Raw genomic sequence first — 113,748 nt, 5'->3', positions numbered from 1 at the left:
TCAAGCGGGCCAATGCCCGTGATCCGCCGGTGGATCGGACGCACCTACGAGGCGACACCGGGAGACGGTCATGGTCGAGGCGGGTACGGCGGGGGTCGGAACGGCCGGGGAGCTGGCGCGGCGGTGGGCGGAGGAGCCGCGCTGGAAGGGGGTGGAGCGGACGTACTCGGCGGAGGACGTCGTGCGGCTGTCGGGCAGTGTCCGTGAGGAGCACACCCTGGCCCGGCGCGGAGCGGAGCGGTTGTGGCGGGAGCTGCACGAGCGGGATTACGTGCATGCGCTGGGTGCGTTGACCGGTGGTCAGGCGGTGCAGCAGGTGCGGGCGGGGCTGCGGGCGATCTACCTGTCGGGCTGGCAGGTGGCGGCGGACGCCAACCTGGCGGGGCAGACGTACCCGGACCAGAGTCTGTACCCGGCGAACTCGGTGCCGCAGGTGGTGCGGCGGATCAACAACGCGCTGCTGCGCGCCGATCAGATCGCCACGGCCGAGGGGGATTCCTCGGTGGACTGGCTGGCGCCGATCGTGGCGGACGCGGAGGCCGGGTTCGGCGGGCCGCTGAACGCGTTCGAGCTGACCAAGGCGATGATCGCGGCCGGCGCGGCGGGCATCCACTACGAGGACCAGCTGGCGTCGGAGAAGAAGTGCGGGCACCTGGGCGGCAAGGTCCTCGTGCCCACCGCCCAGCACATCCGCACCCTCAACGCCGCCCGCCTGGCCGCCGACATCGCCGATGTGCCCACCCTGATCGTCGCGCGCACCGACGCCCTCGCCGCCAACCTCCTCACCAGCGACGTCGACGAGCGCGACGCCCGCTTCTGCACCGGCGAACGCACCGCCGAGGGCTTCTACCGCGTCGAGGCGGGCATGGCCCCCGTCATCGCCCGCGGCCTCGCCTACGCCCCCTACGCCGACCTGCTCTGGGTCGAGACCGGCACCCCGGACCTGGCGCAGGCCAAGGAGTTCGCGGAGGCGATCCACGCCGAGTACCCGGACAAGATGCTGGCCTACAACTGCTCGCCGTCCTTCAACTGGAAGGCCGCGCTCAACGACGAGGAGATAGCCGAGTTCCAGCGTGAACTGGGGGCGATGGGCTACCGGTTCCAGTTCATCACCCTGGCGGGGTTCCACTCCCTCAACCACGCGATGTTCGACCTGGCCCGCGGCTACGCGGAGCACGGCATGACGGCGTACGTGGAGTTGCAGGAGCGGGAGTTCGCCGCGCAGGCCGACGGCTTCACCGCCGTCCGCCACCAGCGCGAGGTCGGCACCGGCTACTTCGACCTGGTCTCCACGGCCGTCAACCCCGCCTCCTCCACCACCGCCCTGACCGGCTCCACCGAAGAGGAGCAGTTCCACTAGCCGGCGGCCGGACAGCCGCTCCGGCGGGACCCGTTCCGAACGGAACGGCTCCCGCCGGAGCGGTTTCCCCGTAGCGCCTCCAGGGCAGTTCCTCCAGAACCCCCAGCCTCCTCCCTCCGCCCGACCCGGCCGGACGATCCCGGCGGCACGCGCGGCGGACGGGACCGGACGCGGCCCGCCCCCTGCCCGTCCCGCCCCCCTGTCCGACCCGCGCCACCCCGGCAGCCCCGGGCCGCTCACATCACCCCCAGGAGACCGCCATGGCAACTCCCGCCCTCTCCGGCCGTGTTGACGCCCCCCGCACCCCGAGCGTCCTCGGCGGCCGGACCACCCCGTACGACGACGTCCTGACCCCCGCCGCCCTCGCCTTCGTCGCCCGCCTCGACGCGGCCTTCGCCGACCGCCGCTCCGCGCTCCTCGCTGAACGCCGCCATAGGGCGGCGCTCCTGGCCCGCGGCGGTGCCCTCGACTTCGTCCCGGCCACCTCGGCCGTCCGCGCCGACCGCTCCTGGCGCGTCGCCCCGCCCGCCCCCGGGCTCACCGACCGCCGCACCGAGCTCACCGGCCCGCCGGACCGCGCCACCGCGGCCGAGGCCGCCGCCTCCGGCACCCGGGTGTGGACCGCGGACTTCACCGACGCCACCGCGCCCACCTGGCACAACGTCATGGAGGGCCACCGGACGCTGCGCGCGGTGAGCGAGGGCCGGGTCGGGCCGGGACCGGCCGCCGGGCCCACCCTCGTCGTCCGCCCCCGGGGCTGGCACCTCACCGAGCGGCACCTGGTCGTCGACGGCCGCCCGGTCCCCGCCTCCCTCGTCGACCTCGGCCTCCACCTCTTCCACTGCGCCCGGCTCCAGACGGCCGCGGGCCGCGGCCCGTACTTCTCGCTGCCGCAGGTGGAGAACCACCTGGAGGCGCGGCTCTGGAACGACGTCTTCGTCCTCGCCCAGGACCTGCTCGGCCTGGAGCGCGGCACGATCCGCGCCACCGTCACCGTCGAAACGGTCACCGCCGCCTTCGAGATGGAGGAGATCCTCTACGAACTCCGCGAGCACGCGGCCGGGCTGGCCGTCGACCACGCCGGTTATCTGAGCAGCGTCGTCCGGACCTTCCCGCACCGGCGCGACCTCCTCCTCCCCGACCGCGCCAAGATCACCGCGACGGCGCCCTTCCTCCGCGCCCGCGCCGAACTCCTCGTCCGCACCTGCCACCGCAGGGGTGCCCACGCCATCGGCGGCGCGGCCGTCCGCGCCGTCCCCGTGCTCGGACACGACCGGCAGGCCGACGAGGCGGCCCTGGCCCGGATCCGGCTCGACGCGGAACGGGAGGCCGAGGCCGGCTTCGACGGCACCCGGGTCGCCTGCCCCGGACTGGTCCCCGTCTGCCGCACGGCCTTCGACGCGGTCCTCGGCGACCGCCCCCACCAGCTCGAACGCACCCGCGAGGACGTCCACGTCACCGCCGCCGACCTGCTCGCCGTCCACCGCACCAGCGGCCGTCCCACCGAACAGGGCGTCCGCGCCGCCCTCGGCACCGCCCTCCGCTGCCTGGACGGCTGGCTGCGCGGCGACGGCCGCGTCGTCCACCAGGGCCGGCTGGAGGACGCGGGCTCCGCCGAACTCGCCCGCTGCCAGCTCTGGCAGTGGCTCCACCACGGAACGGTCCCGCGCGCCCGCGTGCTCCGGCTGCTCGACGAGGAGAGCTCCGCCCTAGCCGCCGGCGACCCCGGCTCCCGCTGGGCCGACGCCCGCGACGTCCTCGTCCGCGCGGCCCTCCAGGACGAACTGCCCGCCTCCTTCACGACGGACGCGTACACGCGGTACCTGCTGGGACGGGAGTGACGCGCGGCCCCTCAGCACTCCCGCCGGCTCAGCCGGGGGCACACGCAGGCCACCTCGCCGCACACGTGGTGCCGCAGCGGGTCGCGGCGCGGGGCCACGCCGTTGCGCAGCTCGGCCGCGTACGCACCGGGCGGCTCCCGGTACGGGGAGCTGGTCTTGCAGTCGGGGCACGCCCACCGGCCGAAGATGCCTTTCACGGCTTTGCCGCAGCCGGTGCACTCGTGCTCGGTGATCTCGGGCAGCATCTGCTTTCGCCTCTGTTCGGGAGGGGCGCCTCTGTTCGGTTGGGGGCGGCGGCAAGGGTACCGCCTGCCGCGGGCTGGTACCCCGGCCCCGCCCCTTCACCGTTTCTTGCGGGGGCCGGCCCCCGCCCCCCCCGAAACCGCGCTCCGCGCGGTTGTCCTCAAGCGCCGGACGGGCTGAATTCAACCCGTCCGGCGCTTGAGGACAAGGGGGTCTGGGGGCTTGCCCCCAGGAATCGGCGAAGGGGCGGGGCCGGGGGGCACCAGCCCGCCGCAGGCGCCCCCCGGCTCACCCCTCCTCCGGCAGCCGCACCGCGATCAGGCAGATGTCGTCCTGCCCCGTCACCGAAGGCTCCGCCAGCAACGTGTCGCAGAACGCGTTCAGATCAGCCCCCGCCAGCCCCGACGCCGTCCGGGCCAGCCGCGCCAGCCCCTCGTCGATGTCCTCGTCCGGCCGTTCCACCAGCCCGTCCGTGTAGAGCAGCAGCGTGCCGCCGGGCGGCAGCGGTGCGAAGCCGCTGATCCGCCACTCGTCGGGGACGGGCATCCCCAGCAGGGGCGAGGTGGCGCCGTCCAGGAAGCGGGTGCCGCCGTCGCGGTCCACGACCAGGGGCGGCGGGTGCCCCGCCACGCAGTAGTGCGCCTGCCGGCCGCCGCCCGGCGCGTGCTCGATGCGGACGAGGGCGCAGGTGGCCGTGCCCTCCTCCGGGTCGAGGACCTGGGTGGCGCGGTCCAGCCGCCGGATGATGTCACCCGGCGGCTCCTCCCGGTCGGCGGCGAGGCTGCGCAGCATGTTCCGCATCCGGCTCATCGTCACGGCGGCCTCGATGTCGTGCCCCGCCACGTCCCCGATGACGAGCACCGGCGCGCCGTCCCCGAGCACGAACGAGTCGTACCAGTCGCCGCCGACGTCCGCCGCCGCCGGGCTCGGCAGATACCGGGCCGTGATCACCAGGTCGTCGTAGCGCGGCGGCTCGGTCAGCAGGCTGTGCTGGAGGGCCAGGGCCACCCGCTGGGTGCGCTGGAACTCGATGACGTTGCGCAGCGGATCGTGGGCCTGCTCCAGGAGTTCGCGGAGCAGCGCCTCGTCGGTCGCGTCGATGGGCTCGCGGCCGCCGCAGGCGAAGGCGTCGACGATCGCGGCGAGCGTGCCGTCGATGACGACGGGCACGACCACCATGCTGTGCGCGCGCACCTCCCGCAGCCACGCCATGCTGTCCGGCGGGGCGGTGCCGGGCGGGATGCGGTCGGGGTCGAACGACTCGCGCACCACCCGCCGTTCGCGGACCGCGCGGGCGAACGCGCTGTCCGGCGCGATGTGTTCCTCGCCGAGCCGGGCCGGGTGCGGGGGGAGGGCTTCCCGCGAGCGGGCCGCGATCCGCTCCACGACCAGCGGGGTGTCGCCCGTCAACTGGTAGGTGGGCTCCCGCATGAGGTAGATGCCGCACTTGTCGGCGAGGGACGGGACGATGACGTCGCCGAGCGCGGCGAAGGCCGACCGCGGCTTGGTGGACTCGGCCAGCACGGCGGCGCCGCGCGCCAGCACGTCCTTGCGGCGCTCCTCCCGCCACCGGTCCTCGATGTCCGTACAGGTGCCCACCCACTCCACGACCCGGCCGTCCTCCCGGACCGGCACCGCCCGCACGTCGAAGTGGCGGTATGTGCCGTCGACCGTCCGCAGCCGGTACACGTACCGGAACTCGTCCGGCACCTCCTCCAGCACCCGCTGCCAGGCCGCCTCCATCGGCTCCCGGTCCTCCGGGTGCAGCGCGTCGAGCCAGCCGTCCCCGCGGAACTGCTCCCAGGTCTGGCCGGTCACCCGCTCCCAGCCCGGGCTGGGCTCGATCGTGCCGCCCTTGGCCGCGGTCACCCACATCATCTGCGTGTTGGCGGTCACCAGGTTCTCGAACCGGCGCAGGGCACGCAGCCGTTCCTCCGACACCCGGCGGATCCGCTCGGTCGCCCGGATCTGCTCGGTGACGTCCATCGCCACGACCAGCACACCGCGCTCCTCCTCCGACGAGCCGACGGCCGACAGGCTGAAGGTGTAGTACCGCGTCCCGCCGTCCTCCCGCGAGGCGCCCTCGGTCGGCGCGGCGGCCAGCGACACCGGCGCCCCGGTGTTCCGCACGTCGTCGAAGAGGGCGAGGTAGCCGCGCTGCCGCAGGTCGGCGAAGGCCTCGGTGACGGGGACGCCGAGCGGCCGGTCGCCGAACAGTTCGCGGTAGACGGCGTTCATGTACACCAGGCGGTGCCGCGGCCCCCGGGTGACGGCCATGGCGACCGGTGCGGGGTCGAACATCCGCCAGTCCGGGGCCGGGGGCGGCGGCGCTGTGCTCTCCGGGCTCTCCGGCATGGTCCTCGGTCCTTCCGTCGTCCGGTGGGCCGCCTCCCGGCGGGCCGGTACGGGCCCCGGCACACCGGCCCCCACCGGCCCCGGCACCCCTCACCCGAGCGGCTGCTCCGCCCAGATGACCTTGCCGTCCGGCGTGTACCGGGTGCCCCAGCGGTCGGCGAGCTGGGCGACCAGGAACAGGCCCCGGCCGCCCTCGTCCTCGGCCGCCGCGTACCGCAGGTGCGGCGAGGTGCTGCTGGTGTCGGAGACCTCGCAGATCAGCGTGCGGTCGCGGAGCAGCCGCACCCGGATCGGCCCGGAGGCGTGCCGGATCGCGTTGGTGATCAGCTCGCTGAGGATCAGCTCGGTGGTGAACACCGCCTCCTCCAGGCCCCACAGGGTCAGCTGCCGGGTCACGTCGGCGCGGGCGCGGCCCACCACCGCCGGGTCGGAGGGCAGCTCCCACTCGGCGATCCGCTCCCGTTCCAGGATCCGGGTGCGGGCCACCAGCAGGGCGATGTCGTCGCTCTGCCGGGCCGGCAGCAGCGCGTCCAGCAGCGCCTCGCAGGTCTCCTGCGGGGTCCTGCCGGGCTGCTCGGCCAGGGTGTCGCGGAGGACGGCGAGGCCGGCGTCGATGTCCCGCTTGCGGTCCTCGACCAGGCCGTCCGTGTACAGCACCAGGCTGCTGCCCTCCGGCAGCCGCAGTTCCACCGCCTCGAACGGCAGCCCGCCCAGCCCCAGCGGCGGACCGGCCGGCAGCTCCGGGAACTCCACCGTGCCGTCCGGGGCGACCAGGGCGGGCAGCGGGTGCCCGGCGCGGGCCAGCGAGCAGACGCCCGTCACCGGGTCGTAGACCGCGTACAGGCAGGTGGCGCCCGCGATGGCCGGTTCGTCGGCGTCGCCGGCCGCCTCCTGGTCGATCCGGGCGACGAGTTCGTCGAGGTGGCCGAGCAGTTCGTCCGGGGGCGGGTCGAGGGCGGAGAAGTTGAGGACGGCCGTACGCAGCCGGCCCATGGTGGCGGCCGCGTGCAGCCCGTGCCCGACCACGTCCCCGACGACCAGCGCCACCCGGGCGCCGGGCAGCGGGATGACGTCGAACCAGTCGCCGCCCACCCCGGCCTGCGCCGGCAGGTAGCGGAAGGAGACGTCCAGCGCCGTCTGCTCGGGCAGCCCGCGCGGCAGCAGGCTGTGCTGGAGGGCGACGGCCATGTCGTGCTCACGCGTGTAGCGGCGGGCGTTGTCGATGCAGACGGCCGCGCGCGCCGCCAGTTCCTCGGCCAGCGACAGATCGTCCTCCTCGAAGGGCCCGCTGTCGCTCGTCCGCCAGAAGTTGGCGATGCCGAGCAGCACACCGCGCGCCTTCAACGGCACGGTGATCATGGACCGGAAGCCGTACTCCAGGACCGCCTGGGTGCGCTCGTAGTCCTGCGTCCGCCAGCCGTCGGAGGCCGCCAGGTCCGATACGAGCACGGGACGCCCGCTGACGAAGCCGGTGGCCTGCGGGGTGGGCCCGGCGAAGGTGACCAGGTCGCCCGCCGGGTACAGCGGATGGTCGTCCCGGGGCCCGGTGAGCGCCACCCGGCGCAGCTCGGCGGCGTCGCCGCCCATCGCCATCCGGGGCTCCTCGCCGTGCAGCACGGCCTCGGCGAGGTCGACGGTCGCGTAGTCGGAGAACCGGGGCGACGCCACCTGGGTCAGCTCCTCGGCCGTCCGCCGGACGTCCAGGGTGGTGCCGATGGCCACGCTCGCGTCGTACAGCAGCCGCAGCCGGCCGCGGGCCGTCTCGGCGCGGCCGGCCAGCGCCCGCAGCTCGGTGGAGTCCCGGAGCGTGGCGACGCTGCCGGGCGGTCCGCCGCCGCGGTCCGTCGGCCGGTTGTTGACCGCCAGCAGCCGTTCCCCGACGGGCAGCACCTCGTCCGAGACGACCTTGCGCGAGGCCAGCAGCTCGGCCGTCCGGTCGTCCAGGCCCAAGTCGTGGACATGCCGCCCTTCGACGTCCGGGGGCAGCCCGAGCAGCCGCCGCGCCTCGTCGTTGACCAGCAGCAGCCGGCCGTCCCCGCCGACGATGACCACACCCTCGCGGACCGCGTGCAGCACCGCGTCGTGGTGCTCGTACATCCGGGCCATCTCGGCCGGGCCCAGGCCGTGCGTCTGGCGCCGCAGCCGGCGGCTCACCAGGGCCGTCCCGGCGGTCGCCAGGGCCAGCGCCACCGCGCCCGCGCCGAGGACGAACGGGAGCTGCCGGTCGAAGGCGCTGCTCACCGCGGCGACCTTGATGCCCGAGGACACCGCGCCGACGATCCGGCCCCGGTCGTCGCGGACCGGCACCACCGCCTGCACCTCCTCGCCGAGCGGGCCGTGCACGCTCTCGATGGTGACCTTGCCGTCCTTCAGCGACGGGTCGACGGTGCCGACGAAGTGCTTGCCGATGCGGGAGGGGTCCGGGTGGGTGTAGCGGATGCCGTTGCGGTCGGTGACCACGACGAAGTCGACGCCGCCGCGGTGCCGGGCGTCCTCGGTCAGCGGCTGGAGGACGGACGACGGGTCGGGGCCCGCCATGACGGCCGGCAGCCCGGGGGCGTGCGCGAACGCCTCGGCGGCGGCCAGCGAACGGTCGCGGGCCGCCTGGAACCTGTCGGTCCGCGCCTGGAAGAGCAGGGTGCCGACCGCGGCCACGACGAGCAGCAGCACGATGAGCACCTGCAGCACGAACATCTGGCCGGCGACGCTACGGGTGCTCGCCACCCGCCAGCGCCCCGCCGACGCCCCGCGCGGCCGCTGGCGCCACTGCCGCCGCTCTCGCCGTTCACCCACGGGCGATCGTCGTTCACCCACGGGCGAGCCGGCGGGCCGGCGGCCCGACGGCCTCCAGGAGCGGCCCCGGATTCGGGCCATGTTCCATGTCTACCCCGCCGCCTCGCGCGGCGCGAATGATGGCCGCCGCGCGAGGGGCGTCCGGGGCCGGGGGCCGAGCCGGGGCCGGGGCCGGGGTCACCACTCCTCGTCCGCCAGACCGGCGTCCCGGTCCTCGTCGCTGACCACCTGCTGCAGGGCGTCCTCCTTCATCTGCTCGATCTCGTCCGCCACGTCGCGTTCGGAGAGGGTCATCGGCCGGCTCCTCTGTCGGCTCGGAGGAAGGCTGGGGAGAGGTCCGCGGCGGCGCGCCGCACGCGCTCCCCATCCCACACGCGGACGGGGCACGGCGCAGCCCGCCGCCCCTCGAACGGGTGATATCGCGAAGAACGCGCCCGTGGGAAGGGGTGGCGGGCCACACCGTGCCGGATCAGGTCAGCTCTGCGGACGGCGTCCGTGGTTGGCCGCGTGGTTGCGGCGGGCGCGCTTCTTGCGGCGGCGCTTCGAGGACATGGGACCTCCTCGGTCGTTCGGTGCGGTGCGGTTTCCGATGGGGCTCCTTACCGGATTCCACGTTTCCACACCGGTTTCCCGGCTGCCACGGGAGACTTCCGCCGACGCCTCGGCCTCGCGGCTATCCCGCGGCCCGGAAGACGAGCACGGTGTTGTGCCCTCCGAAGCCGAAGGAGTGGCTCACCGCCACCTCGACCCGCTGCTTCCGGGGCTCGCCGTGCACGACGTCGATGGAGAGCGCCGGGTCGAGCCGGCCGTGGTTGCCTGTCGGGGGGACGAGGCCGTGCTGGACGGTGAGCACGGTCACGGCGGCCTCCACGGCACCGGCGGCGCCGAACGTATGACCGGTCACGCCCTTGGTGGCGGTGACGCTGGGGCCGTGGGGGAGCAGGTCCTGAATCACCCGCCCCTCGATCAGGTCGTTGAGCGGCGTCCCGGTGCCGTGCGCGTTGACGTGATCCACGTCGGCCGCCGCCAGCCGCGCGTCGGCCAGGGCCAGCCGCAGCGCCCGCCGGACACCCGCGCCTTCGGGGTGCGGGGTGGTGGGGTGGTGGGCGTCCGTGGTCGAGCCGCAGCCCGTGAGCAGGGCGCGCGGCACCACTCCTCGCGCTCGCGCGTGCTCCGGGCGCTCCAGCACCAGGACGGCGGCCCCCTCGCCCATCACCAGGCCGTCGCGGTCGGCGTCGAAGGGGCGGCAGGCGGCGGCCGGGTCGTCGCGGCGGCGGGAGAGGACGCCCAGGCGGTCGAAGGCGACGACGTTGAACGGGGTGAGGGACGCTTCGGCGCCGCCTGCCAGGACGATGTCGCAGAGGCCGGCGGACAGCCAGAGCCGGGCCAGCGCCAGCGCGTCCGCCCCGGACGCGCAGGCGGTCACCGTGGCCATGCTGGGACCGAGGGCGCCGTACTCCAGGGCGACTTCGGCGGCGGCCATATTGATCAGACGCATGGGATGGGCCAGGGAGGAGACGCTGTTCGCGCCCCGTTCTCGCAGCCGCGCCTGCTGGAGACCGGCGCTCACGTCCCCGCCGCTGCTGCTCGTCATGACGACGCCGACACGGGACGCGTCCCACAGGGCGGGATCGAGACCGGCGTCGGACAGGGCCTCGCCGGCCGCCAGCAGAGCCACTTGGACGAAGCGGTCGAGGCGCCAGGCCTTGCGCCGCAGCGGGGCGAGGGCCTGGGCCAGGCCGGGTGGGAACGAGGCGCAGAAGTCCACCGTGTGTCCCTTGAGTTCGGGTGCACGTGTCGCGGTACCGGTGCCGGCGCAGACGGCGTCCCACGTCGCGTCACGGCCGATGCCTCCCGCGGTGAGCATGCCGACGCCGGTGACGGCCGCCTCCGTTACGCGCATCACCTCGCCTCCTCGGCCGGAGCGGGGGAGGCCTCCGCCCGCAGGGAGCGCAGGAGCCCTACCACGTCGGCGAGAGTGGCCTCACCGGGCACATCGACGTCGGCCATCGGGAAGCCGAGGCGGTCCTGCAGGATCAGTGACAACTCGGCGCGCGCGAGCGACTCCATGTCCAGGTCGCTCAGCCGCGTCGTCGGACCGACCTCCGTGCGCGGAATGCCGAAACTGTCCTCCAGGATGCCGGTCAGGACGACATAGAGATCGGACATGGCGAACCCTCTCCTCCGCTCGGGTGCTCGGGACGGCCCGGCGGTCACAGCCGCAGCCGCAGGAAACCCAGGCTCACACCGCTGGCGACGCCGACGAGCAGAACGGTGTCGCCCCGGCTCACCCGCCCTTCGCGGAGTGCGAGGTCCAACTGGAGTGGCAGGGTGGCCGATCCGGTGTTGCCGTGGGTCGTGATGGTGGTCGTCAGCCGTGCCCGGGGGATCCCGACGGCGGCGCACACGTCCTCGGCGGTCGCCTCGTTCGCGATGTGGGCGCAGCACAGGGAGACGTCGGCACCGACGGCCGCCGGGTGCCCGCCGGAGGGTGTCGGCGGCCGCGTGGCGAGTCCGAATGCCGTCCGGGTCATGGCGGGCAGGTCGAAGCGGCGCGGCGGAGTCCGCCACGGGGCACCGGGCAGCGGTACCGCGCCGGCGGTCCACGCCGAGGAGACCGCGCGCATGTCGAAACCGAGCAGGCCCGGTTCGTCCGCCGCCTCCAGCAGGACGGCCGCCCCGGTGTCCGAGATGGTGTACCGGGCCATGGAGTCCATGAAGTCACCGGGCCCGGTCACCGGGACCGAGGCGAAAGGGGTCAGCCGCTCCCCGCAGCAGACGAGGACACGCCGGTACGCTCCCGTCCTGATCAGCGCGTCACCGGTCTCCAGTCCGCTCAGGAAGCCGTTGCAGGCGTTCTTGACGTCGAACGCCGGGCAGGTGGCGCCCAGCCGGGCGCTCACCACATGGGCGGTGGCCGGTTCCAGCAGGTCGGAGGAGATCGCCGCGAAGATGATCAGATCCAGGTCGGCGGCCCGGACGCCCGACTCCGCCAACGCCCTCTCGGCGGCGGGGACCGCCAGCCCGGACGGCGGTGCGCCGTCCGGACCCACGTACCGGTGGGCGACGCCGGTGATCCGGCGGATCATTCCACGGGGCACGCGGAAATCCGGACTGCTCTTTTCGATGAGATCCTCGAGTTCCTCCGTGGGCATCCGCCGTTCCGGCAGAAAGGAAGCCACGGCGGCGATGCGGGAATAGGGATGCGGTGTCAAATCCCCTTCTCTTCCGTCGAGTCGACCAGTAGGGGCCCCACCATCTATACCCCGTCGGAGAGACGGAAACCGGAGAACGGTCGGTATGAAAATCCGACGGATTCCCGGTCGATGGATGCCTTCTCGCGGAGGGGAATCCCGGCCGCGCGTCACGGGTATTCATGGAGGCGGTTTCCCCATGAACACCGTCCGCGACCCGGGGAGTTCGTATGCGCAGTGTGGTCGTCACCGGAGCGAACAGCGGGATCGGCAGGGCGGCCGTCATCGCGTTGGCCCGCAGCGGCCTCGACGTGATCGGCACGGTACGGACCGAGGAGAAGGCGGGGGAGTTCACGGCGTCCCTCCGGGACGCCGATGTCTCCGCGCGGACCGTCCTGCTGGACGTCGCCGACCCCAAGAGCTGTGAGGCGGCCTTCGCCGAGATCGACGAGCTGACCGCCGGCGGCCCCTGGGCCGTCGTCAACAACGCGGGCGTCCAGCTCATGGGCGCGGTCGAGGACGTCACGGACGACGAGGCGCGGCACATTCTGGAGGTCAACCTGCTCGGCGCGGCCCGCGTCTGCCGGTGGGCGCTGCCCGCGATGCGCCGTCGGGGCGCCGGGCGCATCGTCAACGTCACGTCCCTGGCCGGGCTGATGGCCGCGCCGTTCAACGGCTGGTACGCCGCGAGCAAGCACGGGCTGGAGGCGTTGAGCGACTCCCTGCGCATGGAGAACGCCCGTTTCGGAGTGCGGGTCAGCCTCGTCGAACCGGGCTACTACGAGACGCGGATGATCCCGCTGGGAGCCGGCCGGCTCATGCGGCTGGCCACCGAGGGCGACTCGTCCCACCAGAACGCCTACGTCGTGGCCCTGGGCGGGCTGGCCCGGCGGCGGCCCTTCCCGCCGGCGGAGGAGGCGGCGGACGCGATCCGCCGGGCCGTCGGCGAGCGGCGCCCGGCCGCGCGCTACCGCGTCGGGCGCGAGACGCTGTTCGTCCGGGCGGCCCGCTGCGTACCGTCCGCGCTGACCGACGGCCTCCTGCGCCGGGCGGCCGGGCTGTACGGACCGGTGCCGCCCGGCCTCGGGGGATGAGCCCCGGCCTCAGCCGTTCCCTGGCGTGAGCACCATGCAGGAAGCCGCCACCCCCTGCCCGCCGTTGACGACGAGCAGGTGCTCGCCCGGCGCCACGACGGCTCGGCGCCGGGCGAACTCCAGGTTGGCGAGCGCGTCGCCCGCCCCGAGGTGGCCGGTGTGCGGGTCGGGGACGGACGCCTTCTCCCGCAGGGGCGCGGGGAGGACGGGCCGGACGAACGTCTCGGTGAACGGCGTGGCCAGCCGCGGCAGCAGGACGGCCGTGATGCCCGGGTCGGCCGCGTCCAGGTTCGCGTCGGCCAGGGCCTCCTCCACCACCGAGGTCAGACAGGCGCCGAACCGCTCCACGCTGTGCGCGGCCTCCTTCAGCCGGCGTTCGTCCTGGGGGCCGTCGGCGCCCGGCAGCCGGTGCCGCAGGTCCTGACCGGCCTCCATGATGTCCGCGCAGGTGTGGGCGCGGCTCACCAGGGAGCGCAGGGCCAGCCGCCCGGGCCCCCGGCACAGCACGACGGCCGCCGCCCCGTCCCCGCCGACCATCATCGTGGGCGCGGTCCAGCGCTGGCTGCCGTACTCCTCGAAGGTGTCGGACGACACGGCCGCCGCGAGGCCGATCCGGTCGTCGGTGAGCATCCGCGTCACCACCGTCTCCACGGCGGCGGCCCCGCCGTTGCACGCCTGGACGACGCCGACGGTCGAACAGTCCCCGACGGACAGCTCCTTGGCCAGCCGGAACGGCGGCGAGTACGGGGCGTTTCCCGCGCGGAGCACCCAGGCGTACGCCAGGGCGTCGAGGTCCTCCGGTGCACGGCCGGCCTCGGCCAGGGCCCGGCGGACCGCCTCGGCGGCCATGAACTCCGGCGTCTCGCCCCGGGTCCGGGGCACCTCGGTGACATCGGGCGGCGCGTCCCGGACGTCGTCGAGCACCCCGTCGATCACCGCGTCCTCCACCGAGCTCCGGCCGGCGGGCAGCCACAGGGCGCTGGACAGGACTCCGACGGCGGACGCGATACGCATGCTGCTCCTTCTGTGGCGGGGGAGTTCAGGGCTCACGGACGACGGGGGCGCGGCGGCGGCCCGGCAGCCACCAGTTCCAGCGGCCCGCCAGCGTCATCAGACCGGGAACGAGGACGCCGCGGACCAGGGTGGCGTCGACCACGACGCCCACCGACAGACCGGTGCCGACCATTTTCAGCGTGGTGATGTCGGAACTCGTCAGCGCCACCATCGCGCACACCACGATCAGTGAGGCCGCCGTCACCAGCCGGCCGGTGCGCTCCACGCCGTGGACCACGGAGGCGGTGTTGTCACCGGACGCCAGATAGGACTCGCGGACGCGGGCGAGGAGGAACACCTCGTAGTCCACGGACAGGGCGTAGGCCACGATCAGCGCCAGCAGGACCAGGGTGCCGTCGAGGAAGCCGGCGGCCGGGATGCCGCCGAACAGGAAACCAAGATGGCCGTCCTGGAAGACGTGGACCAGGCAGCCGAGGCAGGCGCCCAGGCTCACGGCCGCCACGGCCACAGCCTTAAGCGGGATCAGCAGACTGCGGGTGAACAGGCCGAGCAGCAGCGCGGTCACGGCCGCCGCCGCCCCGCAGGCGAGGGGCAGGGCGCCGACGAGCGCGTCCCGGGTGTCGGCGGCCCGCACCGCCTCGCCGCTCACCCGGCTCCGGCCGCCCGGCGCGGACAGCGCCCGGACGTCCCGGGCCAGCCGCTGGGCCTCCGGCGCGGCCGGGCCGGCGCGTGAGACGACGGTGAGCAGCGGGCCGCCCGGGGTGGCGTACCGCGCGGACGCCCCCTCGGGCAGGGGCCGGCGGGTGGCGCCGATGTAGCGGCCCGTCGCGGTACGGACCTCGGCCGCGCCGGGGAGGACCGCCAACCGCCGCGCGTGAGTGTCGAGTTCGGCGCGCTCCGTGCCGGGCGGCAGTCCGACGGTCAGGACGCGGTCGGGCGCCGGCGAGAAGTCCCGTTCCAGCCGCTGGGCGGCGCGGTACGGGCCGCTCTCCGCCGACAGGGAGCGGGCGTCGCCCGGGGCGAAGCGGACGTGCCCCGACGGCAGGGCGAGCAGGGCGAGGACGGCCAGGGCGCCGGCCGAGCACAGCACGGGCCGCCGGCACACGGTCGTCGCGATCCGCCGCCAGGCGCCGGACCGCTCCGGACCGGCCGGGCCGGCCCGCCGGAGCCGCGCGAACAGGTCCCACCGCTCCAGGTGGCCGTCCCAGGCGCGCAGCAGCACGGGCACCAGCAGCACGGCCACCGCCGCGGACAGCGCGGCGACCAGGAGGACGGCCACGGTGACGGCGCGCAGGAAGCCGAAGGGGACGGCGAACAGGGCGCACGAGGACAGGGCGACGATCCCGGCGGACACCACCACCGTCCGTCCCGCCGTGCGCCGGGCGCGTGCCACGGCCTCCGGGAGCGGGACGCCCGCCGCGCGCTCCTCGCGGAAGCGCGTCACCACGAACAGGCCGTAGTCCACGGCCAGTCCGAGCCCCAGCGCGCAGGAGATGTTCGCCGCGTAGACGGAGATCTCCATGGCGGCGGCCAGCGCGCCCAGGCAGGCCAGCGCCCCCACCACCGCGAGCACCCCGGTGATCAGCGGGATCAGGGCGGCCACCGCCGAACGGAAGACGAACAGCAGGACGAGGGCGGTCAGCGGGAGAGCGATGAGCTCGCCGGTCAGCAGGTCGCGGCGGCTCTCCCGCAGCCCTTCGGCGCTCACCCAGGCGGGCCCGGCGGCCGCGACCGCGACCGGGCCGCGCTCGCCGGTCAGCCGGGGAACGAGCGTACGGGCCGTCCGGGTGGCCGTGCCCTCGTCCGCCGCGAGGTCCACGGTGACCAGGGCGGTACGGCCGTCCCGGGCGCGCAGGGCGGGGTCCTTCACCGTCCAGTAGGAGGCCGCGGAGACGACCCCCGGGGCGGCGGCCACCCGCCGCTCCAGGGCGCGCCCCGCCTCGGCCACGGGCGCGGAGTCCACGTCCGCCGTCCGCGACACCGGGCTGACGAGCAGGACCAGGTCCGGGTCCGCGGCCCCGTAGCGGGCGCCGAGCACGGCGTCGTCCGCGCGGAGGGCGGTGCCGTCGGGCAGGAAACCGCTGTTGGCGAGCCGGCCGAGACCCGTCAGGCCGGCCCAGCCCAGGAACGCTACGGCGACCGCCGCGACGGCGAGCACCACACGAGCCGAGCGTGTCATACGCATCCCCCGGTCCCCTCCGGCGCCGAACGGCCGCCGCCCCTCTGTCCCTTCCCTCTTTTCGCGGACGGTCCGACCCCGGGGAGAAAGAAAAATTCCCCGCCTTCCGCGAAGAAAATGAAGTGATGGTCGGACAAGCACGCCCGTGAATTCCCACGTGATTCCCCGGGTATGTTCCGCGAATGCGGCGTATCGCAGTCATAGGGGCGGGAGCGGCCGGTGCGTGCGTGGTCGAAAGTCTCGCCGCGACGCTGACCGGACCCTGCGAGCTGACCGTACTGGACGGCGCTCCCTTCCCCTGGCGCGGCCGGGCCTACCAGCCCGACGGCCCCGACGTCATCACCAACATTCCCCTGTCCCACATGTCCCTGCGGGCCGCGGACCCCACCCACGCCCTGCGCCGGCTCGCCGCCCGCGCCCCCGGATCCGTCGACGCCCACGGCCTCACCGCCCGCGCCCTCTACGGCGACTACCTGGCCGAGACGCTCTCCCGGACCTGGCGCCGGCTCGCCGGCCGGGGCTGGCGGCTGCACGCCGTCCCCGCCCACGTCCGCCGACTGGTCCCGGAGGGGGACGGGACGCGGGTGACGACGGCCGACGGGCGGGACGGGCACTTCGACCACGTCGTCCTCTGCGCCGGCCCGGCCGCCCCGGCGGATCCGTACGAGCTCGCCGCCGCCCCCCGCTACGTCGCCGTGCCCTTCCCCCTCGCCCGCACCCTGCGCGACGTCGGACCTGACGACCGCGTGGGCGTCCTCGGCTCCGGACTGACGGCCGTGGACATCGTCGCTGCCCTGGCGGCCCGCGGCCACCGGGGGCCCGTGCTCCTGGCGTCGCGGAGCGGCCTGCTGCCGTCCGTGGCCCCGGCCGGACCGCCGCCGCCCCTCCGCCACCTGACCCTGCCGCGCCTGGAGGCACTGGCGGCCGCCGAAGGCCGGCCGGTCTCCCGGGAGCTCCGGGCGCTGCTCACCGCCGAACTGCGCGACGCCGGCTGCCCGGAGACCACGTTGTGGAGCGAACTGGCCGCCGGAGAGCCGCCCTTCGAGCGGCTGCGCCGCCGACTGGCCGACCCCGGGGCCGGCGGGGCCGCCCTCGCCGTCCTCCGCCAGGCCCTCCCGCGGTTCGCCGGACAGGCGTGGGCCCTGCTGCCGGAGGACGAACAGGCCGCCCTGTGGAACCGCTTCGGCCGCGCCGTCACCAGCCTGTGCTGCCCCATGCCCCGGCACCGGGCGGAGCTGCTGTTGCGCCTGCACGACGCGGGCCGGCTGCGGGGCGCGGACGGCCTGACGCGGGTGACGCCGGCCCCGGGCGGCGGATTCGACCTTGTGGCCCACGGCACCGCACACCACGTGGACGTCCTCTTCAACGCGCTCAACCCGGGTGCCCCCGGCTCCGGTTCGCCCAGCGCGGCGGAGGCCTCCGTCGCCGTGCTCCCCGGGGCCGCCCACCCGCTCGGCGGCCTGCGCACCGAGCGGCGCACCCACCGCGTCCCCGGGGCCGGCCTCGGGCCGGCGGCCCTCCACGCGCTCGGCCACGCCACCCGCGGCGGGGTCCTCTTCCACTTCGGCATGCCCAGCCTCGTCCACCAGAGCGGGCTCGTCGCCCGCGATCTGGCCGCCGCGGACGGTCCGTTCCGCGACGGCCGGACGGTCAGCGCAGCGGCACGTCGACCCAGGACGGCGAGTCCGCGGACGACGAGACCTCCACCGGGGCCAACGGCCGGTTGCGGGACAGCACCTGGGAATCCGTCGTCCCGATCACCAGCCCCACGCGGTGGCCCGCGGGCAGGTCGTAGGCCGTCGGCCTGAGCGGGAATCCGGCGGTGAACGCCCGGCCCGGGACCTGCCCGTCGAAGGTGTACGGCGCCCAGGTCATCAGCCGTCCCATGCCCAACCGGTCCACGTCGAGGAGGTAGACCACGAGCGTCCCCCGGGCGGCGGAGGGGGTGACCGTGAGGCGTACGCGGGGCGTGCCGCGCACGGGCCACGGCGCGTCCGGCCGCTCGGAGGCCCACACCGCCCCGGTACCGCGCGGGACCAGGGCCAGCGGCCGGGGCACCTGGGCCCCGGCGACGGACTCCAGGAACCGCTGGACGGCGATGACCCCGCTGTCCGCCACCGTGCCGAATCCGGCCGTCAGCCGCGTTCGCGCCGCCGCTCCCGGGACGTCCGTCAGAGCGCCGCCCGCCCCCAGGTGCAGCCGGCGGGTCGTCCGGGTCATCGCCGCCCAGCTCGGGTACCCCTCGAAGGGCCGGGCCGCGCCGAAGAGGGGACCGCTGTTCACCGGCTTCACCAGCAGGGGCGGCTCGGCGTCCACCCCGTTGGGCACGCCCCGGAGCGCGTGGTCGAGCCAGCGGAAGGCGGATTCCCACACCTCGTTCGGCAGCACGGCTCCGCCCAGCTCGGCTCCGACGTGGTCCCCGGGCCGGATCTCCATGCGCTTCGGGCCCCGGAGCCGGTCGAAGAACTCGCCCTTCGACCCCAGGGGCGTGTAGCTGTCACCCCATGCCTGGGCGATGAACAGGGCCGTGCCCCGCCGGTTGTACCGGTCGAGGTAGGTGACCGCCGAGCGGGGCGCGGCCCAGGCCTCCAGCCGGCGGGCGTCCTGGGCCATCACGTCGCGGAGCGGGCCGCCGCGGTCGTCGGACGCGCCGCGGACGGCGCCCGTCAGCGCGTACCCGAGTCCGGGCGGCAACGGGGTGCCGTTGGACCACAGCACCTCTCTCGTGTCCGTCCAGCCGCTCAGCGCGGCGGCGGCCGAGACGCGCGCGTCGGCCGCCGCGCCGAGCAGGCTCAGCGCCCCGCCGTACGAGAGGCCCAGCGTGCCGATGCGGCGGGCGTCGGCCGTGGTGTGGGCCAGCGACCAGTCGATGACACGGGACACGTCCGCCTGGTCCAGCGGGCCGGTCAGGTCCGACCGGCCGCCCGAACCCCCGTGTCCCCGGGCCGCGTACAGGACGACGGTGTAGCCGCGGCGGGCCAGGGCGAGCTGGCTCCTGCGGAAGAAGGACTCGTCGACCAGCCAGGACCGGACGAAGACGACCAGGGGGTGGCTGCCGGGAGTGCCGGGCTCGGCGGCGCTGCCGCGCAGCGGAACGCCGCCCTGCCCCGGGATGACGACCGGACGGACGGTCACCCGTTCCGGCCCGTCCGCCCGCACGGCCGGTACGGGCCAGGAGAGCGCGGTGGCGGCGGCGACGGCCAGCGCGCCGGCCGCGCGCCGGAGTCTTCGGCCCGCCCGGCGCCGGGCGGGGGACAGGGAGCGGGGGAGGCGGAGACGGATCATGGATTCCCTTCGGTCGTCGTCGGGGGCGGGAGCGCGGTGTCACGGATTCCCGGCCGGGACTCCGGCGTCCGTGGGCGTGCCGCGACCGAGCCGGGTCAGGGCCCGCTCCGCGAGGCTGGTGATGCTCCTCGCGTCCATGAGCTCCACCGCCGGGATCTCGCATCCCAGCCGGCGCGCGAGGACGCCCACGAGCTCGGCCGCCATCAACGAGTCCAGGCCCAGCCGGTCCAGTGGCCGCTGCCGGTCGAGCCGGCCGGGGTCCGTCTGCAGGACGTCGGCGATCGCCCGGCTCACGGTCTCGGCCACCAGCTCGCGCGCCTCGTCGGGGCCGGCCTCGGCCAACCGCCGCCGCAACCGCCGTGCGGAGTCCTCCCGTTCGGTCCGCGCCAGGGTGAACAACCCCGCGAAACGGGGTGTCGAGACCACCGGGAAACGCGTGGCCAGCCGCGCCCAGTCCGGCCGGGCGGCGGAGACCGCCGTGGCGTCCGCCGCGAGCAGCGTGTCGAGCTCGGAGCACGCCTCCGCCGCGGTCAGGGCCCCCAGACCGGAACGGACCAGGACGGTGTCCAGCCCGGTCCTGGACACGTACCCGGTGTCGCCGATGACCCCCCAGGCGACGGAGAGGCCGTGGCGTCCGGCCGCCCTGCGGGACCGGGCCAGGGCGTCCAGGAAGAGGTTCCCGGCCGCGTAGCCGGCCTGGTGGTTGTTGCCGACGACGGCGGCCAGGGAGGTGCAGCAGACGAAGAAGTCGAGCGGGTCGCCGGCGGTGGCGGCGTCCAGCAGCAGGCCGCCCAGCATCTTGGGGGCCAGCGCGGTGCGGATGCGGTCCTCGGTGAGCTCGGCCAGCGGGGCGTCGTCCAGGGCGATCGCGGCGTGCACGACCCCCTTGAGCGGCCGGCCCGCCACCCGGGCGTCCCGCACCAGCGCGGCCACGTCCGCCGGGTCGCACACGTCCGCGGCGCGGACCGTCGCCCGCGCCCCGCGGCCGGCCAGCTCGTCGACGAGCTCCCGGGCGCCCGGTGTGGCCTCGCCCCGCCGCCCGGCCAGGACGAGATGACGCGCGCCGCTGTCGGCGAGATGCCGGGCGAACGCCGCTCCGAGCCCGCTCAGCCCGCCGACGACGAGGTAGGACGCGTCGGGGTCCGGCCCTGGGGGCGTCCGGTCCGTCCCGACCGGCGGCGGTTCGTCGAAGGTCACCACCACCTTGCCCACGTGCCGGGAGTGGCGCAGGGCCCGGAACGCCTCGTAGACCCGGTCGGCTGGATACTCCTCCCGGGGCAGTGGCGCGTAGGCGCCCTCCCGCACCCGGTCGAACACCTCGCAGGGCACCTGCGGCGGCAGGGCGTCGGCCTGGAGCAGCTGGTTGAGGTCCATCGCGAAGAACGAGAGGCTCCGGTGGAACAGCGCCATCGGCAGTCGGCCGTCCCCCTCGATGTCCCGCTTGCCGAGCTCGACGAACCGGCCGCCGGCCCGCAGCAGTTCGGCACTGCGCACCAGGGCCTCCCCGGCGAGGGAGTTGAGCACCACGTCCACGCCGCGGCCGTCCGTCAGCTCCCGGACCTGCCGGGGGAAGGCCAGGTCGCGGGAGTCCAGGACGTGCTCGGCGCCCAGCAGCCGCAACAGGTCCCGTTTGGCCGGGGTACCGGCCGTGGCGATCACCCGGGCGCCGCGGGCGCGGGCGAAGCGCAGCGCGGCGAGGCCGACGCCGCCGGCCGCGCCGTGCAGCAGGAGCGTCTCACCGGGGGCGAGCCGGGCGAGGTGCTCCAGCGCGTGGTGGACGGTCAGCCAGACGACGGGCAGGGTGGCCGCGGCGGCGAAGCCCATGCCGTCGGGGATCCGGCCGGTCAGCCGCCGGTCGGCGACGACGTGGGAGGCCAGGGAGCGGGGTGCCATGGCGCACACCCGGTCGCCCGGGGCCAGGCCGGTGACCTCGGGGCCGACGGCCGTGACCACGCCCGCGCACTCCAGCCCCAGGCACTGCCCCTGTTCGGTGACCGACGCCGAGCCCGGACGCAGCAGCCCCACGCTCTCCATCACGTCCCGGTAGTTGAGCCCCGCCGCGCGTACCTCGATGCGTACGCCGTGCGGGCCCGTGGCGGGCGGTGCGGCCGGGGCCCAGGCCAGGCGGTGGGAGAGGCCGGGATCGTGTACTTCGAGCCGGTAGGGTGCGGGCCGGGACTCCCGCCGGGGCGGGGGCAGGGGCCGGACCCGGGCCGCGAACCGGCCGCCCGGGGTGAGCAGGACCTCGTCCTCGTCGTCGGGGTCGAGCAGGTCCAGGGCCAGGCGTTCCACGCCGGTGCCGGGGGCGACGGCGATCCGGCGGACCGTGAGGGCCGGGTGCTCGGTGGCCAGGCAGCGGGCGGCGGCCCAGGGCACGGCGTCGTCGGGGCGGACGGCCTCCGCCGGGCCGGGCAGCACGGCGCCGGCCGGGGTGACCAGCCACAGCGCGGAGACGGGCGCGGCTCCGGGGACGGCGTAGGCGCGGGCGAGGGCGGCCAGGACGGCGGTCCTGCGCACGGCGTGCGCGGTGCGGGCGGCGGGGTCCGCCGGCAGCGGCTCCCCGTCCGTCAGCAGGACCACCCGGCACGGCTCCTCTCCCGCCGGTGCCGCCCAGGCCCGGGCCCAGCCGGCGGCGTCCCGGGGCGGTGCGGTGCGGTGCACGGCGGCGCCGGCGTCGGCCAGCAGGGCGGCGAGTTCGCGGGCGGGCGCCCCGTCGGGCTGTTCTGCGGCGATCACCCAGCGTCCCTTGGCGGGCGGCGGGGGAGCGGGACGGGCGACGGCGCCGCCCCGGGGGCGCCGCCCGGTCAGCACGGTGGTGGTGGGGGTGGGATCCGCCGGATCGGCGCCCAGGGCCATGACGTCCTCGAAGCCGCAGACCGTCAGCAGTTCCTCCCACCGCTCGGGCGGCAGAAGAGGCGAGTCGGGCCGCAGGCCGGTGTCGGTGAAGGACCAGAACTCCTCCAGGGGACCGAAGAAGGCGGCGGTCGAGGCGGTGTCGTGCATCTCGACGGCCACCAGGAGTCCGCCCGGCGCCAGCAACCGGGCCAGCCCGTCCACCGCCTGCCGCACGTCCCGGGCGACGTGCAGCGAGTGGTGGGCGACCACCACGTCGAACGACGCCTCGGCGAATCCCTGCCCGCCGGCCGGGCGGTTGAGGTCGAGGAGCTCGTAGCGGATGACGTCGTGGCCGGAGAAGCGGCGCCGGGCCGTCGGGAAGAAGGCGGGCGAGACGTCGGTGAAGACGTACTCCGTCCGGTCGGCGGGCAGCACGTCGACCAGCCGGTCGGTCATCCCGCCGGTGCCGCCGCCGACCTCCAGGACGCGCAGCGGCCGGTCGGCGGGCCAGCCGGCGACCACCGCCCGAAGCAGTTCCCGGGCGGCGCCCAGCCGGTTCTCCATGAACGGCAAGTGGCTGTAGAACCGGTCGATGAGATGCCGGTCGGGATCGGCGAAGAGGATCTCCCGGGGGTCCAGGCGGCCGCGCAGGACGTCCGCGAGGTGCGTTCCGCACCGGGCGTACAGCGTGAAGAGGGGCGCCGCTCCTGGGAACGCGCGGAGGGCGGCGTCCAGGACGGGGCCGGGACGCGGCGCGGCGGCGGCCCGCCAGCGCGGCGGTCGGCCCGGTGCCTCCGACAGCCGGGTCAGCAGCCCGTGCTCCGCCGCGACGGGCAGCAGTGCGGCCACGAAGCGGCGGTGCCGGTCCGCCATCCCCGCCGCGACCAGGTCGTCAAGCGAGAAGGCCGCCGCGCTGTCGGCCCCCGCCTCCGCCGGCAGCCGCAGCACCGCGGCGGCCGTGAAATGGGCGATGGTCTCCAGGACCCGCAGGCGACAGGCCCGGTCCCGGGTCTCCCTGGCGAGAGCGTCGGCCGTCGCGTGCCACCGGCCGACCGCGGCGGCGAGCTCCCGGGCCGGGGGCAGCGGGGCGTCGGCGGCCGGGTGGGGGAGGCGGGGATGGTGCCTGGCCCGCAGGGTCTCGGCGCAGCGGAGCACCGGCGCGGCGCCGCCTGCCGCGAAGCGGCGGACCCGTGCCCCGGTGAACTCCACGGCCGTCCGGCCCTGTGCGTCGAGGAGGACGGCGTCGAAGACCGTCTCGGCGGGCCCGCGCTCGCGCAGCCGCAGCCGGATCCGGCCGCGCGCCGACGGGCTCCGCCACATCCGCACCCGGTCGATCGAGGCGGGCAGGAACGGTGTATCGGTCCCGCCGACCGGGAGCAGCAGCGGATTGACGGCCTGGAGGACGGCGTCCAGGATCACCGGGTGGGCCCGGAGCCCGTCGAGGGCCACTCCCGCCGTGTAGTCGGCGTGGACCTCGCGGTCGTCGAACCGGAGCCGGTCGAGGACCCGGAAGGCGGGCCCGTAGGACACCCCGCAGTGGACGGCCCGGGCGTAGTGCTCCGCCGCGCCCCACACCCGGACGTCCCGCCCGGCGGGTTCCGGCGGGCCGGCGGGTTCCGGTTCGGGGTCCAGCAGCGGCCGGACCCGGGCCCGGGCGTGCAGCCGCCAGTCACCCGCGCCGTCCGGCCTGGCGGAGAATCGGAAGAGGTGGTCCTCGTCGGAGAGCGCGACCTGGAACCGCACTGTCGCCGCGTCGTCCTCCTCCGGCAGGGGCAGGGCCCGCGCGAAACGCAGGCCGAGCACCTCCACGGGCCCGTCGAAGGTCTCCCCGGCGGCCGCGAACGCCGCCTCCAGATAGGCGGCGCCGGGCAGGACGACGCTGTCGCCCACCCGGTGGTCGTCCAGCCAGGGCAGCAGGGCGGGGTCCAGCGGGCCCGACCAGGACGGTTCGAGACCGGGCAGGCGGGTGCCGAGCAGGGGGTGCGCCGGGGGCGCGTCCCCGTCGGTGGGGGAGAGCCACCACCCGGGGTCGCCGTTCCAGTGCCGTTCGCGCTGCCAGGGGACGGGGGGCAGGTCGACGACTCGGCCCGGCCGGGGGAAGTGCGCCCCCCAGTCGACCCGTCCGCCGTACGCGAGGACCTGGGAGACGGCCCGGCGCGTCTCCTCGACGCCGTCGCCGTCGCGGGTGCACGTCCGGACGACCGCGGGACGGCCGCCGTCTGGGCCGGTGAGCCGGGTGAGGTAGCCGGCGGTCACCGGGTGCGGGCCGATCTCCACGAACACGTCGCAGCCTTCGCCCAGCAAAGTCCGCGCGGCGGCGCCGAACAGCACCGGGCGGCGTACGTTGTGCCACCAGTACGTGGTGTCGAGGGCGGCCCCGGGCAGCAGGCCGCCGGTCACGGACGAGGCGAAGGGAACGGACCCGGCGGCGGCGCCAACGTCGCCCAGCAGCTCGCGTAGCGGCTCCTCCACCGGGTCCATCGCCGGGGTGTGGAAGGCGTAGTCGAGATCCAGCGGGCGGTGGAAGACGCCGCGGGCCGCCAGCCGTTCCCCCAGGTCGGCGAGGTCGGCGGCGTCCCCGGCCAGGGTCACGTCCCGCGGGCTGTTGACGGCGGCCACCACCAGCCGCCCGCCGTACGGCCCGACGGCCGCCCGGGCCTCGTCCTCCGGCAGCCCGACGGCGGCCATCCGGCCCCGTCCGGCGGTGGGCGCCTGGGCCAGGCTGCGCGCGGCCACGACCCGGGCGGCCGTCTCCGCGTCCAGCAGCCCGGCGGTCCGCGCGGCCGCGACCTCCCCGACGCTGTGGCCCAGCACGCCGGCCGGCCGGACGCCCAGCGCGTCGAGCACGGCCACCAGCCCCGACTGCACCGCGTACAGCAGCGGTTGGGCGACCTCGGTCCGCCGCAGCCGGTCCGGCCCGACGGGCTCGGCGAGCGCGTCCAGGACCGACCAGCCCAGGTGGGGGCGGAGGGCGGCGTCGACGCGCTCCAGCTCCGCGCGGAACACCGGGTCGCGCTTGAGCAGATCGGCGCCCATCCCGGACCACTGCGAGCCGTTGCCGGAGAAGGCGAAGGCGATCCCGCCGCACGGCTGCGCACGCCCCGCCGCGGCCGTCCCCACCCGGCGGCCGTCCGCGACGCCGGCCAGGCCCTCGGCGGCCTCCGCCGGACCGGTGGCCAGCACGACCGCCCGGTGGGCGTGGTGCGTCCGGCGGCGGCAGGCGGTGTACGCCAGGTCGGGGAACGCGGCGTCCGGGACCGCCCGCAGCCGGTCGGCCATGCGGCGCGCCGCGACCGTCAGCGCGGGGGCGGTGTGCGCGGTCACCACGACCGGCAACGGGTTCGGGCGGCCGTTGCCCCGAGGGGCGGGCAGGGCCACGGCGCCGGCCCGGGCGTCCGGCGCCGGTGCCACGACGGCGTGCGCGTTGGCGCCGCCGAAACCGAAGCTGTTGACGCCGACGACCGGGCGCGGACGCTCGGCCAGGGGTTCCGAACGCAGCGCGGGGCGCAGGCCGAGGCCGGCGAAGTCGATGGCGGGACTGAGCGGTTCGGCGTGGAGCGTCGGCGGTACCGTGCCGTGCCGGAGCACCAGCAGGGCCTTGACCAGCCCGGCCATGCCCGCCGCCGCCTCCAGATGCCCGAGGTTCGACTTCACCGATCCGACGGGCAGCGCGCCGTCCGCGCGCCGCGAGCCCAGGGCGCGGCCGACGGCCTCGCACTCCACCGGGTCGCCCGCCGGGGTGCCGGTGCCGTGCACCTCCAGGTACACCAAATCGTCCGGGGCGATGCCCGCGCCGCCGTACACCTCCTCCAGCAGGGCCTGTTGGCTCGCGCGGTCGGGCAGGGCCAGGCCGCGCGTCCGGCCGTCGCAGTTCGTGCCCGTGGCCACGATCAGCCCGTGGACGCGGTCGCCGGCCGCGAGGGCGTCGGAGAGTCGTTTGAGTACGACCACCGCCGCGCCCTCGGCGCGGACGTAACCGTCCGCCGCGGCGGAGAACGGCCGGCAGCGGCCGGTGGGCGAGAGCATCGACGCGGCCGAGAAACCGGCGAACCCGAAGGGGTTGAGGAGGACGTTCACCCCGCCGGCCAGGGCCGCCGGGCCGATGCCCGCCCGCAGGTGGGCGCAGGCGCGGTGGACGGCGGTCAGCGCGGACGAGCACGCCGTGTCCAGGGCGACGCTCTCGCCGTGCCAGTCGAAGTGGTGGGAGATCCGGTTGGCGGCGATGGCGGTCGCCATGCCGGTCATGGTGTGCGTGTCGATCGTCCCGGGGCGGTTCGTCTGGAGGTCGCCGTAGTCCCGGGAGGAGATGCCCACGAACACCCCCGTGGCCGTGCCCTCCCACTCCTCGCGGCACAGGCCCGCGTCGTCCACGGCCTCGACGGCCGTCTCCAGCAGCAGCCGCTGCTGGGGGTCGATCCGTGCCGCCTCGCGCGGGGCGATGCCGAAGTAGCCGGCGTCGAACTCCGCGACCGAGTCCAGGAACCCCCCGGCCGCCGTGCGGCTCTTGCCCGGCCGTCGACGCCGGGGGTCCGTGAAGAAACGGGCGTCGAACCGGTCCGGCGGCACCTCGCCCACCAGGTCGCGGCCGGCCGCGAGCGCCTCCCACAATCCCTCGGGGGAGTCGATGCCACCGGGAAAGCGGCAGGCCATCCCCACGACGGCGATGGTGTCGTCCAAGGGGCCGGTCCGGTGGCGGCGGCCACGCCGGGCGTGCTGGGCGTGCTGGGGCACGGGCATCTCCCTTGTCGAAGGCTCTTGCCCTCCTGTCGCTGTGCCGGGCAAGGGAGGCTTTCCGGAGGGCAATTGGCGAAAACCGGGTGCACATCCGTGCGGCGGGGGGAGGGTGGCACGTCCGCGACAGTGTGATGAAGGGCTTATGTGTCCGACGATGGCTCGGGCGCCGCCCTCGGCGCTGCCGGCCCCCCCGCCGGCCGGTTCTCGCCCCCCCCTGCCCGTCCCCCGGCCCCTTCCCCCGCCCCGCACGCGGCCTGGCTCCGCCCACGTCCGCGCCGCCCCGGCGCGCGCCGCTCCGAGCCGGCGCCGGACCGGCGCCGCGTGACGGTACCGGCGGGGCGCCGAGGGCGGCTTTCCGGCGCGGAACGGCGTCGTCACCTCCCCCGCGCGGGCGGGCGGCGACGAGCCGGCGAGGGGGAGGCGGGGTGGCGGGGTTCCGGAGGCGGTGCGGCATGAAAGGGCCGGTACCGGGTCCACCGGCACCGGCTGGGGAGCCCGGCGGCCGACAGGATGCGCGGCGCGTCCCGGCGACCGGGGCGGAGGGGGCGCCACGACCCGGCCACCGGGCGCACGGGCCACCGGACGGCGCGCGGTGGACCGCGCGTGAGTCCGGAGTGCCACTGTCCGCCGTCCGGGGCCGGCGGCGCACCGCGACCGGTCCGGTTCGGCCCCGCCGCTTGCCCCCGCCGCCTACCCCCGCGGCAGCAGCCGCCGCGCCCGTTCCGCCTGCCAAGCGTCTCCCAACGCCTCGAACTCGCCCACGAGTCCGGCCACCAGAGCGTCGTCGCGCGGCCCGGCGTCGTCGAGCAGGCGTATCAGGGTGACGCGGGCGAGCTCGGTCTGGCCCTGGAGGCGGGCCAGGCGGGCCCAGAAGAGCGGGGGTTCGTCCTCCGGGGCGGGGGCGCCGGCGCGGAAGGCGTCCGTCGCCCACCGCACCAAGTCCTTGGCAGAGGAGGGCAGTCCGGGCAGGGCGCCGCGCAGCGTCAGCAGTAGGGCGTGGTCCGCGGCGTCGCCGTACCGGGCCAGCGGGGCGGCCGCCCCCGACAGCAGGTCCGCCGGGTCCCCCGCGCGGACTCCGTGCCGGAGCAGGGCGCGCAGCGACGGCACGTCCTCCGGCCGGTGGTCGTGGCGGACGGCGGCCAGGACGCCGGCCCGGCGCCCCGGGTCTGCTGCGACGGCCTCATGGCAGGCGGTGTCGGCGCGCATCAGCGCCAAGTCGGCGCGGCCCGGGGTGAGGACCGTCTCCCGGACCGGCGCCCGCAGGGTCTCATCCACCTGGTACGCGCAGCCCTCGGCGGCGTTGAGCAGGACGAAGTCGGGCTCCGTGCGCCGCTCCGCGCGCTCCGTGGCGGCGAGCAACTCCCGTGCCGGGCGCGGTCGCAGGCCGAGCCCGGACAGCAGCCGCTCGCGGTCCGCGTCGAACTCCGGGCCGTAGTGCTCCCGGAACTCCTCCTCGCTCTCGGCCAGTCCCCGGGCCAGCGTCGCGTCATCGTCCTCGGACGACAGACAGCCGGCCTCCCCGGGCAGGCCGATGAGGATCTCCAGGGCTTCGTCGAGACTTTCGGCCAGCAGCCCGGCCGAGCCCTCCGAGTCGGCGTGCAGGACCTCGCCGCCCGCTCAGAGGAAGTACGTACCGCCCGAGTCCTCGCCGGCTATCGGCCGCAGCGGCGCGCCGGAGGCCAGCCGTACCTCCTCGACGTGCTCGGCCCGGCCGATGTCGAAGGAGAACGGCCACGCCGCGAGGGCGGCCAGGTCCGGGCGCGCGTGGAGGATGCGCAAGGCGCGGTCACTGTGCGTCATGAAAGCGACCGTAGCAGCGGGGTACGACAACGCCGCCCGGCACGGAGTCCCGGTACGTCTCAGCCCGCGAGCGCCCGGTCGTACCGCTCGGCCTTCGCCTCCGCCCGCCTCCGCCCGCGCCGCCGCACGCCCCGGCGGACGCACCGCACGAGCTCCTCCCCGTAGGGCAGCGCGACGAACGTGCCCACCGCCAGGGCGATCCCGGCCAGGTACTTGCCCGGCAGGGGGCGGCGGCGTGGGACGAGCTTCCAGGCCGTCGGGTCGCCGGCGCCGCCGCGCAGCAGGGACCGCACCTGGTCGGAGTGGAGGCACATCAGGGAGGCCAGGCGGCGAACGGCAGCGACTCCAGGAAGCTGTGGATGTGCTGCTCGACGGGCTTGACGTCCCGTTCGCTGTCCACCGCCGTCCGGACGTCCCACAGCGCCGTCGCCTCGTGGCAGGCCGTCGCGCCCAGCTGCACCGAGAGCAGCAGCGGGTTGACCTCGAAGAGGAGCGTGAGGGCGACCGGGATGCCGACCTCGGTCATCATCAGCGCGTGGATCAGCGACTCCTTGGTGCCCGAGGTGTCCTCGATGCGGGTCCGCCGGTGCATCACCCAGTCGGCCACGCCCGGGATGAACCAGGAGGGCAGCAGGCCGTACATCAGATAGCGGGTGGTGGCGTTCTCCACCGCGACCTCGGACGCCAGGTCCGAGGCGAGGGACGTCTTGGCGGCCAAGGAAGACGCGGAGACCGGGGAACGCCGGGGAATCAACGGCGACTTGGCCACCAGGGACGTCTTCGAGCTCAGGGAAGCGGCGACGCCGCGCTGACGGAACATGCGCAAAGGGTCCTTCCTTGTGAAAGGGGAGCGACAAAGACAAACAAAGAAGAGGGGGCGGCCCTCACAGGACGCGGTACGGGCTCGCCTCCGCCCGGCGGAAGGCCATCCCGTGCCCGGGGGCGCCGTCGGCCCCGGGCCGGATCGTTCCGCCGGTCGGGTCCAGGGCCCCCGAGAACAGCGTCGACTCGATCCGCACGTGGTCGTGGAACCACTCCAGGTGCCGCAGGTTGGGCACGCACGCCGCCGCATGGGCGTGCGCGTGGGGCGCGCAGTGCCCCGAGATCTCCAGGCCGTGCGCCTGGGCGACCGCCGCCGCCCGCAGCCAGCCGGTCAGCCCGCCGCAGCGGGTGGCGTCCGCCTGGAGGCAGTCGACCACCCGGGCCAGCCGGCCGAAGTAGGCCGGGTCGTACCCGTACTCACCGGCGGCGACGTCGCACCGGCACTGGTCGCGGACGACCGCCAGGCCCTCCAGGTCGTCGGAGGACACCGGCTCCTCGAACCAGGCCACGCCCAGCTCGGCCAGCGCCCCGCCGACGCGTACCGCCTGCTTGCGGCTGTAGGCGCCGTTGGCGTCCACGTACAGGGCGGTCTCCGGGCCGATGGTCTCCCGCGCGTGCCGCACCCGTTCGAGGTCGCGGTGGACCTCCCGGCCCCACGACTCCCCGATCTTGATCTTGACGCGGCCGATCCCGTGCCCCCGCACCCAGGTGTCGAGCTGCATCGCCATGTGCGTGTCGTGGTACGTGGTGAAGCCGCCCGAGCCGTACACCGGCACGTCCTCCACGACCGCGCCGATCAGCCGGACCAGGGGCAGGTCGAGCAGCCGGGCCTTGAGGTCCCACAGCGCGATGTCCACCGCCGACACCGCGCACCCCAGCAGCCCCTGCCGTCCCGCGTTGCGCACGGCCCGGACCATCGCCTCGTTGGCCCCCGCGACGTCCATGGCCGCGTGCCCCACGACCAGGTCGGCCAGCAGGCCGGTGACGGCCGCGCCCGCCTCAGCGGGGGCGTACGTCCAGCCGGTGCCGGTCACCCCGTCGCAGTGCGCCTCCACGACCACGACCGTGGTGGCGTCCCAGGCGAGCGTGCCGTCGGCCTCGGGGGCGTCGGCCGGGACGGTGAACGCCGCCACGTCCAGGCCGTCGATCCGCCCACCGGGCTTGCCGTCACCGCCCATGGCCCGTCAGGACTCCTTCTTGTGCCGGTGCGGCAGGAACTCCTGGACCTTCGCCTTGATGCCCTGCCGCACCATCCCGGCCCGGTCCGTGTCGCCCTTGAGGATGGCCTTGGCCGTCGCCTCGATCTGGTCCCAGTCCGCGTGCGGCGGGATCGGCGGCACCGCCGGGTCCGTCACGAACTCCACCACCGCGGGCCCCGGCGCGGCCAGCGCCTCGCGCCACGCCGGCTCGACGTCCTCCGGCTTCTCCACCTTGATGCCGGTCAGCCCGATCGACCGGGCGAAGTCCGCGTACGGCACGTCCGGAAGCTGCTGCGACGGCAGGAACTGCGGCGATCCGCTCATCGCCCGCATCTCCCACGTCACCTGGTTGAGGTCGTGGTTGTTCCACACCCCCACCACCAGCCGCGGATCCTCCCACTCCGCCCGGTACTTGGCGATCGTGGCCAGCTCGGCCAGCCCGTTCATCTGCATCGCCCCGTCTCCCACCAGCGCCACCACCGGCCGGTCCGGGTGGGCGAACTTGGCGCCGATCGCGTACGGCACGCCGCTGCCCATGGTGGCCAGGGTGCCGGAGAGCGAACCGCGCATCGGCGGGCGCAGGCTCACGTGCCGCGCGTACCAGTTGGCCACCGAACCCGAGTCACAGGTGACGATCACGTCGGAGGGCAGCAGCGGGGACAGCGCCCGGGCCACGTACTCCGGGTTGACGGGATCGGCGCTCACCGCCGCCCGGCCCTCCATCACCTTCTTCCAGCGCGCCACGCCCCCCTCCACCTTCCGCTGCCAGTCGCGGTCGGTGGAGCGCCGCAGCAGGGGGATCAGGCGCTGGAGGGTGGCGCGCGCGTCGCCGATGAGGTTGACCTCGTACGGGTAGCGCAGTCCGGCCATGTGCGGGTCCAGCTCGATCTGCACGGCCCGCGCGGAGCCGAACTCCGGGAGGAACTGCGAGTAGGGGAAGTTGGAGCCGATGGTCAGCAGGGTGTCGCAGTCGCGCATCAGCTCGTACGACGGACGGGTGCCCAGCAGGCCGATCGAGCCCGTCACGTACGGCAGGTCGTCACTGAGTACGTCCAGGCCCAGCAGGGCCTTGGCGACGCCGGCCCCCAGTAGGTCCGCGACCTGCTCCACCTCGGCCCGGGCCCCGGCCGCGCCCTGCCCGACCAGCATCGCCGTCCGGTGCCCGGAGTTGAGCAGCTCCGCGGCCCGCTCCAGGGCCTCGTCCGACGGCGCCGCCTGCCAGTCGCTGTGGTCGAGACTGGACGGCACCATCTTGAACGCGTGCCCCGGCGCGCTGTACGGCAGTTCCTGGACGTCGGCGTGCACGATCACCGCCGTCGGCGCCCGCCGGCCGAGCGCCGTGCGTGCCGCCCGGTCCAGGACGTTCGGCAGCTGCTCCGGGACGGTGACGGTCTCCACGAAGTCCGAGGCCACGTCCTTGAACAGCGCGTGCAGGTCCACCTCCTGCTGGTACGCGCCGCCCATCGCCGTGCGCGCCGTCTGGCCCACGATCGCCAGCACCGGGACGTGGTCGAGCTTGGCGTCGTAGAGGCCGTTGAGCAGATGGATGGCGCCCGGGCCGGAGGTGGCGACGCAGACCCCCAGCCGGCCGCTGAACTTCGCGTACCCGACGGCCTCGAACGCCGCCATCTCCTCGTGCCGCGCCTGGATGAAGCGCGGCTGGTCGCCCGCCCGTTCCCAGGCGGCCAGCAGCCCGTTGATCCCGTCGCCCGGATAGCCGAAGACCCGCTCCACGCCCCATTCGCGCAGCCGGGCCAGGATGTGGTCGGAGACCTTCTCAGCCACTGTGTACCTCTCCGCTCAGTGTCCGCTCAGCCCGCCTCGTCGGCGAGCAGGGGCAGTACCTCGGTCCGGTAGAAGTCGAAGAAGCCCCGCTGGTCGGGGCCGATCTGGTTGACGTGGACCCGGTCGAAGCCGGCGTCCGCGTACGCCCGCAGCGCCGCCGCGTGCTCCTCGGGGTCGTTCCCGCAGGTCACCGCCGCGGCCACCCGGTCGGGAGTGACGAGCTCCGCCGCCTGCTCGAAGTGGGCCGGCGTCGGCAGCACCTGGTTCAGCTCGCCCGGTAGCTGCTCCGCCGCCCACAGCCGGTGCGCGGTGCGCAGCGCCTCGTCCCGGTCGGGACCCCAGCACACCTTGACTCCGCCGGACACCGGCTTGCCCGCGCCGCCGGCCCGCCGGAAGCGGTCGACCGCCGCCGCGTCCGGGCTCATGGTGATCAGCCCGTCGCCGCACCGGCCCGCCACCTCCGTGGCCGCCGGGCCGAACGCCGAGACATCGATGGGCACCGGCTCGTCCGGAAGGGTGTACAGCCGGGCGTTCTCCACGGTGTAGTGCCGTCCGGCGTGGCTGACCTGACCGCCCTCGAACAGCAGCCGCATCACCCGGACGGCCTCCTCCAGTATCTCCAGCCGGACCGCCGCCCGCGGCCACGGGCCGCCCAGGATGTGCTCGTTCAGCGCCTCGCCGCTGCCCACCCCGAGCCGGAACCGGCCGGGTCCCAGCAGGACGGCGCTGGTCGCCGCCGCGTGCGCGGTGACGACCGGGTGCATCCGTACGGTCGGGCAGGTGACGGCGGTTTCGACGGGCAGGGAGACCGCCTTCGCCAGCGCACCGATCACCGACCAGACGAACGGGCTGTGCCCCTGCTCGCCGGTCCACGGATGGAAGTGGTCGGAGATCCACAACGAGGTGAACCCGGCGTCCTCGGCCATCCGGGCCTGTTCGACGAGGTCCGCGGGGGAGTGCTCCTCGCAGGACAGGAAGTAGCCGTACGTGGGGGCCATCGGAGCGGACACTCCCTCCTCGTCCGGGACCGGCATGCTCAGACCGGACGGGTAACCCGGCGGTGCCGTGCCGAAACCTCGCCACCGGTGGCGGGTGCGGCCACCCGGTGGCGAAGAATCGCCCCCCATGACCCATCACGACGAGCTGCCTCCGGCCGGCGGGAACGTCAGCGGGGGCGTCGTCCGCGTCGGCGACACCGTCCGCCGCCCCGCCGGCCCCTGGACCCCCGCCGTCCACGCCCTCCTCACCCATCTGCACGCGGCCGGCTTCACCGCCGCGCCGCGCCCGCTCGGCATCGACGACCAGGGCCGCGAGGTCCTCACGTACATGCCGGGCAACGTCGTCTGGCCCGACCGGTTCGCCCTCCTCGACCCCGAGGCGCGGCCGGCCCGGGTGGGACGGACCGTCCGCGCGTTCCACGACGCCGTCCGGGACTTCACCCCGCCGCCGGACGCCCGCCGGCGGGCCCTCGTCCCCGCCGACGGCGCCGAGATCATCGCCCACCACGACCTGGCCCCCTGGAACCTGGTGACCGACGGCGACGCCGGCTGGGCCTTCATCGACGCGGACACCGCCGCGCCCGGCACCCGCCTCGGGGACCTCGCCTACGCCGCGCACGGCTTCGTCCCGCTCTCGGCCCGGCCCGGGGTCCGGCGCGCCGACGCCGACGCGGCCCGCCGGCTGCGCGTCCTCGTGGACGCCTACGGCCTCGACGAGCCGGACCGCCGCCGCCTGGTCCCCCTTCTGGCCCTGCGCGCCCGGGCGATGCACGCCTTCCTGCGCGACCGCGCCGCCCTCGGCGAACAGCCCTGGACCCGGATGTGGGCCGAGGGGCACGGTGACGTCTGGCGCACCGACGCGGAGTACACGGAGCGGCGCGCGGCGGAGTGGGAGCGGGCGCTGCTGGACGGGTGAGCTGCGGCGCGACGGGTCGTGGAGCGGCGGGACGCGGCATTCCCCCGGCCCGCGCGCCTCGCTAGCATCCCGGACACCCCGCCCACGCCCCGGCCGCCGCGGCCTCGGCCCGCACCCACGGGAGCCCCGCGATGACGTCACCGCTCCGGCCGCTGCCTGCCGCCGCCCTCCTCGCCCCCGTCCTCCTCTCCCTCCTGGCCCCACCGGCCGCGGCGCGGGCAAAGGACCCCGTTCCGCCGGTCGCCGGCGGGGAGGAGCGCCACCACGCCGGATCGAGCCTGCCGGAGCCGGCGCTGAGACCGGCGCCCCAGGCGCGGACCGCGGTGCGGGGGCTCGACGTGAGCGCGTACCAGGGGGACGTGGACTGGCCCGCCGCCGTCGCGGCGGGCGCCTCCTTCGCCTATGTGAAGGCGACCGAGGGACTGACCTACCGCAACGCGTTCTTCACCCGGCAGTACGACGGCGCCGCCGACGCCGGACTGGTGCGCGGCGCCTACCACTTCGCCCGGCCCGACTCCTCGGACGGCGCCGCCCAGGCCGACGCCTTCCTCGCCGCCGGCGGGGGCTGGCAGGCCGACGGGCGGACGCTGCCCGGTGCACTCGACATCGAGGGCTACCCCGACGCCGGCGTCCCCGCCTGCTACGGGCTGAAACCGGCCGCCGTGACCGCCTGGATCCACGCCTTCGCCGACCGGTACCGGGAGCGGACCGGCCGCTACCCGGCCCTCTACACCAACGTCTCCTGGTGGTCCCGGTGCACCGGAGGTTCCCGGGAGTTCGGCACCACGCTCCCGCTGTGGGTCGCCAACCACAACGGCACCGCCCACCCGCTGCCCGCCGGCTGGTCCACGTACGCGATCTGGCAGACCTCGGACCGCGGCCCGTTCCCCGGCGACCAGGACGTCTTCAACGGGTCGCTCCAGGACCTCCGTTCCTTCGCCGACGGCACCTACACCCCGCCCCCGACGGCCGGCTGGCCGCTGCTCGCCCAGGGACAGCGCGGCCCGCAGGTCACCGCGGCCCAGTACCTGCTCAACGCCCCGGGGCGCCACCCTGGACCCGGACGGCGCGTTCGGCCCCGCCACCCGGGACGCCGTCAGCGCCTTCCAGCGCTCGGCCGGCCTGGCCGCCGACGGCATCATCGGCCCGGACACCTGGCAGGCCCTCATCCAGACCGTCCGCACCGGCTCCACCGGCCCCGCCGTCGAGGCGGCCCAGCACCTCCTCGTCGCGCACGGCTCGGCCCTCGACGTCGACGGCGTCTTCGGAACGGGCACCCGCGACGCGGTCGCCGCCTACCAGACGGCATGGCACCTGGACGCCGACGGCGTGGTGGGGCCGACGACGTGGCAGGCCCTGCTGTCGTGAGGCGGACCGCCGGGGGCGGGGCGGATGGTGGGCCAAGCGGGCGGCATCCGGCCTGCTCCGAGCTCGGCGCCATGGTGCGCGGCCGGCGCCGGTGGCGGGCCGTCGGGTGTGCCGTGCCCAGGGGCGGGACGTGTCACGGGCCGGGTCCACGGCTCAGGGGCGTCGCGGTCGTCCGAGGTGCCCATGGAGCGTCAGCAGGCGAGTCCGGTGAGGCGGGTCGCGGCACGTCCGGCACGGGCGTGCCGGCGCGGGACCCCCTCGACCCGCAGCCGGCCGAACCGGGTCGCGTGGCGGGGTCGGACCGATGGCCGCCGGCCGCCGTGGTCCGTGAGGACTACGTCCAAGGCCGCAGCCCGCCCGGGCGCCGGGCCTCATCCGCGGACGCGGGACGACGGCATAGCGTGCTGCCCGGGGCCCGACCGTCCGCGCAGGGAGAGCAGGGAGAGAACATGAACACCGCCGCACCGGTATCGCTGGTCACGGGGGCCAATCGGGGAATCGGCCGGGAGACGGCGCGTCAGCTCGCCGCGCTCGGGCACACCGTCCTGCTGTGCGCCCGCCGCCGGGAGGACGCCGAGCGGGCCGTCGCCGACCTGGCCCCCGGAGTACCCGGCACGCTGCTGCCCCGCCGGCTCGACGTGAACGACGCCGACGGCGTCCGTGGCCTCGCCCGCGGCGTGGAGGAGGAGTTCGGGCACCTCGACGTCCTCGTCAACAACGCCGCCGTCAACTACGACACCGCCCGGCACGCCGCCTCCGTCGACCTCGACGAGGTCCGGCGCACCCTGGAGACCAACCTCTTCGGCGCCTGGCACACCGCGCAGGCGTTCCTGCCGCTGCTGCGCCGCTCGGCCCACCCCCGCCTGGTGAACGTCTCCAGCGAATCCGGATCCCTGGAGCACATGTCCGGGGGAACACCGGCCTACGGAATCTCGAAGGCGGCTCTCAACGCCCTCACCCGCAAGCTCGCCGACGAACTGCGGGCCGAGCGGGTCCTGGTCAACGCCGTCTGTCCGGGCTGGATCGCCACCGACATGGGCGGCCCGGGCGGCGCGCCCGTCGAGCGGGGCGCCGCCAGTGTCGTCTGGGCCGCCACCCTGCCCGATTCCGGTCCCACCGGCGGCTTCTTCCGGCACGGTGAACCCCTGCCCTGGTAGGCGGCCTTGACCCGGCCGACGCTCGTGCCCGGCGGTGAGCCGTCAGGTCCGGCCGGGCGGGCGCCGTGGCACCCGGAGAGGTGACGGGGGCGAGGGTCGGCGGGGAAGCCCTCCGGGCTCGCCGGGGTCCGTCCCGCGCCGCGGTCAGCCCTCCGCCCCGCCGCCCGCCGGCGCTTGTCGGAACCAGCGCAGGACCGCCACCGCCCCCGTCGCCGCCAGGGCCGCGCCGCCGGTGAGGGCGGTGCGGAGGTGGCCGGTGGTGACGCCGTCGTGGAAGGCCAGGCCCGCCAGCGCCGTGCCGCAGGCCGCGCCGGTGAGGCGGCCGAAGGAGAGGTGGGAGGAGGCGCGGCCGTGCAGGCCCCGGGGGACGGAGTTGAGGGCCGCCCGGGACGTCGAGGGGAACAGCAGCCCGAGGCCCGCGCCGAGGAGGACGCCGCCGGGGAGCAGCCAGAGGCCGTGCGGCGCGGTGCCGGGCACGGCGTACGCGGCGCAGGCCGCCGCGCAGGCGAGGAAGCCGGCGGCGGCCGGGAGCCGTTCGCCGTACCGGTCGGTGAGCCGGCCGGCCACCGGCCCCGCCGCGCCGATGCACACGGCGACCACCATCGGGGCGAGCGCCGCCCGCAGGACGCCGTAGCCCGCCGCGTGCTGGAGGTACTGTTCGACGAGGTAGAACGAGCCGATCATCACCGCGAAGGTGAGGGCGGCCACGGCGGACGCGCCGCGTACCGCGCCCATCGACGGCCGCCCGCCCGGGAGCGCCGGCCCCGGCTCCGGCGCCCCGGAGCCCGGTACCACCGCCCCCGGCACCGGCGGCTGCCCCGACTCCGCCGCCCCCGCCGCCGGTCGGCGGGCCTCCGCCGGGAGCCGCGCCCAGCGCAGGACGCACACCGCGGGCGCGAGGCCCAGCGGAAGCAGCGCCCACCAGTTGGCGCGCCACCCCCACACCTCCGTGAGCACCCCGCCCAGCAGCGGACCCACCAGGTTGGACAGCCCCGAGGCCGCGCCCCAGATCCCCAGCGCGGTGCCCCGCCGCTCCGCCGGGAAGCCCGACACCGCCCCGGCCAGCGCCGCCGGGCTCGCCAGCCCGGCGCCCGCGCCCTGGAGCACCCGCGAGCCGACGAGCACCCCGAACGATCCCGCGAGGGCGCCCGTCAGGGTGCCCGCGCAGAACACCGCCAGCCCGGCCAGGGCCACCGTCCCGGGACCGAACCGGTCCACCAGCCGTCCGCCCGGGAACAACCCCACGGCGTACACCGCGAAGTACGTGGTCATCAGCCACGCGGCGGTGCCCGCGGAGACGTCGAACGCCGAGCCGACGGACGGCAGCGCGACGGCGACGATCGTCCCGTCGGCCTGGAGCAGCGCGGCGATGGCGGTGTAGACGGCGAGCCGGGTCCAGGCGGTGCGCGGCACGGCGGGGCGTCGCACACCGGCGCCCGCCGCGCCTGCGGTATCGGTCATGCCGGGTCAACTCCCTTGTCAGTCGGCCGGATCCGGAACCACCGTCGTCGCCGTGCGCCGCGCGGGCCACCACGCCTTCTCGCCCAGCAGCCAGGTGACCGCCGGCACCAGCACCACCCGCACCAGGACGGTGTCGAGCAGCACGCCCAGCGCCACCGTGAAGCCGAGCTGGAAGAGCATCACCAGCGGCAGGATCATCAGGATCGAGAAGGTGCCCGCCAGCACCAGACCCGCGCTGGTGATCACCGATCCGGTGCTGAGCAGGGCGGTGCGCACGGCGGTGCGGGTGTCGTGGGCGCGGGCGTCCTCCCGGACCCGCGCCATGAGGAAGATGTTGTAGTCGACGCCCAGCGCGACCAGGAAGAGGAACGCGAACGTCGGCATCACGGGGTTGACCCCGTGCTGCCCCAGCAGGTCGCGGAAGACGTACATCGAGATCCCGAGCGCCCCGAAGAACGACACCACCACCGTGGCGATCAGGTACAGCGGCGCCACCACCGCCCGCAGCAGCACCACCAGCACCAGCATGATGATGGCCAGGATCAGCGGCACCAGGATCCGCAGGTCGCGGTCGGCGGCGTGCTTGGTGTCGAGCTGTACGGCCGGGTCGCCGCCCACCACCGCCCGTACCCCGGAAGGGAGTCCGGAGGACAGCGCGTGCCGGACGTCGGCGACGCGGTCGAGCCCCTTCGCGTCGTACGGGTCGGTGTCGAGGACGACCTGGAGCCGGCCCGCCCGGCCGTCCTCCGACCGGACGGGCTGGGGCGCGACGGACGCGATGTCCGGCACCGAGCGCACCCGGGCGGCGGTTCCGGCGAGGTCGGCGCCGGACAGCGGGCCGTCGGCGCGCTCCACGACGACCGTCAGGGGCGCGGCGGTTCCGGCGGGGAAGGCGTCGGAGAGGGTCCGGTAGCCGTCGGCGGACGAGGTCGGCTCGCGGAAGGCGTGCAGCAGGCTCATGTCGTCGACGGACCGGGTCAGTCCGGTCGCGCCGGCGGCGAAGAACAGCAGCGTCGCGGCCGTCGCCCACCACGGCCGGCGGAACACCGCCCGCGCCGTGCGCTCCCAGGTGCGGCCCACCGCCCCGGCGTTCCGCGGGCGATCGCCGGCGGCCCGGGCGCGGCGCAGCAGGGCGCGCGGGCCGATCAGCGCCAGCAGCGCGGGCATCAGCGTGAACGTGGAGAGCAGCACGCTCGCCGTGCCGATGATGCCGACCGGGCCGAGCACCCGGGTGGAGCCGAGGTCGGCGGCGAAGAGGGCGGACAGCGAGGCCATCACCGTCAGGCCGCTGAAGAAGACCGTGGGCCACACCCGTCGCACGGCGCGGCGCAGGGCGGGCCAGGCGGCGGACGGGTCCGCCGCGAGCTCCTCCTGGTAACGGGCCGTCATCAGCAGGCAGTAGTCGGTGCCGGCGCCGAACATCAGGATCAGCATCAGCGACGTCGCCTGGCTGTTGATGAGCAGCCCGGCGTGCGCGGCCAGCGCGTAGACGACGCCGGCGGCCAGGACGTAGGCGAAGCTCACCACGACGAGCGGGATGAACGCCAGCAGCGGGGAGCGGTAGACGATCAGCAGGAGGACGAGCACCAGGACCGCCGTCGCCGCCAGAAGCCGGAAGTCGACGTCGCTGAAGATGGCGATGGCGTCCGCGCTGATCCCGGCCGGTCCGGTGACGTCCGTCGTCACGCCCGACGGCGGGTGGAGGGCGTCGCGCAGCGCGTCCACGGTCTCGCGGACTTTCTTGCCGCCGGTCGCGGTGACCGGGACGACCGTCACGGCCACCGAGCCGTCCGCCGAGACCAGCCCGGGCACGGGCCGGCCGTCGGCGGTGAAGGGGGCGACGGGCGGCTGGGTGCCGGGGACGGTACGCAGCCGCGCGGCCTCGGCGACCACCGCGCCGCGGTCGGCGGCGGTCAGCCCGCCGGGGCGGCGCTGGACCACCAGGGCCGGGCGGGTGTCGCCGTCGGGAAAGCGGTCCTTGAGGAACCGCGACACCTCGGCGGACGGCGCCGAGTCGGGCAGGAAGGCGGCGGCGTTGTTGCTCGTTACGCTCTGCAGCTTGCCCTGGAACGGGCTGAGCAGGCCGGCCAGCAGCAGCCAGCCGGCCACCACCAGCCAGAGGAGCAGGCGCGGCCGGGCGACGGAGGAGGGGGGTGCCGGTGGCGCGGTGTTCCGGTTGGGCTTGCTCCTCCGACGCCCGGCCTTCGCTTCGCTACGCACTGCATCACCGCATTCGGGGTCTAATCTGGCCCTCGGCTCCGGGGCCTCAACAGTCCCGCCAGATAGTAGACCAAGCGCCAAGGCTTAGACACCTTGTCCAAGGAGTGTGAGTGGACACCGAACGACCCGATGCGGCGGCCGGCCGTTCCGGTTCCGGATGGAACCGGATGGTCGCCCTGCACAAAGAACAACTGCGCGCCGCCATCGGGGAGGCCGCGGTGGAGATCGCGGCCGAGCAGGGCCTGGCCGGCACCACCATGTCGAAGATCGCGGAACGGGCCGGCGTCTCCCGGGCCACCGCCTACAACTACTTCAAGGACGTCGAGCACGTCCTGCTGTCGGTGGTGAGCGACGAGGTCGACCGGTTCTACGGGCGGCTGCGTGAGCGCCTGGACGGCGTCCACGGCCCCCGGGCCCGGCTGGAGGCGTTCCTGACCGCGCACCTGGAGTACTTCGCGCAGCCCGAACGCCGGTCCGGAGCCCTGCAGTTGCAGGCGCTCGGCATCAGCCCCACCATACGGGAGCGGATGGCCGCCCACACCGACCGGCTCCGCGCCCTCCTCTCCGAGGTGCTGGAGAACGGCCGGGCCGAGGGCGTCTTCGACGAGCGCGTCAGCCCCGGCCGGCACGCCGAACTCCTGATGCACCTCCTGTCGGCCGCCCGCGGCCAGGTGCTCAGGGGCGACGTGCCGGTCACGACGCTCGCAGCCGACCTGCTGCTGCTCGTCGAGTCCGGGCTGTGTCAGGACGGCTCCTCCGGGGCCGCCGGGCGGGGGCGCGCGTAGCGGAAGACGCAGACGTGGTGCCCGTCCGTCTGCCGGCGCAGGCTCCCGGCGGACATCTCGGGGAAGGCCCGCCGGGTCGCCTCGAAGTCCAGCTCGCAGAGGACGGGCCGCGGCTCGCTCAGCCCGAGGTCCTCGGCCGCGGTCAGGCACATGCAGGTGCGGCACACCTCCATGACCACGTCCTCGTCGTCCGTCGAGACGTCGATCGCCTCCTCCAGGAAGCCCATGGCCGCGAACCGGGGGAGGGCCTTGCCGAACCCCTCGGCCAGCGAACACCCCGCGATCAGCGGCCCCATCCGGGCCGCCTGGCGCTCGGGATACCCGTCGAGCAGTACCTCCCGCGCCTCCTCCGGCCCGCGCTCCGCCTCCAGTTCGAGGTAGCGGCGCAGGCGGTCGCCGAGCATCCGGCGCGTCTGCGCCCGCTTGTCGGTACCGTCACCGCCCCCGGCGGCCGGGCCGGCCGGTGCCGAGGGGGCCTGGGTCGTGTCGGTCACGCTGCTTCTCCTCGTGTCGGGGGAGGGGTGGGTGGGGGCGTGGTGCGGGCGGGACCGCCGTCGGCGCCGCGCGCAGCGCGGTCAGTACCTCCGACGCCGCCCGCCGCGCGTCGCGGACGCACTCGTTGACCGCGACGCCGTGGTACGCGCTGCCGGCCAGATGCAGGCCGGACACGCCGGCGACGGCGTCCAGCAGCGCGCGCACCCGCGCGCCGTGGCCCGGCGCGTACTGCGGGATCGCCTCGGGCCAGACGTGGTCGTGCCGGAACTCCGGCCCCGCCGCCGGGCCGAACAGCGCGGTGACGTCGCGGTGCACCGCGGCCACCGCCTCGTCCGGGTCCAGGTCCGCGAAGCCGGGGTCCTCGGCGCCGCCCGCGAAGGCGCGCAGCAGGACGCCGTCCGGCGGGGCGCAGTCGGGGAAGACGACGGACGCGTGGACGACGCCGAGGATCCGCGTGGGCTCCGGCGGCACCGTCAGGTAACCGAAGCCGCGCGGCAGGACGGCCAGGTCGCGCCGCCGGTAGCCGACGGACACCACGCGCACCGGCGCGTACCGCAGCCCCGCCAACGTCCCGGCGGCGCGCGGCAGATGCGGCGCCAGCAGCCGCGCGGCGGCGGGGGCGGGCACGGTGACGACGACATGGTCGGCACGGACCGGCTCGTGGGCCGCCGTCTCCGCCAGCCAGCCGCCGTCCGGCCCGGGTGCGGGCCGCAGGGCGGTCACCGCCCGGCCCGTCCGCAGCCGTTCGCCGAGCCGTCGCGTCAGGGCGTCCACCAGCACCCGCATGCCGCCGTCGGCGAAGCCGGTCAGCCGCGGGGGCGGGCCCGCGCGGCCGGCGGCGCGGAGCAGCCGGCCGCGCAGGGCGGCCAGCAGCAGGCTGCCGCGGTCGCGTTCGAGCGCCCTGATCCGCGGGAAGGCCGCGTCCAGGCTGGTCGTCCAGGGGTCGCCGGAGGTGACGCCGTGTACCAGCGGCGCCGCCAGCAGGGCGGCGGCCCGGGGCCCGAACCGCCGGGTGAGGAAGGCGTGCACGGTCTCCTCGCCGTCCGCCCGGCGGACCAGCGGCTCGGCCAGGACGCGGGCCTTCGCCGCGGGACTGAGCAGCGGGCTGGCGGCGAAGGAGGCGGCGCCGAGCGGCAGCGGCAGCAGCCGGCCGCCGCGCAGCAGGAACCGCTCGCGGGCGGCGTCCGCGGCCGGCCGCAGCCGGGCGCCGAGCCCCAGCGAGTCGGCCAGGGTGCGGGTGTCGGCGCCGTTGTCGAGGAAGCCATTGGGGCCCAGGTCGACGGTGTAGCCGTCCGCGCGGTGGCGGGCGATCTTCCCGCCGGCGACGGGCTCCGCCTCCAGGACCGTCACCTCCGCGCCGGGGAGCGCGGAAAGCAGCTCGAAGGCGACGGTCAGCCCGGTGACCCCGGCGCCGACGACGGCGACGCGCGGGCGTCCCCCGGTCACGGCGCCGCGCCGGGGGCGGAAGCCCGCCCGTTCCTGTCCGGATCGCGCTCGACCGGATCGCGCTCGACCGGATTGAGGATCTCCCGGCACGCCGGATCCGCGCACCCCGCGCAGCGCAGCCCGAACTGCGGTCCGCAGGGGGCCCCGGCGGCCAGGTGGTCGGCGACCACCTGGGCCATGGCGTCCAGGAAGAGCGGGTCGTCATTGGGCGCCGGCGCCCGCCGGAATCGCGTGACACCGGCCTCCTCCGCGGCCTCCGCGAACTCGACGTCTATTTCCGACAGCGTATCCAGATGGTCGGTGGTGAAAATGATTCCCACTATCAGGATATTGCGCCGTCCCTGTTTTCCGAGGGATCGAATGACGGATTCCGTGTTGGGTCCCTGCCATGTCACCGGGCCGACATCGGCCTGAAAGCACAGCACATGCTCCTGGCGGTCGCCGAGCTCCCGCATCACATCGCGAACGGTTCCCGCCACTTCCTGAAGATAAGGGTCCCCTTTGTTGATCACGCGTTGCGGAAGCGAGTGCGCGCTGAACAGCACCACGACGTCGTCCCGCTCCGATCCCGGGAATTCGGCCAGCCCTTCGCGCACCTTCGCCGCCATGGCCTGCACATACGCCGGATGCGTCGACCACCGGTCGACGACGCTCCACCGGAAGGCGGCGTCCAGCCGCAGCCGCCGGGCGGACGCCCACAGCTCGTGCAGGCTGGAACCGGTGGTCGAGCACGAGTACTGCGGGTACTGCGGGAACGCCACGACGCGCCGCACCCCGTCCGCCGCCATCCGGCGGAGCGCCTGCGCACTGCTCGGCTCGGTGTAGCGGAAGGCCAGGTAGAAGCGGTGCGGCGCGGTCTGCGGACTGAGTACGTCGAGCCGCTTGACCAGCCCCTCACCCTGACGGACCGTCCAGTCGTACAGCGGGGAGCCGCCGCCGATGCCGGCGTAGACCTTCTCCAGCCGAGGGGTGCGCAACCGGGCGATCAGCGGGCCCAGAGCGGACTGCGCGGGGAGCTGGATGATCTCCCGGTCGCTGAACAGGGAGTGCAGAAAAGGGCCGACCTCGCGCAGCGTACGGGGTCCGCCCAGGTTCATCAGGACGACGCCGGTAGGGCTCGGATTCTCATGTTCCATATATCGTCCACCCCCAATCAAGGGGCGATCCTAGACTCGCCCTTGACACTCAAACAAGGCCCCTAACAGACTGGCCGAGGCATGAATTGGGAACTCTGAATAACGGGGGCTGAGCTTCCGGGATGAGTATTTTCCTCGACGCCGCCTCGGGTAAGGACACCCGGCGGGCGCCCATATGGATCATGCGGCAGGCAGGCCGATACCTGCCCGAATACAACGCACTCAAAGAGCGCTACGGCTTCTGGGAGATGTGCCGTAATCCCGAGGTCGCGGCCGAGATCACCGTGCTGCCCCTGCGGCGGTTTTCCCTCGACGCGGCGATCCTTTTCAGCGACATCATGACGCCGCTCGCCGACATGGGAGTGGAGATCGAATTCGCCCCGGGCCCGGTGATCACCCGGCCGGTGCGAACCCTCGCCGACGTCCGCCGGCTGCGGGTGCCGGAGCCCGGGGAGACGGCGCCCTTCGTCGCCGACGCCGTCCGCGCCGTGCGCGAGCGCTGCCACGTGCCGCTGATCGGCTTCGCCGGGGCGCCGCTCACCCTGGCCACCTATCTGGTGGACGCGGGCGGCGCCGGCGACGGCCACGCCGGCTTCCGGGTCTGGCTGCACGCCGAACCCGAGGCCGCCCGGCTGCTGCTGGACCGGCTCACCGACGTCACCATCGACTACCTGCGCACACAGATCGCCGCAGGCGTCCAGGCCGTACAGCTCTTCGACAGCTGGGCCGGCTCCCACGAACCCGCCGTCTACGCGGAGTTCGGGCTGCCGTACACCCGGCGGGTGCTGGCCGCCCTGGACGACCTCGCGGTCCCGCGCATCCACTTCGCGGTCGGCGCCCACCACCTGCTGGAACGGTTCGCGGAGCTGCCCGCCGAGGTCGTCGGCGTCGACTGGCGGACCCCGCTGTCCGCCGCCCGCCGGGCGCTGCCCGGCCGGACCCTCCAGGGCAACCTCGACCCGGCCGTCCTCGTCCACCGCCCCGCGGCCCTGGCTGCCCGGGCACGGGCCGTGCTCCGGGAGGGCCTGGGCGGCCCGCACATCTTCAACCTCGGTCACGGCATCCGCCCGGACACGCCTGTCGGGCACGTCCAGCGCCTCATCGAGGTCGTGCACGGGTTCGACCGGCACACGGAGTCGGGCGAGGGCGCGGAGGTCGGCGTGCACGCGGAGGCCGCCGAGGACGGAACAGCCGGCGACGACGGAAAGGGGGTGCCCGCATGACGACCCGACGGGACCAGGCGCTGGCGCTGATGCTCGACGCGCAGGCCGCGCTGATACGGGCCCTGGAGGAGTGCGACGGCGAGGGCGAGGGCGACGGCCGCTCCCGGTTCACCGCCCACGACTGGGAGCGGCCCGGCGGCGGGGGCGGCTGGGCCCGCGTCCTGGAGGGCGGCGCCGTGTTCGAACGGGCCGGCGTCAACGTGTCGGCCGTCCACGGCGACCGGGTCCCCGGCGCCATCACCGACCGCCACGACATCGACCCCGACGCCGGCTTCTTCGCCACCGGCCTGTCCACCGTCCTGCACCCGCGCAACCCGTGGGTGCCCGCCTTCCACGCCAACTTCCGCTACTTCGAGGTGACGTCGGCCGGAGCCGGACAGGACGTCTGGTGGTTCGGCGGCGGCGCCGACATGACGCCCTCCTACGGCTTCGAGGAGGACGCCCGACACCTGCACCGCACCCTGAAGGACTGCTGCGACGCCTACGACCCGGACTTCTACCCCCGGGCCAAGGAGAGCTGCGACGCCTACTTCTACCTGCCCCACCGGCAGGAGACGCGCGGCGTCGGCGGCATCTTCTTCGACCACCTGAGCCCCGGCGGGCCGGACGGCTGGGACCGCGCCTTCCGCTTCGTCGCCCGCGGGCTGGACGCCCTGGCCCCCGCCTACGTACCGATAGTCCGCCGCCGCATGGGCACCCCGTACGGCGAACGGGAACGGCGCTGGCAGCTCCTGCGCCGGGGCCGGTACGTGGAGTTCAACCTCCTCCACGACCGCGGCACCCGGTTCGGCCTGGAGAGCCGCGGCAACACCGAGGCCATCCTCATGTCCCTGCCGCCCACGGCCTCCTGGGGCTTCGACCTCACGCCGGAACCCGGCAGCGAGGAGGAGCGGCTCGCCGAGTTCCTGCGGCCCCGCGACTGGCTGGCCGCCGGCACGGTCGGGGCGGCGCGATGACCGTCCTCGTCACCGGCCTGAGCCACCACACCGCCGCCCACCCGGTGCTGGAACGTTTCGCGCTGACGCACTCCCAGGCGGCCGCGCTGCTGGGCCTGCTGGCCCGCTCGCCGGCCCCCGCCGAGACCGTCGTCCTCGCCACCTGCAACCGCGTCGAGGTCTACCTCGAATCCGACCGGCCCGACCGCGCCGCCGACGAGGCCGTCCGCGCCCTCGCCGAGACCACCGGCGCCCCCGCCGCCGACGTCCGCCCCCTGCTCTACACCCACCGGGGCCCCGACGCCGTCGCGCACCTCTTCCGCGTCGTCAGCGGCCTGGACTCGATGGCACTCGGCGAACCCCAGATCCGCGGCCAGGTCCGCGCCGCCTACCGCCTCGCCACCGACCACGGCACGGCGGGCCCGGTCCTCCACGACCTCTTCCAACACGCCCTGCGCACCGGCAAACGCGTCGAGACCACCACGGGCGTCGCCCACGCGGCCGCCGACCTGGTCGGCGTGGCCCTCGACGCGGCGACGGACCTCCTCGGCCCGCTCCCCGCCCACCCGACGGTGGTCGTCGGCGCCGGAGCCCTCGGCTCCCTGACGGTGGCCGCGCTGCGGCGGGGCGGGTCCGGGGCGGCGGGGGAGCTCCCGGGCACGGCGGCCGCCGGGCCGCCCGCCGACGCCGGAAGTGCCCTGCCCGGCACGCCACTCGGGGCGGTCGCGGACACGAAGGCGTCCCGTGCCGCCGCCGTCGCCGACGGCTCCGGCGCGGCCGCGGCCGGAACGAGCCCCGACGTGCCCGTCGGAGCGGCCGAAGCGGTGGCGTCCGGGACGGTCGGAGGCGCCGGAAGAACCGAGCCGGTCACGGCCGACGCGTTCGTCGGGCGGACCGACGCGGCCGGGATCGCCGGAAACGCACTGCCGCCTGGGCCACTTGGTACGGCCGAGGGCCCGGGGACGTCCCGTGCGGCCGTCGCCGACGGGTCCGGCACGGGCGGCGTGCCCGCCGGGTCCGCCGGCCGGCCGGAGACCACCACCACGGCGGCCGGCTCCGGCCGTGACGCCGGGTCCGCTCGGGCCGCCGGTCGTACCAGGGCCGTCGGGCCGGTCGGGGCCGACGAGGCGTCCGGGACCCTCCGGACCGCCGGAAGCGCCGAGCCCGACGCCGCCGACGCGTTCACCGGAAGCGCCGGGGCGGCCGGGCGGGCGGAGGCCGCCGCCGGGTCCGACGAGGCCCCGCGCAGCGCCCGTTCCGCCGGGAGCACCCGGGCGGCCGGACCCGCACGCGCGGCCTCCGCCACCGGCGGGATCGTCGTCGTCAACCGCGGCCGGGAGGCCGCCGAGCGGCTCGCCGGGCGGTACGGGGTCCGGGCCGCCGGGCTGGACGAGCTGCCCGCGCTGCTCGGGCGCGCCGGGCTCGTCGTCGCCGCGACCGGCGCCGGCACGCCGGTGATCACCGCGGAGCTCGTCGCCGCGGCCCGCGCCGGCGGGCCCGGGCATCCGCTCGTCCTCGTGGACCTCTCGCTGCCGCGCAACGTGGACCCGGCCGCCGCCCGGCAGCCCGGCGTCCGGCTGGTCGACCTGGCCGGCCTGGAGGCCCGGCTGAAGGAGGCGTCGGCGCGGGTGCCGGTGGACGAGGCGCAGCGCATCGTCGCCGAGGAGACGGCCGCGTTCCTCGCCGGCCGCCACCTGGCCACCGTGGCCCCGCTCATCGTCGCCATGCGCAACAACGTGCTGTCCATCGCCGAGGCAGAGGTCGACCGGCTGCTCGGGCGCACCCCGGCCCTCGCCGACCACGTACGCGGCGAGGTCGCGCGCACCGCCCGCCGCATCGCCGAGAAGATCGTCCACCGGCCGACCGTCCGCGTCCGGGAGATGGCCGCGCAGCCGGACGGACACGCCTACGTGGCCGTCGTGCACGACCTGTTCGGCGGGCCGGACCAGCCCGCGCCGCCCGGCCCCGCGGCCGGACCGGCCGGAAGGGAGACGCCATGACACCGGGGACCCCGGCCACGTACCGCCCCGCGGCGGCGGGCCGCGGCGGCGCCGTCGGGCGCGCCACGCTCCGCATGGGCACCCGGCGCAGCGCCCTCGCCCTGGCCCAGTCGTCCGCGTTCGCCCGCGACCTCGAACGGGCCACCGGTGTCCGGGTGGAGACCGTCGGCATCACCACCGAGGGCGACACCAACAGCGCGCCCCTCACCGCCATGGGCGGCACCGGCGTCTTCGTGCAGGCGGTACGCGCCGCCCTGCGCTCCGGCGACATCGACTTCGCCGTCCACTCCTACAAGGACCTGCCCACCGCCGGGCCGTCGGACGTCACGGTCGCCGCCGTCCCCGTCCGCGAGGACCCGCGCGACGCCCTCGTCACCGCCGACGGACGCCCGCTGTCCCGGCTGCCGGCCGGAGCCCGCGTCGGCACCGGCTCGCCCCGCCGGGCCGGGCAGCTCGCCGCACTGCGCCCCGGGCTCGCGGTGGTGCCGCTGCGCGGCAACGTCGACACCCGGCTGGGGCGGGTGCGGGACGGCCGGCTGGACGCGGTGATCCTCGCCGCGGCGGGGCTGGCGCGGCTCGGGCGACTCGGGGAGGCGGCGGAGCTGTTCGCTCCCGACCGGATCGTGCCCGCCCCCGCGCAGGGGGCTCTCGCCGTCGAGTGCCGGGCCGACGACGCGGCGGTCGCCTTGTTGCTCGCCTCGCTGGATGACGCGGTGACGCGGGCGGCGGTCGACGCCGAACGGGCCGTCCTGGTCGAACTGGAGGCCGGGTGCAGTGCCCCGATCGGCGCGCACGCCCGGCGGGTGGGGCGTGTCCTCGATCTGTGCGCCGTCATCACCGCGACGGATGGCGGTCGGCGGACCTTCCGCCGGGCCGAGGTTCCGCTCGATCCGGTCGCCGCCGCGGCGGCGGGGCGGGAGCTGGCTCGGGGGTTGCGGAAGGAGTACGAGCGCGGGGCGCGGTAGGGAAGCCCCGGTCCCACCCCTTCGCCGTTTCCTGGGGCTGCGCCCCGGACCCCCTTGTCGCGGCTCCGGCGCTTGAGGACAACCGCGCGGAGCGCGGTTTGGGGGGTGCGGGGCGCAGCCCCTGCGAGAAACGGCGAAGGGGTGGGACCGGGGCACACCCCCCGACCCACGACCCACACGCGAACGCGCCACAGCAGCGACCACCAGGAGGACCCATGCCCGACCACCCCACCCCCCTCCACCGTCCCCACCGCCTCCGCCGCACCCCCGCCCTGCGCAACCTCGTCGCCGGCACCGGCTGGCACCCCGCCCAGTTGGTCCTCCCCCTCTTCGTCAAGGAGGGGATAGCCGAGCCCGCCCCGATCGCCGCCATGCCCGGCGTCGTGCAGCACACCCTGCCGTCGCTCCGCAAGGCGGCGCGGGAGGCGGTGGCCGCCGGGGTGGGCGGGCTGATGGTGTTCGCCGTGCCCGAGCGCAAGGACGCCGTGGGGTCGGCGGCGCTCGATCCGGACGGGATCCTGCAGCGGGCGCTGCGCGAGGTGGCCGACGAGGTCGGGGACGCGGCCGTGGTGATGAGCGACGTGTGCCTCGACGAGTTCACCGACCACGGCCACTGCGGCGTCCTGACCCCCGACGGCCGGGTGGACAACGACGCCACCGTGGAGCGCTACGCCGCCATGGCCGTGCTGCACGCCGAGGCGGGCGCCCACTGCGTCGGGCTGAGCGGGATGATGGACGGCCAGGTCGCAGCCGTCCGCGCCGCGTTGGACGCGGCGGAACGGCAGGAGACGGCGATCCTCGCCTACACCGCCAAGTACACCTCCGCCTTCTACGGCCCCTTCCGCGACGCCGTCGAATGCGACCTGCGCGGCGACCGCGCCACCTATCAAATGGACCCGCGCAACCGCACCGAGGCGCTGCGCGAGCTCGCGCTGGACGAGGCGGAGGGCGCCGACCTGGTCATGGTGAAGCCCGCCCTGTGCTACCTGGACATCTTGCGGACGGTCGCCGACCACGCGCGCGTCCCGGTGGCCGCGTACCAGGTGTCCGGCGAGTACGCGATGGTGGAGGCCGCGGCGGCGCGCGGCTGGATCGACCGGGAGCGGGCCGTCGCCGAAACCCTGACGGCCGTCCGCCGGGCCGGTGCCGACGTCGTCCTCACCTACTGGGCGGTGGAAGCGGCCCGCCGGATGGGCTGACGCGGAGGGGCCGACGCACCGCCCATCGGGCGATTCCCGGCGGAATCCGCCGCAGGCGACGCCGCCGGGGAGCGGTCGCCGGTAAGGATGGGCGGGCCCCCTGTCGTCGCTCCGCCGCCCGGGCGAGGAGACCGCGTGCCCCAGCCGGACCCGCCCCCGACGCGCGCCCCCCGGGACGGCCGTGGCTGACGCTCCCGTACTGCGCGTCCGCGGCGTGCGCAAGGCGTACGGCCGCCACCCCGTACTGCGCGGGATCGACCTCGACCTGCCGGCCGGATGCATGGCCGGGGTCGTCGGCGAGAACGGCTCGGGGAAGACCACGCTGCTCCGCGTCCTCGCCGGGCAGGGCCGGCCGGACCGGGGGACGGTCGAGTGCCCCGGGCCCGTCGGCTACTGCCCGCAGGAGACGGTCCTCAACCCGGCGTTCACCGTGGACCAGCACCTGGAGCTGTTCCACGTCGCGTACCGCCTCCCCGACCTGCGCCGCGCGCACGAACTGCTGGACGCGCTGCGGTTCACCGCCTACCGCCACCACCGCGTCGGCGCCCTCAGCGGCGGCACCCGGCAGAAGCTCAACCTCGTCCTCGCCCTGATGCACGACCCGCCGCTGCTCCTCCTCGACGAGCCGTACCAGGGCTTCGACTGGGAGTCGTACCAGCGCTTCTGGGAGCTGGCCGGTGAACTCCGCGCCGCCGGGCGGTCGTTCCTCGTCGTCTCGCACATCGCCTACGACACCGCCCGCTTCGACCGGCTCTGGCGGCTGGAGGACGGCCGGCTGGCCGACGGCAGACGGCCCGGGCCGGGAGCCGGCCCGGCGGCGGAGGGGTGACGATGCGGCCCACCGCCTGGACGTACTTCTCCACCGCGGCCCGGTTCGCCCTGCTCGAACACGTCCGCAACCGGCTCGCCCTCGTCCTCGTCGTCGTGTTCGTCCCGCTGTGGATCTCCCTGGGGCACGCGGTCGTCGACAGCCACGTGGTGCGCTTCATGCTGCGTGCCACGCACGGGACGGTCACCGCGCACGGCAACGACCTCGGCAACATCACGGGCGCCCTCAACGCGGTCACGCTGATCGTCGGCTTCATGATGTTCTCGGTGACGTTCAGGGCGGCCGGCTTCGACCGGCGGCTGGCGATGGCCGGCTACCCGCGCCGCCACCTCATCGCCGCCAAGTTCGCCGCCCTCGTCGTCGTCGCGGCCGTGACCTGCGCGTACGCGACGTTCTCGGTCTGCCTCTACTGGGCGCCCCGGCGGCCCTGGCTGCTCGCGCTGGCCCTGGCCTGTGGAGCGCTGACCTACGGCGGGCTGGGCGTGATGCTCGGCGCCCTGCTCCGCAGCGAACTGGCCGGCATGCTCCTGATCATCATGACCAGCATCATCGACGCCGGCCTGCAGAGCCCGCTCGCCAACCCGGTCGCCGATGACGACGTCATCCGCTACCTCCCCTCGTTCGGCGCCATGCAGGTCGCCACGACCGCCGGCTTCCGCGACGCGATCCCGCTGCCCTACCTTCTCCTCGGCCCCCTGTGGTTCGCGGGCGCGCTCCTCGTGGCGGCCCTCGCCTTCCACTTCCACACCCGCGACCGCCGGAACACGTTCCCGGACGGGTGACCGGTCACGGGCGAGGCCCAGGGCGAGGCCCAGGGCGAGGAGGCACGATGCGCGAACCGAGCACTGAGGAGTCCTGGGCACTGACCGTGGGCGTGGTGGACGCGCGCACCGGGCGGCCGGTGCGGCCGGCGATCCGCCAGGCGACGGATTCTAAGCCAGCGCCCCCGTACGAGCGGCGAATTCCCTCAAGCCCTGGAGCCGAACAGGTCCGTACATCAGATCGGAGGTAAGGGCCCGTAGTGCCGGGCGCCGTACTTCCTGCGGCGCTTCCTGTTCGACGCGTCGCAAGGCGGCGAAGGTCTGCCGGCCATCACCGAGGGCGTGCCACATGCGGGCGGTGTCGGTCCAGGCCCGCGCCCGTCGCTCAGCCGTCGGCAGGCTGGTGAAGTCGAGCCCGGTGACGACCTTGACGCCCTCGTCGGGCGTTCCCAGCGCGTTGAACACGCCGATCCGGTAGACGCCCACCTGTGCCTGGCTCGCCTCCACGGTGAACAGGCCCGGCACCCCTGGCAGCCGACTGGCGTGCTCCTCCGCCTCCTCCAGCAGCGCGAGCGCCGTGCCACGGTCCCCGCCTGTGGCAGCCGAGTACGCGGCGGTCAGGAGCAGCGTCGTGCGGACGGCACCTGTGCGGTCCTGTTCGATGTCCAGTTCCGAGGCCTCCCGGGACAGCAGCCGCACCGCGGACGACCATCGGCCGGACCGGCGCATCGTGATGGCAAGGACCCGCGTCGCCTCACCGATCGGCACCGGGGCCCCGCCTGCGCGGGCCGCGGACAGCGCTCGGTCGGCGGCCACCCAGCCCACGTCGGAGTGCTGTTTCGCGGCCAGTTCGGCGGCGACGACGTACGAGCGGGCCAGCACCCCGCACACCTGCTCCCGGGCCCGGCCGCTCGCCGCGTCACGGCTGGCTTCCGCTGCGGCGAGCAGCCCCGGCAACGTGCGTTCCAGATCGCTGTACCGGGCCGCTCGAAAAGCCGCCAGCGCTTTGGCTGCCCCCTCCGCGAGCCGTGGTAGCGGCATCGGCTCGGCGGGCGGCAGTCGAAAGAGCGCGTCGTCGAGGCCGCCGCCCGGTGAGGCGGCGGCCGGTGCCGTCTCGGCGCCGACGACGGCCGTCGCCCCTGCGGCGAGCGCCCCGGTCAGTAGTTTCCTGCGGCGCACCGCATCCTCCTCGTCCGACGGCCGACTCACCGCCACCGTAGCGACCTGCATCACGTCTGGCACAGAACCACCGCGTAGTCGCTCATGTGGGATGCCGAGCCTGTCGGCCATGAGCCGCAGCGCGCCCGGGTTCGGGCACATCTTGTTCCGCTCGATCCGGGAGATGGCCGACGCCGAGTATCCGCACGCCTGCCCTAACTGAGTCTGCGAGAGCCTGAGGTAGCACCGGACGCTACGGATCAACGCACCGAGGTTTTCGCCCATGGGTACCTCCTGTGTGCACCGACGGGACGCCCGACGGTAGCGCCGCCGCCGGGAGGCGAACAGGGGCGCGCGGACGCACGACTTGTGCCGATCCCGCACACCGTGTGCCGAGGCTCGCCGCCCCCATCCCCGGTCCCAGAGGACAGCCTCCATGGTGTTGCTGAAAGGCGGGCGGCGTGTCCAGCCGCTCCGCTGTTCGTTCCCCGGAGGCAACCATGGAGAAAGTGCTCGTCACCGGTGGCGCCGGATTCATCGGCTCGCACTTCGTCAAGCGTCTGCTGCATGCGGACGACATCGCCGAGGTAACCGTCCTCGACGCCCTCACCTACGCCGGCCACATCGAAAACCTGGGCGAGGCATTCCTCAGCCCGAAGCTGCGGTTCGTCCACGGCAACATCCTGGATGCCGACCTCGTGGACGACCTGCTGAGCCGGCACACGGCCGTCGTCCACCTCGCCGCGGAATCCCACGTCGACCGCTCGTTCTTCGAGGCCGGCGCATTCCTCTCCACGAACGTGCTCGGCACCCAGACCCTCGCGGACGCTGCCGCACGGCACGGCGTCACCAAGTTCGTCCACGTCTCCACGGACGAGGTCTACGGCCCATTGCCGGAAGGCTACGCCGACGAAGACGCTCCGGTCCGTCCCACAGTCCCCTACGCGGCGTCGAAGGCCGCCGGCGACTTCGTAGCGCTGAGCTACTTCCACACCTACGACGTACCGGTGTGCGTCACCCGCAGCTCGAACAACTACGGCCCGTACCAGCACCCCGAGAAGATCATCCCCCTGTTCGTCACCCGGCTCCTCCAGGGCCTGCCCGTGACCATCCACGGTCAGGGCCGGCACGTCCGCAACTGGCTGCACGTCGAAGACAACTGCGCCGGCATCGAACTCGTTCTTCGCGACGGGATTCCCGGCGAGGTCTACAACATCGGCGGCGGCACCGACTTCACCACCAGGGAGCTCACCGATGTACTCCTCGGAGTCTGCGGTGCCGGCTGGGACCGGGTCAGCTACATTCCCGACCGGCGTTCGAACGACCTGCGGTACTCCATGGTCTGGGACAAGATCGCAAACGGTCTTGGCTACAGCCCCACCCACGACATCATGCAGGGCATCGCCGACACCGCGGAGTGGTACCGGCGCAACCCCGACCGGTGGGCGCCGCTCATGCGCAACCCCTATGCGCCCGCCGCCACGGTCGAGGTCACCGCGCCCGCGGAGGAGGGCACCGGTGTCCGCTGAGCCGCTGCGCATCCTCGTCACCGGGGTCGGTGCCAACCCGGGCTTCGGGCTGACCCGCAGCCTCTCCCGCCTCGGTCACCACGTCATCGCCACCGACGCGCACCCGCTCGCCCCCGGCCTCCTCCTGCCGGACGTCACCCCGCGCGTCATCCCGCTCGTCACCGACCCCGGCTATCCGGCCGCCATGGCCAGGCTGTGCCGCGGCCTCGCCGTCGACGCGGTCGTGGCCGGCATCGAGAAAGACCTCCCGCCTCTGCTCGGCATGGCGCCCGAGTTGGGCGCCGCCAACGTGCACCTGTGGCTCCCCGACGCCGACTCGATTCAAGCCTGCATCGACAAGATCCTGTTCCACGACGTGCTGACCGAGCACGGTATCCCGACACCGCGTACCTGGCACTCCGAAGCGATCGACCATGTCCCTGACGGAACGGCACTCGTCGTCAAGCCCCGTCGAGGGCACGGCGCGCAGAACGTCCACTTCGTCGACCGGCAGGACCACGCCCGACTTCTGTGCGAGCTGATCCCTGATGCCCTCGTCCAGGAACGGGTGTACGGGACCGAGTTCACGGCGGACTGCCTCGTCGACCGCGACGGCCGTGCCTCGGCGATCCTCCGCCGCCGGGACCTCGTCAAAGGCGGCCTCGCCGCGGTCAGCACGACCTTCGAGGACCCTGTCGTTCGGCGACGCGTCGTCGAGACCTTGCACGCGGTCCGGGCCCGCGGCGTCTGCTGCGTGCAAGGGTTCGTCACCGGCGACGGCACGGTAACGGTCACCGAACTGAGCCTTCGCATCGCCGGCGGCTTCCCCCTGACCGAGGTAGCCGGCGCGGACCTCGTCGGCCAGATGGTGAACGGACTCGCGGGGCTCCCCGTCGACCACGACCGTCTCGCCTACCGCTCCGGGGTCTTCCTGACGACCTACGTCGAGACCCTGGCGCACGGCGACATCGCCCAGCTCGCCCGGCTCAAGACCGCAACGAGTGGGGGACCGTCATGACGTCATTTCCGCGGCCGGACGCCCGGCGCAACGCCGGCCCGTACCTGTACGGCCAGGAGGCCGCAGCTGTCGCCCGTGTTCTGGCGGCCGGGCAGTACGGCCACACCGACGTCACCGAGGAGTTCGAGCGCCGCATCGCAGCGTTCATCGGCGTGTCCGACGCCGTTGCCGTTTCCTCCGGCACCGCAGCCCTGCACACCGCCCTGCTTGCCGCCGACGTCCGCCCCGGCCGGGAAGTCATCGTGCCCTCGATGACCTTCTGCGCGACCGTGCAGGCGATCCTTGCCGTGGGCGCCGTACCGCGGTTCGTCGACATCGACCCTGCCACGCTGTGCGTGGACGACCGGATCGTCATGGAGGCGGTCACCAGCCGCACAGCCGCTGTCATCCCGGTTCTCTTCGGGGGCCGGCCGGTCGACCTCACGGCCGTCCACCGGGAACTGACCGGACGGGACATCGCCGTCATCGAGGACGCCGCGCACGCGTTCGGCTCCCGTCTTGCCGGCCGTCGCGTCGGCGCGGCGGGTGCCGCCGTGACGTGCTTCTCCTTCGGACCCATCAAGAACCTCACCTGCGGTCAGGGCGGCATGCTCATCCCGCGGACCCCCGACGACGCCGGTACAGCCCGTCGACTACGGCTTCTCGGCGTCGTCCAGGCCCAGAGCCGGCGCGCGAACACCACGACCTACAGCGTCAACGGCTTCGGCCTGCGCTACCAGCTCTCAGGCATCAACGCCGCCATCGGCCTCGCCCAGCTCGACCACTTCGACACGACCGAACGCACCCGCCGCCGCCTCTGGCACACCTACCGGGACGCCCTCGCCCCGCTGGACGGCGTCACGCTCGTCGACGTCGACCCCGACCAGTCGGTGCCTCACCTGTGCCAGGTTCGCGTCCCGCACCGTGATCGGGTGTTCGCCGATCTACGTGCCCAGAGCATCGGCGTGGGCGTCCACTACCCGCCCAACCATCTCCAGCCCGCGTTCGAGGACTGGCGGCGCCCACTACCGGCCACCGAACAGGCCGGGCAGGAGATCCTCAGTCTCCCGTTCCATCAGCACCTCACCGGCGCGGACATCGACCACGTCGTGACCGCTCTCGGCCGTGCCCTCAAGGCCACCGGCGGCCCATGATGCGCAGGATGCTGGCCGTGTGCCTGGGAAACCACTGCCGCAGCCCCTTCGCCCAGCTCGCCCTGTCCCGCCGGGGCGGCGAAGCCGTCACGGTCCGCTCCGCCGGCCTGATCGGCAAGTGGCAGGGCCGGCCCGCCAACACATCCATGATCAAAGCCGCCCGTCGGCTGGGACACGACCTCACCGGCCACCGCGGGCAGCAGATCACCGTGGAGATGCTCGACTGGGCCGACGACGTCCTCGTGATGGACAGCGCCGTCCTCGACATGCTCCGGGCGATCAGCGGAGAGCCGAACGTCCGGAAACTGCGCCTCTACCTCGGTGACCAGGACGTACCCGACCCCATGGGCCGAGGTGACGACACGTTCCACGACTGTGCCGTCCTGATCGAGGCGGCCACGGCGCTGCACATAGGCCGGCGCCGCCCGTGACCCCTGCCCGGTCAACCGGAGGCGGCGGACAGGAGTACGTCCACGACCCTTTCCGCCGCGTCCGGCCTTCCGTGCGCCCGAGCCCGGTGCGCCATCGCCTCTCGCCGCGCGGGGTCGACGAGCAGCGGGCCGAGCGCGTCCCGCAACCGGTCACCGGTCACCTCGCCCAGGAGCGCGACGGCCGCGCCGGACTCCTCCAAATGCCGCGCGTTGTGCGCCTGCTCGTTCCCGGCCGACGTCGCGAGAGGGATGAACACCGCGGGCTTGCCCAGCGCCGTCAGCTCGGCCAGCGTCCCGGCTCCGCTCCTGGAGACGACGACGTCGGCGAGCGCCAGGACGTCGGGCAGCTCCGGCCCGACGAACCCGGCCAGGTGGTAACGGCCGGCCACGGAGGCGGGCAGGGCCGTGGTGCGGCGCCGCAGTTCCTCCACGTTCGCCGGACCGCACTGGTGGATCACGTTCGCCCGCTCCAGCAGCCACGGCAGCGCATCCTGCACCACGCCGTTGATCTGCTGCGAACCCTGAGCGCCGCCGGTCACGTACACCGTCGGCAACCGCCGGTCGAACCCGGCGAGGCCCAGCGTCTCGGCCGCCTTGTCCGCGTGGCCGGCCAGCACCTCCGGCCGCACGGGGTTCCCCGTCACGACCGCCAGGCCGCGTACCGATTCCGGGAGGAGCGGCACCGTCGACTCCGAGGACACGGCGATCCGCGTCGCCGAGCCCGCCAGCTTCCGGTTCGCGAGGCCCAGGCGCACGGTCTGCTCGTGGAGAACGAGCGGACGCCGGCACAACCTCGCGGCGAGCCCGGCCGGTACGGCGACGTAGCCGCCCGTGGCGAGCACCACGTCCGGCTGGAAGTCCGCGATGAGTTTCCGTGCCTGAGCCACCCCCAGCGGAACCTTGGCCATGTCCTTCATGTTCGCCGCCGACATCATCTTGAGCGGATTGCCCGACCGGCGGATCTTCCCCGTCGCCACGGTCGCGAAGGCGATTCCCGCGGCCGGTGCGACGCGTGCCTCCAGGCCGTCGGCCGTGCCGATCCACAGGACGTCGAGAGGTCTGGCCTCGGCCCACAACCGCCGCTGCAGAGCGCGAATCGCAGTGAGTGCCGGATACGTGTGGCCGCCGGTCCCTCCTCCTGCCACGATCAAACGGAAGGCGTCGGCCGGGCGGTGTGCGCTCATCACGGAGCGCACCCTACCGGCTGCGGCCGAAGAGGAGCGTGGGCCGTCAGCCAGGCGGAACGCCTTCGCCGGCGACCTCCTCCCGCCCGCTGACGGTGCGCGGCGAGTGCACGATCTGCTGACGGTTCGAACAGCCCGCCGGTCTCGACGGCGGCCTCCGCGCCCTCCGTCACCCGGCCGTGGTCCGTACGCCGGGCCGTCACGGCCACCGGGGTCCGTCGGGCTCCCCGGGCAGTGGTGTGCCGGAGGCCAGGTCCGTGTCCAGTCGGGACGTCAACTCGGCGGCCTGGTCGGGTATATGGCGGGACGCCCATCGTGCGACGAGGTCGAGGAAGCCCCGGAGGTCGTCGCGCGCGGAACGGAGGAGGCCGGGCAGGTGCGCGAGCGGTACCGCGACCGGCCGGGTGGGAGGGGGCTCGGGCGCGAAGCCGCCGTCGGGCCAGAGGAGGACGGTCGTGCCGGTGAGTTCCACGCGTGGCGTCGGGTCGTGGCCCAGCCAGGGCGTCTCGCCCTCCGCGAGGGTGAGCCAGTCACGCCAGTCCGCCAGCCCGCAGCAGCAGCCGGGGCGCACGGTGACGCCGAGGCCGGTGTGGTGGAAGCGGAGGCCGCCGTCGGCGGTGATCTCCTCCTCCGCGAGCAGGCGGCGGACGAGGGCGGTGGCGTCCGGCGCGGGCAGGTTGTCGTTGTCGGACGTTCCGAGCGTGTGGCGGGTCAGGGCCGCCAGGGCGCTGCCGACCTCGTCCGGCGTCATACGGCCGGTCAGGGCCAGCGGCCGGTACGGGGGGAGGGCCGCCACCCGCCAGGCGGTGAAGCCGGTGGTGTCCGCGGTCTCCAAGACGATGTCGACGGTCAGCATGGGGGCAGTCTCCGCTCTGGGCGGCGGGTACGCCCATTCTTTTTGCGGGGGGCGGGCCGACCAGACGCCCGGGGCGGGACGGACGAGGCGTCCGGAGGCGGCCGTCGAGACGTCCGCGGCCGGGATACCGAGGCCGGGCACGGGCGCGCGGGCGCTGACCGGCCGCGGTGGCCGTGCGCGGGCGGTCCGGCAGGCCGTCGTGGCCACGGGGCACGCCGGCATCGCCGCCGCACGGCGGACCGGTCGTACGGGGTACGCGGGCCGGCCTCGTCGTGCGTGCCGCCCGGCGTCGGCGGACACGCGGGCGTTCCGGGTCCGCGCCCCCGTCCCCGGCGTCTGGTATTCGTGCCCTCACCGCCGCTTCCCCGCGCCGCCCGCATGGCCGGCCGGGAGCCGGGTATCCGAGGGCGGCCGGGGAACGAGCAGGGAGGAGCGGGCATGCGCGTGCCGGACAAGGGCCGTGCCGTCGCCGTCGCCGAGACGCTGGGGTGGTGGGCCGGGCTCACCCTGCTGTGGGTGGCGCTGATCTCCTCCGTGGACGTTCTGGAGGCCGGGGTCGGGGCGGGTGCCGCGGCGGCCGGGGCGTGGGCGGCCAGGGCGGCGCGCCGGGCGGCGGCGGAACGGTGAACGGGTGGCTGGCGGGCGCCGCCCTCCTCGTCGTCGGCGGGCTCGGCCCCTGTCTGTGGGGCGCCGCGACCGGCGGCACCGGCCGCCGCATGACCGCCCAGAACACCGCGACACTCCTCCTGTGCCTGGTGTTCCTGCTGCTCGCCCAGGGATACCAGCGGCCCGCCTACACGGACCTCGCCCTCGTCGTCTCCGTGCTCGGCCCGGCGGGCACCCTCGTCTTCGTCCGGCTCTTCGAGACGTCGCCGGACGCGGGGGGCAACGGCTCCCGTCTGCTCGGCCGCCTCGTCACGGCGGCCACCGTCGCCACCGTCGTCCCGCTCTGCGTCGTCACCGGCCCCGGCCGGGCCATGGCCAAGCTGATCGTGATCGGTGTGCTGCTGCTCGCCGGGGGAGCGGTCACCACCCGGGCGGTGCGCGGTGGATGACGTCCTCGGCGGCCTCGCGCTGCTCCTCGTCGCGGCGGCCGCGACCGCCGCCGTCCTCAACCGGGACCCGGCCCGGCAGGCCGTCGTCCTGTCGCTCCTGGGCCTGGCGCTCGCCGTCCTGTTCACCGTGGACCAGGCGCCGGACGTCGGCCTCTCGCAGCTCGCCGTCGGATCGGCGATCACCCCGCTGATGATCCTGCTGGCGGTCCGCAAGGTGCGGCGGATCGGCCGGAGCCGGCAGGGAGAGGACGACGAGGAAGGGCGGTCCCGGTGAGCCGCCGCGTCCGGCTGTGGGTGCTGGCCCTGGGGCTGCTCGCCACCGCCGCCCTGTTCGCCGCCGCCTGCGCCGAACTGCCGCCGTTCGGCGGCGACCGGCACCCCTACGGTGACCGTGCCGTGCACGCCGCCCTGCTCCGGCACACCGCCAACACCATCTCCTCCGTCAACTTCGACCAGCGCGCCCTCGACACCCTCGGCGAGGAGAGCATCCTGTTCGCCTCCGTCCTCGGCACCGTCGTCCTTCTGCGGCAGACCGGCGACGAGCACCGGACCGTCCCCAAGCCGCAGCCCGTAGCGGCCCGGACCCGCCGCTACGGGCTGCTCGCGCTGCCCGTCACTCTCCTCATCGGCCTGTACGTCGTCGCCCACGGCCAGCTCAGCCCCGGCGGCGGTTTCCAGGGCGGCGTCGTCGTGGCGACCGCCGTGCACCTGCTGTACATCGCCGTCGACTACCGCGCCCTGGAACGCGTCCGTCCGCTCGGCCCGTACGAGATCGCCGACGCCGCCGGGGAGGCCGCGTACGCCCTCACCGGCGCGGGCGGGCTGCTCGCCGGCGCCGCCTACCTGACCAACGTCCTGCCGTACGGCACCTTCAACACCCTCTCCTCCGGCGGCATCGTCCCCCTGCTGAACGCCGCCGTCGGCGTGGAGGTGGCCGCCGCCGTGGTCGTCCTGCTGGCCCGGTTCCTCGGCCAGGCGCTGGAGATCGAGGGCGGCGAGGAGCGGGCGGAGGGGACGGGATGAGCGTCCTGCCCTACCTGGTCGCCGGCTGGATCTTCCTGGTCGGCGTGTACGGCATGGCCACCAGCCGCGACCTCGTGCACGCCGTCGGCTGCCTGTCCGTCACCCAGTCCTCCACCTATGTGCTGCTCCTGGCCATCGGCTACCGCAAGGGCGGCACCGCGCCGGTCTTCTCCGACATCGCCCCCGGCTCCCGGCCCGTCGTCGACCCCGTCGTCCAGGCCCTCGCCCTCACCGACGTCGTCGTCGGCGCGACGGTCACGGCGCTGCTGCTGGCCCTCGTCGTGCAGATCGCCAAACGGCAGGGCACCACCGACCCCGACGCCCTGTCCGAACTGAAGGGCTGACCCGGTGGACCGGCTGCTCCCGCTGATCGTCGTGGTACCGCTGCTCGGCGCGGCCCTGCTGGCCGGCGCGGGCCGGCGGATGCCCCGGCCGGTCGCGGAGACCGTCGGCTGCCTCTGCTCCGCCGCCTCCGCCGGCCTCGCCGTGGCCGCCCTCGCCGGCGGCCCCCACGTCGTCTGGGCCGGCGACTGGCGGCCCGTGCGCGGGCACGGGGTCGGCATCGTCCTCACCGGCGACCGCACCGGCACCGGCCTCGCCGCCCTCACCTCGCTCCTCGTCGTCACCGTCCTCGCCTACGCCTGGCGCTACTTCGACGAACCCCCGCGCGGCCACACCGGATCCTTCCCCGCCCTCATCCTCCTCTTCCAGGCGGGCATGTGCGGCTTCGCCCTCACCGGCGACCTCTTCAACGCCTTCGTCTTCTTCGAACTCATGGGCGTCGTCGGCTACGCCCTCACCGGCTACCGCGTCGAGGAGGCCCGTCCCGTCCAGGGCGCGCTCGCCTTCGGCTTCGTCAACTCCCTCGGCGGCTACGCCAGCCTCCTCGGCATCGCCCTGCTCTACGCCCGCACCGGCGAACTCGGCATGGCCCAGGCCGGGCGCCAACTCGACGCGCTCGGCCGGCACGACGCCCTGGTCCTCGCCTCGCTTGTCCTCATCCTCACCGGACTGCTGATCAAGGCCGCCGCCGTGCCCTTCCACTTCTGGCTGCCGGACGCCCACGCCGTGGCCCCGACACCCGTCTGCATGCTGCTCTCCGGCGTCATGGTGGAGATGGGCGTCTACGGCGCCGCCCGCGTGTACGTCACGGTCTTCGCCGGGCCCGGCGGCGTCCCGGCCGAGGACTTCCGGCGCGCCCTGACCGTCCTCGGCCTGCTCACCGCCCTCACCGGCGCCACCCTGTGCTGGCAGCAACGCCACCTCAAACGGCTGCTCGCCTTCTCCACCGTCGCCCACACCGGCCTCTTCCTCGCCGGGCTCGCCGCGCTCGAACCCGACGGCGTCACCGGCGTGTTCCTGTACGTCCTCGGGCACGCGGGCGTCAAGGCCGCCCTCTTCGCCTGCACCGGCGCCCTCCTCGACCGCTACGGCGGCGTCGACGAGCACCGGCTGCACGGCCGGGCCCGCGAGATGCGCGGCGTCGGCGTCCTCTACGCCGTCGGCGGACTCGCCCTCGCCGGGCTGCCGCCCTTCGGGACCGCGCTCGGCAAGGCGCTGGCCGAAAAGCAGGCCGTCTGGCTGACCGCCTTGTACGTCGTGGTCTCGGCCGTGACCGGCGGCGCGGTGCTGCGCGCCGCCGCCCGGGTGTTCCTCGGCGCCGGGCCCCGCGAGGAGGACGCGTGCGGCGCCCCCGAGACCACCGGCGACCAGGAGGAACCCGAGACCGACCGCCGGGTGCGCCGGCTGCCGTCGCTGATGGCCGCGGTCGCCGCCCTGCTGCTCGCCGGCGCCCTCGCCGTCGGCACCGTGCCCGCCCTCGCCCGCGAGGCGGCCGGCGCCGCGCACGCCTTCACCGACCACGCCGGGTACGCGGCCACCGTGCTGGACGGCACGCATACCGCGCCCGGCGCGGGGCACCCGTACGCCTGGTGGAGTCCGGCCGGTGTGGGCCTCGGCCTGCTCTCGGCCCTGCTCGCCACCGGGCTGGCGGCGCTCGGCGTACGCGGCGCCATCCCGGCCCGGCGGTGGGCGGCCCCGCTGCGCCGGCTGCACTCCGGGCACGTCGGCGACTACGTGGCGTGCGCGGCGGCCGGCATCGGGCTGCTGTCGGCGCTGATCCTGTGGCCGGGCGGCTGACCGGGCCCGCCGGGCGCGGCGCCCCCGATCGGGCGCTCAGGCCCTGCGGTGCCCCGCCCCGGGTGCCACGGTGGTCGTGGACGACCGGTGGCGCGCCCGGCCCGCCGAACGGAGGGAGACCCGATGACGGACGGACGGGCGACGCGGGGGACAGGGGAGACGGGGGAGGCGGAGGAGAAGGCCCTGAGGGCGGCGCGCCGGGCGCTGGAGCGGCGCGTCGACGGCGAGGTGCGCTTCGACGCCGGCAGCCGCGGCGCGTACTCCACCGACGGGTCCAACTACCGGCAGCCGCCCCTCGGCGTCGTCCTGCCGCGCACGGTGGACGCCGGCGCGGAGGCGGTCGCCGTGTGCGCCGAGTACGGGCTCCCCGTCCTCTCCCGCGGCGGCGGCACCAGCCTCGCCGGCCAGACCACCAACCGGGCCGTCGTCATCGACTGGTCCAAGTACTGCCACCGGCTCGTCTCGGTCGACACCGAGGCCCGCACCTGCGTCGTCGAACCCGGCATCGTCCTGGACGACCTCAACCGGGAACTCGCCCCGCACAAGCTGAAGTTCGGGCCGAAACCGTCCACGCACGGCCAGTGCACCATCGGCGGCATGATCGGCAACAACTCGTGCGGCGCCACCGCCCAGTCCTACGGCAAGACCGTCGACAACCTCCGCCGCCTGGAGATCCTCACCTACGACGGACTCCGCTGCTGGACCGGCCCCACCGACGACGACGCGTACGAGCGGATCCAGGCCGCCGGCGGCCGCCGCGCCCACCTCTACCGGGGGCTGCGCGGCCTGGCCGACCGCCACCTCGCCGAGATCCGCCGCGGCTACCCCCGCATCCCCCGCCGCGTCTCCGGCTACAACCTCGACTCCCTCCTCCCCGAGAACGGCTTCCACGTCGCCCGCGCCCTGACCGGCAGCGAGGGCACCCTCGTCACCGTGCTGCACGCCGAGATCGACCTGGTCCCCGTACCGGCCGCCGCCACTGTCCTCGTCCTCGGCTACGACGACATCTGCGCCGCCGCCGACGACGTACCCCGCCTCCTGGAGAACTGCCACCCCGACCAGCTGGAGGCCATCGACCACCGCATGGCCCAGCTGATGCGCGAGGAGGGCGCCTACCTCGACTCCCTCGAACGCCTCCCGGCGGGCAACAGCTGGCTGCTCCTCCAGTTCACCGGCGACAGCACCGAGGAGACCGACGACAAGGCCCGCGCCCTGCTGCGGGCCATCGGCCGCGCCGAGGACGCCCCGGACATCGCCCTGTCCGACGACCCCGAACGCGAACAGGAGATGCTCAAAGCCCGCGAGGCCGGCCTCGGTGTCACCGCCCGGCCGCCCGACGACCGCGAGACCTGGGAGGGCTGGGAGGACTCCGCCGTCCCGCCGGACCGCCTGGGCGACTACCTGCGCGACCTCAAGAAGCTGTTCGCCGAGTTCGGGTACGAGAGTGCGTCCCTCTACGGGCACTTCGGGCAGGGCTGCGTCCACACCCGCGTCCCCTTCGGCCTGCGCACCGCCGAGGGCGTCGCCGACTTCCGCCGCTTCCTGCACCGGGCCGCCGACCTCGTCCACGACTACGGCGGCTCCCTCTCCGGCGAGCACGGCGACGGACAGGCCCGCGGCGAACTGCTCGTCCGCATGTTCGGCGAGCGGCTGGTGGGCGCGTTCGCCGAGCTCAAGCAGCTCTGCGATCCCGACGACAAGATGAACCCCGGCAAGGTCGTCCACCCCCACCGCGTCGACGAGAACCTGCGCCTCGGCCCGCTCTGGCGGCCCTCCGTCGAGGACACCCACTTCCGCTACCCGGAGGACGACCACGAGTTCGGCCGCGCGGTGCTCCGCTGCGTCGGCGTCGGCAAGTGCCGCACCAGCACCGGCGGCGTCATGTGCCCCTCCTACCGCGCCACCCGCGAGGAGGAGCACTCCACCCGCGGCCGCTCCCGGCTCCTCTTCGAGATGCTGAACGGCCACGAGGACTCGACCGTCACCGACGGCTGGCGCTCCACCGCCGTCCGCGACGCCCTCGACCTCTGCCTGGCCTGCAAGGGCTGCAAGTCCGACTGCCCGGTCGGGGTGGACATGGCCACCTACAAGGCCGAGTTCCTCGCCCACCACTACGCCGGGCGGCTGCGGCCCGCCGCCCACTACTCGCTGGGCTGGCTCCCGGTGTGGGCCCGGCTCGCCCGCGTCGCGCCCCGCGCCGTCAACGCGCTGCTCCAGGCGCCCGGCCTGGGCGCCGTCGGCAAGCGGCTCGCCGGAGTGGCGGGGGAGCGGGCACTGCCGGTTTTCGCCGAGGAGTCGTTCCTCGACTGGTGGCGCGCGCGGGGCGCGCCCGCGCCCGACCCCGCCGACCCGCGCACGGTCCTGCTCTGGCCCGACACGTTCAGCACCCACTTCCACCCCAACGTCGCCCGGTCCGCCGTCCGGGTGCTGGAGGACGCCGGATTCCGGGTCGCCGTCCCCGAACGGCCCGTCTGCTGCGGCCTCACCTGGATCTCCACCGGTCAACTGGACATGGCGCAGCGCGTGCTGCGGCGCACCCTCGACACGCTCGGCCCGTGGATCGCGGCCGGGACGCCCGTCGTCGGTCTGGAACCCTCCTGCACCGCCGTGTTCCGCGCCGACGCGCCGGAGCTGACGCCGGAGGACCAGGACGTCCAGCGGCTCTCGGAGCAGTTCCTCACCTTCTCCGAGCTCCTGGTCAACCGGGCGCCGCACGGCTGGCGGCCGCCGCGCGCGGCCCGCACCGCGCTGGTGCAGACGCACTGCCACCAGCACGCCGTCATGAAGTTCGACGCGGACACGGAACTGATGAAGCGCGCCGGGCTGCACGCCGACGTCCTCGACGAGGGCTGCTGCGGCCTCGCCGGCAACTTCGGCTTCGAGCGCGGCCACCACGACCTCTCGATGACCGTCGGCGAACAGGGCGTCCTCCCCGCCGTCCGCGCCGCCGGACCCGCGACGTACGTCCTCGCCGACGGCTTCAGCTGCCGCACCCAGATCGAGCAGGGCGGCACCGGCCGCCGGGCCATGCACCTGGCCGAGGCGCTCGCCCTCGGCCTCGACGGCCCGGCCCCGGCCGAACACCCCGAGAAGCTGGGCGCCCTGCGGCCGGACCGGCGGCGGGCGGACGCGTGGGCGGTGGCGGCGGTGGCCGGCGCGGGCGTGGTGGGGGCGGTGGCGGCCGCGGCCCGGGGGAAGGCCCGGGGCCGCGGCGACTGAGGGGGTGCTCCAAGGGCCTCGGATGGAGTCTCAGGTCTCAGATGGAGAACACGCCGTGGTCGTACCAGCCGTTCCCGGCCTGCTGGTCCCACCAGGCGCTCCACACCCGCCCGTTGGACCCTGCCCAGAAGACGTCGAGGTGCCCGGACGTGCGGGCGACGGCGCTGACACCGCTGCCCGGGACGGCCGGGACGGGCCACTGGGCGGCGACGGGGAAGACCCCGTGGTCGTACCAGCCCATACCGGCGATCTGGTCCCACCAGGCACTCCAGATCTTGCCGTCGGTGCCGACCCAGAAGACGTCCAGGTGGCCGCTGGTGCGGGCGACGGCGGCCACGCCGGTGCCGGGGGCGGCGGGGACGGGGAAGGAGGCGGCGATGGGGAAGGCTCCGTGGTCGTACCAGCCGTTCCCGGCGTTCTGGTCCCACCAGTTGCTCCAGATCTTGCCGTCGGTGCCGACCCAGAAGACGTCCAGGTGGCCGCTGGTGCGGGCGACGGCCGCGACGCCCGAGCCGGGGGCCACGGGGACCGGGAAGTCACGGGCGATGGGGAACGCGCCGTGGTCGTACCAGCCCGCTCCGGCGTTCTGGTCCCACCAGTTGCTCCAGATCTTGCCGTCCGTGCCGGCCCAGAAGACGTCGAGATGTCCTGAGGTGCGGGCGACGGAGGTCACCGCGGTGCCGGGGGCGGCCTGGACCGGGAAGTCACGGGCGATGGGGAACGCCCCGTGGTCGTACCAGCCCGCGCCCGCGTTCTGGTCCCACCAGTTGCTCCAGATCTTCCCGTCGGTGCCCGCCCAGAAGACGTCGAGGTGCCCGGACGTCCGGGCGACCGAGGCGATGCCCGTCCCGGGGGCCGCGGGGACGGGGAACTCGCGCGCGATGGGGAACGCCCCGTGGTCGTACCAGCTGTTCCCGGCGTTCTGGTCCCACCAGTTGCTCCAGATCTTGCCGTCCGTGCCCGCCCAGAAGACGTCCAGGTGCCCGGAGGTGCGGGCGACGGACGTGACCCCGGTGTCGTGGGCCGCCGGCACCGGCCAGTCGCGGGCGATGGGGAACGCGCCGTGGTCGCCCCAACTGTTCCCGGCCTGCTGGTCCCACCAGTTGCTCCACACCTTCCCGTCGGCGTTCACCCAGAAGACGTCCAGGTGGCCCGAGGTGCGCGCCACCGAGGTGACCCGGTTCGCGGGCAGCCGGGGCAGCAGCGTCTGCCGGATCCGGCGCTGGCACACCGCGCAGAACGGCTGCCCCAGCACCCGCATCCGGCAGTTGTACTGCGGCCGGAACGCGGCGCAGTGGTAGTAGTCGGCCCCCTCGAACGCGCCCACCGTGGCGGCGCCGACGGGGTTGGGCTGGGTGTCGCACAGCGCGCAGTCGGGGTTCCGCGTCGTCGGCATCGCCGTGGCGGGGGCGACGAGGTCGCGCCACTTGTTCGTCGCCCGGTTGGGGTCGATGGTGACGTTGGGCTGCGCCGGCTCGACCGCCGGGTGGGTGTTGCGGTTGGTGTCGACGCCGCAGCCCAGGTAGTACTCGTACTCGTCCGCGAGGCCGAACGCCGTGTGGCCCATCTCGTGCAGGCCGATCTCGTTGGCGTTGGGCGCCAGGGAGAACACCGCGACCGATCCGCCGGAGCCGCCGTACACGGTGGAGTTGACGATCACCATCACCATGTTCCACTGCGGCACCTGCTGACCCGCCACCGCCAGGGCGGTGCCCGCGTTGACCGTCAGCAGCCGGCGGGTGCCGTTGTTGCAGAACGCCGCGTCGAAGTACGTGGCCGGTGCCGCGCCCGTACCGCCGCAGGCCGTGGGGTCGTCGGCGCCGCTGTCCGACGAGCGGACGTCCACCCGGTAGACGTTGATCGCGGGCCGCAGCCCGGTGAACGGCGCGGTGGCGAAGAGGGTGGTGACGAAGCTCTGCGCGTTCGCGGCGAACTGGCCCAGCTCGGTGCTCCGGTAGCCGTCGCCCATGATGACCAGGTTCCAGCGGGCGTTCGCCGGACCGTTGTCGACGATTTTGGTGGTGCCGATGACGGCACCGTCCCCCGTACCCATCTCAACGGCCCCCCTCGGGTCCCTCGGGTGTCTCGTCCGTCTCGTCCGTGTCCGGTGTGAGAGAGAAGCGCGCCACCTCGGACGCGGGGGCCACGGTCGGCCCCGGGGCGAGCGGGCTGCTCACCAGCGCGACGTGGTCGGCCCCCTCGATCTCGGGGACCAGTACCGCGAACGTGCCCTTCGGCTCGTCCACCGGCACCCGGGCGAGCGAGCGCTCCGCGTCGTCGGAGAACACCTCGGCGTCGTGGCGCACCGGGGGGTGCATGACGCGCCGGTAGAGCGGGCGTTGACGGCCGTCGCGGACCTCCACCCAGAAGCCCTTGACATCAGGCTGTGCGGCGAGGGCGGCCGGGCCGGTCAGGTCGTCGGTGGGCGGCGGGACGGCGTCCACCCGCTGCCGGGAGACGAGCCGGATGTCCGGCCCCTCGTACTCGAAGATCAGCCGGACGGCGGCCGGGCCGGCCGGTCCGGAGCCGGTGTGCTGTTCGGATGTCACGGTCGTCCATCCCCATTTCCAGAGCTCTCAGGGTTGCCGGGGCGGTGTCCGGGCGCGTGCCGGGGCGTTCTCCGGGGCGCTTCCCGGGGCACCGGACGGCCGGGGTCCGGGCGCGCCGACGATGCGGATGCCCTCGGGAAGGGACGGAGACCCGGGACGGCGACCGGAGCGGAGGCCGGGACGGAGACTCGTCGGCCCTTCGGGAAGGATGGTCCTTCGGGAGGGGCGGGCCTTCGGGAAGGCGCGGGCCCGGCCGCGGGCGGACGGGCGGAGGGCGGGGCGGACTGAGCAGGCGGTCCACGAGCGGGAGAACGGAGGGCGGGGCCGGCCGCGTCGCACGGCCCGCACCCGGCCCGCGCACCGCTCACGCCCCGGCGGTGCCGTCGGACGGTTGCCCGGCGCCGCCACTGGTCATGGTGAGGGCGCACGGACACCCGCGCAATACCCCCGAACGGATGAAGCGGAGTGGGGCGGGAGGGGCGCGGCGGGGCGCCGGGTACGACCCCGCCGCGCGCCGGGCGCCCCCGCGCGCTCAGCGCCGGGCGCGCCGCAGCCCACCGGCCACGCCCACCCCGGCCGCCAGCGCGGCCAGCGCCAGGGCGCCACGGTGGCGGGACGCCCACGGCTGGGCGGCCCGGACGACCGTCTGGTCGTCGAAGAGGCCGTGGGCCCCGAAGTCGTGGCCGCCCTCGTCGTCCTCCGGGTGCCAGAGGTTGACGGGCAGACCCTCCTCCGCCGGCATGGACGTCTGCTGGGCGGAGAAGCCGGTCCGGGCGAGGTAGCGGTCCAGCAGCCCCGGCGCCACCGCGTTCGCGATCAGGGTGCCGACGGTGCTGCCGCCGACCCAGTACTCGCGCCGGCGCGGGTGGTCGGCCGCGTACACGATGGCCTGGGCGGCCACCTCCGGCTGGTAGATCGGCGGTACGGGCTGGGGGCGGCGCGGCATCCGGGTCAGCGCCCAGCGGAACTGCGGGGTGTTGACGGCCGGCAGCTGGACCATCGTCGTCCGCACCCTGCTGCCCTCGTGCAGCAGCTCGCAGCGCAGCGACTCGTTCATGCCCTGGATGGCGTGCTTGGCCCCGCAGTAGGCGGACTGGAGGGGGATGCCGCGGTAGGCGAGGGCCGAGCCGACCTGCACGATCGTGCCGTGGTCGCGGGGCAGCATGCGGGACAGGGCGGCCTGGGTCCCGTACACGTACCCCAGATAGGTGACTTCCGTCGTACGCCGGAACTCGTCCGGTTCGATCTCGACGAAGGGCGCGAAGACGGTGGCGAAGGCGTTGTTGACCCAGATGTCGACCGGGCCGAACTCCTCCTCCACCCGGTTCGCCGCCTCCCGCACGGCGTGCGCGTCGGCCATGTCCACGGGGATGGCGAGGGCCCGGCCCCCGGCCTTCTCGACTTCCCGGACGGCGGCGCCGAGCCCCTTCCGCCCGCGTGCCAACAGGGCGACGCTGTCCCCGCGAGCGGCGAACGCCCGGGCGGTCGCCCGCCCGACCCCGCCGCTCGCTCCGGTCACCACGACGACTTTCGGCCTCCTGCGGATGTTCACCGCCGCCGGGTACCCGGCGGGGCGGGCGGCAAACGGGGGCGGGGCGCGGGGCGACCGGTTCCGGCATGCTTCGGCGTATGCGAAACCACCGCGTACCGACGCTCGCCGCGCTGCTCGTCCCGGTCGCTCTGGGCGCCGTGGTGGCCTTGGCGCCGGGGCCGGCACTGAGCGCGCCCGCCGCGCACGCGGCCGGTCTGTCGCGAGCCGCGGCCGGTCCCACGGGAGCAGTGGCCGGTCCCACGGGAGTCGCGGACGCCGGGGCGCCCGTGACGGCCCGGGGCCCCGGCCCGGTGGAGCGGCTGTACGGATCGGAGAACCGCACCTTCCCGACGACGCGCCGCGAGGTGGCCCTCACCTTCAACGCGGCCTGGGACGAGGCCGGTCTGGCGGATGTCCTGCGCACGCTCGACCGGAACGGAGCACCCGCCACCTTCTTCCCCACCGGCCGGTTCGCCGAGCGCCACCCCGACGCCGTGCGGGCGATGGCCCGCCGGCACGGCGTCGGCAGCCACTCGCACACCCACCCGCACTTCTCCCGCCTCACCCGCACGGAGGTGGAGGAGGAGGTGACGGCCGCCGACCGCGCCCTGCGCGCCGCGGGCGCCGTCCCCCTGCCCTTCTTCCGCTTCCCCTACGGCGAGACGACCCCGCAGACGATCGCCCACGTCAACTCCCTGGGCCTCGCCGACATCGAGTGGACCACGGACACCAAGGGCTACCTCGGCACTCCCGGCGGAATGACCGTCCAGCAGGCGGTGAAGCGGGTCGCCGACGTCCTCCGCCCCGGTGCCATCATCCAGATGCACATCGGCTCCGCCGACGGCTCGGGCGAGGTCCTGGACGCGGAAGCGCTGCCGCAGATCATCGACTTGGTGCGGGCGCGGGGGTACGAGGTCGTCGATCTACGGGGGTTGACGGGGGAGGCCGTCGCGCCGGATCAGGCCCAGCCGGTCGGACGGACCAGCGCTCCTTGATCGTCGCCACCTGGCCTTGCCGTTCAGTGTGATCTCGTAAACGTTGCCGCAGCAGCTGAACGGCGGCTTCACGCGGCTGTGGTCATCGGCCGGGCAGCGGTCGATGTGCAGGGCCGACTGGTCCTTGCCGACCGGCTGTACTGCCCCGGGCCCGCGCTCAGCGCCAGCCGCGGCTTGACGTCGGGGGCGAGCGCGTAGTGCTTGGCCTCGCCCTCGCCGTGGTGGATCCAGTCGTTGGGCGTGCACTTCGGCTTCGCCGTCTGCGCCTCGAAGCCGCTCGCGTCCCGCTCCAGCTTCACCTCGATCATGGTGTGCCCGGCAGGCATGACGGGCGGCTTGCCGCCGCAGTCGTCGGTACCCGGGCCGGCGTCGCCGGCATTCGCCGGCCGGGCGGACGGCTTCACCGAGGCGGCCGGACCGCCGGATCCGTCGGACGCCTTGTCGTCCTCCGGACCGCAGGCGGCGAGCCCGCCGGTGAGCGCGGTCACGAGCAGCAGCGTGCCCGTGATCCGTCGAGCGGAGCGCATGTGGATCCCCCGTGTGCGGGGAAATGCCAAGCGTAAATTGGCGTGATCATGTCCGATCGTGATCGTCGAGTGTTCTACATCAGTGAACGACCCGAGAACATCGGCGCTCACCGGTGCCCGGCGTCGTCCGCCCACGCCGAGATGCCCGCGGCACCACGCCGGACGGCGGCTTCCGGGTCCCGGGCGAGCCGCGCGCAGACCGCCAAGACGCCGGCCGCGCCGTCCGTCTCCGCGAGCGCGTCGTCCACCCCGGTCAGCAGCCAGTCGGCCCGGCTGCCACCGGCCTCCGCGAGAGCGAGGGCGACGAGCCGTACGGCGGCCGCCGTCCCCACCCGGGTCAGGGCCTCGGCCACCCGCCGGGTCACTGCCGTGTCCTCGGCGTCCAGCAGCAGCCCCAGCAGCGCCTCCGCGGCCTCGGGAACATCGGCGGCTGGGGCGAGCGCGCACCCGGCGCGGGCCCGTTCCGCCCACGAACGGGACGAGGCGCCGGCCAGCGCCGCCTCCAGTCCAGCTGTCATCTCCGGCATGAGGCGACCGTCTCATGCCCGACGGCGAGGTCCGAACCGGAGCCCCCCTCTTCGTTGCCGTGCCGGGAGAAAACGACGATGCTGGCCCGATGCCAGGGCAGCGTAAGAGGAAACGTCAGCAGCAGCGTGAGAGGGAGCGGACCACCGTTCCGTTCGGGCCCGAGGAGGGGTGGTGGCAGCCGTTGTTCGAGACCTGCGACGAGGGGGAGTGGCACGCGCACCTGCGGGGTCTTCGGGAGGCTGACCCCGGGATCGACTGGTCGGCGATGCGGATGGACATGCTCTGCGGGCGCCTGACGCAGCCGACCGTCTTCAGACTGAGCCGGTTCGTGCCGCATGCCGCGCCTGCTTCCGATTCCGCGCCCGCTTTCGCTTCCGTGTCCGACTCCGGCCCGGGGCAAGGGAGCGCCCCGTGACCGGAGTGGCGAACTGACGGTTCCCTACTGCTCGTCGCGCGCGGCGAGCCGTTCGGCGGTCCCGGCCTTGGCCGTCTCGTGCGTGACCGTCTCGTGCAGCTCGTCAAGCGTGAATCCGAGGCCGCGCAGGATCCGCGCGGCCGGGCTCTCCTCGACGCGCATCAGGCCCAGCAGGGTGTGTTCCGTGCCGATCCAGTCGTGGCCGAGCTCCGCCGCCGCGAGGCGCGCCTGGTCGATGGCCTCCTTGCTCTCCGTCCTGAACGCGATGTGACCTCGCGGTGCTTTCTCCCCGGCCGGCGGCAGCGCTTCCTCGATCGCGTCGCGGACGCGCCGCTCCGACCCGCCCTTCGCCACCAGCACCTCGTATGCCAGGCCGCGCGGTTCGCCGAGCAGGCCGAGGAGCAGGTGTTCCGTGCCGATGAAGTCGTGCTTGTGCGTGCGGGCGGCTTCCTGCGCCAGCACGATGCCGTGCCGGTTCAGCTTGGTGAACCGCTCGAAGGGGGCGGGTGTGTGGCGTTGCTGGGCGGCCTGTTTGGACACGCCGATGGCGTCGCCGATCTCGGTCCAGGAGGCGCCGTTCCGCTTGGCCTTGCTGACGTAGTGGTCGATGAGCTGGTCGCCGAGGTCGGTCAGCGTCTGGGCGCGAAGCCGCGCCTCGCTGATGCGGGCCAGCACGTTGGCGTCGGGAAGTTCCTCGTCGAGCCGGGCGATCAGGTCGGCGAGGCTGATGTCGAGTGGGCTCATGCGTCAAGTTTGAGTTGACGCCCGCCTGCCGTCAAGTACTAGTTGACGCGAACTCGCGTGGTGCGGCCCGACAGTTGGGGCGAAAGGTGTGCGAGTCCGGTCAAGGCGTCGTTCCGTCAGGAGCACCTGGCGAGCGCCGAGGGGTCCGAACGGCGGCGGGCGCACTGGCGGCGCGTCAAGGACCGGATCGCCGCCGCCCTCGACCGGCAGTGACCATGGCGCGCGACGCGTGATCGCCCTGCGGTGGCTTTCGGGCCGGCCTCGGGCCGGGCCCGATATCACGGGGAAGGGGTGAGCGGCAGGGCCGTCGGGTCCTTTACCCGCGTCAAGATCATGCATAGAAATGGTCAAGCCGCTGATCGGGGCCGTTCGTTTTCGACCCGTACAGCCCCGACCGGCGGCGGATCACGCATGCCACCACCCAAGGGGGACCTACGTGTTCACGGGCATATCGTCACGCACCGCGCTCCGTCGCGCCACTCTCTCCGTGGCCGGACTGACGGCCGCGAGCCTGCTGTTCGGCGCCGGAGCGGCATACGCGGCGGACGCGACCGCGGCGGACCGGGCCGCCACCGCAGCCGTGCAACAGGAGGCGAGAGCGGCGCAGTCGACCGCCGAGCAGTACGCATTCATCAACGACGGCCTGGGCCCCGAAGCCCGGGCGGAGATCGAGGACGCCATGGCGTCCGGCGGGGAGACGGGCCGGGTCAAGCGGGCCATCCCGATCGCCGCGGCCGCGATCGCCGCAGCGGCGTGGTGCGCCAGGGGAGCCGTCGCCAGCGTCCCCACGTCGGTCCTCAGCGATGTCGCCGACGGGAAGTTCTCCGGAAAGGGCACCTACGCCAAGAACGCCATCATCGGCTGCCTCGGCGGCGAAATCGGCGGCTGGGCGTGGAAGGTGCTGCCCGGCTGGGTGAAGAACAAGGCCGTCTCCCTCGTCGCCGCCTTCATCATCAAGTACATCCGCTAGCCGACAGCCCGGTCGGCGGCCGCCGCACCGCCGCGCCACCGACCGGGCCCGGACGAGGACCAGGATCCCGATCATGATCTACCTCGCGCTCGCCGGCTTCCTCGTACTGGGGCTGGTGTCCCTCCTCGCCGCCGTCACCGGCTACCGGGGACGGGCCTGTGACCGGCACCAGGGGTACGAAGTCCCGCGCGCCGTCCTGGAGGACCGGGAACTGTCGGCGAAGGCGAACGGGCTCATCGCGTTCTGGTGCACCGGAGCCGCCGTCCTCAGCGTCCCCCCTCTGGTCCCGCTGGCCGGCATGCTCCTCCGGGAGGAGGACCCGTCCCTGCCCGTCGGCGCGCTGCTGGCGCTGGCCGGCTACGGCTTCGTCGTCGTGGTGGTGTGCCGGTACCCGTTCGAGAGGATCCGGCGCATGGGGTGAGCCGCGCGCGATGCGCGAGCTGCCGCGGTCCGCCGGACGGCAGCGGTGCCGTACGCCGGTCACGGCGCGGGGAACCCCTCCGGGGCCCGCCACTCGTGTTCCAGGACCGCGTGGACGACGGAGTCGCGCCACGCGCCGTCCACGAAGAACTGCTCCCGTATCCGGCCCTCTTCGACCAGCCCCGCCTTCGACAGCGTCCTGCCCGACGCGGTGTTGGACGGGGAGCGGGTGGCCCAGATCCGGTGCAGCCCCAGGTGCCGGAAGCCGAGCGCGCAGAGCAGGTGAACCGTTTCGGTGCCGAAGCCGGCGCCCCACGTGTCGGGGTGGAGCATGAAGCCGATGGTGCCGGCCTTCTCCGAGAACGGGTCCAGGTCGAGGTCGGCCCGCCCGATCAGCCGGTCGTCGGCCGAGCGGACCACGCCGAGCATGTAGACGGTGCGCGGCACGGCGCCCGCGTGGACCGCCGCGCGCGCGATCGAGTCCGCGACCTCGTCCCGGGTCTGCGCCCGGCCCTTCATGTGGTGCGCGACGTCGGCGTGCCCCTGGACGGCGTGGAGCGCGTCGAGGTCGGTGCCGCGGATCTCGCGGAGGTGGAGCCGGGAGCCGGTGACGGTGATCGGGTTCATGGGGGCAAGGTAACGGCGGGCGGCTGCGGATTCCGCGTCATTTCCGCTCCGTCTCCGCTCGGCGCCGGGGGCGGAGGCGGGCCGGCCGCTATCGGGGCCGGCCCGCCCTGCCCACACCCCGCCCGCGTCAGCCGCGCGTGCCGCCCCCGCCCAAGGAGCTCAGGTCATGGGCGTAGATGCCGACCGCGTGGGCGATGACATCGATGTTGGTGTCGAACGCCTTGAGGTCGAGGTTCGACAGGTTGTCGCCCTTGGCGTGGTAGTTGGGGTCGTACGGGGCGCCGGCCTTGCCGCCGAACTTGGCGGCCTGTTCCTTCGTCTTGATGCCCTCGGCGCCGGTGAAGGTGCCGCCGGCGGGGATGCCGGTGGCGATGAACGGGCCGTAGTCGGAGCGGCCGTCGAAGTCGGTGCCCTCGTGGGGCTTGCCCTTGCGGTCGAGGTAGCCGTTGATCAGCTTCTCGATCTCCGCCGAGCCCTTGGGGCCGGGGCCGGAGCCCTTGTGGTCGGAGTCGTCGCCGTCGTAGACGAGCTGGGCCGGGTTGGGCGAGGCGATCATGTCGAAGTTGAGGTAGAGCGCGATCTTCTCGCGCTCGGCCTTGGAGAGCTGCGCCACGTAGTGCTCGGAGCCCAGCAGGCCCAGCTCCTCGCCCGACCACCAGGCGAAGCGGACCTTGTTGGTGGGCTGCTGGCCGCCGCGGCGGGTGCGGTCGGCGAGCTTGAGGGCGACCTCCAGCAGGCCGGCGGAGCCGGAACCGTTGTCGTTGATGCCCGGGCCCTCGGGGACGGAGTCGAGGTGGCTGCCGAGGGCGACGACGTGGCGCGGGTCGCCGCCCCGCGTCTCGGCGATCACGTTGGGCGTGCGCCGCTTGGTGTGCTGCTGCTGGATGTTCAGGGCGACCTGGACCTCGCCCTTGGCCACCGCCGCGGCCAGCGCCTCGCCGTCGGCCAGGGAGATGCCGGCGGTGGGCACCTTGCCGTCGGCCGGGCTCCCGAACGACGGCTTCGCCACGCCGCCCGCGACGTTGTTGTAGATGATCGTGCCGACCGCGCCCGCCTGCGCGGCGGCCTTCTGCTTCTCGGCGAACGTGCAGCCGCCGCGCTTCACGAGGGCGATCCGGCCGGTGAAGGCCGTCCCGGCGTAGTCGTCGGCCGAGCATCCGGGGTCCTTGTCCACCCGGGCGAGCGCCAGCGGCGCCCGCAGCCCCGACTGCGGCGTCGAGGGCGAGAACTCCGCCGCCGCGACCTTGAGATCACGGGCGTCGGGGGAGACGACCGACAGCTTCTCGGTCAGCGTCTTCGCCTGCCAGACGTCGAACCACTGGTACGAGACCCGGTAACCGGCCTGCCGCAGCAGCCGGTGGACGTACGCGGCCGACGCCTCGTGGCCGGGCGTCCCAGCGGCCCGGTTGCCGCCGTTGGCGTCCGCGATCCGCTGCAGCGCCTTGAGATGCCGGTACGCGCCCTTCGCCGACGCGTCCCGCTCCAGCTGTCTCGCGAGCCGTTCGGCCTTCTGGTGCTGCCGGGCCGGCCCGTCGGCGGTCCGGGCGTCGGCCGGGGCGGCGGTGAGGAGCACGGGGGCCGCGACGGCGGTGGATATGAGGGCGGCCAGTGCTTTGCGGCCACGGGGGCGACGGGGGAGACGCACGGGGTCTGGTCCTTTCTCGGGGACGGGTGCGGGGACTGGTACGGACTTTAGAGAGCGCCGGTTGGACGGCGGGAGCCTTCGCCGGCTTCCGACACAAGATCGCCACATGCCGGTCATGGGGGCGGCCGTCGCCGTCAGGCCGCTGCTGTAGGGGCCGCCCTCGTGGGAGTGCGGCCTGTCGCCTGCTCATGGGGACGGCGGCGCGACGATCCCGTCGCCGTCGAAGCAGGAGGCGACGTTGTTCCACATGAAGGCGGCCTTCCAACCGGGCTCCCCCTTCACCCAGCCGAGCACGGCCGCGACCGTCTTCTCGCGCGAGACGGTGCGGGTCTGGTAGTGCTCGGCCGGAACTCCTTCCCGGTACTCCAGTTGGAAGGTGTTGTCCTCGCGCATCAACACCTGCACGTACCAATCGCCGGACTCGCCATCGTCGACGCGTTCCACGATCACCACGTCGCCGCGTTGCAGGTCGGCTATCGCGGCACCGATCCTCGGCTCCGTCGGCCGCCGGGCCACCACACGGGCGCCGTCACTCATCACCAGCATGCCGGGATCATCGCGCACGCCTCCGACACGTCCCTGGCCCGGAAACGTGCCGCGGACCGATCGCGTCAGCCGACCGGTGGCGGCTTACGGCTGGTACCAGTCGTCTCCGCCGGCGCGCAGCGAACGGCCGCGGTAGTCCCGCATGTTGCACCGGCCACCCAAATGCGGCTGTCGTTCTCGTGATCCCAGACGAAGACATCGGGTCGCTCGGGTTTCCGTACGAAGGCGAACCGGTCACCACCTCCGTTGTCGCCGAAAAACAGGAGGGCGCCGAAGGGCATGTACAGCTGAGCGAGGGACTCGTCGGACCAGAAGGACAGATTCTGCTCGACGACCTGCTCCAAGGGCCGGACGGTGTCGACGCGGGAGTGCCCGAGCACCCCGTCGCTCTCGAGGAACAGCTGCCTGAGTTCCGCGGGTGTCCCTCGCCCAAGGCGTTTTTCGGCTGCGACGGTATCGGCCTCGTGAGCAGGCTCCCGGAATCCCGCCTCGGGAAAGTCGTCGAGTACCGCTTGGCTCCACATGATCGAGAGCTCACGACCTTGGGTGAAATTGAGTGCTGGCCCGCACCAGACTTCAACAAGTCCGCTCAGTGAGAGCCGAGGGTGTCCGGCGGAGCCTGTCGGGCCCTGCCTCTGGTGCCCTCAACTACTGCACAGGCTCCAGGAATTCGAGCCGGTTACCCACAGGGTCCTCGGAGTGGAAACGCTTGTGGCCCGGCAAGTTGTCGTCCCAGACGACTGGGGCGCCACGCTCCTCCAGGCGGGCGGCATACGCCTCGATCCCGGTGACCCGCAGCCCCGGGTGAGCCCTTTTCGCCGGCCGGAAGTCGTCCTCGATGCCCAGGTGGAGCTGGACCGGGCCGGCCTGGAACCAGCAACCGCCTCGGGCCGCGAGGATCGGGGGTTTGGGTATCTCGGTCATGCCGAGCACCTGCTCGTAATACCCCCGCAAACGGTCCTCGCTGCCGGGCGGGGCGGCGAGCTGTACGTGGTCGACGGCAACGAGCATCGGACCGGTTCTCCTTCTTGTCGGCGGGAACTCATGGCCCCGCATACCGCCGGTCACCCTGCCCGAATCCCAATTGCTCCCAAGCTCGTTGGCCAGGTGCGGGATGACGTCCCGGGACGGAGATTCGGCCCGGAAGGAGCGGACGGGCCGTCGTCGGACCGGCGGCGCGTCGCGCGGCGGCTCGCCTGCCGCCGGGCGGCCGCGCCGCCGCCTTACAGGGGGAGCCGTCTCAGCTCGTCTGGGCCTGGTCGTACAGCGTCTTCGCGACGTCGCCGAAGTACGGCCCGAACATCGTGTTCGGCAGGAAGTTGTAGCCGAAGCTGTTCACCGACGCCTGCAGCCCGGTGCCGGTGGACTCGTCGAACGAGGTGAACCAGGGGCCGCCGCTCGAACCGCCGGTCATGTTGCAGGAGAGGCCGTGGTCCTGGGTGAGGAGGAAGTCCTTGGTGGTGTTCCCGCTGCAGTGGATGAGCTTTGTGCCGTCGTACGGCGAGGCGGCCGGGAAGCCGAAGGAGTACATGCGCTTGTTGTAGCCGCCGTTGAAGTCCAGGCCCTGGCCGCCGACGACGTCCGTCAGCCGCTTGCCGTCGAGCGGGCCGACGACGGCGGCGCCGATGTCGTTGTTCATGTCCTCGCTCGCCGTCCACTGCGGAGTGGACAGCGTCTTCGTCGCCGCCCAGGTGCCGTAGGGGGCCTGGCCGTCGTGATAGCCGGGGACGAACGTCCAGTTGGTGTGCCAGTTGCCCTGGTACTTCACACAGTGCCCGGCGGTGAGGACCGTGCTGCCGTTGCCGCTGGTGACCGCGTCGCCGGAGCAGGACGCCGTGCGGCCCTGCATGGTGAAGAACACCCGGCCCGACGTCTTGACCACCGCGCCGCCGCCCGTCCAGGGGCCGCCGGCCTGCGGGAAGGAGCGGACGGCGGTCGGGGAGTGAGCGGTTGTGGGGGCGACGGTGGTGTGGCGGGCGCCGTCCGTGGCCGGGACGGGCGGGGGCGCGGGGCGGTCGGTGGTGATGTCGAGCGGGGTGGCCGAGCGCATCCGCTCGGGCGTCCAGAAGGCGGCGGCCCGCTGCCGCGCCTCCGCCGTGGCGGCGGCCGTGTGCTCGGTGGCCGTGTGCCCGGTGACAGGCGGGGGCGCGGCACCGGCGGCGCCGGTCCCGAGGCCGGGTACGGCCAGGGAACAGGCGGCCAGCAGGGCGCCCGTGGCGATGGCGGTCGTGCGGGGGTGTCGTCTCACGCGTACTCCCTCTGCCGTGGCCGGCGCGCGGTGCGCGGGGCGGCCGTGTGGGGGCCGGACCGTGCCAAGTACGGTCCGGGCAGACGAGCGGTGCGACGTGCTGTGCGGAGGTGCTGTCCCGGCGAGTCGTTTCGACGTTTCGGTTTCGTACGTTTCCGACTCGTCGTGCCGGTTTCGACGTTGCGTCCGGAGGAGTCCGGAGGAGCTCGGAGGAGATGCGTGTCGACAGCGTGTCACGAGCACGCCGGAATTGACAGGGTCGCGTCAAGACAGCTCAGGTCGGTCCGTTCGGCCCCGAGCCGCGTCCGGCCGTGACGTGAATCCGCCCGCCCCAGGGCGAATCCGCCCGGCCTCGGGCGGGATTCGCCCGGTTTCGGACCGGATCCGCCCGGCCTGGAGGCGGATCCGCCCGGTCCGGGATCGAACCCGCCGGTCCGGGGTCGAACCCGCTCAGCCCGGATCGAACGCCGCTCACCCCACATCGAACGCGTTCGGCAACCCCAACCGCAGCCGCACCTCGTCCCGCCGCTTGACCGCCTCCAGCTCCGGCGCCCGGTACAGCGGCGTGATCACGCAGCGCTCCGCCGCCGAACCGTCCTGCTCCAGCAGCGCGTTGACCGCCGCCCGCGCCGACGCGTTGGCGCCCTCCATCGTCGCCAGGTCGATGTCCGTGGCCACGTAGTCGCCCGCGAGGAAGAAGTTGGGGATCGCCGTACGGGCCTCCGGGCGGTTGCCCCAGGTGCCCACGGGGTGGATGAGGAGCTGCTCGTCGTTCGTGGCCTCCGCGTCCGGGCCGCCGAGGCGGACCGCCGGGTCCAGGAACCAGGAGTGCAGCGCCGAGTCCCTGAGCACCGTCCGCCCGGTGTCGTTCAGGCTCGCCTTCAGCTGCGCCCACACCTCGCGCGCCACCTCCTCCCGGGTGCACTGCTTGGCCGAACGCCCGTAGAGGATGCCGGGCTTGTCCCACTCCGAGACGTCGCAGGACAGACAGTCGGCGACCGTGCCGTCCCCGTAGTCCCGGCGGACGTCCCGCCCGGCCCAGAACTGCGCCTGCGCCACGGAGGTGATCGACCAGGGGGAGTCGATGTGGTTGACGTGGCCCTGGACCACCGGCGTCGGCTCGGTGAGGTAGAACTGGATGCCCGTCATCCAGTCCGTCCGCAGCGCGTCGCACCGCGCCAGCCGGGGGTCGGCCGCCCGGACCTCCGCGTTCCAGGTGGTACGGGCGTGCTCGACGGGGAGGGCGGAGACGAAGTGGTCGGCCGTGACGGAACGGCGTTCGCCTCCCCCGTCCGCGATCACCGCCTCCGCGATCCGTCCCCCGGCGAGCCGCAGGTCCCGTACCTCCCACCCCGTGTGGAACTCCACGCCCAGGGAGCTCAAGTACGTCACCCATGGGTCGATCCACGCCTCGTTGGTCGGGGCGTTGAGCAGCCGGTCGGGCGGGCCGTCCGCGCCCCGGCCGAGCAGGTTGAAGACGAACGCCTCGGCGCAGGTCGCCACCGTCTTGGCGCTCGCCACCTCGGCCTTGGTCGCGACGATGTTCCGGGTCAGGCCGATGCAGAGCAGCCGCTGGTAGTCCGGCGACATGCGCGCCGCGCGCGTGAACTCCCACCACGGCGTGCGCTCCCACTCCGTGCGCCGCCGACGCTCGCAACTGGTGAACCAGACCAGCAACCGCCCCGCGAAATAGGCGATCTCGCGGGGCGGGATGCCGGTGAAGGTGTCCAGCAGGGCCGTCAGCGCGCGCCGGAGCTCGTCCGGGGTGAGGACGGGCGGCGGGGTGCCGGGGTGGGCGAACGGAAGCCGGATGTCCTCCTTCCCCGTCCGGGCGATCAGCATCTCCCCGGGCGAGACGAGGTTGTCGTGGCAGCCGTTCCGGTTGCCGGGGAACGGGATGCGGCGCAGCGTGTCGGGCAGGTTGTGGTAGATCCCGGGGATGAAGCGGAAGCCGTGCTCCCCGGGCAGGGGTCTCCGTCCGCCGCGCGCGCTGCCCGGTACGTCCATGCTGCGGGCCTTGCCGCCGAGCGCGTCCTTGCGCTCGTACACCGTCACCCGGTAGCCGCGTTCGGCGAGTTCGTGGGCGGCGGTGAGGCCGGCGACGCCGCCGCCGAGCACGGCGACCGTCCGTCCGGCGCCCCCTCGGCGTCCGACGGTCCGGGGCGAGGGGGACGACGCGTTCGCCGCCCCCGCCGTCCCGCCGAGCACGGAGGCCGCGGCGGCGGCCGTGAGCCCTCCCACGAACGTCCTGCGAGCGGTGCCCTGGTGCTCCATGCCTGCTTCCACACTCTTCGTGCCCAGCTCGACCATGGGAATCACAACCCCCTACCGTCGGTAACACGTCGTGTGGCGCAGGAGCATAAGGGCGCCTCCCCCTTCCCGACCCCGGTCGGACGCCAACCGCCGCCGGCCCGCTGCAGGATGGCCGGAACCCGGCGTCGGGGCGGGGGAACGGGCCGCCCGGCCGCCCCGGCGAGGGAGGGTGCCGGGGCGGGTGCGGGTGCCGGGGGACCCGGCGGGAGGCGAGGTCTCCCGCGGTGGCGTGAGCCCGCGCCGCCGTCGCCGGTGGCGCGGCACGCGGTCCGGTCTCGACGGCCGGGATGCCGCCCCGCCCGGACACGGCGAGGGACCGGCGACGGCGAGTCACCGGCCCCGCGCGGTCGTCCGGGGCCTCCGGAGGCAGGTGGCCTTCCGGAGGCGGGTGTCACACGAAGGCGCTGTGCCCGGTGACGGCCTTGCCGACGATGAGGGTATTCATCTCGCGGGTCCCCTCGAACGAGTACAGGGCTTCGGCGTCGGCGAAGAACTTCGCGATCTCGTACTCGAGGACGATGCCGTTGCCGCCGAAGAGCTCGCGGGCCCAGGCGACGCACTCGCGCATCCTGGCGGTGGTGAACGCCTTGGCGAGGGCGGCCTGTTCGGCGGTGCTCCGGCCGGCCTCGGTCAGCTGGGCGAGGCGGACGGTCATGCCGAACATGGCGGTCACGTTGCCGAGCATCTTCACCAGCAGGTCCTGGACCAGCTGGAAGGCGCCGATGGGCCGGCCGAACTGCGTACGCTCCACGGCGTAGGCGCGGGCGAGTTCGTAGGCGCGCACCGCGACCGCCAGCGCCTGCCAGGCCACCCCGCCCCGGGTGCGGGCCAGGATGGCGGCGGTGTCGCGGAAGCCGTCGACCCGCTGGAGGCGATCGGCCTCCGGGACCCGCACACCGTCGAGGGCGATGTCGGCGTTCTGCACGGTGCGGAGCGCGATCTTGCCCTCGATCTTGGTGGCGGTGAAGCCGGGGGTGCCCTTCGGCACCACGAACCCCTTGACGTCGCCGTCGGCCGTGTCGCGTGCCCAGACCACCACGAGGTCGGCGAACGTGCCGTTGCCGATCCACCGTTTGGCGCCGTCGAGGACCCAGGTGTCGCCCTCGCGCCGGGCCGTGGTGCGCATGCCGCCCGCGACGTCCGAGCCGCCCTCGGGCTCGGTCAGGGCGAAGGCGCCGATCTTCCGCATCGCGGCCATGTCCGGCAGCCAGCGCTCGCGCTGCTCGTCGCTGCCGCCTCCGTGGATGCTGCCCATCGCCAGTCCGGTGTGGACCCCGCAGAACACCCCGAGCGAGGGGTCGACCCGGTTGAGTTCCAGGGTGAGGAAGCCGGAGAACAGCGCTCCGCGCTCGCGGCCGTCGCCGAACTCCGGGTAGGTGTAGCCGGCCGGGTTGATCGCGGCGATCTTCTCGACCGCCTCGAAGGGGAACTCCGCCCGTGCCCAGGCGGCGTCGGCCAGCGGTTTGATCTCTTTTTCCAGGTGGTCGCGGATGGCGGCCAGTTCCGCCCGGTCGGCGGCGCCGAGCAGGTCGGCATAGCCGAAGAAGTCCGGGGTGGGGTCGGCGGGCTTGGGCATGAGGTGACTCCTTCTCCTTCAGAGGGGGACGGTGGGGTGCGGCCCCGCCGGCCCCGCGGGTGTCGAGCGGTATCGGACGGGCGCTTCAACGGCGCCGGACGGGCGCTTCGGCACCGCCGGCCAGGCGCTTCGGCACCGTCGGACGGGTGCTTCAGCTCTGTTCGGCCCGGCGCAACGCCTCGTTCAGCGCGAGCTGCTTGCGGTCGCGCAGCGCGGCGCGCCGCCGGTACGCCTCGGGGCCGCTCCCGTACGCGGCCTCCGTCTGGGCGACGAGCACGGCGACGGCGTCGGCGTCCAGCTCCGGGTGGCCGAGCCGCCGCCAGCCCTCGGCCAGGCCCGGGCCCAGGTGCCGCATCATGTGCCGGATGCCGCCGGGGCCGCCCCCGAGGTGGAAGCTCTCGAACGGGCCGACGGCGGCGTAGCGGCCGCCCAGCGAGGTCTTCATGACGGTGTCGAGGTCGGCGGCGTCGAGGACACCGCTCAGGACGAGGTGGAACGCCTCCTGGAGCACGGCGCTCTGCAGCCGGTTGGCCGCGAATCCGGGCAGTTCCCCGCGCAGCCGCACCGGCGTCCTGCCCAGCGACCGGTAGAGGGCGAGGGCCTCCGCCACGGTCTCCTCCGCGGTGCGCTCGCCCGGCACGATCTCCACGAGCGGCACGACGTGCGGCGGGTTGAAGGGGTGGGCGACGAGCAGCCGCGCGGCGGCGGTGTCCGGCAGCCGCTCGGCGATGCGGGTGGCGACGATGCCGGAGCTGGAGGTGGCCAGCAGCGCGTCGGCCGGGGCGTGGCGGGCGACGTCGGCGAACAGCCGCCGCTTGAATTCCACGTCCTCCGGCCCGTTCTCCTGCACCAGCCGCGCGCCGGCCACGGCCTCGGCCGGGTCGTGCGTGGTGCGGATGCGGCCGCGCAGGCCGGCCGCGTCGCTGCCGGGGAGCCCGGCGGCGAGCATCGGCAGCGCCTCGTCCACGGCCGCGTCCAGGTCCTCGCGCGGGTCGGTGACGGTCACCTCCCAGCCGTACGCGGCGAACAGCGCCGCCCAGGAGAGGCCGATGGTGCCGGCGCCGACGACGGCGGCGGTGCCCGGCGGGCGGGTGCCATGAGCGGGTGTCATGAGGGGGCCTCCTCGGTGAGGTAGTCGTGGACGGGAACGGCCGGGGCCAGGGTGAGATCCGTGACGACGTGGCTCGCCGAGACGATCCCGAGCACGGGCAGGTCCGCCAGCGGCGCCAGGACGTGCGCGAACAACTGGAGCCGCGCGGGCCCGGTGTACGCCTCCTTGACCGTCAGGTCGGAGATCCGGGTGCGGACCAGCTCGCAGACGCGCGGGGTCCCGTCGTAGCCCGGGACGACCTTGAGCATGTACGTGGGCACGGCGATCCGCTCGCGGGCGGCCTCCGGGTCGAGCGGGCGGTGCTTGTAGCCCATCGTGGCGGTGGCCACCCGTACGCTGCCGTAGTCCAGCGTGCCGACCAGCGCGGCCTGTTCGGTGAACAGCGCGGGTCTGCCCATCGCCTTGGGATAGGCGCCCACTTCGCGGCCCGCGGCCGTGGCCGCGAAACTGTCCAGGTACATGGCGTGCAGATACTCGCCGCGCTCCGCCCCGAAACGCACCGCGATCGCCTGCCCCGCCTCGACGTACGGGCCGTAGGACGTGACGTCGCCCATTTTCATCACCTCGAACCGCACCAGCGGTTCGCCGGGGTCGACGCTCAGCGGCTCGGGCACCACCGCCCGCAGCGCGTCCGGGTCGGTGCGGTAGACGACGCTCAGGTACTCGCGGTCGGTGAAGCGGACGGCGGCGGGGGCGTACGCGGGCGCTGTGACGGGCGTGTCGAGGGTGCGCAGGACCTGTGCGCGGTTCACCGTCCGCTCCACTCCGGCGCGCGCTTCTCGGTGAAGGCGCGCACCCCTTCGGCGAAGTCGGCCGAGCGCAGCAGCGCACCGGTCTCGGCGGCCTGCGCGGCGAACGCCTCCCGCTCCGGGACCCCGTCCGCCCGCCGGACGGTCCGCTTCACCGCGGCCAGGGCCAGCGGCGCGTTGGCGGCGATCTCCTCGGCGAGTTCCAGGGCGGCGGACAGCGCCCCGCCGTCGGGGGTGACACGGTTGACGACGCCGAGTTCGCGGGCGCGCGCGGCGGTCACCGTACGTCCGGTGAGGAGGAGTTCCATCGCCAGGTGGTGGGGGACGCGCTTGGGGAGCCGGACGGCCCCGCCGCCCCCGGGGATCAGCCCGCGCCTGACCTCGGGGAGCGCGAAGGAGGCCCCTTCGGCGGCGACCACCAGGTCGCAGGCGAGGGCGAGTTCGAAGCCGCCGCCCAGCGCGTGGCCCTCGACGGCCGCGATCAGCGGCTTGGACGTGATCGCCTCGACCAGTCCGGCGAACCCCTTGCCGGGCACGGTCACCTCTTCCCCGCGAGCGGCGGCCTTGAGGTCCATGCCCGCGCAGAAGGTGCCGCCCGCGCCGGTGAGGACGCCCACCCGCAGCCCGGGTTCGGACTCCAAACGGTCCACGGCGGCGGCGATGCCCCGCGCGACCTCGGCGTCCACGGCGTTGCGGGCCCGCGGCCGGTCGATGGTGACGACGAGGGCGCCGCCGACGGTGCGGGTACGGACGGACTCCGGTGCTCCGGTACGCGTGCTGCCGCTCACCGTCCCGCCTCCCCGCGGGCGAGCTCGTCGAGCACCTCGTCGGTGTGCTGGCCGGGCAGCGGGGCGTGCCGGCGCACCGAGGCCGGGGTGGCCGAGAACACCAGCGGTATGCCGATCACGCGGTAGGCGCCCTCGGTGGGATGCTCGGCGACGTCGAGCAGGTGGCCTTCCCGCACGTACGGGTCGTCGGCGGCGTCGTCGAGGCGCAGCACGGGGCCGAAGGGGACGCTGCGCCGGGCGCAGACCTCCGCCCACTGCGCGGTGGTCAGCCGGGGCGTCACCGACTCCAGCAGCTCGGCCAGGTCCTCGCCGTCCCGCGTGGAGTCGATGAACTCCCCGTTGACGCGCGGGTCCTCGGCGAGGTCGGGGCGGCCCGCGGCGACGAACAGGTCACGGAAGTTCTCCGGGCTGTACGGCATGACCATCGCCAGGCCGTCCTTGGTCGGACGCGCGCGGTGCCCCTTGTTCATGGACAGCGGGAATCCGGTCGGGCCCGCCGGCGGCTCGAAGGTCCGGCCCTGCAGGTGCTCTACCAGGTTGAACGCCAGCAGCGTGTCCACCATGGGCACTTCGACGTGCTGTCCGCGACCGGTCGCGCGCTGGTGCACGAGGGCGGCGAGGGCCGCGTACACGATCGTCAGCGCCGCCACCTTGTCGCCGAAGATGCTCGGCAGCACCACCGGCGCCCCCACGTCGCCCGCGCGCTGCGCGAGGTCGACGAGCCCCGAGGCGGCCTGCACCGTCTCGTCGTACGCGGCCAGCCCGGCCCGGTCGGAGCCGGAACGGAACCCCTGCGCGTGGACGTGGACGAGGCGGGGGTTGACCGCGGCGAGGCTGTCGTGGTCCATGCCCAGGCGGCGCAGGGCGCCGACCCGCATGTTGGTGATCAGGATGTCGGCGGTGCCGATCAGGTCCAGTGCCCTGGCGCGTTCGCCCTCGTCCTTGAGGTCGAGCCGCACGCTGCGCTTGTTGCGGTTCACGTTGAGGTTCAGCGGGGTCATGCCGGGCGTGCGGTGCAAGGTGCCGATCCGTACGGTGTCGTTCGGCGACTCGATCTTGACGACGTCGGCGCCGAGGTCGCCGAGGATCTGGGCCGCGTAAGGGCCCATGACCACCGTGGACAGGTCGACGACGCGCACCCCGGCGAGCGGGCCGCCCGGTGCGTCGGTATTTCCAGCGGATTCCATCACCACTCCAGCACGGAAGACGGGACAGGGACAGGGAAAGGGAAGGGGATTCGAGAGCTTCACGGGTTTTCCCGGTGACAGGAAAAACGCTAGATCCGCGGGACGGGAGAACCCAAGCGATCAGTGACACCGATGCGCGAAAAACGGCGTGACCGGGGTGGTCACGCCGTTTTCCGGGGCGAGGTCGGAGGGGAGGGCGCGATGGGGAGGGGAGGCGGGCGGGTGAGGCCGGTCAGCGGAGTTCGCGGGGAGGGCGGGGAGGTTGAAGATCAGCGGCCGGAGCGGCCGGAGCGTCGGAAGCGCCCGCGGAATCGGCGGAGTCGGCGGAATCCGCACAGTCGCTCCCGGAAGCGCCCCGGGATACATCGAAGGGGCCGGCGAACTCCTCACCCGCCGCGCTGGTCAGGGCATGCAGGTCACCGTCCGGCCGGGCACGGTCGCGGCGCCAGACCAGACCGGTCGCCAGGGCGGGCGAGAAATCGCGGAACGGCAGGACGACGCTCGTGTCCTTTCCCTCCCCGCGGCTGCCCGCGCTGAGCAGGGTGATACCGAAGACCGAACCGTTCGCCACGATTTCACGCACACTGGCGTAATCCCCGATATCGAGATTGATCTCCCGGTGGATTCCCGCGGCTTTCAGCCGCACCTTGATCTGGTCGAAATAGGTCGGGAGTGTGCCGGGCGCGGACGTCACATAGGTGTGATCGGTGAGTTCGCTCAACGACACCGAGCTCCGCCCGCCGAACTCGGCGCCGGGCAGCAGCGCGCCCAACGGCTCGTGCAACAGCTCCAGCACCTCGATGCCCTCGGCGTGCACGGGCAGGTGCACCAGCGCCATGGCCAGGTCGCCACGCTGGACGGCGGCCACGAGGTTCCCGCTGTTGCCGGGCCAGCGCTTGACGTCGTACGCGTCGGCGCAGCGCGCCTCGAGCCGCGCCAGTCGTTCCCGCAGCAGCGGGTGCAGGGCCGGCACCACCCCCACGTACGCCGCCCGCCGCTCCGTTCCCAGGGCCTGGCGAAGCCGCCAGGGAAGGTCGTCGAACCGGCCCAGGACGTCCTTCGCCGCCGGCAGCAGCGCCGCACCGGCGGGGGTCAGCGCCACGTGATGCGAATCCCGGTCGAAGAGCTGCCGGCCGAGCTCCCGTTCCAGGTCCCGTATGCGCTGGCTCAACGGCGACGTGGCCATGTGCAGTTGCCGCGCGGCGCGGGAGAAACTGAGGTTCTCGGCGACCGCCACGAAGTAGCGCAGGTGAAAGATCTCCACTGCCGGACCTTATCGAGGGTGGGTGAGGGGCCGTGGTCGGCGGGGGTGCGGGGGAGGAGCGGGCTCGCGGCGGCGCTGTCGGCTCGACGTCATGCACTTCCGGCGCCGACGGCGGCCCGGCCCGGCACCGCGCGACCCCGGCCGTCACCCGGCGGTCCCCTACCGGGGCGGGTTTCGCCTGGCTCCCCGGGCGGGCTTCGCCGGCCCCCTGGAGGTGGGTCTCGCCGGCCCCCCGGATGCGGGCCTCGCCGCCGCCCGCGTCCTCGCCGTGACGTCCCCGCCCGCGCCCCCCTGCCCACGACAGGATGGCCGGAACCCACCGTCGGGGTGATTGAAGGCCCCTCCGGCCGCCGGGACCATGGAGGGGGACGGTGAGGACGGGCGTCGGAGGCCCGGGGAGCCCGGGGAGCCGGGCGGGAGGCAAGGTCTGTGGGACTGCGTATCCATTTCGGCAGCGACGACGTCGCCCGCACGCGGCTGGCGCAGACGCCCGACCCGATGTGGGAGGTGCTGCTGAGCCTGCACATGCTCCAGACCACCGACGGGCCGCTGGTGTTCGACCGGTGGCGCCGCGAGGTCCGGGGCCGGCTCGACCCCGGCGCCCGCCGTCTGCTGGCGCTGGCCCCGCCGCGCGGCTACTCGCCGGACTTCCTCACCCCGGCGGCCGGCGCCGGCGGCCTCGACCTCGGCGTCAGCGCCCTGATGTCCACCCCGCGCGGCCGGCTGCGCGACGACCTCACCCAGTTCGCCGTCTCCCAGGGGCACACCGCGCCCTGGATGCGCGGGATCGCCGACGGCGACCTCGACGCGCTCAAGGGCCTCGGAGAGGCAGTCCGCTCGTACTACAGGGTGGCTCTCGCGCCCCACTGGTCACGGGTGCGCGCGGAGGTCACCGCCGACATCGCCGCACGCGGTCGGATGACGCGGACCGTCGCCGACCTGCCGTCCGGCGCCTTCGACCACCTGTTGCGCACCCTGCACCCCACCCTGGAGTGGTCCCCGCCGGTACTGATCATGCACGGCCCGCACGTCGAGGGCGACCTGCACCTCGACGGCCGCGGGCTGCTCCTGCTCCCGTCCTTCTTCTGCTGGCGCAAACCGACCATGCTGCGCGGCCGCGACCTGCCGCCCGTCGTCGTCTACCCGATCGAGCACAACCCGTCCCAACTCCTGACCGGACGCGAGGCGTCCGGGCGCGGCCAGGCGCTCGTCGCCCTGCTCGGCCGGACCCGGGCGACCCTGCTGGAGGCCGTCGCCGAAGGCGGCACCACCACCGAACTGGCCCGCACCGCCGACATCGCCGCCGCCACCGCCAGCCACCACGTCTCCGTCCTCCGCGAGGCGGGCCTGCTGATCACCCGCCGGGTGGGCGGCGCGGCCCACCACACCCTGACCCCGCTCGGCGTCCAGCTCCTCAACGGCCGCTGCATGGCGTGACATTGGCGCGACTGACATGGGTGTGCCTGACGTTGGTGTGCTCATGGCGGCCGCCTGACCAGGCGGATTAGATCCCCTTCGAATGTGATGGCCGATCCGTCCGCCCTGCCGGAAACTGGTCACCAGGGGGATGCGGGGGAGAGACGGGGGGCCCGACGTGACAGGACGTGAGCCGTTCGGCACCGGAGGGGCGTGCGCACGATGAGTGGGACACGCACCACCGGTCCGCGGGTGCCGACGGGGGTGAGCGCGGGAGTCGTCGTGTACGACCGCGACTCGGGCACCTGCGCCGAACGGCTCGACCCGGACGCGCGGTTCCGGTCGGCGTCAGTGGTGAAACTGCTGATCGCACTCGACCATCTGTGGGACCGCGGCCCGGCCGACGCCCTGCCGCCGGACGACCGCTCCCGGCTGGACGCGATGCTCGCGCGCAGCGACGACGACGCGGCCGGCCACTTCTGGGAGCGGAACGGGGGAACCGGCGTGATCACACGCATGGTCTCCCGTCTCGGACTCACGCACACCGCCGGACCACCGGCCGGCTACCCCGGCCACTGGGGATATTCGGCCATCACGGCGGCCGACACCGTCCGCGTCTACCGCTACCTGTTGGACGCGGCGCCGCCGCCCGTCCGCACGGCCGTGCTGGGGCCGCTGCGGCGGGCGACCCGGCTCGGTGCCGACGGATTCGACCAGTCCTTCGGCATACCGACCGCCTTCCCCCGTCCCTGGGCCGTGAAGCAGGGCTGGTCCGGCTACCCGCCGGCCAGTCCGGGACGAGGCGAGGTCGAGGGGGTGGACCTCGGCCGTCCCGCCCTGCACACCACCGGGTTGGTGGGCCCGGACGACCGCTGGATCGTCGCCGTCCTCACCCTGCACCCGGTCGGCACGTCCTACGCGGCGGCGGGGGAGACGGTGACGGGGATCGTACGGACGCTGGGGGTCCGCTGAGCGGCCCCCGCCGCGCACGCCGCCGCCCCATCACCGCGCATAGCCACCCCGGTCGGCCCCCGCGCGACGGCGACCGACCGGGGGCCAGCCCCCTCGGTCAGCCCTGATCGTCGCGGCGCTCAGTGGTCTCCGGGGCCACGACGAATCCCCTGACCGGGCGGTCGGCACCGCGCTCGCGGGCGAGGAGCCGGGCGCTCCTCATCACTTCGACGAGCTCCGCGTACTTGGGATCGGTCCACTCCATGGCTCCGTGCTCCTTCCGTTGCGGACAGGGTATGCGCTTCTGCCTGGGCGCTTGGGGATGATGACGATCGGCCCTCCGTCGTCCGAGTGTTGACATTTCGCCGCCACGTGCCGAGCCAGCCCGTGCTCGGGGCTGCCCCACAGCCCCGGGTCCACGAGAAACCCCGCCGCCTCGATCAGGGCGGTGGTGCGTCCGATGATCTCCGGAGCGTAGCGTCCGGCGTCCGGGCGTTCCGGTGTGTGGTGGACGAACGTCCCCAACTCCGCGCACAGATCGCGGTAGGCGCGGGTGTGGAGGATCAACGCGTGCCAGCCTTCGTCCACGACCCTGGACGGCACGATGGACTGTCCGGGGAACCGTGCCGCCGTGACGACGAACTTCAAAGCCTCGTCCACGATGCGACCGCACGTCTTGTGCGAGATATCCGGGTTGTTGTCCGCGACAGTGGCGCGAACGCTGTGGAAGGCGTCACCGAGAAGTGTCCGGACGTCCGCTGCCTCGGCTACCGAATCCGGTCCGGAAAGCGGCGCGGGTTGCGCAGATCGGGTCATGGTGCTCCTCTTCATGTGCGTGAGAATGTGGTTTCGGGTGAGGGAAAGCAGCGTTGGCCGTCTCGGTCGTCAAGTCGGGCGATCAGACGGGAAGTCGGTGACGAAAGCGCATGACGCCCTGAACGGTGATGACCGGCCCGCGCGGTACCGGCCCGAAATCGGGGGGGGCTCGACCGCCGGGCCGAGTGCCGCGTAGTCCTCGATGCGACGGACCCCGCAGCCGCCGCAGGTCAGCACGCCCCCGCTGGTCGTCCAACCGTCCACCTGGTGTCGGCAGGGGACCTTCATCGGCGGGTCGGCGCGCCGGGGTCGGCCGTGCGCGGGGTCCGTGCGTCGCTGTCGGGCATGGGCGCTCCTGTCGGTCGACGGCTGTGCCGTCAACCACCGTCCGGCACCGCGCCGCTGAAGCCCAGGGACGGCGTGGGCGAGCCGGTGGGCTCGCTGGGACGCGATGTCCTACCTCGTCTCGGGCCTATCCCTCGACCTGCAAACGGATGGCCAGGTCTCTGATCGGGGAGCCGCGCCGGAGCTCGCGTTCCCGCAGTTCGGCGACGAGGTGGCGGGCCGTGGCGTGGTACCGCATCCACTCGGGCGCCGCGCGCTCGGCGGTGAGCAGGGCCCTCGTCGCCGCAGCGTTCTGGCGCATCTCGGCGTGGGCAAGGGCGCGGTCCACGCAGTGCCGGGCGAGCCAGGTCGGCGGGAGGCTGGAGAGGTTGGGGATGCGTTGCGCGTGCCGAAGGGCCTGGTCCGGTTTCCCCAAATCGACGTAGGCGTTCACCGTCGCCACCCCGGCGTTCGTCGGTCCGAAGGGCGTGGCGTAGTCGAGCCGGTCGCTCCCGATCCGCGCGGCAGCGGCGGCGGCCAGGGAGAGCAGGTCCTCGGCGGTGTCGGCACGGTCGCCCCGGATCGCGGCGCTGGCGCCGCGCAGCAGCAGAATTCCCCACACGGAGAGGTCCACGGGCTCCGACCGGAACCCTGGCTCGATGCGTTCCGCCATCTGCACGGCCACCTGTTCGGCGTCCGCCACGCGCCCTTGTTTGGAGAAGATCCAGGACAGCGTGGACACTCCGATGATCTCCAGTCGGGGGTCGTCGGACTGCCGCGCGGCGGCCATGGACCGCTCCAACGCGGTGTAGGCGGCGTCCTCCTTGCCGAACGCCGTCAGCGTCGTGGCGGCGACCTGGTACGCCTCGGCGAGTACGGCGTAGGAGGCCGCGCGGTCCTCCCCGGTGTACGAGCGAACGGCGGCGCGCGCGTCGGCCAGCAGCGTCGGCAGCAGTGCCGTGATCTTCGTGAGCTCGCCCAGGCGCCGGATCCGTTCGGTGCTTCGGATACCGTCCCGCAGCTGGGCCACCGTCGGCGGTTCCGCTTCCTCTCCCTCGGAGTCGCTGCCGAGCGCCGGGAACTCATGCAGCGGCGTCACCGACTGCCGGAGTTCCAGAAGGCTGGCGGGCTCGGAACCGTTGGGGAGCTCCAGCACGGTCGGTGCGCCCAGGAGGACGGAGGTCTCGACGTCCAGCGCCCGCGTCAGTTTGTGGAGGGTGGTCATGCGAGCCGTCAGCCGCTGGTTCTGCTCCAGTTTCCGCACCGTGTCCGCGCTGAGTGACGCGGCCTCCGCGAGCGCCTCCTGAGTCAGTCCCCGCCTCGTCCGCAACTCCCGCAACCGGTCGCCGAGTGTCGTCGCCATGCTCCAACCCATTCAAAGAGCGGCACCACTTGAACGACCACTACGGTACGCCGACGGCGGGGACCGTGCTGACGCGTGCTGGTCCCTCCGGGACCCGCCGGCGTGGGAACGCCGTTACGGCGAACCGGCACTGTCGCACACTGCGCGTGAGCCGGCGAGCCCCTACGCGGTCGGCAAAGACTGCGGAGCCCATGCCAGGCGCGGGGCGCCGCGAACAGGCATCACGTTCGCCATGACCACCGTCCGGAAGAGCAGACCGTCCGGACGAACAGACGGCCGCGAAGCCCTCGCCGTCGGACCGGCAGCCCGCTCACCGGCATGTCCGGCGTCGCCGGAGGTCAGGGCGAAAGGAAAGGTGGACAGGCCGTCACGCTGTCATGTGGCGGGTGATCAGTTCCAGTAGGCGTAGCACGGCCGCGTCCGCTTCCGGTCGGTGCACCGCGACCAAGGAAGTCTCCAGATAAGGCGATGCCCCCCGCAGAGGGACGAAGGAAACCTCGGGCACCCCGAAGTCGCGCAGCTGTTCGGGCAGCAGGCTCACGCACAGTCCGGAGGCGACGTAGCTGAACAAGCCGGTGAGATCGTCCGACACCGCACGGCAGCGAGGGGTGAAGCCGGCTTCGTGGCAGGCCAGTTGCACCTGGTGGGCCAGGGCCGGGAGTGCCGCGGCATCGGGCAGGACGAAGTCCTCTTCACTGAGGTCGCCCAGAGCGATCTCGTCGGCGTCGGCCAGCGGGTGGTCGTGCGGCACGGCCGCGCCGATGCGCTCGACGGCGAAGTCACGGCTGACGAGGTCCGCCGACAGAGGCGAAGGGTCACGCAGGAACCCCAGGTCCAGTGTGCCGGAGCGGATCATCTCGGCGAGGGTGGCCGGCGAGTCCTGGTGCAGGTGTACGCGCAGGCCCGGCAGTTCCTCGGCGGCCGCCCTCAGGAGGTGAGGCAGGTAGTGGTGGCTGAGGATGCTCACATACCCCACCCGGACGTCACCGGCCAGGCCGCTGGCGACTCGGCGCGCTCGCTCGATGGCCGCGGACTGTGCGTCGAGCAGGCGCCGCGCGTCCGCGGCGAACGTCTCGCCGGCCGCGGTCAGCGACACCCCGCCCGGCCCCCGCTCGAACAGCCGCACCCCCAGTCCCCGCTCCAGGCGCTGGATCGACTGGCTCAGCGGCGGTTGGCTCATGGACAGGCGTTCCGCGGCGCGGCCGAAGTGCTTCTCGTCCGCTACCGCCAGAAACTGTTCCAGCAGGCGCCTGGTCAGGTTGATATCGTCGATCATATCGATCATGACGTAATCATATATTGGACAGACCTGGCTTGAGAGGTGTCCACTGGGTCATGGGTCCGCTCGCAGCGCCCTTCCCCCAGAAAAACTGATGCGCGAGAGGTCCGCACATCCGCGGACGACACCAGCCACCCATGCCATCGGCTGAGTAGCGCGCTCCTCTCCCCGGAGGCTTTGATGCAGAAGCAGGACGTCGCCCGGCTCTTCACCACTCCCGTGGATTCCCCCGCCTACGCGCCCACCAGGTACCGGTTCACCAACCGCGAGTACCTCAACGTCTACTACCGCACCGACCCCGAGGCGCTGCGCCGGCTGGTCCCCGAGCCGCTGACGGTGACCGACCCGATCGTCCGGTTCGAGATCATGCGGATGCCCGACGTCACCGGCCTGGGCGACTACACCGAGGCGGGCCAGCTCGTCGCCGTCGAGCACGAGGGCGAGGCGGGCGAGTTCAACCTCGCGATGTACGTCGACAGCGTCCCGGCGATCTCCAGCGGCAGGGAGTACAGCGCGTACCCGAAGAAGGGCGGCGCCCCCTCCCTCTACGTGGACTCGGACACGCTGGTCGGCACGCTCGACTACGGCACTCTGCGGGTGGCCACCGCCACCATGGGCTACAAGCACCACGCCATGGACCTCGACGAGGCCCGCGCGGAGATCTGCTCGCCCAACTTCATGATCAAGACGATCCCGAACTACGACGGAAGCCCGCGCGTGTGCGATCTCGTCCGCACCCAGGTCACCGACGTCACCATCAAGAGCGCCTTCACCGGCCCCGCCCGCCTGGAGCTCTTCGCCCATGTGATGGCTCCGCTCTCGGACCTGCCCGTCCTCGAGATCGTCAGCGCCGGCCACATCGTCACCGATCTGACCCTCAACCCGGTCCAGCCCGTCTACGACTACCTGGCCGCCTGATCCGGCAACGGATCGCCGAGTCATCTTCCACCACCAGTGACCGAGACGGCTCGTTCTCACCCTTCGAGAAAGGCTCGAACCATGACCCCCGCTTCCGGGCCCGCTCCGGACTCGTACCAGCACGCCGCGATCATCGGTGGTGGCGTGATCGGCGTCTCCTGGGCCGGTCTCTTCCTCGCCCGCGGTATCAAGGTCGTCATCAACGACCCCCGCGGCGACATCGAGGATCTCGTCCTGGCGGGCCTGGAGGAGATCACCCCCGCCCTGGCCGAGCTCGGCCTGCCCACCGAGAACCTCGCTGCCGGGCTCACCTTCGAGGCCGACCTGGCCACCGCCGTCTCCGGCGTCGATGTCGTCCAGGAGAACGGTCCCGAGCGCCTCGAACTCAAGCAGCGGATCTGGCGGACCATCGAGCAGAACGCCCCGGCCCACGCGCTGCTGGCCACCTCGACCTCGGGCATCCCGGCGACCGCCATCGCCAGGGCGATGGGGCAGCCCGAGCGCCTGATCGTGGGCCACCCCTTCAACCCGCCGCACCTCGTGCCGCTGGTGGAGATCGTGCCCGGCGAGAAGACGTCCGAGGAAACCGTTCGTCAGGCCAAGGCGTTCTACGCCGCGCTCGGCAAGAAGCCGCAGGTCCTGCGCAAGGAGATCCCGGGCTTCGTCGCCAACCGCCTACAGTCCGCGATCTTCCGCGAGTGCGTGTACCTCGTGGCCCAGGGCGTGGTGACCGAGCAGGAGCTCGACGACATCGTCACCTCCTCCATCGGCATGCGCTGGGCGGTCGGAGGGCCCTTCCGCACCTTCCACCTCGGTGGCGGTCCGGGTGGACTGCCCCACTTCATCGAGCACCTCGGACGTGCCATGGAGGCCGACATGTGGCCGGCCCTGGGTGACCCCATCTTCGACGACGCCACCGTCGCCACCCTCATCGACCAGGCGGAGGAAGCCTTCGGCGGCCGCACCGTCGAGGAACTCACCGCCGAGCGCGACCGTGCGCAGATCGCCCTCATGCGCGCCCTGGGTGAGACACCGGACTCCGCCACCAGCCAAGCCTGACCAGCGCGCTCCCACCACCACCGCATGTGAGAAACGAAGAGATCATGTCCCTCACCGACAAGGCCCTCACCGACAAGTCCTTTATCGACAAGTCCCTCACCGGCAAGATCCGGAAGGCGATCGCCGACCCGGCCACCGACGACGCGTTCGACGTCCACGCCGAGACGGACGAGGTCCTCGCGGGCATCGGTCTGCGGCCGGGCGACACCGGCGGCCACATCACCTTCGAGGGCGCCGACCCGGTCGTACCCAGCACCCTGCGCCTCGGCGCCGCCTCCGGCATCTCCCTCGTCGCCAAGTCCGCCGCCATCGCCGCCCTGTGGAAGGACCGCACCGGCCGCGGCCAGGACATCCACATGGACCTGCGCAAGGGCCCGCACCGCCTGTGCCCCTTCTACGAGGGCAAGTGGGAACTCCTCAACGGCTACACCAGCGGCACGCCGTCCATCATCAACATGGCGTATGCCAACAACTTCTACCGCACCGCGGACGGGTGTTGGATGATGCCGTTCAACATCTACCCCAACATCAAGGTCGCCGCCCAGCGCCTGCTCGGCGTCGGCGACGTCCCCGAGCACGTCGGGGCCGCGATCTCGAAGTGGACCGCCCGGGAACTGGAGCAGGCCGGCGCCGAGGCCGGATGCGTCATGCCGATGGTGCGCACCCCCCAGGAGATCCTGCGGGAGGAGCAGTACCAGCAGGTGCTATCCGAGCTGCCGCTGGTGGAGATCACCCGCATCGGCGACAGTGACCCGGAGGAGCTGCCCGCCAACCCCGTCGCCCCGTTCGACGGCGTGAAGGCCCTGGGCATGGGCCACATCATCGCCGGTGCCGGCGCCGGCCGTGCCATGGCCCTGCACGGCGCGGACGTGCTGAACCTCTGGCGCCCGTACGAGCTCGAGCACGACGTCACCTACAACACCACCGGCGTGGGGGTGCGTTCCGCCACGGTGAGCCCGTACACCAAGGAGGGCCTGGCCCTCATTCACCAGCGCCAGTCCGAGGCCGACGTCTTCTACGCCAACCGCCGCCCCGGCTTCCTGGACCGCATCGGCCTGTCCGAGGACGAGGCCATCGCCCGCCGCCCGGGCCTGATCCACGCCACCGTCTCGCTGAACGGCGAGACCGGTCCGTGGAAGGACTACCTCGGCTTCGACCAGACCGCCGGCGCCCTCACCGGCCTCCTCCACCTGGAGGGCGACGGCGACAAGCCCGCCCTGCCGCCCATCACCGTCGTCAACGACTACCTCGTGTCCTGGTTCCTGACCGCCGGCATCGCCGAGGCGCTGCGCCGCCGTGCCAAGGACGGCGGCAGCTACCGCGTCCACGTCTCCCTGTCCCGCGTGGCCCTGTGGATCCTGTCGATGGGCATCTTCGACCAGGACTACGCCAGGGAGATCGCGGGCACCGGCGAACTGCACGCCTACCCGGACCCGGAGCTCTTCACCGCCGAGACCCCCCTCGGCCACTACCAGGGCATCACCGACCAGGTGCGGATGTCCGACACCCCCGGCGCCTACCGGCAGATCCTCGTGCCGCGCGGCTCGCAGCGCCCGGAGTGGCTGCCCACCGCCTGACCGCCTGTCTCCGACAGTCCTGTCGCCCGCGCGGAACCCCTGAGGGAGGCCCACCTTGACGCGGCGCGTCGTCGTCAACGCCGGGTCCGACGACTTGGGCAGGTATGCTGCCGCCGGCCGGACCCGGTCGCCACACGTGCCGTCCTGCGCGCCGGGTATCAGATGCCCGTCGTCGCCTTGATCCAGTCGCGTGTCTCGGATACGCCGACGGCGTTCTCCTGGCAGTTGACCCGGTCATCGTAGGGGGAGGAGTTCTGCCAGGTGACAGCGGCCACCTTCAGTTTTCCGTTGTAGTTGTGCATGACCGCGCCACCGTCGTCTCCCGGCCCCGTGCACCCACCGTTCTTGCAGCCTCTCGCCGTGGCGAAGACGGTTTTGGATCCGTATTCCGTCACCTTCACGTCGATCTTGTTCAGCGTGTTGCCGCCCCAGCCGTAGGTGGTGTCCACGTCCCCGACCTTCGGGAGCGGGTCGGACTTGTCGGCCAGCACCATGTAGCCGTTCGTCGTGGGATCGGATGTCGATCCGGCGGGAGCGGGGATCGCTTGGGGGACGTGAACGACCGCCATGTGGGCGTTCACGTCGTTCTTGTCGACGTAGATCGCGTCGGCTTTATAGGTGATGCCGTCGCCGCGTTCGACCGTGGTGGTCTCCGCGAAGTCGGCGCAGTCGTCCGTGGTCAGTACCCAGTTCGGGCCGATGAGCACGCCGCTGCAGTCGTATCCTCCGTCTCCCGCGTAGGTGAGGTGGAGGCGGACCACGGCGGAGGGAGTCGCGACGGGGGTTCCGCCGATGATCGCGTGGGCGTCGACGATTCCGGCGCACAACGCGACGGCGGTGCCGACTGCTACGGAGGTGTTGCGGAACTTGTGCATGGCGTTTCCTCCCGGATTCGGAGAGCTTTCCGTGGCCTTCAGCGGACTCACGAGAGCACGGTCCACCTCTGGGTGGTGTGCTGACGGTCCGGGTCCACCACGACCGTGGACCCCGCGGCCCAGGTGCCGCAGGTGTCCAGCACGCTGCCGGTGGCCGCGCTGGCGATGGTGAGCACGCCGTTCGCGTCCTGGGTGACGTTCCATTTCTGCTGGGGGGTGATGTTGCTCGTGTCCCGGTGGGTCAGGGTCACCGCGCCCCCGGACTCGGTGGGGGCGGTCAGGGCCATGGACGGGTCGCAGCTGTCCTGGATGTTCGCGGTGCCGTCCCCGTTCGCGAAGAACTTCCATTGTTCCGAAGCGTGACTGGCGTCATAGGTGTTGATGTCGGCGTAGCCGGTCGGGGCGGCACACTGGCCCTCCACCTCGAGCGCCAAGCGGCTTCCGCCGCTCGTGGAACCGCCATTGGTGATGCTGTGATACTTGTTGTCGCCGACGATGGACGCCGGAGCCGCCGCGGAGCGGCCGGCAGCCTGGGCGTTCTGAGCGGCCACCAACAGGCCGGCCGCGAACACCGCTGCCAGGATACGAAGTTGCATGGCATGTCCTTCCACGAGAGGAGAGACCAGGCGCGGTCCGCTCGGAAGGTGGTGTCTGTCGCGAAGAGTCCATGGAATGGCAACGGAGCACGGCGCCAGGAGAAAAGACGATGTCTGTGGAATTCGCCGAGCAATGGCGTGGAGAACGGCCACTGCGGCGAATCCCGGGGGATTACCTCACGCTTGCCGTGAGAGACATCACCGGCTCCCTCTCCGCGAGCGGTGCGCCTGTTCAAGGAAGAGAACAGCACCCGCGTCAAATCCCGGATAGAGAGCGCGCATACACTTCACCCGGACGGGCGCCAAGTTCGACATGGTCGAATTCAGCCCCCTGTTGCGGGCCGGGCGCATCCCAGAGGCGTACAGGAGCGTGCCGGTGATTCCCATTGCTGCGCCTCACCACATAGGACACGGTCTCAGGCAGCGGAGACGAGTTGTCGCGACGAGCGAGCCAACCGTGCGGCACTGCCCGAGCCTGCCGGCTCGACCTGGTGGAAGAGCCCCTACGCGGCCGGAGGCGGCCGCGCGGTCCGGGTATCAACGGGAACCAGTCGGCCGTCGGCCCGAGTGCCGTCAAGTGTCTCCATCCGCTTCGGCGCCTCAACCGGGTCCTTCGGCGAGCTTCGGTCTCGCGAACGCGGTCTCTGCCCGACAACCACCGTCCGGTACCGCGCCGCTGAAGCCCAGGACGGCGTGGACCCACCGGTGATCTCCGGTCGGGGGACGTCGGATCGCCGCGCGGCGGCCACGGACCGCTCCAACGCGGTGTAGGCGGTGTCCTCCTTGCCGAACGCCGTCAGCAGCGTCGGCAGCAGTGCCGGAATCTGCGTGAACTCGCCCAGGCGCCGGATCCGTTCGGTGCTTCGGACAGCGTCCCTCAGCTGGGCCACCGTCGGCGGCTCCACATCATCGGGATCGCCGCCGACTCCCGGGAACTCCTGCGGAGGCGTCACTGATTGCCGGAGTGCCAGAAGGCCGGCGGGCCGCGTCCGTGTGAGCGTGGCCGGCACTCGCTCCGATCGTTTCGGGCCGGGGCGGGACGGTCACTCGTCGTCGAGGCGTTGGAGAACCCGCGTGAACGCACCGGTGTCGAGCAGGCCGGCGAGTACCTGGGTGATGCTGTCGGTGCCGGGGTCCCGGACGATCAGGCCGTCGGAGCGCCAGAAGTAGCGGCCGCCGAGCGCCTCGCCCGTCCGGGACCACCTCGCCATCAGGCGCTCGACCTCGGCGAGCGTGAATACGGTCGCGCTCCAGCGGGAGCCGTCCGATGCCAGTCGCACCTCTATGTCGACGTTGCAGACGGCGTCCAGGTCCTCGTCGGCGTCGGGAAGGAACGACGCCTCGAACCGTTCGGTGCGGACGCGGTACCAGGGCCCGTCCCAGCCCTGCTCGATGGGCTCGGCCCCTGTGCTGCTCATCCGGGGAACTATCCCATGTCCGTTCCGCCGTGTTGCAACCGGGATTTCCGACGAGCTCAGCCGTGACCGTCAGGCGTCGGTCCGACGCCGAGGCGCCGGGCCGTGGCGTGGTACCGCGTCCGCTCCGGAGCCGCGCGCTCGGCGGAGGGCAGGGCCCTACGGCTCCGGCTGTCCGTCACAAGGCCGCGTCACCGCACCCGCGTCCCGGCGAGGGGATCCCGGCCGGCGGCGAAGGCCACCGATCGGGCGGCCTCCTCGCGCACCGTGCCCGAGGAGTTCGCTCCCTCCTCGCCGGACCACCGCTCCCACAAGCCGCCCGGCGTGAGCAACGGCTGTGCGTGGGCGGTGCCGAGGATGCCGTCGAGGTACAGAAGCGCGCCCATGGCCTCGCGCGGGCGGTGGCGGTCGTCGCTCTCGTCCACGGGACGGGGGAGAAGCAGTACCCGGTCCAGGTAGCGGCGCAACAGGAGTGCGTCCTGGTCCGTGCCGAGTCGGGCCAGAGCGGTGCAGTGGTTCCCACCGTATCCGCGCGGGGTGTCGGCCTGGAGGTCCTGGGCGATCCGGTCGCGCAAGTCGGCTCGGCGGCCGACCGCGACGAGCCACGTGGCGGTCAGGTGCTCGCGCCAGCCACCGGTGTCCAGGAGCGCCGTCAGGTCTCCCGTGGTGGCCCTGTACGCGGACCAGCGCAGCCGGCGCTGGAAGACCCACTGCCGAGGGCGCGGCCAGCCCAGCACTCCGCCTCGCAGGTGCAGAGAGCGTCCGCCGTGACCGACGTATCGCCGGATCAACCGGGCCCGGTACCGGGCCTCGCGGCTGCCGATCCGGCCGTGCAGGAAGCTCGCGGAGTAACTCCGCAGCCCCGACAGGTCCGCCCGGACCATCCACGCCACCGCCCGCAGCCGCGACCCCGGAGGCCACTCGGTCCTTTCCCTCAGCAGGGGACCCCCATACCGCTCGCCTGCCATCGGTGTGCCCCTCCAGCCCACGATCCCGCCCGTCGTCCCCATCATCATGGATGCCCGGCGCGGCACCGCTCCCGCCGGGAGGGGCATGGAGGAGCGTCAGGCGGGCCGGCGCCGCCGGTAGTACGCGTAGGTCAGGGCCAGCACGATCGGACCCCACAGCATGACGGGGGTGATGCACACGTTGGCGAGCAGCTTCCACCAACCATTGGTGAAGGCGACGTCGTGAAAGCCGAACAGCCCGAACCAGGCGAGCGGCATCGTGTCCCACAACGCGACCAGGGCGAGGCCGCCCAGGGTCGCCGGAACGATCGCGGCGAGGGGCGGCACCCGGCGGCCGGCGAGGAACGGGACCCAGCGGGGGAAGACCTCGCCCCAACTGCCGACCAGGCCCATGACGGTGAGCAGGGCCAGTGCCTCGGTGAGCACGCTCAGGCCCACCACGTACGCCGCGCCCCACCAAGGGAAGAATTCCGGCTGGACGGTGCCCATCCGGAAGTCGACGGCGAACGGCAGCCGCCACACGCAGTGCGGCAGCAGGACGAACGGCAGGGCCTTGGCCAGGCGCAGGGCCCAGCGGGGGACCGGGCGCTCGGTGTCGCCCAGAGGGAGTCTGATTGGCATGGCTCCCACCGTCGTCGAACGCCGGCGGCCGGGGCGTCGCCCTCGTGGGCGATCAGGTTCCCCCGTGAGAGCTACCTTTCATCCTTCCGGTGGCTGATGGACGACGGGCGGGAAGCGGCCAGTTCGTCGAGCAGGCCGGCGAGGTCCGCGGGCGCCTCCAGGTGGGCCATGTGGCCCTGGCCGCGGAGTATGTGCACCTCGGCGTGGAGGACGCGCTTCCGTACGTCGTCGAAGGAGGTTCCGTAGGGGGCCCGTCCGTGGTTGCGCTCGCCGACGATCAGGTCGATGCGTGCCGTCCCCCGTCCCCATGCGTCCGGTGGTACGGCCCCGTTCAGCGCGGCCAGTTCGGCGTACGCCGGCACGCTCAGGCGGCACAGGGTCGCCCATGTCTCGCGGTCCGCCCGCAGGGACTCGACGTGCGCCGTGTCGAGGCCGCCGATCCGGCGGTTCACTATGTCGACGGTGGTGTCCCAGTCTTCCACCTCCGCGGCGGATCTCAGGTCCGGCAGGACGTCGCTGCCGAACGGTCCGACCACCGGCTCGTAGGCGATCACCTGCCGCAGTGGGCGTTCCCCGGCGGCCAGCAGGGCGATCAGGCCGCCGTAGCTCCAGCCGAACAGCGCCTGGCCGGGCGGGAGTTCGTCGAGTACCACGGCGAGGTCGTCGATCTCCGTCCGCAGTGAGTACGCGTCGGTCAGCGGGCCCGAAGGGGCGCGGCCCCGGCGGTTGACGACCGTCACCGACGGCCAGGCGTCGACAGCGGTCGCGACGTGGCGCCACGCGTGCGCGTCGCTCATCGCGCCCGGGACGACGACCAGGCCCGGGGCGTCCGCCCGCCCGTACACATCGATCGTCACCCAACTGGTCCCGCCGCCGACCGGCAGCTTCTTCTGGATCGTTTGCTCCATAAATTCATTATGGAGCAAACGCTCTACAATGCAAGGGTGCCCTCACCGACCCGTGGACGACCACGCGCCTTCGACCGTGACCGAGCGATCCTCGAAGCCGCCCGCCTCTTCTGGCGTTCCGGCTACTCCGGAACGTCGACCCGCGCCCTCACCGCGGCGCTCGGCCTCTCCACCTCCAGCCTCTACGCGGCCTTCGGCAGCAAGGCCGGGCTGTTCGAGGAGGCGGTGCGGACGTACGCCGAGCGGTACCGGGAGATCTACCGGCGGGCCGTCGCGGAGCGGGACCTCCGGACCGTCGTCGAACGCGTCCTCGTCGACTCCGTCCACGAGTTCACCCAGCCCGAGGACGTCCACCCGGGCTGTCTGCTCAGCAGCGCCGTGATGACCGACAGCACGAGCACCCTCGACACCAGCGCCCACTACGCCGAGCTGCACACCTGGAACGAGCGGGCCCTCCGGGCGCGCGTCGAGCGGGCGGTCCGGGACGGGGAGATCGCCGCCGGGACCGACGCCGCGGCCCTCGCCGGACTCGTCCAGTCCGTCGTGCACGGCCTGTCCGTCCGGGCCCGGCTCGGTGCGGACCGCGAGGACCTGCTGGCCACGGCGCGGCTCGCGCACCGGGTGATCTGCGAGCCGCTCGCGCGCCCCGGGGCCTGACGCGCGCGCCTGCTGTCACGCCAGACGGTCCCCGCCGTCACGTCAGGCGGTGCCCGCCGTCACACCAGGCGGTGCCCGCCGTCGACGTGCAGCACCGTCCCGGTGACGAACCCGTTGCGCAGCACCGACAGGAACGCCTGGGCGATGTCCTCCGGCGTACCGATGCGCCGGGCCGGGAGGCGTTCCGCCAGGTCGGCGAAGGCGGCCCGCTTGTCCATGCCGAGCCGGTCCCAGACGGGCGTGTCCACCCAGCCGGGCGACACCACGTTCACCCGCACCGGGGCCAGCTCGATCGCGAGGCCGGACGCGAGCGAGGCGAGCGCGCCGTTGGCGGCGGCCACGATCGTGTTGGAGCCGTTCGGCCGGTAGGCGTTGATCCCGGACGTGTAGGTGAGGGAGCCGGTGACCCGGCCGGCCGCGTACTTGCCGACGAGCCAGGCGCCGAGCAGCTTCACGTCCAGGACGTCGCGGGCGGCCGAGGCGGTGATGTCGGCGCTCCGGCCGTACGCCCCCGTCACGTCCGCCGCCGTGACCACCACGTGCTCCACCGGCCCTACCGCGTCGAAGAGTTCGGCCACGTCCTCCTCCCTGCCGATGTTCGCCCGAACCGTGCGGATTCGCCCGGCCGCGGCCGGTTCCGGTGCGGCGGCGGCCGGTTCCAGTGCCGCGCGGGCCGCCGCGAGCCGGTCGGCGGACCGGCCGGCGATGGTCACGTCCAGGTGCTCGGCGAGCAGGGTGCGGGCGAGGGCCAGGCCCATTCCGGAGCCGCCGCCGATGATCAGTGCGTCAGTCATGGCCCCGAGCCTGCGACGCCGTCCGGGGCGCGGGAAGGCCGGGCGGATCCTGGGTGTCAGGACCCTGGGTGTGACACGGCCACCCAAGAGACCGCGGTCCGGTGGCAGACTCGGCGGATGAACGCGATGGGGGAATTCCTGCGGAGCCGGCGCGCGCGGATCGGCCCGGCCGACGTCGGCCTGCCCACGGGTCCGGGCGCCCGGCGCGCCCCCGGGCTGCGCCGGGAGGAGCTGGCCGCGCTGGCGGGGGTGAGCGTCGACTACTACGCCCGTATCGAACAGGGGCGGGAGACGGCGCCCAGCGACGCCGTCCTGGACGCGCTCGCCCGCGTGCTGCGGCTCGGCGACGACGAGCACGCCCACCTGTTCGCCCTCGCCGACCGGGCCGCCGGGCGGTCGCCGCGCCGCCGGCCCGCCGCCTCGCGGCCGGTCGGCCACGGGCTGCGGCTTCTGCTCGCATCGCTCCGGCCGGGCCCGGCGTACGTACTCGACGAGACCAACGACGTGCTGGCGGCCAACCCGGAGGGGTACGCCCTGATGCCCGGCCTCGACGACTGGCCGCCGGGCCGGCGGAACACCGTCCGGTACACGTTCCTGCACCCGGCCGCGCGCACCCTCTTCGCCGACTGGCGGCGCGTGGCCCGCAACTGCGTCGCCCACCTGCGGACCGTCGAGCCGTCCGCTCCGGGGGCCACCGCCGCCCTCGTCGCGGAACTGTCCGCCGCCGACCGGGAGTTCGCCGCGTTGTGGGACCGGCACGAGGTGCTGGTCAAACGCGGCGGCGCCACGGCCTTCGACCATCCGGTCATCGGCCGTGTCACCCTCGCCAACGAGGTCCTCACCACCGCCCACCCGGGCAACCGCCTCCTCCTCTACCAGGCCGCCCCCGGTACGCCCGAGCACGACGCGCTGGTCCTGCTGGCCATGGCGGCGGAGGGGACGGCCGCGCGCCGGGCGGACGGCCCGTAGGGGGGTGGTGGACCGGGGGCGCGCCGGGAATGCCCGGGACGAGACGACAAGGAGCGTGTCCGGATGAGCCACGACAGCGTGAGCGCCACCCTGACCATCGCCGCGCCCGCCGCGACGGTGTTCGCCGTCCTGGCGGACCCGACGGCCCACGCCGCGATCGACGGCACCGGCTGGGTACGGGAAGCCGTCGACCGGGCGCCGCTGACCGAGGTGGGGCAGGTCTTCCGGGTGGACATGTACCACCCCGATCACCCGGATGGTGACTACCGCGTGGCCAACAGGGTCCATGTGTACGACCCGCCGCGCGCCATCGGCTGGCTGACCGGGCAGGACAAGGGCGGCGGGCGCCTGGAGTTCGGCGGCTGGTTCTGGCGGTACGACCTGGTGCCGCTCGGTCCGTCCGCGACCGGGATCACGCTCACCTACGACTGGTCGGCGGTGCCCCGGTCCATCCGGGAGTACCTCCGCTTCCCGCCGTTCGGCCCTGAGCACCTTCCCGAATCGCTGCGGCACGTGGCCGTCATCGTCGGCGGCGGGTGAGCCGGGGCCCGCCCCGCTAGGCCCCGTCGCCCCCGTAGCCCCGGAGCATCGCGCCCAGGATGTCGGTCAGCCGGGGTACGACGTCGACGACGGCGTGGGCGAGGGCCGGGCCGTACGCCACGCGCTCGGCCGCCTCCGGGCCGAACTCGGCCCGGCATGGCGGATTCACGACGAGTTCCACCCGCTCCAGGAAGACCCGGACCTCGACCGCTACCTGGCCGACCCGGCCGGGTTCGTCCGCACCCGACCTCGCCGGACGCACGCGTCACGACCGCGTCGCAGGCGGCGTACGCCGACGACCGGACCCCGGTCGCCGCCGGTTTCCGGCGGCCCAGTGGGTTCGTGGCCGGCGTCGAGTGCCGCGTCCCACGGCCGTCCGCCCGCCCGGTGGCCGCTTCCCGCCCCCTCGGCGCGCCCGTCCGGCCGCCCGTGGTTGGCAGGCACCCCGCGGGTGCGCATACTCGTAGGGCCCTGCCCGACGGCGCGCGTCCGGTGAACCGTATGGTGGCCCGCCCGTCGGCACCTTCGGTGGGGAGGGAGTCGGTCGGCGTGACGGAGGAGACGCTCCTCGTCCTGGGCTGCACCGCCCTGACGCCCTGGGCCCGCGACCAGCTGCGGCGGCTGTGCGAGCAGGCCCGGCGCCGCGGGCTCGCCCTGATCGGTGCCGACACCCCCGGCAACCTGCGGACGGCGGTGCCGGACGAGCTCGCCCGCTACGACACGGTGCTGCCGCTGGAGGTCCACGACGCCGACGCCTGCCGGGCCTGGGCCGCCGGCCGGCCCGCCGTGTCGGCGGTGGTCACGATCCGCGAACTGTCCGTCCTCCCCGCCGCGGTGATCGCCCGTGAGCTGGGCGTCGCGGGCAACGACCCCGAGGCCGTGCGCCGGGTCCGCAACAAGGACCTGTGCCGCGAGCGGTTGCGCGCGGCGGGCTTCGCCCAGCCCCGTACCGCACTCTGCGCGGACCGCGCCGACGCCGAGCGTTTCCTGCGCGCGCACCCTCCCGGTCCGTGGATCGTCAAGCCGCGCGACGGCCTGGCCGGCATCGGTGTGTCCCGGATCGACCGGATCGGGCAACTGCCGGAGGCGATGCGGAGGTTCGGGTCGCCTCCGGCGGCCATGGGGGCGCTGCCCGCGTCCGCCGGCTTCCTCGTGGAGACCTTCGTCGAGGGTGCCGAGTACTCCGCCGAGGGCGTCCTCGTCGGCGGGGTCCCCCGCGTCCTCGCCCTCACCCGCAAGGGGACCGGCGAGGGATTCGTCGAGACCAGCCAGCGGGTGCCCGCCGGGCTGGACGAGGCGACGGCCGGGGAGGCGGCCGACGCGGTCGCCCGAGCGCTGACGGCCGTCGGCGTCACCCGGGGGATCTTCCACGTCGAGTTCTGGACGACCCCCGACGGCGTCGTCCTCGGCGAACTGCACGACCGCGGCGGCGGCGACTACATCCACGCACTCGTCGAACACACCCGCCCCGGGCTGGAGTTGTACGGCACCCTCGTCGACGACCTGCTCGGCCGGGCCCCGGCGACCATACCCGCCGCGTCCGGCGCGGCGCATGCCGAGTTCCCGCTCGCGCCGCCCGGCCGGCTGCGCGCCGTCCACGGCTGGGACGAGGTCCGCCGGCACCCGGCCGTGCTGGCGGCCCACCTCCACGTCGCGCCCGGCGACGTCATCGGGCCCGCCCGGGACTCGTACTCCCGGCCCGCGGTCTTCGTCGCCGCCGCCCCGGACGCGGACGCCCTCGACACCCTGGTGGCCGGGCTGGCGGCGCGGATCACCTTCGACACCGAGCCAGGCGGCACCGCCGTGTGAGAGGCACCGCCGTGTGAGAGGCAGTGATGGACCCTCTGCTGAGCAACCTGCTCTACGACCACCCGGAGCTGTACGAGGAGATGTACCCGGGTACGGAGAAGGACATCCCCCGGTTCTGCGAACGGCTGTTCGCCGCGCACGCCCCCGGTGGTGTCCGGACGCTGCTCGACGCGGGCTGCGGCACCGGCCGGCACGTCGAGTACTTCACCGGAGCGGGGGTGGACTGCGTCGGCTTCGACTGCCAGGAGGGCATGCTCGCGTTCGCCCGCGAGCGGCGGCCCGGCCCCGACTACCGCGTCGGCGACATGCGGAGCCTGCGCCTGGGCCGTGCCTTCGACGCCATCACCTGCTTCGGCTGGGCGCTGTCCAACCTGCACGCCAACGCGGACGTGTCGCGAGCGGTGCAGACCTTCGCCGTCCACTCGCGGCCCGGCGCCCTGCTGTTCGTCCACGTCCCCAACCCGCTCGCCGACCCCGAGGACGCCGCGTTCCAGCGCCACTTCACCCTCACCGCCTCCGCGTTCACCGCCACCGCGGAGGCCGCGTACACCCTCGACCGCCGCCGGCAGCTCCTCACCCGCAGGCGGCTGTGGCGCGTCCCCGGGCGGGCGCCGCTGACGGACCACGTCCGCTTCCGGCTGCTGTACCCGATGGAGCTGGAGCACCACCTGGCGGAGCACGGGTTCCGGGTGCTCGGCATGTACGACGACACGGACGCCCCGAGCACCCCGGAAGCCTCGGAGGGCGATCTGTCCGGGCCCGCCCTGTACGTTCTGGCCCGCTTCACGGGCACGGCCGGGGGGTGAGGGGCGGGACGCGGGCGACGCGCCCGCCGGCTCGGTCGGCGGGTCACCGGACCCGGATCCCGGGCCGGTCCGGGTCAGGACGGCGTCTCCTGCGAAGACGGTGGCGGGGACGGGCTCCACGGCGTCGAACCGCGCACTTCCCCAGGCCGTAGGCGACGGCGGGTGTCGGGCCCGGCGGCGCGTCCACGCCGGGCGGGCCGAGGCCGCCCGGCCGCGCGCCGCGGCCCTCCGGAGGCAGCGGCGGCCCGAGGAGCACCACCGGGAGCGGCGCGGCCGGCGGAGGCAGGAGGAACACCGGACCCCACCAGAGGCGCCCGAGCGGCGCCCCGCCGGTCACCGGGCCGAACCCGGCACCCGTGGGGGAGCCGGAGCCCCGGGCGCCGACGGTGACCGTACGCCGGGGCGCGTCCCGGAACAGCGCGCTGACCGGGGGCACGGCGGACGGCATCGGCGTCGCCCCCGCGACGCTCGTCAGGGCGTGTGCCGCGATGGGCGTCTCCACGCCGGCCGGGAACGTCGCGAGCGTGGACGTCACACCGAACGCGGTGGCTCCGCGGAGCGTCACCCGGCGCCGCCCGAAGCGGTCGCCGACCGCTCCCGTCGCGGTCAGGGGTCCGGCTGTCGGGGAACCGAAGGTGTCGGGTGCCCACGGCAGTCGGGGCTCCGGTGGGTTCCGGGGCCGCGCTCGGCCGCGGGACCGGGAGACCGAACACGGTCACGCAGAGTGCGATCATGGCGGTGGGCAGGGCGAGCGCGGCGTGCCCGAGCCATTCCCGTGCGGTGGCGCGCGGAGGACCGGAAGCGGTCATGGGGTTTCCTCGTCCGGGGAGTCGTCCGAAAACCGGACCGCATATTCCCGGCCAGGCTTGCCCGAGGGGCAACAGGGGCACACGATGGCGGACCGGATTTCGACCGTGATCAGTGAGTGTTCCTCTTCGTCCGGGGCGGCGCGGCGGCGGGAAAGGCAAGATCGCTCCGCCCACCCCGGGATCGTGCAACCTCAACCAGGGACGAGGTCAATGCCTGCCGAAAGACCGGGGACGACACCCGCCGCCTTACGCCCCGCGCCCGAAGGACGCAGTCCGGAAGAACGCGTTCCCGAAGGACGCGACCCTTGCGGGCAGGGGGAGATACTGCTCTTTCAAGGGTTCCGGGAGGCGCGTTCGAGTGAACTTGGGGCGTGCGTGACGGAAGTTTTGCGCCCTTGCGCCCCCTGCGGGTCAGTGATCCCCGCCCGTGACCGTGGCACACGCCGGTATGAATTGTTGACGTGCCCCGAGCAAGTCGCACAACGGGGGAAATCGGGAAGGGTGGGACGGAATCCGTGATTCGAGTTCTCCTGGTGCACGACACCTCGCTGTTGCGCACCGCCCTCATGGAACTGATCGGAAGAGAACCGGAGTTCGAGGTGCATGCCGCGCCGTGGCGCCGCGCGGTCCTCACCGCGCGGACGGTACGGCCACGCGTCTGCGTCGTCGACATGGACAGCCCCCACGCGGCCGGACCGGGCCTGCGCGAACTGTCCGGCGGGTGCGCCGAGGGGGACGCGCGCCCGGCCCTGCTCGCCCTGGCCACCGCGGAACGGCCGGGGCCCCTGCGCCGGGCGTACGAGGAGGGCGCCTTGGGGTACTTGAGCAAAAACGCTTCACCGGATCGGCTGGTCGAGGGCATCCGGCACGTCGCCAAAGGCGAGCGCTACATCGACGAGTCCCTCGGCTTCGGCTTCCTGGAGGCTTCCGAGATCCCGCTCACCCGCCGTGAGCTGACCGTCCTCTCACTCGCCGCCGAGGGTGCCGGCGTCGGGGAGATCGCCCGCAGCCTGCACCTGTCGCACGGCACCGTGCGCAACTACATGTGCGCCATCACCCGGAAGACCGGCGCCCGCAACCGGGTGGACGCCATAAGAGTCGCCCAGGGAGCCGGCTGGGTCTGACGGGCCCCCGGCCGCCGCATCCGCCATCAGGTCGCGGTACAGCGGGGACGCGCGGAGCAGCTCCGCGTGGTCCCCGCACACCGTGTGCGGCCCGTCCATCACCAGCACCCGGTCCGCGCGGAGCGCCGACGCGGCCCGGTGCGCGACGACGACCAGGGTGCCGCCCGGCCGCCGGGCGAACGCGTCCTCGGCGCGGGCCTCGGCGGCAGGATCGAGGTGGCAGGTCGCCTCGTCCAGCAGCGCCAGGGGCGCCGGCGACAGATACGCCCGCGCCAGCGCGATCCACTGCCGCTCACCCGCGGAGAGCCCGGCGGGCGCCACGTCCGCCCCCAACCCGCCCAGCCGCTCGGCCAGTCCGGCCATGCCGACGGCTTGTACCGCCGCCCACAGCTCGTCCTCCGGCACCGGATCCGGCCGGAAATAGCCGAGGTTCTCGGCCAACGTCCCCGAGAACACATACGCCTCCTGCGGAATCAGCACCCGCCCCGCCCGCGCCGCCGCGTCCCGCGCGGGCAGCCCCCCGACGGTGACGTCACCGCGGGCGGGCACCAGCAGCCCGGCCGCCAGCCCGGTCAGCGTCGACTTCCCGATCCCGCTCGGGCCCACGACGGCGACCCGGGTCCCCGGCGGGATCGCCAGGTCCAGCGCGTGGACCACGGGGGCGGCGTGCGGACCGTAGGCGAAGGTGACGCCGCGGAACGCGAGAGCGGGGGCGTGCGCGTGCGCGTGCGGTGCGTCCGCCGCCGGCTCGGGCGGCGTGGCCGCCGCGGTGCCGCCGGGACGCGGGAGGCGTCCCGGGACGTGCCGCGCCGCCTTCGCCGCGGGCCTGCCTGCCGGCGGCCGGTCTCCGGCGGGGGCCGGCGCGTTGTCCGCCGTCGCGGGCGCGGGGGGTGCGGACGCGGCCGGCCTGTCGGGCGGCACGGGGTGTCCTGGGCCTTGCTGTGCCGCTTGCGCCGTCGGCAGGGCCGGTCCGCGCGGGGTGCTCGCCGGCGGCCGGTTCCCGGTACGGTCCGGCGCGGGCGGCGTGGCCGCCGTCGTTCCGTCGGCCCACGGGACGTGCCCCGGCCCTTGCCGCGCCACCTTCGCCGCCGGCCCGGGCCGCCCCGCCCGGGGCGCGGTCGTCGGGGCGCGCGTGACGGCCGGACCGGCCGGCCCGTTCGCCGCCGCCGCGCCTGCCGCGCCTGCCGCGCCTGCCGCGCCTGCCGCGCCTGCCGCGCCTGCCGCGCCTGCCGCGCCTGCCGCGCCTGCCGCGCCTGCCGCGCCTGCCGCC

The 113,748-nt window shown here is 74.0% G+C and carries 96 protein-coding genes and 4 pseudogenes; 42 read left to right on the top strand and 58 right to left on the bottom strand.

Translation table 11 applies throughout. The features are described 5' to 3' along the window. Positions 1–70: 70 nt before the first annotated feature. Entirely contained in the window at positions 71–1,360 is a 1,290-nt protein-coding gene (aceA, locus tag ACH4PU_RS14530; protein WP_398271252.1) for an isocitrate lyase, read from the top strand. 260 nt (positions 1,361–1,620) lie between these two features. Then, a complete protein-coding gene (locus tag ACH4PU_RS14525; protein ID WP_398271250.1) occupies positions 1,621–3,201 on the top strand; it encodes a malate synthase in 1,581 nt (526 codons plus the stop codon). Positions 3,202–3,212: 11 nt separating this feature from the next. On the opposite strand, the gene ACH4PU_RS14520 is transcribed toward ACH4PU_RS14525, so the two are convergent. The 6 genes from ACH4PU_RS14520 to ACH4PU_RS14495 form a co-directional block, all read right to left on the bottom strand. Next, the gene (locus ACH4PU_RS14520; protein ID WP_398271248.1) at positions 3,213–3,446 is read right to left on the bottom strand and encodes a hypothetical protein; all 234 of its coding nucleotides are present in this window, start codon (positions 3,444–3,446) and stop codon (positions 3,213–3,215) included. Positions 3,447–3,732: 286 nt separating this feature from the next. Beyond that, positions 3,733–5,799, bottom strand: a complete 2,067-nt coding sequence (locus ACH4PU_RS14515) for a SpoIIE family protein phosphatase (protein WP_398271246.1) — start codon at positions 5,797–5,799, stop codon at positions 3,733–3,735. Between the two features lie 90 nt (positions 5,800–5,889). After that, positions 5,890–8,673, bottom strand: coding sequence for a SpoIIE family protein phosphatase (locus ACH4PU_RS14510; RefSeq protein WP_398271244.1), 2,784 nt, complete (start codon positions 8,671–8,673; stop codon positions 5,890–5,892). A gap of 592 nt (positions 8,674–9,265) precedes the next feature. Then, positions 9,266–10,495 (bottom strand): beta-ketoacyl-[acyl-carrier-protein] synthase family protein, encoded by a 1,230-nt coding sequence (locus ACH4PU_RS14505; protein ID WP_398271242.1) that lies wholly within the window; start codon positions 10,493–10,495, stop codon positions 9,266–9,268. Then, positions 10,495–10,761, bottom strand: a complete 267-nt coding sequence (locus tag ACH4PU_RS14500; protein WP_398271240.1) for an acyl carrier protein — start codon at positions 10,759–10,761, stop codon at positions 10,495–10,497. Before ACH4PU_RS14500 ends, ACH4PU_RS14505 begins: the two co-directional genes overlap by 1 nt. Before the next feature lie 44 nt (positions 10,762–10,805). Then, positions 10,806–11,693, bottom strand: coding sequence for a 3-oxoacyl-ACP synthase III family protein (locus tag ACH4PU_RS14495; protein WP_398271238.1), 888 nt, complete (start codon positions 11,691–11,693; stop codon positions 10,806–10,808). A gap of 323 nt (positions 11,694–12,016) precedes the next feature. On the opposite strand from ACH4PU_RS14495, the gene ACH4PU_RS14490 reads away from it, so the two are divergent. Continuing rightward, entirely contained in the window at positions 12,017–12,880 is an 864-nt protein-coding gene (locus ACH4PU_RS14490; RefSeq protein ID WP_398271236.1) for an SDR family oxidoreductase, read from the top strand. A 9-nt stretch (positions 12,881–12,889) separates the two neighbouring features. Here the strand turns inward: ACH4PU_RS14490 and ACH4PU_RS14485 are convergent, their stop codons facing one another. Together ACH4PU_RS14485 and ACH4PU_RS14480 are read right to left on the bottom strand one after the other, a co-directional pair. Further along, a complete protein-coding gene (locus ACH4PU_RS14485) occupies positions 12,890–13,894 on the bottom strand; it encodes a hypothetical protein (RefSeq protein ID WP_398271234.1) in 1,005 nt (334 codons plus the stop codon). Between the two features lie 25 nt (positions 13,895–13,919). Then, the gene (locus ACH4PU_RS14480) at positions 13,920–16,079 is read right to left on the bottom strand and encodes an MMPL family transporter (RefSeq protein ID WP_398271232.1); all 2,160 of its coding nucleotides are present in this window, start codon (positions 16,077–16,079) and stop codon (positions 13,920–13,922) included. A 176-nt stretch (positions 16,080–16,255) separates the two neighbouring features. On the opposite strand from ACH4PU_RS14480, the pseudogene ACH4PU_RS14475 reads away from it, so the two are divergent. Further along, positions 16,256–16,702, top strand: a pseudogene (locus ACH4PU_RS14475) (FAD/NAD(P)-binding protein); the annotation flags it as partial. Positions 16,703–17,723: 1,021 nt separating this feature from the next. Here ACH4PU_RS14475 and ACH4PU_RS14470 read toward each other — a convergent pair. From ACH4PU_RS14470 to ACH4PU_RS14435, 8 genes and pseudogenes are all read right to left on the bottom strand, one after another. After that, positions 17,724–19,358, bottom strand: a complete 1,635-nt coding sequence (locus tag ACH4PU_RS14470; protein ID WP_398271230.1) for an alpha/beta fold hydrolase — start codon at positions 19,356–19,358, stop codon at positions 17,724–17,726. Positions 19,359–19,397: 39 nt separating this feature from the next. Further along, entirely contained in the window at positions 19,398–26,924 is a 7,527-nt protein-coding gene (locus ACH4PU_RS14465; protein WP_398271228.1) for an SDR family NAD(P)-dependent oxidoreductase, read from the bottom strand. Positions 26,925–27,617: 693 nt separating this feature from the next. Beyond that, positions 27,618–28,286, bottom strand: coding sequence for a hypothetical protein (locus ACH4PU_RS14460; protein WP_398271227.1), 669 nt, complete (start codon positions 28,284–28,286; stop codon positions 27,618–27,620). A 258-nt stretch (positions 28,287–28,544) separates the two neighbouring features. Continuing rightward, on the bottom strand, positions 28,545–28,727 hold the full coding sequence (locus tag ACH4PU_RS14455; RefSeq protein WP_398271225.1) for a hypothetical protein: 183 nt from the start codon (positions 28,725–28,727) through the stop codon (positions 28,545–28,547). A gap of 59 nt (positions 28,728–28,786) precedes the next feature. Then, positions 28,787–29,370 (bottom strand): annotated as a pseudogene (locus ACH4PU_RS14450) (diguanylate cyclase). A 241-nt stretch (positions 29,371–29,611) separates the two neighbouring features. Continuing rightward, positions 29,612–30,727, bottom strand: a complete 1,116-nt coding sequence (locus ACH4PU_RS14445) for an enolase C-terminal domain-like protein (protein ID WP_398271223.1) — start codon at positions 30,725–30,727, stop codon at positions 29,612–29,614. A gap of 6 nt (positions 30,728–30,733) precedes the next feature. Further along, entirely contained in the window at positions 30,734–32,533 is a 1,800-nt protein-coding gene (locus tag ACH4PU_RS14440; protein WP_398271221.1) for a thiamine pyrophosphate-requiring protein, read from the bottom strand. 26 nt (positions 32,534–32,559) lie between these two features. Continuing rightward, the gene (locus ACH4PU_RS14435) at positions 32,560–33,531 is read right to left on the bottom strand and encodes a TIGR03557 family F420-dependent LLM class oxidoreductase (RefSeq protein WP_398271219.1); all 972 of its coding nucleotides are present in this window, start codon (positions 33,529–33,531) and stop codon (positions 32,560–32,562) included. Between the two features lie 127 nt (positions 33,532–33,658). Between ACH4PU_RS14435 and ACH4PU_RS14430 the strand changes: the two genes are divergently transcribed. From ACH4PU_RS14430 to ACH4PU_RS14415, 4 genes and pseudogenes are all read left to right on the top strand, one after another. Continuing rightward, on the top strand, positions 33,659–34,447 hold the full coding sequence (locus ACH4PU_RS14430) for a phosphotransferase (RefSeq protein WP_398271217.1): 789 nt from the start codon (positions 33,659–33,661) through the stop codon (positions 34,445–34,447). A gap of 131 nt (positions 34,448–34,578) precedes the next feature. Beyond that, a pseudogene (locus ACH4PU_RS14425) lies at positions 34,579–35,328 on the top strand (GH25 family lysozyme); the annotation flags it as partial. A 172-nt stretch (positions 35,329–35,500) separates the two neighbouring features. Then, positions 35,501–35,815 carry a peptidoglycan-binding protein gene (locus ACH4PU_RS14420; protein ID WP_398271558.1) on the top strand — a complete coding sequence of 105 codons (315 nt, stop codon included), beginning with the start codon at positions 35,501–35,503 and terminating at the stop codon, positions 35,813–35,815. A 449-nt stretch (positions 35,816–36,264) separates the two neighbouring features. Continuing rightward, positions 36,265–36,972 carry an SDR family oxidoreductase gene (locus tag ACH4PU_RS14415; protein ID WP_398271556.1) on the top strand — a complete coding sequence of 236 codons (708 nt, stop codon included), beginning with the start codon at positions 36,265–36,267 and terminating at the stop codon, positions 36,970–36,972. 144 nt (positions 36,973–37,116) lie between these two features. Here ACH4PU_RS14415 and ACH4PU_RS14410 read toward each other — a convergent pair whose 3' ends face one another. Together ACH4PU_RS14410 and ACH4PU_RS14405 are read right to left on the bottom strand one after the other, a co-directional pair. Then, the gene (locus ACH4PU_RS14410) at positions 37,117–38,433 is read right to left on the bottom strand and encodes an MFS transporter (protein ID WP_398271216.1); all 1,317 of its coding nucleotides are present in this window, start codon (positions 38,431–38,433) and stop codon (positions 37,117–37,119) included. 18 nt (positions 38,434–38,451) lie between these two features. Further along, entirely contained in the window at positions 38,452–40,653 is a 2,202-nt protein-coding gene (locus tag ACH4PU_RS14405; RefSeq protein WP_398271214.1) for an MMPL family transporter, read from the bottom strand. A gap of 110 nt (positions 40,654–40,763) precedes the next feature. Between ACH4PU_RS14405 and ACH4PU_RS14400 the strand changes: the two genes are divergently transcribed. Beyond that, positions 40,764–41,438: a TetR/AcrR family transcriptional regulator gene (locus ACH4PU_RS14400; RefSeq protein WP_398271212.1), complete on the top strand. Its 675-nt coding sequence runs from the start codon at positions 40,764–40,766 to the stop codon at positions 41,436–41,438. Here the strand turns inward: ACH4PU_RS14400 and ACH4PU_RS14395 are convergent. Genes ACH4PU_RS14395 through hemH form a run of 3 tightly spaced genes read right to left on the bottom strand, consistent with a single transcriptional unit; the run spans position 41,396 to position 44,515 of the window. Then, complete coding sequence (locus ACH4PU_RS14395) at positions 41,396–41,932, bottom strand: L-2-amino-thiazoline-4-carboxylic acid hydrolase (RefSeq protein ID WP_398271210.1); 537 nt, start codon at positions 41,930–41,932, stop codon at positions 41,396–41,398. The two genes, ACH4PU_RS14400 and ACH4PU_RS14395, sit on opposite strands and share 43 nt — an antisense overlap. Next, positions 41,874–43,379, bottom strand: a complete 1,506-nt coding sequence (hemG, locus tag ACH4PU_RS14390) for a protoporphyrinogen oxidase (RefSeq protein ID WP_398271208.1) — start codon at positions 43,377–43,379, stop codon at positions 41,874–41,876. The genes ACH4PU_RS14395 and hemG overlap by 59 nt, the downstream gene beginning before the upstream one ends. Beyond that, a complete protein-coding gene (gene hemH, locus ACH4PU_RS14385) occupies positions 43,376–44,515 on the bottom strand; it encodes a ferrochelatase (protein WP_398271206.1) in 1,140 nt (379 codons plus the stop codon). The genes hemG and hemH overlap by 4 nt, the downstream gene beginning before the upstream one ends. 122 nt (positions 44,516–44,637) lie before the next feature. Between hemH and hemE the strand changes: the two genes are divergently transcribed. The 7 genes from hemE to ACH4PU_RS14350 all read left to right on the top strand — a co-directional run bounded on the left by hemE (position 44,638) and on the right by ACH4PU_RS14350 (position 52,448). Next, complete coding sequence (gene hemE, locus ACH4PU_RS14380) at positions 44,638–45,738, top strand: uroporphyrinogen decarboxylase (protein WP_398271204.1); 1,101 nt, start codon at positions 44,638–44,640, stop codon at positions 45,736–45,738. Beyond that, the gene (gene hemF / locus ACH4PU_RS14375) at positions 45,735–46,694 is read left to right on the top strand and encodes an oxygen-dependent coproporphyrinogen oxidase (protein ID WP_398271202.1); all 960 of its coding nucleotides are present in this window, start codon (positions 45,735–45,737) and stop codon (positions 46,692–46,694) included. The genes hemE and hemF overlap by 4 nt, the downstream gene beginning before the upstream one ends. After that, on the top strand, positions 46,691–48,673 hold the full coding sequence (locus ACH4PU_RS14370; RefSeq protein WP_398271200.1) for a hypothetical protein: 1,983 nt from the start codon (positions 46,691–46,693) through the stop codon (positions 48,671–48,673). The genes hemF and ACH4PU_RS14370 overlap by 4 nt, the downstream gene beginning before the upstream one ends. Before the next feature lie 74 nt (positions 48,674–48,747). Beyond that, on the top strand, positions 48,748–49,638 hold the full coding sequence (gene hemC, locus ACH4PU_RS14365) for a hydroxymethylbilane synthase (protein WP_398271554.1): 891 nt from the start codon (positions 48,748–48,750) through the stop codon (positions 49,636–49,638). 215 nt (positions 49,639–49,853) lie between these two features. Further along, on the top strand, positions 49,854–50,837 hold the full coding sequence (gene hemB, locus ACH4PU_RS14360; protein ID WP_398271198.1) for a porphobilinogen synthase: 984 nt from the start codon (positions 49,854–49,856) through the stop codon (positions 50,835–50,837). A 181-nt stretch (positions 50,838–51,018) separates the two neighbouring features. Beyond that, on the top strand, positions 51,019–51,666 hold the full coding sequence (locus ACH4PU_RS14355; protein ID WP_398271196.1) for an ABC transporter ATP-binding protein: 648 nt from the start codon (positions 51,019–51,021) through the stop codon (positions 51,664–51,666). A gap of 2 nt (positions 51,667–51,668) precedes the next feature. Further along, entirely contained in the window at positions 51,669–52,448 is a 780-nt protein-coding gene (locus tag ACH4PU_RS14350) for an ABC transporter permease (protein ID WP_398271194.1), read from the top strand. Positions 52,449–52,598: 150 nt separating this feature from the next. On the opposite strand, the gene ACH4PU_RS14345 is transcribed toward ACH4PU_RS14350, so the two are convergent. Beyond that, the gene (locus ACH4PU_RS14345) at positions 52,599–53,870 is read right to left on the bottom strand and encodes a helix-turn-helix domain-containing protein (RefSeq protein WP_398271192.1); all 1,272 of its coding nucleotides are present in this window, start codon (positions 53,868–53,870) and stop codon (positions 52,599–52,601) included. A 215-nt stretch (positions 53,871–54,085) separates the two neighbouring features. On the opposite strand from ACH4PU_RS14345, the gene ACH4PU_RS14340 reads away from it, so the two are divergent. Genes ACH4PU_RS14340 through ACH4PU_RS14325 form a run of 4 tightly spaced genes read left to right on the top strand, consistent with a single transcriptional unit; the run spans position 54,086 to position 57,675 of the window. Next, entirely contained in the window at positions 54,086–55,114 is a 1,029-nt protein-coding gene (locus ACH4PU_RS14340; RefSeq protein ID WP_398271190.1) for a dTDP-glucose 4,6-dehydratase, read from the top strand. Next, the gene (locus ACH4PU_RS14335) at positions 55,104–56,111 is read left to right on the top strand and encodes an ATP-grasp domain-containing protein (protein WP_398271188.1); all 1,008 of its coding nucleotides are present in this window, start codon (positions 55,104–55,106) and stop codon (positions 56,109–56,111) included. Before ACH4PU_RS14340 ends, ACH4PU_RS14335 begins: the two co-directional genes overlap by 11 nt. Continuing rightward, on the top strand, positions 56,108–57,244 hold the full coding sequence (locus tag ACH4PU_RS14330) for a DegT/DnrJ/EryC1/StrS family aminotransferase (RefSeq protein ID WP_398271186.1): 1,137 nt from the start codon (positions 56,108–56,110) through the stop codon (positions 57,242–57,244). The genes ACH4PU_RS14335 and ACH4PU_RS14330 overlap by 4 nt, the downstream gene beginning before the upstream one ends. Continuing rightward, positions 57,241–57,675: a low molecular weight phosphotyrosine protein phosphatase gene (locus tag ACH4PU_RS14325; protein ID WP_398271184.1), complete on the top strand. Its 435-nt coding sequence runs from the start codon at positions 57,241–57,243 to the stop codon at positions 57,673–57,675. Before ACH4PU_RS14330 ends, ACH4PU_RS14325 begins: the two co-directional genes overlap by 4 nt. Positions 57,676–57,686: 11 nt before the next feature. On the opposite strand, the gene ACH4PU_RS14320 is transcribed toward ACH4PU_RS14325, so the two are convergent. Together ACH4PU_RS14320 and ACH4PU_RS14315 are read right to left on the bottom strand one after the other, a co-directional pair. Continuing rightward, the gene (locus ACH4PU_RS14320; protein WP_398271552.1) at positions 57,687–58,859 is read right to left on the bottom strand and encodes a UDP-N-acetylglucosamine--N-acetylmuramyl-(pentapeptide) pyrophosphoryl-undecaprenol N-acetylglucosamine transferase; all 1,173 of its coding nucleotides are present in this window, start codon (positions 58,857–58,859) and stop codon (positions 57,687–57,689) included. 199 nt (positions 58,860–59,058) lie between these two features. Continuing rightward, the gene (locus tag ACH4PU_RS14315) at positions 59,059–59,715 is read right to left on the bottom strand and encodes a hypothetical protein (RefSeq protein ID WP_398271182.1); all 657 of its coding nucleotides are present in this window, start codon (positions 59,713–59,715) and stop codon (positions 59,059–59,061) included. A gap of 438 nt (positions 59,716–60,153) precedes the next feature. Between ACH4PU_RS14315 and ACH4PU_RS14310 the strand changes: the two genes are divergently transcribed. The 7 genes from ACH4PU_RS14310 (at position 60,154) to ACH4PU_RS14280 (ending at position 67,151) form a co-directional block, all read left to right on the top strand. Beyond that, the gene (locus ACH4PU_RS14310; RefSeq protein WP_398271180.1) at positions 60,154–60,342 is read left to right on the top strand and encodes a hypothetical protein; all 189 of its coding nucleotides are present in this window, start codon (positions 60,154–60,156) and stop codon (positions 60,340–60,342) included. Continuing rightward, entirely contained in the window at positions 60,339–60,770 is a 432-nt protein-coding gene (locus ACH4PU_RS14305; RefSeq protein WP_398271178.1) for a monovalent cation/H+ antiporter complex subunit F, read from the top strand. The genes ACH4PU_RS14310 and ACH4PU_RS14305 overlap by 4 nt, the downstream gene beginning before the upstream one ends. Continuing rightward, positions 60,763–61,044 carry a Na(+)/H(+) antiporter subunit B gene (locus ACH4PU_RS14300; RefSeq protein WP_398271176.1) on the top strand — a complete coding sequence of 94 codons (282 nt, stop codon included), beginning with the start codon at positions 60,763–60,765 and terminating at the stop codon, positions 61,042–61,044. Before ACH4PU_RS14305 ends, ACH4PU_RS14300 begins: the two co-directional genes overlap by 8 nt. Beyond that, positions 61,041–61,793, top strand: a complete 753-nt coding sequence (locus ACH4PU_RS14295; protein ID WP_398271174.1) for an MnhB domain-containing protein — start codon at positions 61,041–61,043, stop codon at positions 61,791–61,793. Before ACH4PU_RS14300 ends, ACH4PU_RS14295 begins: the two co-directional genes overlap by 4 nt. Further along, positions 61,790–62,137 (top strand): sodium:proton antiporter, encoded by a 348-nt coding sequence (locus ACH4PU_RS14290; RefSeq protein WP_398271172.1) that lies wholly within the window; start codon positions 61,790–61,792, stop codon positions 62,135–62,137. Before ACH4PU_RS14295 ends, ACH4PU_RS14290 begins: the two co-directional genes overlap by 4 nt. Before the next feature lie 4 nt (positions 62,138–62,141). Continuing rightward, positions 62,142–63,932, top strand: a complete 1,791-nt coding sequence (locus ACH4PU_RS14285; protein WP_398271170.1) for a complex I subunit 5 family protein — start codon at positions 62,142–62,144, stop codon at positions 63,930–63,932. Between the two features lie 123 nt (positions 63,933–64,055). Next, on the top strand, positions 64,056–67,151 hold the full coding sequence (locus tag ACH4PU_RS14280) for an FAD-binding and (Fe-S)-binding domain-containing protein (RefSeq protein ID WP_398271167.1): 3,096 nt from the start codon (positions 64,056–64,058) through the stop codon (positions 67,149–67,151). A gap of 37 nt (positions 67,152–67,188) precedes the next feature. Here ACH4PU_RS14280 and ACH4PU_RS14275 read toward each other — a convergent pair whose 3' ends face one another. From ACH4PU_RS14275 to ACH4PU_RS14265, 3 genes are all read right to left on the bottom strand, one after another. Beyond that, positions 67,189–69,204 carry a M64 family metallopeptidase gene (locus tag ACH4PU_RS14275; protein ID WP_398271164.1) on the bottom strand — a complete coding sequence of 672 codons (2,016 nt, stop codon included), beginning with the start codon at positions 69,202–69,204 and terminating at the stop codon, positions 67,189–67,191. 1 nt (position 69,205) lies between these two features. Then, positions 69,206–69,700, bottom strand: coding sequence for a hypothetical protein (locus ACH4PU_RS14270; protein ID WP_398271161.1), 495 nt, complete (start codon positions 69,698–69,700; stop codon positions 69,206–69,208). 532 nt (positions 69,701–70,232) lie between these two features. After that, a complete protein-coding gene (locus ACH4PU_RS14265; RefSeq protein WP_398271158.1) occupies positions 70,233–71,252 on the bottom strand; it encodes an SDR family oxidoreductase in 1,020 nt (339 codons plus the stop codon). Positions 71,253–71,329: 77 nt separating this feature from the next. Here ACH4PU_RS14265 and ACH4PU_RS14260 point away from each other — a divergent pair, with 77 nt between their 5' ends. Continuing rightward, entirely contained in the window at positions 71,330–72,226 is an 897-nt protein-coding gene (locus tag ACH4PU_RS14260; RefSeq protein ID WP_398271155.1) for a polysaccharide deacetylase family protein, read from the top strand. A 68-nt stretch (positions 72,227–72,294) separates the two neighbouring features. Here the strand turns inward: ACH4PU_RS14260 and ACH4PU_RS14255 are convergent, their stop codons facing one another. The 3 genes from ACH4PU_RS14255 to ACH4PU_RS14245 form a co-directional block, all read right to left on the bottom strand. Further along, entirely contained in the window at positions 72,295–72,753 is a 459-nt protein-coding gene (locus ACH4PU_RS14255; RefSeq protein WP_398271152.1) for a hypothetical protein, read from the bottom strand. A 107-nt stretch (positions 72,754–72,860) separates the two neighbouring features. Then, positions 72,861–73,271, bottom strand: a complete 411-nt coding sequence (locus tag ACH4PU_RS14250; RefSeq protein WP_398271149.1) for a hypothetical protein — start codon at positions 73,269–73,271, stop codon at positions 72,861–72,863. A gap of 449 nt (positions 73,272–73,720) precedes the next feature. Further along, entirely contained in the window at positions 73,721–74,440 is a 720-nt protein-coding gene (locus ACH4PU_RS14245) for a Clp protease N-terminal domain-containing protein (RefSeq protein ID WP_398271146.1), read from the bottom strand. Between the two features lie 42 nt (positions 74,441–74,482). Between ACH4PU_RS14245 and ACH4PU_RS14240 the strand changes: the two genes are divergently transcribed. The 3 genes from ACH4PU_RS14240 (at position 74,483) to ACH4PU_RS14230 (ending at position 75,831) form a co-directional block, all read left to right on the top strand. Next, positions 74,483–74,653 carry a hypothetical protein gene (locus ACH4PU_RS14240; protein ID WP_398271143.1) on the top strand — a complete coding sequence of 57 codons (171 nt, stop codon included), beginning with the start codon at positions 74,483–74,485 and terminating at the stop codon, positions 74,651–74,653. Between the two features lie 223 nt (positions 74,654–74,876). After that, on the top strand, positions 74,877–75,410 hold the full coding sequence (locus ACH4PU_RS14235; RefSeq protein ID WP_398271140.1) for a hypothetical protein: 534 nt from the start codon (positions 74,877–74,879) through the stop codon (positions 75,408–75,410). 73 nt (positions 75,411–75,483) lie between these two features. Beyond that, positions 75,484–75,831 carry a hypothetical protein gene (locus ACH4PU_RS14230; RefSeq protein WP_398271137.1) on the top strand — a complete coding sequence of 116 codons (348 nt, stop codon included), beginning with the start codon at positions 75,484–75,486 and terminating at the stop codon, positions 75,829–75,831. A 59-nt stretch (positions 75,832–75,890) separates the two neighbouring features. Here the strand turns inward: ACH4PU_RS14230 and ACH4PU_RS14225 are convergent, their stop codons facing one another. From ACH4PU_RS14225 to ACH4PU_RS14165, 13 genes are all read right to left on the bottom strand, one after another. After that, positions 75,891–76,457, bottom strand: coding sequence for a GNAT family N-acetyltransferase (locus ACH4PU_RS14225; protein WP_398271134.1), 567 nt, complete (start codon positions 76,455–76,457; stop codon positions 75,891–75,893). Between the two features lie 127 nt (positions 76,458–76,584). Then, positions 76,585–78,102, bottom strand: a complete 1,518-nt coding sequence (locus ACH4PU_RS14220) for a M28 family metallopeptidase (protein WP_398271131.1) — start codon at positions 78,100–78,102, stop codon at positions 76,585–76,587. A gap of 186 nt (positions 78,103–78,288) precedes the next feature. Further along, positions 78,289–78,648: a hypothetical protein gene (locus ACH4PU_RS14215; RefSeq protein ID WP_398271128.1), complete on the bottom strand. Its 360-nt coding sequence runs from the start codon at positions 78,646–78,648 to the stop codon at positions 78,289–78,291. Between the two features lie 65 nt (positions 78,649–78,713). Then, positions 78,714–79,172, bottom strand: coding sequence for an SMI1/KNR4 family protein (locus tag ACH4PU_RS14210; protein ID WP_398271125.1), 459 nt, complete (start codon positions 79,170–79,172; stop codon positions 78,714–78,716). A gap of 124 nt (positions 79,173–79,296) precedes the next feature. Further along, entirely contained in the window at positions 79,297–79,659 is a 363-nt protein-coding gene (locus ACH4PU_RS14205; RefSeq protein WP_398271122.1) for a VOC family protein, read from the bottom strand. 229 nt (positions 79,660–79,888) lie between these two features. After that, positions 79,889–80,896, bottom strand: coding sequence for a trypsin-like serine peptidase (locus tag ACH4PU_RS14200; RefSeq protein ID WP_398271119.1), 1,008 nt, complete (start codon positions 80,894–80,896; stop codon positions 79,889–79,891). 471 nt (positions 80,897–81,367) lie between these two features. After that, positions 81,368–83,170 carry an FAD-dependent oxidoreductase gene (locus tag ACH4PU_RS14195; protein ID WP_398271116.1) on the bottom strand — a complete coding sequence of 601 codons (1,803 nt, stop codon included), beginning with the start codon at positions 83,168–83,170 and terminating at the stop codon, positions 81,368–81,370. A gap of 430 nt (positions 83,171–83,600) precedes the next feature. Beyond that, positions 83,601–84,785 (bottom strand): acyl-CoA dehydrogenase family protein, encoded by a 1,185-nt coding sequence (locus tag ACH4PU_RS14190; RefSeq protein WP_398271114.1) that lies wholly within the window; start codon positions 84,783–84,785, stop codon positions 83,601–83,603. A gap of 151 nt (positions 84,786–84,936) precedes the next feature. Continuing rightward, complete coding sequence (locus ACH4PU_RS14185; RefSeq protein WP_398271111.1) at positions 84,937–85,896, bottom strand: 3-hydroxyacyl-CoA dehydrogenase NAD-binding domain-containing protein; 960 nt, start codon at positions 85,894–85,896, stop codon at positions 84,937–84,939. Continuing rightward, positions 85,893–86,648 (bottom strand): acetoacetate decarboxylase, encoded by a 756-nt coding sequence (locus tag ACH4PU_RS14180; RefSeq protein WP_398271108.1) that lies wholly within the window; start codon positions 86,646–86,648, stop codon positions 85,893–85,895. The genes ACH4PU_RS14185 and ACH4PU_RS14180 overlap by 4 nt, the downstream gene beginning before the upstream one ends. After that, positions 86,645–87,433 carry a crotonase/enoyl-CoA hydratase family protein gene (locus ACH4PU_RS14175; protein ID WP_398271105.1) on the bottom strand — a complete coding sequence of 263 codons (789 nt, stop codon included), beginning with the start codon at positions 87,431–87,433 and terminating at the stop codon, positions 86,645–86,647. The genes ACH4PU_RS14180 and ACH4PU_RS14175 overlap by 4 nt, the downstream gene beginning before the upstream one ends. Continuing rightward, a complete protein-coding gene (locus ACH4PU_RS14170; protein WP_398271102.1) occupies positions 87,430–88,620 on the bottom strand; it encodes a CaiB/BaiF CoA transferase family protein in 1,191 nt (396 codons plus the stop codon). Before ACH4PU_RS14170 ends, ACH4PU_RS14175 begins: the two co-directional genes overlap by 4 nt. Positions 88,621–88,852: 232 nt before the next feature. Further along, positions 88,853–89,884: a LysR family transcriptional regulator gene (locus ACH4PU_RS14165; RefSeq protein ID WP_398271098.1), complete on the bottom strand. Its 1,032-nt coding sequence runs from the start codon at positions 89,882–89,884 to the stop codon at positions 88,853–88,855. A gap of 429 nt (positions 89,885–90,313) precedes the next feature. Between ACH4PU_RS14165 and ACH4PU_RS14160 the strand changes: the two genes are divergently transcribed. Next, entirely contained in the window at positions 90,314–91,321 is a 1,008-nt protein-coding gene (locus tag ACH4PU_RS14160) for an ArsR/SmtB family transcription factor (protein WP_398271095.1), read from the top strand. Positions 91,322–91,522: 201 nt separating this feature from the next. Next, positions 91,523–92,272 carry a hypothetical protein gene (locus ACH4PU_RS14155; protein WP_398271092.1) on the top strand — a complete coding sequence of 250 codons (750 nt, stop codon included), beginning with the start codon at positions 91,523–91,525 and terminating at the stop codon, positions 92,270–92,272. Positions 92,273–92,369: 97 nt separating this feature from the next. Here ACH4PU_RS14155 and ACH4PU_RS14150 read toward each other — a convergent pair whose 3' ends face one another. The 5 genes from ACH4PU_RS14150 to ACH4PU_RS14130 form a co-directional block, all read right to left on the bottom strand. After that, entirely contained in the window at positions 92,370–92,516 is a 147-nt protein-coding gene (locus ACH4PU_RS14150; RefSeq protein WP_398271089.1) for a hypothetical protein, read from the bottom strand. Continuing rightward, positions 92,474–93,082 (bottom strand): glycine-rich domain-containing protein, encoded by a 609-nt coding sequence (locus ACH4PU_RS14145; protein ID WP_398271086.1) that lies wholly within the window; start codon positions 93,080–93,082, stop codon positions 92,474–92,476. Before ACH4PU_RS14145 ends, ACH4PU_RS14150 begins: the two co-directional genes overlap by 43 nt. Positions 93,083–93,136: 54 nt before the next feature. Continuing rightward, complete coding sequence (locus tag ACH4PU_RS14140) at positions 93,137–93,355, bottom strand: DUF6255 family natural product biosynthesis protein (protein WP_398271083.1); 219 nt, start codon at positions 93,353–93,355, stop codon at positions 93,137–93,139. Between the two features lie 184 nt (positions 93,356–93,539). After that, positions 93,540–94,754, bottom strand: a complete 1,215-nt coding sequence (locus ACH4PU_RS14135; RefSeq protein WP_398271080.1) for a helix-turn-helix domain-containing protein — start codon at positions 94,752–94,754, stop codon at positions 93,540–93,542. A gap of 367 nt (positions 94,755–95,121) precedes the next feature. Beyond that, a complete protein-coding gene (locus tag ACH4PU_RS14130; protein WP_398271078.1) occupies positions 95,122–96,039 on the bottom strand; it encodes a LysR family transcriptional regulator in 918 nt (305 codons plus the stop codon). 174 nt (positions 96,040–96,213) lie between these two features. Here ACH4PU_RS14130 and ACH4PU_RS14125 point away from each other — a divergent pair, with 174 nt between their 5' ends. The 3 genes from ACH4PU_RS14125 to ACH4PU_RS14115 all read left to right on the top strand — a co-directional run bounded on the left by ACH4PU_RS14125 (position 96,214) and on the right by ACH4PU_RS14115 (position 99,587). Further along, complete coding sequence (locus ACH4PU_RS14125; protein WP_398271075.1) at positions 96,214–96,951, top strand: acetoacetate decarboxylase; 738 nt, start codon at positions 96,214–96,216, stop codon at positions 96,949–96,951. Positions 96,952–97,032: 81 nt separating this feature from the next. Further along, a complete protein-coding gene (locus ACH4PU_RS14120) occupies positions 97,033–98,010 on the top strand; it encodes a 3-hydroxyacyl-CoA dehydrogenase NAD-binding domain-containing protein (protein WP_398271072.1) in 978 nt (325 codons plus the stop codon). Positions 98,011–98,054: 44 nt separating this feature from the next. Beyond that, positions 98,055–99,587, top strand: coding sequence for a CoA transferase (locus tag ACH4PU_RS14115; RefSeq protein ID WP_398271069.1), 1,533 nt, complete (start codon positions 98,055–98,057; stop codon positions 99,585–99,587). Positions 99,588–99,745: 158 nt separating this feature from the next. Here ACH4PU_RS14115 and ACH4PU_RS14110 read toward each other — a convergent pair whose 3' ends face one another. From ACH4PU_RS14110 to ACH4PU_RS14085, 6 genes are all read right to left on the bottom strand, one after another. Beyond that, positions 99,746–100,462 carry a trypsin-like serine protease gene (locus tag ACH4PU_RS14110; protein ID WP_398271066.1) on the bottom strand — a complete coding sequence of 239 codons (717 nt, stop codon included), beginning with the start codon at positions 100,460–100,462 and terminating at the stop codon, positions 99,746–99,748. A 47-nt stretch (positions 100,463–100,509) separates the two neighbouring features. Continuing rightward, complete coding sequence (locus ACH4PU_RS14105) at positions 100,510–101,058, bottom strand: RICIN domain-containing protein (RefSeq protein WP_398271063.1); 549 nt, start codon at positions 101,056–101,058, stop codon at positions 100,510–100,512. Between the two features lie 1,043 nt (positions 101,059–102,101). Then, the gene (locus ACH4PU_RS14100; RefSeq protein WP_398271060.1) at positions 102,102–102,476 is read right to left on the bottom strand and encodes a hypothetical protein; all 375 of its coding nucleotides are present in this window, start codon (positions 102,474–102,476) and stop codon (positions 102,102–102,104) included. 188 nt (positions 102,477–102,664) lie between these two features. Next, positions 102,665–103,441: a DUF6000 family protein gene (locus ACH4PU_RS14095; RefSeq protein ID WP_398271058.1), complete on the bottom strand. Its 777-nt coding sequence runs from the start codon at positions 103,439–103,441 to the stop codon at positions 102,665–102,667. Between the two features lie 96 nt (positions 103,442–103,537). Further along, on the bottom strand, positions 103,538–104,062 hold the full coding sequence (locus ACH4PU_RS14090) for a hypothetical protein (protein ID WP_398271055.1): 525 nt from the start codon (positions 104,060–104,062) through the stop codon (positions 103,538–103,540). A 71-nt stretch (positions 104,063–104,133) separates the two neighbouring features. Next, positions 104,134–104,970 (bottom strand): alpha/beta fold hydrolase, encoded by an 837-nt coding sequence (locus ACH4PU_RS14085; protein WP_398271052.1) that lies wholly within the window; start codon positions 104,968–104,970, stop codon positions 104,134–104,136. Between the two features lie 36 nt (positions 104,971–105,006). On the opposite strand from ACH4PU_RS14085, the gene ACH4PU_RS14080 reads away from it, so the two are divergent. Then, complete coding sequence (locus ACH4PU_RS14080; protein WP_398271049.1) at positions 105,007–105,627, top strand: TetR/AcrR family transcriptional regulator; 621 nt, start codon at positions 105,007–105,009, stop codon at positions 105,625–105,627. Positions 105,628–105,686: 59 nt separating this feature from the next. Here the strand turns inward: ACH4PU_RS14080 and ACH4PU_RS14075 are convergent, their stop codons facing one another. Continuing rightward, positions 105,687–106,421, bottom strand: coding sequence for an SDR family oxidoreductase (locus ACH4PU_RS14075; RefSeq protein ID WP_398271047.1), 735 nt, complete (start codon positions 106,419–106,421; stop codon positions 105,687–105,689). 126 nt (positions 106,422–106,547) lie between these two features. Here ACH4PU_RS14075 and ACH4PU_RS14070 point away from each other — a divergent pair, with 126 nt between their 5' ends. Then, positions 106,548–107,390 (top strand): helix-turn-helix domain-containing protein, encoded by an 843-nt coding sequence (locus ACH4PU_RS14070; protein WP_398271550.1) that lies wholly within the window; start codon positions 106,548–106,550, stop codon positions 107,388–107,390. Positions 107,391–107,453: 63 nt separating this feature from the next. Continuing rightward, complete coding sequence (locus tag ACH4PU_RS14065; protein WP_398271044.1) at positions 107,454–107,930, top strand: polyketide cyclase; 477 nt, start codon at positions 107,454–107,456, stop codon at positions 107,928–107,930. Between the two features lie 16 nt (positions 107,931–107,946). Here the strand turns inward: ACH4PU_RS14065 and ACH4PU_RS14060 are convergent, their stop codons facing one another. Continuing rightward, on the bottom strand, positions 107,947–108,192 hold the full coding sequence (locus ACH4PU_RS14060) for a hypothetical protein (protein WP_398271041.1): 246 nt from the start codon (positions 108,190–108,192) through the stop codon (positions 107,947–107,949). Positions 108,193–108,479: 287 nt separating this feature from the next. On the opposite strand from ACH4PU_RS14060, the gene ACH4PU_RS14055 reads away from it, so the two are divergent. Next, positions 108,480–109,739 carry an ATP-grasp domain-containing protein gene (locus ACH4PU_RS14055; protein WP_398271038.1) on the top strand — a complete coding sequence of 420 codons (1,260 nt, stop codon included), beginning with the start codon at positions 108,480–108,482 and terminating at the stop codon, positions 109,737–109,739. Positions 109,740–109,765: 26 nt separating this feature from the next. Continuing rightward, positions 109,766–110,545, top strand: a complete 780-nt coding sequence (locus ACH4PU_RS14050; protein ID WP_398271035.1) for a class I SAM-dependent methyltransferase — start codon at positions 109,766–109,768, stop codon at positions 110,543–110,545. 43 nt (positions 110,546–110,588) lie between these two features. Here the strand turns inward: ACH4PU_RS14050 and ACH4PU_RS14045 are convergent, their stop codons facing one another. Next, the gene (locus ACH4PU_RS14045; RefSeq protein WP_398271548.1) at positions 110,589–111,155 is read right to left on the bottom strand and encodes an MFS transporter; all 567 of its coding nucleotides are present in this window, start codon (positions 111,153–111,155) and stop codon (positions 110,589–110,591) included. Between the two features lie 714 nt (positions 111,156–111,869). Here ACH4PU_RS14045 and ACH4PU_RS14040 point away from each other — a divergent pair. Next, complete coding sequence (locus ACH4PU_RS14040; RefSeq protein WP_398271033.1) at positions 111,870–112,478, top strand: LuxR C-terminal-related transcriptional regulator; 609 nt, start codon at positions 111,870–111,872, stop codon at positions 112,476–112,478. 282 nt (positions 112,479–112,760) lie between these two features. Here ACH4PU_RS14040 and ACH4PU_RS14035 read toward each other — a convergent pair. Next, positions 112,761–113,084, bottom strand: a pseudogene (locus ACH4PU_RS14035) (ATP-binding cassette domain-containing protein); the annotation flags it as partial. Positions 113,085–113,748: the final 664 nt, after the last annotated feature.

The organism is Streptomyces sp. NPDC021100, from assembly GCF_044333095.1.
Taxonomy (GTDB): Bacteria; Actinomycetota; Actinomycetes; order Streptomycetales; family Streptomycetaceae; genus Streptomyces.
Note: the sequence above shows the minus strand (reverse complement) of the source record. Positions and strands in the feature narration are given on the sequence as shown.

Bases quoted from the DNA above. Each gene is read 5' to 3' on its own strand.
- aceA (WP_398271252.1), top strand. From the start codon at position 71: ATGGTCGAGGCGGGTACGGCGGGGGTCGGAACGGCCGGGGAGCTGGCG.
- ACH4PU_RS14525 (WP_398271250.1), top strand. From the start codon at position 1,621: ATGGCAACTCCCGCCCTCTCCGGCCGTGTTGACGCCCCCCGCACCCCG.
- ACH4PU_RS14520 (WP_398271248.1), bottom strand. From the start codon at position 3,446: ATGCTGCCCGAGATCACCGAGCACGAGTGCACCGGCTGCGGCAAAGCC.
- ACH4PU_RS14515 (WP_398271246.1), bottom strand. From the start codon at position 5,799: ATGCCGGAGAGCCCGGAGAGCACAGCGCCGCCGCCCCCGGCCCCGGAC.
- ACH4PU_RS14510 (WP_398271244.1), bottom strand. From the start codon at position 8,673: ATGGCCCGAATCCGGGGCCGCTCCTGGAGGCCGTCGGGCCGCCGGCCC.
- ACH4PU_RS14505 (WP_398271242.1), bottom strand. From the start codon at position 10,495: ATGCGCGTAACGGAGGCGGCCGTCACCGGCGTCGGCATGCTCACCGCG.
- ACH4PU_RS14500 (WP_398271240.1), bottom strand. From the start codon at position 10,761: ATGTCCGATCTCTATGTCGTCCTGACCGGCATCCTGGAGGACAGTTTC.
- ACH4PU_RS14490 (WP_398271236.1), top strand. From the start codon at position 12,017: ATGCGCAGTGTGGTCGTCACCGGAGCGAACAGCGGGATCGGCAGGGCG.
- ACH4PU_RS14485 (WP_398271234.1), bottom strand. From the start codon at position 13,894: ATGCGTATCGCGTCCGCCGTCGGAGTCCTGTCCAGCGCCCTGTGGCTG.
- ACH4PU_RS14480 (WP_398271232.1), bottom strand. From the start codon at position 16,079: ATGCGTATGACACGCTCGGCTCGTGTGGTGCTCGCCGTCGCGGCGGTC.
- ACH4PU_RS14470 (WP_398271230.1), bottom strand. From the start codon at position 19,358: ATGATCCGTCTCCGCCTCCCCCGCTCCCTGTCCCCCGCCCGGCGCCGG.
- ACH4PU_RS14455 (WP_398271225.1), bottom strand. From the start codon at position 28,727: ATGACGCACAGTGACCGCGCCTTGCGCATCCTCCACGCGCGCCCGGAC.
- ACH4PU_RS14445 (WP_398271223.1), bottom strand. From the start codon at position 30,727: ATGGGCGGTGACGGCAAGCCCGGTGGGCGGATCGACGGCCTGGACGTG.
- ACH4PU_RS14435 (WP_398271219.1), bottom strand. From the start codon at position 33,531: ATGGCCCCCACGTACGGCTACTTCCTGTCCTGCGAGGAGCACTCCCCC.
- ACH4PU_RS14430 (WP_398271217.1), top strand. From the start codon at position 33,659: ATGACCCATCACGACGAGCTGCCTCCGGCCGGCGGGAACGTCAGCGGG.
- ACH4PU_RS14415 (WP_398271556.1), top strand. From the start codon at position 36,265: ATGAACACCGCCGCACCGGTATCGCTGGTCACGGGGGCCAATCGGGGA.
- ACH4PU_RS14410 (WP_398271216.1), bottom strand. From the start codon at position 38,433: ATGACCGATACCGCAGGCGCGGCGGGCGCCGGTGTGCGACGCCCCGCC.
- hemH (WP_398271206.1), bottom strand. From the start codon at position 44,515: ATGGAACATGAGAATCCGAGCCCTACCGGCGTCGTCCTGATGAACCTG.
- hemE (WP_398271204.1), top strand. From the start codon at position 44,638: ATGAGTATTTTCCTCGACGCCGCCTCGGGTAAGGACACCCGGCGGGCG.
- hemF (WP_398271202.1), top strand. From the start codon at position 45,735: ATGACGACCCGACGGGACCAGGCGCTGGCGCTGATGCTCGACGCGCAG.
- ACH4PU_RS14370 (WP_398271200.1), top strand. From the start codon at position 46,691: ATGACCGTCCTCGTCACCGGCCTGAGCCACCACACCGCCGCCCACCCG.
- hemC (WP_398271554.1), top strand. From the start codon at position 48,748: ATGGGCACCCGGCGCAGCGCCCTCGCCCTGGCCCAGTCGTCCGCGTTC.
- hemB (WP_398271198.1), top strand. From the start codon at position 49,854: ATGCCCGACCACCCCACCCCCCTCCACCGTCCCCACCGCCTCCGCCGC.
- ACH4PU_RS14350 (WP_398271194.1), top strand. From the start codon at position 51,669: ATGCGGCCCACCGCCTGGACGTACTTCTCCACCGCGGCCCGGTTCGCC.
- ACH4PU_RS14345 (WP_398271192.1), bottom strand. From the start codon at position 53,870: ATGGGCGAAAACCTCGGTGCGTTGATCCGTAGCGTCCGGTGCTACCTC.
- ACH4PU_RS14340 (WP_398271190.1), top strand. From the start codon at position 54,086: ATGGAGAAAGTGCTCGTCACCGGTGGCGCCGGATTCATCGGCTCGCAC.
- ACH4PU_RS14330 (WP_398271186.1), top strand. From the start codon at position 56,108: ATGACGTCATTTCCGCGGCCGGACGCCCGGCGCAACGCCGGCCCGTAC.
- ACH4PU_RS14325 (WP_398271184.1), top strand. From the start codon at position 57,241: ATGATGCGCAGGATGCTGGCCGTGTGCCTGGGAAACCACTGCCGCAGC.
- ACH4PU_RS14320 (WP_398271552.1), bottom strand. From the start codon at position 58,859: ATGAGCGCACACCGCCCGGCCGACGCCTTCCGTTTGATCGTGGCAGGA.
- ACH4PU_RS14315 (WP_398271182.1), bottom strand. From the start codon at position 59,715: ATGCTGACCGTCGACATCGTCTTGGAGACCGCGGACACCACCGGCTTC.
- ACH4PU_RS14310 (WP_398271180.1), top strand. From the start codon at position 60,154: ATGCGCGTGCCGGACAAGGGCCGTGCCGTCGCCGTCGCCGAGACGCTG.
- ACH4PU_RS14290 (WP_398271172.1), top strand. From the start codon at position 61,790: ATGAGCGTCCTGCCCTACCTGGTCGCCGGCTGGATCTTCCTGGTCGGC.
- ACH4PU_RS14280 (WP_398271167.1), top strand. From the start codon at position 64,056: ATGACGGACGGACGGGCGACGCGGGGGACAGGGGAGACGGGGGAGGCG.
- ACH4PU_RS14275 (WP_398271164.1), bottom strand. From the start codon at position 69,204: ATGGGTACGGGGGACGGTGCCGTCATCGGCACCACCAAAATCGTCGAC.
- ACH4PU_RS14260 (WP_398271155.1), top strand. From the start codon at position 71,330: ATGCGAAACCACCGCGTACCGACGCTCGCCGCGCTGCTCGTCCCGGTC.
- ACH4PU_RS14255 (WP_398271152.1), bottom strand. From the start codon at position 72,753: ATGCGCTCCGCTCGACGGATCACGGGCACGCTGCTGCTCGTGACCGCG.
- ACH4PU_RS14250 (WP_398271149.1), bottom strand. From the start codon at position 73,271: ATGACAGCTGGACTGGAGGCGGCGCTGGCCGGCGCCTCGTCCCGTTCG.
- ACH4PU_RS14245 (WP_398271146.1), bottom strand. From the start codon at position 74,440: ATGAGCCCACTCGACATCAGCCTCGCCGACCTGATCGCCCGGCTCGAC.
- ACH4PU_RS14230 (WP_398271137.1), top strand. From the start codon at position 75,484: ATGATCTACCTCGCGCTCGCCGGCTTCCTCGTACTGGGGCTGGTGTCC.
- ACH4PU_RS14225 (WP_398271134.1), bottom strand. From the start codon at position 76,457: ATGAACCCGATCACCGTCACCGGCTCCCGGCTCCACCTCCGCGAGATC.
- ACH4PU_RS14215 (WP_398271128.1), bottom strand. From the start codon at position 78,648: ATGCTGGTGATGAGTGACGGCGCCCGTGTGGTGGCCCGGCGGCCGACG.
- ACH4PU_RS14210 (WP_398271125.1), bottom strand. From the start codon at position 79,172: ATGTGGAGCCAAGCGGTACTCGACGACTTTCCCGAGGCGGGATTCCGG.
- ACH4PU_RS14205 (WP_398271122.1), bottom strand. From the start codon at position 79,659: ATGCTCGTTGCCGTCGACCACGTACAGCTCGCCGCCCCGCCCGGCAGC.
- ACH4PU_RS14195 (WP_398271116.1), bottom strand. From the start codon at position 83,170: ATGGAGCACCAGGGCACCGCTCGCAGGACGTTCGTGGGAGGGCTCACG.
- ACH4PU_RS14190 (WP_398271114.1), bottom strand. From the start codon at position 84,785: ATGCCCAAGCCCGCCGACCCCACCCCGGACTTCTTCGGCTATGCCGAC.
- ACH4PU_RS14185 (WP_398271111.1), bottom strand. From the start codon at position 85,896: ATGACACCCGCTCATGGCACCCGCCCGCCGGGCACCGCCGCCGTCGTC.
- ACH4PU_RS14170 (WP_398271102.1), bottom strand. From the start codon at position 88,620: ATGGAATCCGCTGGAAATACCGACGCACCGGGCGGCCCGCTCGCCGGG.
- ACH4PU_RS14155 (WP_398271092.1), top strand. From the start codon at position 91,523: ATGAGTGGGACACGCACCACCGGTCCGCGGGTGCCGACGGGGGTGAGC.
- ACH4PU_RS14150 (WP_398271089.1), bottom strand. From the start codon at position 92,516: ATGGAGTGGACCGATCCCAAGTACGCGGAGCTCGTCGAAGTGATGAGG.
- ACH4PU_RS14145 (WP_398271086.1), bottom strand. From the start codon at position 93,082: ATGAAGAGGAGCACCATGACCCGATCTGCGCAACCCGCGCCGCTTTCC.
- ACH4PU_RS14140 (WP_398271083.1), bottom strand. From the start codon at position 93,355: ATGAAGGTCCCCTGCCGACACCAGGTGGACGGTTGGACGACCAGCGGG.
- ACH4PU_RS14135 (WP_398271080.1), bottom strand. From the start codon at position 94,754: ATGGCGACGACACTCGGCGACCGGTTGCGGGAGTTGCGGACGAGGCGG.
- ACH4PU_RS14130 (WP_398271078.1), bottom strand. From the start codon at position 96,039: ATGATCGATATGATCGACGATATCAACCTGACCAGGCGCCTGCTGGAA.
- ACH4PU_RS14125 (WP_398271075.1), top strand. From the start codon at position 96,214: ATGCAGAAGCAGGACGTCGCCCGGCTCTTCACCACTCCCGTGGATTCC.
- ACH4PU_RS14120 (WP_398271072.1), top strand. From the start codon at position 97,033: ATGACCCCCGCTTCCGGGCCCGCTCCGGACTCGTACCAGCACGCCGCG.
- ACH4PU_RS14115 (WP_398271069.1), top strand. From the start codon at position 98,055: ATGTCCCTCACCGACAAGGCCCTCACCGACAAGTCCTTTATCGACAAG.
- ACH4PU_RS14110 (WP_398271066.1), bottom strand. From the start codon at position 100,462: ATGCACAAGTTCCGCAACACCTCCGTAGCAGTCGGCACCGCCGTCGCG.
- ACH4PU_RS14105 (WP_398271063.1), bottom strand. From the start codon at position 101,058: ATGCAACTTCGTATCCTGGCAGCGGTGTTCGCGGCCGGCCTGTTGGTG.
- ACH4PU_RS14100 (WP_398271060.1), bottom strand. From the start codon at position 102,476: ATGAGCAGCACAGGGGCCGAGCCCATCGAGCAGGGCTGGGACGGGCCC.
- ACH4PU_RS14095 (WP_398271058.1), bottom strand. From the start codon at position 103,441: ATGGCAGGCGAGCGGTATGGGGGTCCCCTGCTGAGGGAAAGGACCGAG.
- ACH4PU_RS14090 (WP_398271055.1), bottom strand. From the start codon at position 104,062: ATGCCAATCAGACTCCCTCTGGGCGACACCGAGCGCCCGGTCCCCCGC.
- ACH4PU_RS14085 (WP_398271052.1), bottom strand. From the start codon at position 104,970: ATGGAGCAAACGATCCAGAAGAAGCTGCCGGTCGGCGGCGGGACCAGT.
- ACH4PU_RS14075 (WP_398271047.1), bottom strand. From the start codon at position 106,421: ATGACTGACGCACTGATCATCGGCGGCGGCTCCGGAATGGGCCTGGCC.
- ACH4PU_RS14070 (WP_398271550.1), top strand. From the start codon at position 106,548: ATGGGGGAATTCCTGCGGAGCCGGCGCGCGCGGATCGGCCCGGCCGAC.
- ACH4PU_RS14065 (WP_398271044.1), top strand. From the start codon at position 107,454: ATGAGCCACGACAGCGTGAGCGCCACCCTGACCATCGCCGCGCCCGCC.
- ACH4PU_RS14050 (WP_398271035.1), top strand. From the start codon at position 109,766: ATGGACCCTCTGCTGAGCAACCTGCTCTACGACCACCCGGAGCTGTAC.